Source organism: Vibrio sp. R15-SG3-ISO1B (assembly GCF_059833835.1).
Genome location: NZ_JCBDGG010000006.1, coordinates 1 through 82,908, shown reverse-complemented (window position 1 = coordinate 82,908; position 82,908 = coordinate 1). Strand labels below are relative to the sequence as shown.

Below are 82,908 nucleotides of genomic sequence, written 5' to 3'. Positions count from 1 at the left end.
CGAAGCTATTATGCGGTATTAGCCATCGTTTCCAATGGTTATCCCCCACATCAGGGCAATTTCCCAGGCATTACTCACCCGTCCGCCGCTCGACGCCGTTAACGTTCCCCGAAGGTTCAGTTAACTCGTTTCCGCTCGACTTGCATGTGTTAGGCCTGCCGCCAGCGTTCAATCTGAGCCATGATCAAACTCTTCAATTTAAGATTTTGTTCGGCTCAATGAATACTGAACATTCCCTTCGCTAATAAATAGCAAAAGTAATGTTTGAATTGACTGTGCTGAGTCCGAAGACTCAATGGTCACTTCGTATCATTGAAACCTAATTTGAAACCGCTCTTTATTAAGAGAAATTTCTAATTGGATTATCATCAACGAGTGCCCACACAGATTGATAGGTTTATATTGTTAAAGAGCGTTGCTTTGAGCTTTACCTCGAAGCGGAGGTGCATTCTAACGAGTTAATTTGAAGAGTCAAACACTTTTCAAATTTATTTTCTTAAGAAGCTTTTACCTCTTTAACACTGCTGAAGCCTTGTGGCGACTGCCGTGTCAGTGGATGCGCATTATAGGGAGTTGATTCGATAGCGCAAGCCCTATTTGAAAATAATTTAAAAAAACAGGCTGTTCGCTGAAATTGTGGCCGAAAGGGCAAAAAAGAGAGCATTTTGCTCTCTTTTTAACCACCCTTTGGTAGGGAAATTTATCGATTAGATAAAAGCATACGCATCCGCAAACATACGATCACTCTTCGCATCTCTGTGTTGTGTGAAGCGCTCACGCGCGGCGCCGGCCATTTCAAAGCGCCCTGCGATATAGATATCAAACTCGGCGAGTGAGTCGAAATCATCTTCCACCGCTTGAAGGACGTTACCTACCTTTCCATGCCATTCGACTTCTGGCGCTTCCACCACTGGAATAAAGTGTACATGGCGATGTTGCTCTGCAATGGCTGCCAACTCTTGTTGAGCATACAACTGACTTTGATCTCGCGCTCCCCAATAAAGATAGATGTCATTCTCTAGAGATTGAGATAAGCAATGATCGAGAATGGAGCGCACATAACTGAAGCCAGTTCCTCCAGCAATCAATAATAGTGGTCGCTCGCTATTTTGTTGTAGCCAAGCATCGCCGTGTGGTGCATCTATGGTGATGTCGCTTTGGGTTTGCAGCGCGTGTTGCATCATTTCCACTACTTCAAGGGCGTAAGCGTTATGTTCCGCTGCGCCGATATGAAGTTCAAGTTCCCCTTCATGGCGGCACGGGCTACTGGCAATAGAAAAAGGGCGATTATCTTTCTCACCCATCACGACAGTAAGGTATTGGCCAGCTTTGAACGCAACCGGCTGTTGTGGATGAAGCAAAATTTGAAATGTATTCGCAGCTAACGGCTGAATAGACTTTACTTTACATTGGATTGTCATGGTATTCCTCTAACTCACTCCTCTAGAGTAAGTTCTAAATGACTCGTTGCGAGAGCCTGACAAGCGAATATCCACCCTTCTTGCTGCTCTTTCTCTGTCAGCATAGGTTCTAATTGATACTTCACTGTTCCTTTTATTATCCGGCACAAACAGGCTGCGCATGCACCGACCTGACAACGGTGTGGGAAAGGTAATTGATTGTTGAGCGCCCCTTCCAGCACCGTTTCTCCCTCTTGCACGTCAAACGCGATTGCCCCTGGGTGCAAGATGACTTGATACGTCATAGGATACCTAACTCGGGCCAAATAGCATCGATTTTTGCCACTAAGTCCGGATCTTTCTTGATAGGCGTGCCCCACTCGCGCATCACTTCAAGCCCTTCGATTTTATTGGTGGCATCAAGCACTAAGCATGACGATTGATTATCTGTCGCTGCAATACGTAGGCTGTCGCGCGATGGATCCATCCGTGTTGTCACCGCCCAGATAACGTCGTTCCAGTCTTGAGCATCGACATCGTCATCACAAAGAATAATGAACTTAGGTCGCGTGTGCTGCGCTAACCACTGATGGGTGTGGTGTCCGAGTGACGCTGATTCCCCAGCCTGCTGCTTATTCATCGTCACAATGGCCACGCCATCACCGTGGGCGGTTTCTGGAATGTGTATCGTTCGGACGTTGTCATTCTGAGCAATAAATTGACGGATGGCGTCCTGTGATAGCCTAGCGCTGGCGGGCAACTCGGCTCGACCCACACATTCTGCATCCCACTTCACTGTCGCATCGAGACCCATCTTGGAACCTAGACCCGCGACTGGCGATGCAAAATCAAGGGAATCGATCGGGGTATCTTCTATGAATAAACTATCACGCAGCGGATCGACATGCTGGCTCATCGCCGCGACGACACTGCCCCAATCGCGGGCATCGACAGATTCATCGCACACGATGACAAACTTGGTATACATGAACTGGCGCAAGAAAGACCACACACCCATCATGACGCGCTTCGCGTGGCCCGGGTACTGTTTCTTCATCGTCACCACCGCCATGCGATACGAACACCCCTCCGGCGGTAGGTAAAAATCTTCAATCTCCGGGAACTGCTTTTGCAAAATCGGCACAAACACTTCATTCAATGCCACCCCAAGCACAGCAGGCTCATCAGGTGGGCGGCCAGTGTAGGTACTGTGATAAATGGGATTTTGACGCATTGTAATGTGCGTCACGGTGAACACATGATGCTGCTCTTTTTCGTTGTAATACCCGGTGTGATCACCGTATGGGCCTTCATCGGCAAACTCATTTGGGTCAATGTATCCTTCCAATACGATCTCTGCACTCGCAGGAACATCGAGATCGTTACTCACCGATTTCACCACTTCGGTTTTGCTGCCCCGCAATAGACCGGCAAAAGCATACTCAGACAAGGTATCTGGTACCGGCGTAACGGCGCCAAGTATGGTGGCAGGGTCCGCACCAAAAGCGACAGAGACGGGGAACGGTTTACCTGGATGCGTCTCCATCCAATCACGTAGGTCAAGTGCGCCACCACGATGCGCGAGCCAGCGCATGATCACCTTGTTTTTGGCAATTTTTTGCTGACGATAGATCCCGAGGTTTTGTCGTTTTTGCTTGGTGCCACGCGTAACCGTCAATCCCCAGGTGAGCAGCGGCGCCACGTCTTCTTGCCAACAACTCATCACGGGGACTTTATCGAGATCGACCTGTTCACCTTGCCAAACGATCTCCTGACACGGTGCGCGGCGCAAGCGTTTCGCTGGCATGTTCAGGACTTGCCGAAAGACAGGCAATTTTTCGAGCGCGTCTTTAAACCCTTTAGGGGGCTCGGGTTCTTTCAGGTAGGCAAGCAGTTTACCCACTTCCCGCAACTCTTTGACTTCCTGACGCCCCATGCCAATCGCGACACGTTCTGGCGTACCAAATAGGTTGGTAAGGACAGGCATGGAGTAACCGATGGGGTTTTCAAACAACAGAGCAGGACCACCCGCACGCAGTGTTCGGTCACTGATCTCTGTCATTTCATAAGCGGGGTCAACCGGGTGAGTAATGCGCTTAAGCTTCCCCTTTTGCTCGAGGAAGTCGATAAAGTCTCTTAAATCCTTAAAACTCATGGGCTTTTGCTGGCTGATTAATATCGCATCAGTATATCAAAAACCTCGCGCGTCCGATCCCCCTTTTTTTGCAGGGTCTTATTGGGTTAACACACTCAAAATGGCATGACTGCGTACGGTTTGGTTGGTCTTGGCTAACTCTTCAAGCCAGCTTCGATAACCTTGATTGGCGAGCGCGCTTGCCACCATTGACGCCTCTTCACGAATGGCCATTTTGGCGATAAGAAATTCCTTCACCTCTGGTGACATCGGTTTAATGCGCGTTAACGCCTCAATCGCCGATGCTTTCAAGGCAGGATTCGTAGATGCACGCATGATTTGCTGCAGAGCAAACTCGTCGCCCACATCAGCGAGCCTCGCCAGTTCTTGCTGGCTATTAAAGTCCGCTTTGGTTAGCCAGATCAGTTTGTAAACACCTGGGTCTTCACTGACTTGCGCCAAGCGCACCATGACTGCCGATGAAGGAAGCCAACTGGTGACCGTTTGATCTGTCAGCTGCGCCGCCAATGCTAAGACCGCTTGCTGAGACAAGGTATCTAGCTCGCGGATGAACAAGGACTCTCTCATCTGCACCTGATAGTCGCTGCCCGATAACCACTGTTTCAGATTCAGCTCCTGACGCTCTGCCGCTAGCACAAATTCCAATGCCGATTGCCCCTGCTTCCACTGCTTCAGCAGACGACTCGCAATCGCCGGATAATTAAACGCGGGAGTTGAAAACTCATAACCATCACCGACCTCCAAAACTTGATAGGTAGGTACGCGACGTTTTTGCTGCTCAACAAACAAAGCCATTTTCGACGTGAGCGCTAACTCTTGATCTTCAAACTTTTTCAATAATAGATAACGCGCCACTTCCTGCTGTGGGAGTGACAAACGATCTAACGCAAATTTGAGTGTGTCGATATTGTCTTCGATGGCGTATTGCAGCAGCTCAGCCACTTTCAGTTCAATGTGCTCATCGGCGAGCAACGCTTGCGCTCTTTCCGGCTCCATGGGTGTTGCCGAGACGGGGTGAGCCACCAGTAGAGATGCCGAGAGGAGAAGTGACGACAACATTCCTTGTTGCATGTTAACCTCCTTGTAACATTTCACTTATTGTGGATAGGAATAGCGGAGAATGCAAATAAAAACGCCACCCGGGTTGGGTGGCGTTCATTTATTCAAACTTGCTTATTACTGTCTGCGCATGGCATCGAAAAATTCATCATTGGTCTTGGTCATGGCCAACTTATCAATGAGGAATTCCATCGCATCGGTTTCACCCATTGGGTGTACGATTTTGCGTAGGATCCACATTTTTTGCAGCTCTTCGTTTTTCGTCAGTAGCTCTTCACGACGAGTACCAGAGCGGTTGAAATCGATCGCAGGGAAGACACGCTTCTCGGCAATCTTACGGTTCAGGTGAATTTCCATGTTACCTGTACCTTTAAATTCTTCGTAGATGACTTCATCCATCTTAGAACCGGTATCGACCAGTGCTGTCGCTAGAATCGTTAAGCTGCCACCTTCTTCGACGTTACGTGCCGCACCGAAGAAACGCTTAGGACGGTGTAGTGCGTTTGCATCGACACCACCCGTTAGAACCTTACCCGATGAAGGCACAACGGTGTTGTAGGCGCGCGCGAGACGCGTAATCGAATCAAGCAGGATCACCACGTCCTTCTTGTGTTCAACCAGACGTTTCGCTTTCTCGATCACCATTTCTGCTACTTGTACGTGACGAGACGCTGGCTCATCAAACGTCGATGCGACCACTTCACCTTTGACTAGGCGTTGCATCTCTGTCACTTCCTCTGGACGTTCGTCGATAAGAAGGACCATCAGCACACACTCAGGGTGGTTGTAGGTGATGCTCTGAGCGATGTTTTGCAGCAGCATGGTTTTACCCGCTTTTGGCGGAGCAACAATCAGACCACGTTGACCTTTACCAATCGGTGACGCGAGATCCAAAACACGTGCCGTAATATCTTCCGTCGAACCGTTACCACGCTCCATCACCATACGCTCATTGGCGTGCAGTGGCGTCAAGTTTTCAAATAGAATCTTGTTACGCGCGTTGTCTGGCTTATCATCATTAACCGTATTGACTTTCAACAATGCAAAGTATCGTTCCCCATCTTTTGGCGGACGAATTTTACCTGCAATTGAGTCACCCGTGCGTAAGTTGAAGCGACGAATCTGACTCGGTGACACGTAGATGTCGTCCGGACCTGCGAGGTAAGAGCTGTCTGCGCTGCGCAGGAAACCGAAACCGTCTTGCAGTATTTCCAGAACCCCGTCGCCGAAAATATCTTCACCACTTTTAGCATGCGCTTTCAAGATAGCGAAGATGATGTCTTGTTTTCTTAGGCGAGCTAGGTTTTCAAGGCCCAAGCTTTCGCCAAGTTTGACAAGATCAGACACAGGTCTGTTCTTCAGTTCAGTTAGATTCATGGTGGTGGATACTTGTTTAGTCAAAATAAGGATCTGTTATTTAGTTAGATGAATTTGGTCAGAGGATCGACCAAAGAAGAGAACTTGTTTAATTAACGTGCGATAAATTAGCACTAAATACTAGACTAGTCTAGATTTTGTTGGCCTTCAAAAACAAAACCGTGCATCGGTTAAAATGCACGGTCTTAGCTCGGTGGACTTATAGGTTGGCGTCCAAAAACTCTTTCAGTTGAGTCTTAGACAGCGCACCAACTTTGGTCGCTGCGACGTTACCATCTTTGAACAGAAGTAACGTTGGAATACCACGGATACCAAACTTAGGCGGTGTGCCTGCGTTCTGGTCGATGTTCAGTTTACCGATAGTGAGTTTGCCTTCGTACTCGTCTGCGATTTCGTCCAGAATCGGCGCGATCATTTTACATGGTCCGCACCATTCTGCCCAAAAATCCACAAGAACCGGGCCTGCAGCATTGATTACATCAGCATCAAAACCATCATCAGTTAGCTGCAAAATTTTATCACTCATCTTCCACTCCAATGTGTTTTTTCTGAACTGGTTGGATGATAACCAGTATTTAGATGCCCTATTGGAATGTATTTACTTTCGTATTGCAAGCTTAAGCTGATATTCTATAGCAATGAAAAAGACGCATATCACAGAGCAAAAGTTCGCCGATTTGGGTTTACACCCCCAAGTTACTGAAGGATTGGAGAAAAAAGGGTTCGAGTTTTGTACCCCTATCCAAGCCTTGGCGTTGCCGGTACTGCTCACCGGCCAAGACATCGCAGGACAAGCTCAAACAGGGACAGGCAAAACCCTGGCTTTCTTGACTGCTACTTTTAACCATTTGTTGACCACGCCTGAGCATGACGGCCGCAAACCGACACAGCCGCGTGCCATCATTATGGCGCCGACTCGTGAGCTGGCGATCCAGATCTATAATGATGCGGCGCCATTGGTCGAAAGCACAGGGATCAAAACCGCCCTTGCCTACGGTGGCGAAAGCTACGACAAACAACTTGCGAAACTTGAGCAAGGTGTGGACGTACTGATCGGCACCACAGGTCGTATCATCGACTTCTATAAGCAGCGGGTGTTCAACCTTAACAATATCCAAGCAGTGGTATTGGATGAAGCAGATCGCATGTTCGATCTTGGCTTTATTAAAGACATTCGTTTCCTATTCCGCCGCATGCCAGAGCCAAAAGAGCGTTTGAACATGCTGTTTTCTGCCACGCTGTCATACCGCGTGCAAGAACTCGCTTTTGAACACATGCACAACCCAGAGCATGTCGTGGTCGAGCCGGAACAAAAAACCGGTCACCGTATAAAAGAAGAACTGTTCTACCCTTCTAACGAGCACAAAATGGCGCTGCTGCAAACTCTGATTGAAGAAGAGTGGCCAGACCGTGCTATCGTGTTTGCCAACACCAAGCACAAATGTGAATCCGTATGGGGACATCTGGCCGCTGACGGTCATCGTGTCGGCCTACTTACTGGTGATGTTCCGCAGAAGAAGCGCGAGAAGATTCTTGAGCAATTCACCAAAGGTGACGTCGATATTCTGGTTGCTACCGATGTCGCGGCGCGCGGTTTGCACATTCCGCAAGTCACGCACGTCTTTAACTACGATTTGCCTGATGATTGTGAAGATTATGTCCACCGTATCGGTCGTACTGGTCGTGCGGGCGCAAGCGGTCACTCTATTAGCTTCGCTTGTGAAGATTACGCGATCAATTTGCCTGCTATTGAAGAGTACATTGAGCACACGATCCCACAATCGGATTACGACGCAAGCGCTTTGATTCAAGACCTGCCTGCACCGATTCGCATGCGCAGCAACAAACCTCAGCAACGTCGTACAAACACCGGTGGCTCGCGTAACAACAACCGCCGTAACAACAACCGCTCTCGTTCACGTCAGCAAAAGGATTCTTAAGTCGTCTATGAGTCAAGCCGTCTCCTCTCCGCTCTACGCTGCCATCGACCTCGGGTCGAACAGTTTTCACATGCTCGTTGTGCGTCATATCGATGGCAGCGTTCAAACCATGGCTAAAATCAAGCGCAAAGTGCGCCTTGCCGCTGGCCTAGACGAAAACAATGCTCTGAGCCTAGACGCCATGCAGCGCGGATGGGACTGCTTGCGCTTGTTTGCAGAGCGATTGCAAGACATTGAACCGGATAATATCCGCATCGTCGGCACCGCGACCTTAAGAACGGCGACCAACGCCGAGCAATTTCTTGCCAAAGCCAATGAAATCTTAGGTCACACGATCGAGGTCATCAGTGGTGAGGAAGAAGCGGCCACTATTTATAAAGGCGTTGCGCACACCTCCGGTGGTAGCGGACGTCGTTTGGTGGTCGATATTGGTGGCGCCAGCACTGAACTGATTATCGGTGAAGGGTTTGAAGCCAAAGCGCTCACCAGTCTAAAAATGGGCTGCGTGACCTGGCTTGAGAAGCACTTTAAAGACAGACAGTTGACAGCCAGTAACTTTGACAACGCCATTTCGGCGGCCAAGCAGACGCTGCACCCCATCTTGGAGCAATACCGCGCGCTGGGTTGGGATGTGTGTGTCGGCGCGTCCGGCACGGTGCAAGCTTTGCAAGAGATCATGTTAGCGCAAGGGATGGATGAGGTGATCACCCACCCGAAACTCAAGCGCTTACAAAAGCAAGCCATGCGCGCTGACCACCTCGAAGAGCTGGATATCGAAGGGCTCACTTTCGAACGGGCGCTGGTATTTCCGAGCGGCTTGTCGATTCTCATTGCGATTTTCGAGTTGTTAGAGATCGAGGCAATGACACTGGCCGGCGGCGCACTGCGCGAAGGCTTAGTGTACGAAATGGTCGATGAACTTAAGCAAGACGACATACGTGCGCGCACCATTACCAGTGTCCAAACGCGATACCAATTGGATGTCGCCTACGGTGAACAAGTTGCGCAGCAAGCCAATACCTTACTCACTCAATGCGAGCAAGGCTGGATTACGGAAGACCAAGGGGTGGTACTACTCGATACCGCCGCTAAGCTGCATGAAATTGGCCTGACGATCGACTTTAAAAAAGGCGGCGAGCACGGAGCGTATCTCCTTCAGCATCTCGATTTGCCAGGCTTTACCCGTGCGCAGAAGCACCTGTTGGGTGAGCTCACTCGTCGCTATCGTGAACAGCTCTCCTCACTGCCTGAGCAGCACGCGCTCTCTGGCACCAGTGCCAAGCGTGTGTTGCGTCTACTCAGACTGGCCGTGCTGTTAACCCATCGCCGTAATCCACAACTTGCGCCAGATGTGGTGTTAACCACCGACGGTGATAAGCTGACGCTGACCTTGGACCCACTCTGGTTAGAGCAAAACCCTCTCACCAGTGCGGAGCTTGAAATTGAAGCGAACCGCCAGAGTGATATTGGCTGGCCCTTGGCGATCACCACCCGCGCAGTGGCGGCCATCTAAATTACGTCGCCGCGCAGCACAGAGTTGAAAGCAGCGCAGAGATCAAAAAACCCGAGACGTTATCGCCTCGGGTTTTCTTTTATCTGCAGATCGATGCCTCTCATCAAAACCATCGATACCATGCCAAAATGCTAGTTAGCACCCACCACTTTAAAGTCTGGGTTCACGGCGGTCAGCTTCTTAACCAAGTAGTTCAGTAGCACCCCATACATAGGCACGAACAAGCCAAGACTGATAATCAGTTTAAAGCCGTAGTCCACCAGCGCGATTTCCGTCCAATGCTCAGCCATAAACGGATCTGGGCTTTGGTAAAACGCAATCGCAAAAAAGGCGATGGTATCAAGTGCGTTGCCAAACAAAGTCGAGCAGGTCGGCGCCACCCACCACTGCTTCAACTGGCGCAGACGATTGAACACGTGCACATCGAGGATTTGTCCGAGTAGGTAGGCCATGAAGCTGGCGACCGCGATACGCGCAACAAACAGATTGAGCTCGCCGAGCTGAGCGACACCTTGAAACTGCCCCTCGAAAAAGAGGACAGACAACGCATAAGAAACCGCTAAGGCCGGCAGCATCACCAAGAAGATAATTCTACGTGCCAATGCCGCGCCAAAGACACGGACGGTGAGATCCGTGGCGAGAAAAATAAAAGGAAAGGTGAACGCGCCCCAAGTGGTATGAAAACCCATAACCGTAAAGGGCAGCTGCACGAGATAATTGCTCGATGCAATGATAACCAAATGGAACAGAACTAACAGAAAAAGGGCTTTGCGCTGCTGCGCAGGAGTAAAGTGATTCATACGATACCTTTTTAGTTTGGTTTGGGGGTGAGGGAACCCAAATTGAACCTCTTCATCATGAAGTGGCTCAGACCAACAATGTCTATGCTCAATAATGGCACCCTGCCATTATCACGGCCGGCGATTATACATTAACCAACCCGCGCCGCAAGCGCCCAACCAAAGGCAATCGTTCACGTACCGATTTCGGCGACGCATCAGCCACTTCAGCGCACATGACTATTCGTTAGTAGGCAGGAAGTTAAAAAACTGGCCGTTAAAAACCACGTTCAAACAGCGCTGCTAAAAAATCACACTCCGGCTGAGATTGCTCAACCACCAAGGATTCTAGCCAAACACTTTCACTGTAGTGTTCCGCTCTGAGAACCAACTGGCAGCCTTCAAAATCAATCAACCAAGTGTGGATGTCTGCATCCCACTGTTTCTCTATTACCTTGGCCGACAGTAGGCCAACCAAACGCTCGGCCAACTCTGGAAAGGTGTCAAAATCAAATCGAGGCGTACGCAAAATCAATCGCCCCTGATCCGCTTGATACTCAATCAAGCCAAACTCGCTGTGCTCATTAGCCATGGTGCGTCAAATGCTCCTGAATCAAATCAAGGAAAGGATCGGCATATTTCTCCAGCTTGCGCTGACCAACGCCATTCACTGCCAGCATCTCGCCGTAAGAGGTTGGCAAGATCTCCGCCATATCCATCAAGGTCGCATCACTGAAAACAACGTAAGGTGGTAAGCCATCTTCATCGGCAATCGACTTTCTTAGTTTACGCAGCTTAGCAAACAGCTTCTTATCGTAGTGTTTATTCGCCAGCTTATCCGAACGTGCAGCACGCGCCGCGGTGTCTAACCGAGGGACGGCTAGTTCCAATGTGCGCTCACCTTTGAGTAGTGGGCGCGCTTCTTCGGTTAATTGCAACGTCGAGTTGCGTGTGATGTTTTGGCTTAACAGTCCTTTATGGATCAACTGTCGGAAAATACTCACCCAGTAGTCGTGACTATTCTCGCGCCCAAGTCCGTACGTCGAGAGTTGGTCATGACCGTTTTCTCGAATACGAATGTTTTGCATGCCGCGCAGCACTTCCACCACATAACCAATACCGAAGCTTTGATTGACCCGGTAAACACAAGAGAGTGCCTTTTGCGCTTGTTCCGTGGCATCGAAATGTTTCGGCGGATCGAGGCAGATATCGCAGTTGCCGCAAGGCTCTTGTCGATACTCACCAAAATAGTTAAGCAGTACTTGGCGGCGACAGGTTTGCGCCTGTGCAAACGCGCTCATGGCATTCAGTTTGTGCGCTTCGACTTGCTTTTGCGGCCCCTCTTCTTTTTCATCGAGCATGCGACGCAGCCAGCCGATGTCAACGGGGTCATAGAGCATCATGGCTTCTGCTGGTAAGCCGTCTCGACCTGCACGACCGGTTTCTTGATAGTAGGACTCAATATTGCGCGGAATATCAAAGTGGACCACAAAGCGCACATTGGGCTTATTGATCCCCATGCCAAACGCGACCGTGGCGACGACTATTTGAATATCATCGCGCTGAAAGGCTTCTTGTACATAGGCGCGCTCGTCGGCGTCTAGCCCTGCGTGATAACTGGCGGCGCGCAGCCCGTTATTGCACAGTTTTTCGGTCACCATCTCGACCTTTTTACGGCTACCACAATAGATGATGCCGCATTGACCGCGTTGCTCATCCAAAAAGCGCACGATTTGTGAGACCGGCTTGTGCTTTTCCACCAGCGTGTAGCGAATATTCGGTCGATCAAAACTGCCCAAATAGATGTGTGGCTCGTTCAGCTGTAAACGGTGAGTAATATCGCTGCGCGTTGCTTCATCAGCGGTTGCCGTTAACGCCATCACAGGAACCTGTGGAAACCATTGCTTCAACTGACCTAGCGCGGCGTATTCCGGGCGAAAGTCGTGTCCCCACTGGGAAATACAGTGCGCTTCATCCACGGCAATCATCGCCAGCGGCAAGTTCTCTAACCGCTCGACAAAATCACGCATCAACACACGTTCCGGCGAGACATAGACCAGCTTAAGCGCCCCAGAGTGCATGCGATTGTAGACAGAGGTAAGCGCCTCTCTCGCCATCGTCGAGTTAATACACTCAGCAGCGACGCCATTGGCTTTCAACTGATCCACTTGGTCTTTCATCAAGGAGATCAAAGGCGATATGACTAAGGTCAGCCCCTCTTTGAGCAGCGCCGGCACTTGATAGCACAGTGACTTACCGCCGCCTGTTGGCATAATGACTAAGCTGTCTTGACCGTCTAGCGCGGTATCAATCGCGTCACGTTGACCTTCTCGAAATTCGTGGTAACCAAACACCTTTTCCAAGACGCTCTGAGCGGTTTCGATAGAATCAGGTTGCTGCGCGATCAGTGTGGCTGTCATTACGCTCTCTGTTGGGATAAGTGGGGTGGAAAAATCGAGCGCTTATTGTAGTTGGGAATAGCGGTGAATAAAACTGCAAAGTGCTAGGTGATTCTCAATCCTATTCGTATACTACTCGTTTGATTTCATAATTCTGTGTTGAGAATCATCCAATGACAACCGACGAACAGCAACGCGCGCGGCAAGGTGTCCTCCTTGCGATTGGTGCCTACACCATGTGGGGAATCGCGCCAATTTACTTTAAGACCATTAGTGAGGTCTCTGCGATTGAGATTTTAAGTCACCGTGTTGTCTGGTCTTTTTTCCTGTTAGCGCTACTGATTCATCTCAGCCGAGGCTGGAAGACCGTACGCGACGTGCTGACATCCAAAAAGAAAATGACCTACCTCGTCACCACGGCCACCTTGGTTGGGGCCAACTGGTTGATTTTCATCTGGGCGGTGAACGCCAATCATATGCTCGATGCCAGTCTTGGCTACTACATCAACCCGTTAATTAATGTGGTGCTCGGCATGCTGTTTCTCGGTGAGCGCCTGCGAAAATTGCAGTGGTTTGCTGTCGCACTCGCCGCCTGTGGTGTATTGGTCCAGTTGGTTGCGTTTGGCTCGGTACCGATTGTCGCCATTGCGCTGGCGATGAGCTTTGGTTTTTATGGCTTGCTGCGTAAAAAAGTCAGCTTAGATGCGCAAACGGGGTTGTTTATCGAGACCTTAGTGATGCTGCCTGCCGCTGCGATCTATCTTATCGGGGTTGCCGACTCCGCCACCTCGAACCTGAGCCAGAATCCCTTAGATCTCAATCTGCTCCTTGTTGCTGCGGGTATCATCACTACCCTACCGCTGCTCTGCTTTACGGGCGCCGCGACACGATTAAAGCTCTCAACGCTGGGGTTTTTCCAATACATAGGCCCAAGCCTGATGTTTATGCTCGCCGTGCTTGTCTATGGTGAAGCCTTTACGCCAGACAAAGCCATCACCTTTGCCTTTATTTGGGGTGCACTGGTCGTATTTAGCTTCGACGGTTTAAAAACCAACCGCCAAAGCCGCCGCGCCGCCAAACTGTTAAACACGAAACAAGCCTAACGTTACCGACATGAATGAGATCACTTTACTTGCTACTCTAGCGACGGTTCATTTCATCGCCTTAATGAGCCCGGGCCCCGACTTTGCGCTTGTGGTGCAAAATGCCACCCGTTACGGGCGCCAGACCGGATTTTTTATCGCGCTGGGCCTCTCTTTCGGCATTCTCTTGCACTCGCTGCTCAGCCTGACTGGGGTGAGCTATCTGGTGCATCAGCAGCCAACCCTATTTTCGCTCGTGCAACTTGCCGGCGGTAGCTACCTCTTATATCTCGGCGTAGGCGCACTAAAGGGAACATGGGCGCGCATTCAATCCTCGCAGGGCGCAGCGCAAGATGATGCCACCTCTGAACAAGCACTCTTGGTCAACAAGCGTCACGCCTTCTCCAAAGGCTTTGCGACCAATATTCTCAACCCCAAAGCGTTGGTCTTTTTTGTCAGTTTGATGTCCAGCCTGGTGCCTGCCAGTATGTCGCTGGGCGGCAAAAGCGCTGCACTGTTGATTTTATGGGGCCTCTCGCTCGCTTGGTTCTCCTTCTTGGCCTGGATGCTGTCAACGCAGCGTATGCAGCGCAAACTGAAATCATTGAGCCTCTACATCGACGCATTATGCGGTCTGATGTTCAGCGGCATCGGCCTTGGCATTTTATGGCAATCAACTAACGCCATCGCCATGCTCTTTTAGCTCTGCTCAGAATAACCACTCATAAAAAATGGCCATAACGGCCATTTTTTGTTTATTTATTCACTTCTAACGCATCTTAGGGCAAAAAGTTGCGCTCGATCACAATCGGTGTCTCGTCAATGATCGGCGATCGTCCAGACATCTTGTGCGAGATCTCTCACAAGCTAGTGAGTCAAACTCTCTTTTTGTCTAAGAAAATTATCAATTAAAAATCATAAATCATTGTTTTAACTTGATATGTGTGAAATTTCGTCAATTTTTTTTGCCTCTTATCGTTTTTCTGACGTTGCTGAACTTCGCCAAAGTCTTAATATGAACTCTGTCGGAAGGATGCTGACACGGAACAGGAAATCACCACGGATTCGGTGGTCTTCAGGATGAAGATACGGTTGCTTAGGATGAGTAATCGGCATGGAAAGCAAATTGGACATTGAACGGACGCAATAGTAGCTAGGATGGTTACTACTAAGGATGGGAAATGGACACCTCTGGACGAGGCATGGAACGATCATCAGGATGATGAAAGGGACACCGCTCAGGGAACAAGCGAAGTGAACTAACGAGGAACGTTAGTAGACCAGGATAGGGTCAAGGACACCGCTAGGATGGCGATGAAAGGACTACGCTGAAGGACGTCAGCATACTATCAAGGATTTGATGCATGGAGCACTTTTAGTAGCCGGATTGCTGCGAGTAAGACTATAACCCCGATGGGCGCAAGCCCTCGGGGTTTTTCTTTGTGTGAAGAAAGTGATTAGGTTCTAGTGCCTAGTTCCTAGAGGGGGTACTCGGGGAGTATGTCTAGGAACTTAGGGTCGATGGGGCAGATTAGAGCTTTTCGAGTTTCGCGTACGCGGTAACGAGCCACTTGATCCCTTCACCATTAAAGGCAACCTGAACGCGACTTTGCGGGCCACTGCCTTCAAAGTTGATGATGGTCCCCTCACCAAATTTAGGGTGCATCACTCGCGAGCCAAGGCTAAAGCCGGTTTCATTGAAGTTCTCTTTGACCGCCGTTTGGCTAAAGCGACCACTGCTGGTCGGGCGACTGACCTGTGCTTTCATTCGCACTTCGTCCAAACAATTTTCGGGTAGCTCACGAATAAAACGCGACGGTTTGTGGTACTTGTCTTGACCGTATAACCGGCGCATTTCGGCGTAAGTAATGTAGAGCTTTTGCATCGCACGAGTCATGCCGACATAACACAGACGACGCTCTTCTTCGAGTCGCCCTGCTTCCTCTGCAGACATCTGGCTTGGGAACATCCCCTCTTCAACACCGACCATAAACACCAGCGGAAACTCCAACCCTTTGGCGCTGTGCAGCGTCATTAATTGCACCGCATCGTCAAACTCATCCGCTTGCCCTTCGCCCGCTTCCAGTGCAGCGTGGGTCAAAAATGCCGTTAACAGCGTCATCTCATCCGCTTCTTCTGGCTTTTCAAATTGACGAGTTGCAGTGACCAACTCCTCCAAGTTCTCTATGCGTGCCTTGGACTTCTCACCTTTCTCCTGTTCGTACATGGCGTACAAACCGGAGTATTTGATCACATGGTCGGTTTGCTCATGCAATGGCATCTCTAGGGTGTCATCTTCCAGCGCATTCACCAACTCCACAAAGCGGCTTAATGCGCCAGCAGCGCGGCCAGCAAGGACTTTATCTTCCAGTAAACGTACGCTCGCTTCCCACATGGTGCAGCCTTGATCGCGGGCAGCAAAACGGATGGTTTCCAGGGTTTTATCACCAAGGCCACGGGTAGGCGTGTTCACCACTCGCTCAAACGCCGCATCATCATTGCGATTGGCCATTAATCGTAAGTAACTCAAGGCATCTTTGATTTCTTGGCGCTCGAAGAAGCGCATGCCGCCGTAGATGCGATATGCGAGCCCAGCTTGAATCAAGGCTTCTTCCAGAACACGTGACTGGGCGTTGTTGCGGTAAAGCATCGCGGCATCCACCAGCGCCCCGCCGTTCTCTTGCCACTCTTTAATTTTGTTGACCGCAAAACGCGCTTCATCAAGCTCGTTGTACGCCGAGTAGACAGAAATAGGCTCGCCTTCACTGCCCTCCGTCCACAGCTCTTTGCCCATACGCTCAGTGTTGTTGGCGATCAGCGCGTTGGACGCCTGCAAAATGGTTTTGGTTGAGCGGTAGTTCTGCTCAAGACGAATGGTATTGACGCTTGGAAACTCTTGGGTGAACTTTTCAATGTTCTCGATTTTCGCCCCGCGCCAACCGTAGATGGACTGATCGTCATCGCCGACGATCATCACGTGCGAATCTGGGCCAGCCATCATTCTCAGCCAAGCGTATTGAATGTTGTTGGTATCTTGAAACTCATCGACCAGAATATGCTTAAAGCGCGCTTGGTAATGCTCGCGGATGTGCTTCTTATCACGCAATAGCTCATGGGCACGCAGCAAAATTTCAGCAAAATCGACCAAGCCGGCGCGATCGCACGACTCTTGGTAAGCTCGATAAATTTGTAGATAGGTTTGGGTTATGGGATCGTGGTAAGCATCGATGTGCGCCGGTCTCAGGCCTTCATCTTTTTTACCGTTGATCCACCAAGCCACTTGACGCGGTGGCCACTGTTTTTCATCCAGATTTTGCGCTTTGATTAATCGGCGCAATAGGCGCTGCTGATCATCACTGTCGATGATTTGAAAATCTTCAGGCAGTTTGGCATCTAAGTAGTGCGCGCGCAAAATGCGGTGGCAAATCCCATGAAACGTGCCGTTCCACATCCCCGAGGCGCTGCCCATCATCAACTCTTCAATTCGGCCACGCATCTCCGCCGCGGCTTTGTTGGTGAAGGTCACCGACATGATCGAAAACGGCGACGCTTGCTCCACAGACATCAACCACGCAATTCGGTGGACCAGCACGCGGGTTTTACCACTTCCGGCGCCAGCCAGCACAAGCAGGTTTTCTAAAGGAGCGGCAACAGCCTCGCGCTGTTTGTCGTTGAGACCGTCGAGAAGTAAAGAAGGATCCATGGGGGACTCGGCTACTGGTTATCTATACATGAAAAATGATTATAACCTAAACAGCCTTGCCATTTCAGAAGAAAAATCAGAAAAAGCACGATGAAAAACAGGAGGCGCTTGGCCTCCTGTTTCCCGTGTGATACAGCGTTGTGATGCGACCGTGTTATGCGGCAATCCCTGCGTGACGTAACAAAGCATCAATCTCTGGCTCACGGCCTCTGAAGCGCTTAAACAGCTCCATCGGCTCTTCACTGCCGCCCATCTCTAAGATGTGATTCAAGAAGCTCTGACCCGTTTGCGGGTTAAAGATCCCCTCTTCTTCAAACTTCGAGAACGCATCTGATGACAGCACTTCGGCCCACAAGTAGCTGTAGTATCCCGCGCTGTATCCACCCGCAAAGATATGACTAAAGCTGTGTGAGAAGCGGTTCCACTCTAGGCTTGGCAGTACCGCGACTTTCGCTTTGACCTGTGCAAGGGTTTCAAGAACACGTGGACCAACCTCTGGGTCGAATTCAGTGTGCAAGGTGAAGTCAAACAGACCAAACTCTAGCTGGCGAAGAATGAACATCGCGGACTGGAAGTTTTTCGCGGCCAGCATTTTGTCGAGCATGGCTTTTGGTAAAGGTTCGCCGGTTTCGTAGTGACCAGAAATGAAGGCCAGTGCCTCCTCTTCCCAGCACCAGTTTTCCAGGAATTGACTCGGCAGTTCCACCGCATCCCAAGGTACACCGTTGATGCCAGACACCGAACCTGTGTCCACTTGAGTCAACATATGATGGATACCGTGACCAAACTCATGGAACAAGGTCACCACTTCATCATGGGTAAACAGCGCTGGCTTATCACCCACCGGACGATTGAAGTTACAGGTCAAGTAGGCCACTGGGGTTTGCAGCTCACCGTTGGCGTTGATGCGGCGCACACGGCACTCATCCATCCACGCACCGCCGCGTTTGTGTTCACGGGCGTACAAATCGAGATAGAAGCTGCCACGTAAGGTGTCATTGGCATCGAAAATATCAAAGAAGCGCACCGACTCATGCCAAGTTTCCACGCCTTGGCGCTCCTCAACACGCATACCAAAGACACGTTTGAGCACTTCAAACAGACCACTGACCGCTTTGGATTCAGGGAAGTACGGACGCAGCTCTTCATCTGAGATTTGGAACAGGTGCTGTTTCTGTTTTTCGCTGTAGTAAGCGATGTCCCATAAGTTGAGCTCTTCAACGCCAAACTCTTGCTGAGCAAACTGACGCAACTCTTCCACTTCACGCTCACCTTGTGGCTTCGCTTTCGCGGCTAAATCATTGAGGAAGCCAAGCACTTGCTCAGGGCTCTGCGCCATTTTCGTTGCAAGCGACTTTTCACTGTAGTTATTGAAACCCAGCATACGCGCCACTTCATAGCGCAGTTTGAGCAGCTCACTGATAATCTCGCTGTTGTCCCACTCTCCCGCTTTCGGGCCGCGATCAGACGCGCGCGTCACGTAGGCTTCATACATCTCTTGGCGCAGCGCTTGATTGTCACAGTAGGTCATCACCGGCAGGTAGGAAGGAATGTCGAGGGTGAGCAGATAGCCGTCTAACTCTTTCGCTTGCGCAGCGGCTTTCGCGGCGGCGAGCGCCGACTCTGGCATGCCTGCCAACTCAGCATCATCGGTGACGTGCTTGCTCCAACCCATGGTCGCATCTAAGACGTTGTTCGAGAACTTTGAGCCCAGCTCTGACATACGCTTGCTGATCTCACCATAACGATGCTGCTGATCAGCCGGCAAACCAATACCAGACAGCTCGAAGTCGCGCAGGCCATCGGTGATGGTTTTCTTTTGTGCTTGCGTTAGAGTCGCAAACGCTGGGCTGGCTTTGATCGCTTTGTAGGCATCAAACAGCCCTTTGTGTTGACCTACCCAAGTGCCATATTCCGACAACAGCGGCAAGCAGCTTTCGTACGCCTCACGCAACTCATCACTGTTGACCACAGAGTTCATGTGACTCACTGGCGACCAAATGCGGCTTAAACGGTCATCCACCTCTTCAATGGGCGCAATCACACTCTCCCAAGTCGGTGCGTCGTTGCCGGCCAGCACTTGGTCGATTTTAGCGCGGCACGCAGCAATCGCGTCTTCAACTGCTGGTTTCACATGTTCTGGTTGGATGTGAGCAAAAGGCGGCAGATCGGTAAACGTCAGCAATGGGTTAGACATAAGCATTCCTTTTTTGTTGGCAGACGAGCTGAGATGTTCGTCGGGTCTTATAGAATAGATAGTGCCCCGAGAGGACTTTTTCAATAGTCATCGACCGCTAAGTTGTTGCCAATTCTTACGATATTCGCGTGAGATAAGCACAAATCGGCAAGTCACGACTTTTTGTTTACCTAGCCGACAAAGGCACAGAGAAAGACAAGCAGCCCGGCGTCGGTGCGGTTATACTCTCCCACATCGCTTTTTGGGAAATAACTATGGCCTAGGGCCATTTAGAGAGAACCGTTTTGCTAAGCTATCGTCACAGTTTTCACGCAGGTAACCATGCCGATGTGGTTAAACACATTGTGCAAAGCCTGATCCTTAACTCGCTCAAGAATAAAGACAAACCGTTTGTGTATCACGACACGCACTCCGGTGTTGGTCGTTACGATTTGACCCACGAATGGTCAGAGAAGACAGGTGAGTACAAGCAAGGCATCGCGCGGGTATGGGCACAAAGTGAGAGACCTGAGGCGATTCAGAGCTATCTTGATGCCATCACGAGCTTAAACAACGGTGAAGGACTGCGCTACTACCCTGGTTCACCACGCGTCGCCCGCGCCCACCTGCGCCCACAAGATCGCATGCTACTGACCGAACTTCACCCTAGTGACTACCCATTGCTGCAACAAGAGTTTCATCGTGATCGCCAAGTCAGCATTTTTAAAGAGGATGGTTTCCAGCGTCTCAAAGCCAGCTTGCCGCCGCAAGAGCGCCGCGGCCTAGTGCTCATCGACCCACCCTATGAGCTAGCCAAAGAATATCGCGATGTGGTTCAGGCTATAGCACAAAGTTATAAGCGCTGGGCTACCGGGATTTATGCGATTTGGTATCCTGTGGTCAACCGCTGCGACATTGAAGATATGATTGAAGGTCTAGAAGGACTCGGGATTCGTAAAATCTTGCAAATCGAGCTTGGCGTCTCTCCAGATACCAATGAGCGCGGCATGACGGCCTCTGGGATGATTGTCATCAATCCCCCTTGGACATTGGAAAGAGACATGAACGACATTTTGCCTTTCCTCAAGGAGGCAATTGCCCCCGTCACAGGCCACTGGAAAGTCGATTGGATTGTTCCTGAGTAGCCTTGGCAAAGTCAGACATTTCGCTGCGATGGATTGAGTTCAACCAGTTCATCCTCATATACATAATAATCAGCTAAAAAATTTGGAGAAAGTAATGGCGACTCATTTTGACTATATCTGTATCGGTGGTGGTTCTGGCGGCATCGCATCAGCGAACCGCGCGGCCATGTACGGTGCAAAAGTAGCCCTAATTGAAGCTCAAGACCTAGGCGGTACCTGTGTCAATGTTGGTTGTGTCCCTAAAAAAGTGATGTGGCACGGCGCGCAAATCGCAGATGCGATGAACCTTTATGCCGAAGACTACGGATTTGACATCGATGTCAAAGGCTTCGATTGGAGCAAACTGGTCGAAAGCCGCCAAGCGTATATTGGCCGCATTCACCAATCTTACGACCGCGTATTGGGCAACAACAAAGTTAACGTCATCAAGGGCTTTGCGAAATTCGTTGATGAGAAAACCGTCGAAGTGAATGGCGAGCACTACACCGCTGATCATATCCTGATTGCCGTTGGTGGTCGTCCAACCATTCCTAATATCCCAGGTGCAGAGTACGGCATCGACTCAAACGGCTTCTTCGAGCTTGCTGAGCAGCCAAAACGCGTTGCGGTGATTGGCGCTGGCTACATTGCCGTCGAGATTGCGGGTGTGCTTAACGCTCTCGGCACGGAAACTCACCTGTTTGTTCGTAAAGAGTCGCCGCTACGCAGCTTTGACCCAATGATCATCGAGACCTTGGTAGAAGTGATGGAAGCTGAAGGGCCAGCACTGCACACTCACTCCATTCCAAAAGAAGTGGTGAAAGAAGCCAATGGCAGCCTGACACTTCACCTTGAAAACGGTCATACACACAACGTTGACCAGTTGATCTGGGCTATCGGCCGTCATCCTGCCACGGACGCGATCAATCTCGCTTCAACCGGTGTTGAAACCAATGAGCGTGGCTACATCAAAGTGGATGAGTTCCAAGCGACCAACGTGCCAGGAATCTACTGTGTCGGTGACATTATGGAAGGGGGCATCGAGCTAACACCAGTGGCGGTTAAAGCCGGTCGCCAACTCTCTGAGCGTCTATTCAACGGTAAAACAAACGCTAAGATGGATTACAACCTTGTCCCGACCGTAGTGTTTAGTCACCCACCTATCGGCACTATTGGTTTAACCACCCAAGAAGCCGAAGAGAAGTACGGCAAAGAGAATGTGAAAGTGTACACTTCTGGCTTTACCGCCATGTACACCGCAGTGACTCAGCACCGTCAGCCATGCAAAATGAAACTCGTGTGTGCGGGAGAAGAAGAAACCGTAGTCGGTCTACACGGCATTGGCTTTACCGTGGACGAAATGATTCAAGGCTTCGGCGTAGCAATGAAGATGGGCGCCACCAAAGCTGACTTCGACTCTGTGGTTGCGATTCACCCAACGGGTAGCGAAGAATTCGTTACCATGAGATAAGTCACTGATATTTAATAAAAAGGACGCATCGCGTCCTTTTTATTTCACGCACATCACATTAAGCAGAGAGGTGCCTTTTAACTGGTTGACCTTGCCACTGGCAAAAAGTCCAGTGCGTCCGCTTCCCCAGTAGGGCAAATGCATCGGCCACTTATTCGGGCCCATATGTTCAGCCGCCAATAGATTTTGCCACTCTTGCTCACTGGCAAGACGCATTCCCAAACGATAACAGGTTTTGTAGGCGTCTTCATAGTTCATGCGATTCCACGGCAAGCCATGTTCCATATAGAACTGATCATTACCAAACATGGTATAAGGTACCTTGTACTCTGCGCCGTTAATGCTCGCGGATAGTCGGATAAGGATTTCATCTTGAGGCTCGCTATTTGCCCTCTCGACATTCGCTGACTCTGTTTTTAAGGGAATCGGCACAGGCAGTACCGTGGTGTGTTGAGTCTGCGTTTTTGCTGTGGATTTAGGTGAGGGTTTGGCTTTTTCGACAGGCTGAGTCTTACGCTTAGCGGCGGAGGCTTTCGGCGGTGCCCCTTTGACAACTTCACGAATAAACGCTTCTTTGTAGCCGGGCTCACTTTTCACCTTCGCAAGATCTGCGCGCGCCTTGGCAAACTCATCGTACGGGCCAATTAAGCAGCGTACCCCTTTGCCTTCTGGTTTTGCCCACACATCAGTGGAAATATGCTGGTACAGCACCTTCGCTTTATCCAATGATAACGGTTGGCTGAAGACACCACACTGAATCCAAAAGCTCGATTCACTGCCCTTAGGTTTAGTGCCCCATAGACCATTGCCGATAGGACAGGCCGCATCGAGCACTGGCAACTCGGTATTTGAGGCCTGTGTGGCATCACAGAGAAATTCTTCAGCACTGACTGAACTGGTCGACAAGGAGACAGTGAGCCACGCGGCAACACTCAAAAGCGGTAACATGGTTCGTTTCGGCTTGACTGCCATAATGATATCCAATCCCTTATTCTTTCGCCTAAAACCGGGCGTCTAATCCACGCCACTAGGGTAAACCATACACTGTTGAAAAAAGATGAATGCAAAAAAAGAGCCGTAATCGGTTACGGCTCTTAGTGTAGTGATGTTTTTGTAGTCAGATCTTAGGCTTAGATCACCCTTTGTAAATTTTGGGGTTAAATACATCACGTAACCAGTCACCCAACAGGTTGATGACCAATACCAGTGTCACCAACACAATGCCTGGGAAGGCGGTAATCCACCATGCACCGGAGAAGATGTAGTTAAAGCCAATGCTGATTAACGCACCCAATGATGGCTGATCAACCGGCAAACCTAATCCTAGGAAAGAAAGTGCCGCCTCGGACATGATCGCATTCGCCACCTGAACGGTTGAGATAACCAAGATGGGTGACAAACAGTTCGGCAAAATATGACGGAACATGATACGTGGCGCTTTAAAGCCCATCACACGTGCCGCTTCGACGTACTCTTTCTTCTTCTCTGCCAACACCGATGCACGAATCGTCCGCGCATATTGCGGCCATTCAGCGACACCAATGATCACCACCAGCATGATCACCGCATACTGACTGTAAAAGTCACTGCCGAAGCTGGCTTTAAAGATGGCAGAGACAATGATGGCCACCATCATGGTTGAGAACGACAGCTGCACATCGGCAAAACGCATCAAGAAACTATCAATACGACCGCCAAAGTAACCCGCAGACAGCCCAATCACGATGCCAAGTAGCAGTTGCAGACCCACCGCCAAGAAGCCGATGGTGAGAGACAAACGTGAGCCATACAAAATGGTCGATAGGATGTCACGGCCTTGCTCGTCGGTACCAAGCACAAAGCGCTCTTCCCCGCCGTCCATCCACGATGGAGGCAGTTCTGAGTCCATAATATCAATCGATGACAAATCATACGGATCGCTTGGCGCAAGTACGGGCGCGGCAATCGCGACAATCAAGAAAATCATAAAAATGCTGAAACTTGTCATCGCGACTTTATCGCGCTTGAAGTAGTACAAGAAATCAGACTGTTTGAAACGCTCCCAATGAGAAGGAGCTGCGGCTGTTTGACTCATGTTATGCTCCTTTTCCTGTCAGATTAACCGTTGGGTTGATGATGCCGTAGAGTAAGTCGACAATCGTGTTGGTCACCACAAAGATAAGACCAACAAAAATTACGTACGCCGTAATCAAAGGTGTATCGACTCGGTTGATCGCTTCAAGGAAAAGAAAACCCATCCCAGGCCACTGGAACACCGTTTCCGTCAAAATGGTGTACGCCACCATAGTACCGATTTGTACCCCACCCACAGTCAACACCGGTAGCATGGTGTTTTTCAGTGCGTGTTGGTAATAGATTTTGTTCATCGCCAAGCCTTTAGCTTTAGCGAACTTGATGTATTCCGAGCTCAGCACTTCCAGCATTTCAGAGCGAACCAGGCGAATGAAGAGTGGCAACATGATTGACGCCAGAGCCACACACGGCAAGATCAGATGCGCTAAGCCGTCTAAAGTAAAGTAGCCAGACTCCCAGCCGAGCCAGTTCGCCGTCTCACCGCGACCATAGGAAGGCAGCCAGCCAAGTTCGATGGAGAACACATACATCAGCATAATTGCCGTCAAAAAGACCGGAATCGAGATGCCGATACTGCTGCCTGCCATCACCACTTTAGTGAAGAAACTTTTTGGATGTATCGCCGAGTACACGCCAAGAGGAATCGACATAACGATGATGATCATCGTTGCACCAAACACCAACTCTAACGTCGCTACTAGCTTATCGAGAATCACGTCCACTGCAGGACGCTTGAAGAAGTACGATGTACCGAGATCGCCTTGCAGCGCAGCGCCGACAAAACGAGAATATTTGGTAATGAAGGGATCATTCAGGCCTAATTCATCACGCAGCGCTTGGCGCTCCGCCTCTGAAACAGACTGGCCCACCAACTCACGCAGTGGATCACCTAAGTTATCCTGAATGGCAAACGCCACTAGACTGATCACAAACATCACTATCAGTGCCTGAAACAGGCGCTTGACCAGAAACGAAAACATTCCTTGCCCCTTAACTTTCCATGGATTTCAGCCTTGCTAAAGCAGAGGGATCTGCTCGCAAAATTCAGTCTTAATGATGGCGCTTTGCCCGACTGAAACAAAGCAAAGCGCCAAATTCGCTCTCCCATTACTGAGAGCGAGAGACTCTCATTACTTGACCACTAGGTCGCCAAGGTATGGGAAGTTCATAGCGTTGACGATAGGTGCGATGTCCACGTTAGATTTCGCGCCCCACGCCAGGTTTTGCCAGTGTAGAGGAACAAACGCCGCATCGTTGTACAGGATGGTTTCCACTTGTTGTAGCATTTGCGCACGTTTCGCTGGATCCGTTTCTACGTTTGACGCTTCAACCAATTGATCAAGCTCTGGGTTTGAGTAGTGACCACAGTTGTACTGACCTTTACCTGTTTCTTCATTACGCGTCATGGTTAGGAACTCAGAGAAGTTTGCAGAATCTTCGGTATCTGAGTGCCAGCCGATCATCAGCATGTCTGCCGCACACTTATCAAACTCTGGCCAGTATTGCGCTTTTGGCATGGTTTTCAGGTCAACTTTAATGCCGATCTTAGACAGCATTGCCGCCGCCGCTTGAGCGATTTTCGCATCGTTCACGTAGCGGTTGTTTGGCGCCATCATTGTCAACGTAAAGCCGTCCTCGTAACCCGCTTCTTTCATCAGCTCTTTGGCTTTCTTCAGATCGAAGCGTGGCACAAGATCCGCGCTGTAACCTGCATAACCTTCAGGTCCTTGCTGACCCGCAACACTTGCGAAGCCTTTCATGATTTTATCCACAATGCCTTCGTTGTTGATCGCATGAACGATCGCCTGACGAACGCGGACATCTTTCAACGCTTCGTTGCTATTTTGGTTCATTTGGAACGTGATAATACGAGTACCAGGCAGTGTCACAAGATCGATATCTTTGGCGCCTTGTACACGCTTGTGGTCGTTTGGTGCAACCGGCGCAATCATATCAACGTCACCAGAAAGTAGCGCAGCCACACGTGTTGCGTCTTCTTTGATTGGCACTAGCGTTAGCTTGTCAACGTTACCTGTTGTGGTATCCCAGTAATCCGCAAAGCGTTGAAATTCGACTTTCACACCTTGCTCACGAGACGTCACAATAAACGGACCCGTACCAGATACGTTGGTCGAAGCAAACGAGTTACCGTGCTTCACAACTTCCGCTTTGTCTTTGCCATCTTCTGTTTGACCAGAGTAGAACTTGCTGTCCATTGGGAAGATGTAAGTCGCGGTTTGTAGAACCAGTGGGTAAGCGCCTTTAGACACCAACTCCACTGTGTAGTCATCCACTTTCACCATCTTCTCGTACGGTTCGAAGATCGCTTTAAAGTCTGGAGAGTTTTTCAGACGCTCGAACGTCCAAACCACATCATCCGCCGTTAGCTCGTTACCAGAGTGGAATTTCACGCCTTTGCGTAGCTCAAAACGGAATGTCGTGTCATCGACACGTTCCCATTTCTCAGCCAAACGAGGTTCAAAATCCAATTTTTGTGTGTAACGAACTAGCGGATCAAACACCATGTGAGACATTTGCAGAGTACCGCCTGATAGCTGCTCGTGTGGGTCAAGCGACACCGGGTCAGCGTCATAAGCGACAGTAATATCTGCTGCAGCGGCGGCAAAACTTAAGCCTGCTGCCATCAAAGCCACTGCTAGTTTGCTTTTCATGGTTTTCATGCATAACTCCTTATGCGGGATTCATCCCTAGTTGTTGTATTTGCTTCTGTTTAGCTACCCAACAAAACCGCGTTGGGCAAGGTATACGGCTTTAGGCCGTTTTTACTTCTTCTCTTAAGCCGGTGAACTCTGGCATCAGAGAAATCAGTTGTTGACTGTACTCATGCTGTGGTGAGTTAAACAGCTGCTCAGTGGGGGCCACTTCAAGTAGTGTACCCATTTGCATCACCCCAACACGGTCACACATCTGACGAATGACAGGTAAGTCATGGCTGATAAACAGCATAGTCAGATTGAGCTCATCTTGGAGATCTTTTAATAAGTTGAGGATTTGCGCTTGCACCGACACATCCAACGCCGACGTCGGCTCATCACAAATCAGCAAACGTGGACGAGTCGCCAGCGCGCGCGCAATCGAAATACGCTGACGCTGACCACCTGAGAATTCGTGCGGGTATTTCACCCCAGCCATTCGGCCCAAACCAACATGATCCAACAGATCGTTAACGATCTGGCGTGTTTCGGATTCATTCTTGGTCAGCTTATGGAAACGAATCGGCTCGGCGATGATGTCGAACACCTTCATTCGAGGGTTCATCGAGGTATAAGGGTTTTGGAATACCATCTGCATTTGACGGCGCAGCGGACGACGCTCTTTCTCTGACGTCATCGCAGTAAGGTCAATGCCCTCAAAGCACACTTTGCCCGAGTTCGGCTGATAAAGACCGGCAATCACTCGCGCAATGGTCGATTTTCCTGAACCAGACTCACCCACTAGGCCAAACGTCTCACCTTCAAACACTTCAAAACTGACATTGTTCGATGCTTGAACGTACTCTCGGCGGCTTTCAAATAAAGAGTCTTTGGTGACAAAGCGCAGGTTAACGTTTTCGACCGTCAACAAAGAGCCAGAATAAGCACGCTGATCTTGGCTTTGACCCAACCAGTGATTTTTGACATCCAGCGGCTTCATCTCTTTCGCTTCCTCGATGTAGCTCACCAGAGGGAAACGATCGAGTTTGATATCCGAACGAGGCACGGCAGAAATCAGGCTGCGCGTGTAAGCATGATCGGGGTCGCCCAGCACTTTGTTCGTCGGGCCAAACTCCACCAAATCGCCACGGTACATCACCGCCACGCGATCGGTTACGTTCGATACCACGCCCATGTCGTGCGTTACCAGCATACAGCCAACGTTGTTCTTGATACACAATTCTCGAATCAAGTTCAGGATTTGGTCTTGAATCGACACATCCAAGGCCGTCGTTGGCTCATCAGCGATAATTAAATCAGGCTCACCGGCAAGCGCAATCGCGATAACCACGCGCTGGCGCATACCACCAGAGAACTGGTGCGGGTATTGTTTGAGACGGTTTTCTGGCTGAGGAATGCCCACCTGCTTCATCAATGACAATGCACGTTGATACGCTTCGTCGTCCGACACCTTCATATTGGCATGGATGGTCTCGGTGAGTTGCTGCTCAACGGTAAATAGTGGGTTAAGAGAGGTCATTGGGTCTTGGAAGATAAAACCGATTTTTGACCCGCGCACTTTGCGCATTTTTTCTGGTGTCAGTCCGGAGATCTTCTCTCCATCAAGATAGACGTCACCACTTGCGACCTGACCCGGAGGGCTCAGTAAGTCGATCACCGCATTACCTACGGTGGATTTGCCGGCACCCGATTCGCCAACGACGCCAACAATCTCGCCTCTCTCTATATTAAAAGAAAGCGATTTGACCGCTGCGTGTACGCCGTGACGTGACGGATATTCGATACGAAGATTTTTGACTTCTAAAAGTGCCATTAACCAGACCTCTACTGCTGCGGCAGCCTTCTGCCCTGTCTGAAAAGTGAATCCATTCAAAAAACCGGATCAGTATTCCGGCAATTTACAAGGTCATCAATTTGGCAAAAAATTCACAGAAAATCAACAATCTTAGGATAAAAAGTTGAGAACGCACAAATATCAAGCAGCTTAACAAAATATCTATGCACCTTAGCGATACGATGCATTGATCGGACCTGCTGCATTTTGGCCGTCATTTGCACAGTTTTAGCGCACTTTCACTGCGAAACTTTCAGGGTCAACGAGAAGCCGAAAGGCATAGTTATTCACCCATTATTCAGACCGATCAATTAACAAAAATAACACACATAACCAGTGAGATTATTTTTATCGAGATCAAAAACTAGGCACCAATCACGTTAGTGGTGTAATAAATTGAATAATCACTCTAATACCATAGAAATGGTGGTGGGGAATAAGGAACGTAGCAGAGCAGTTGTTGAGTAAGTATCTGGGTTGTGGGTTGTGGGTTGTGGGTTGTGGGTTGTGGGTTGTGGGTTGTGGGTTGTGGGTTGTGGGTTGTGGGTTGTGGGTTGTGGGAGGATTGGACAAAACATATAGATGGGATGCAAGAGATAACCGATATGTGCACAAATCAGTGATCGTAAGATGTAAAAAAGCCCCGCTATGACTAGCGGGGCTTTTTGAAAGTGGTCGGTGAAGAGGGATTCGAACCCCCGACCCTCTGGTCCCAAACCAGATGCGCTACCAAACTGCGCTATTCACCGAAATGGGGTGGCTAACGAGACTTGAACTCGCGACAACCGGAATCACAATCCGGGGCTCTACCAACTGAGCTATAGCCACCATCAATTTTTGCTTCAACCGGCTTCTTGCCGTTGTCGTTCTTACGCGGTGATAAGAACAAACGATCACGCGATTGCCTAATCGTATAAATAAGTGGTCGGTGAAGAGGGATTCGAACCCCCGACCCTCTGGTCCCAAACCAGATGCGCTACCAAGCTGCGCTATTCACCGAGAATGGGGTGGCTAACGAGACTTGAACTCGCGACAACCGGAATCACAATCCGGGGCTCTACCAACTGAGCTATAGCCACCACAATATTTTTTTACCGATACATCCTCCGAGGCAAATGGCGCGCCCGAAAGGATTCGAACCTTCGACCTTTGGCTCCGGAGGCCAACGCTCTATCCAGCTGAGCTACGGGCGCATGCCCTATCGGCGGAGTGGAATAATACGTATATCACACTAGGGCGTCTAGTACTTTTTCAAGTTTTTTTCTCGTTTGACGCCTTTTTGGGCAATTAAAGTGTGATAAACCCCTATTTCCCATTAGATAACCTTGTGGAAGCGGTTATCTTGTTGTTTATTGCAACAAGTTATCAGGATATAATCACCCATTATTTACATTGATTTAACAGCATTATCTGCATTTTACACGCCCTTTGATGCTGCTTAGCTCAATGCCACATTAATAGAATAGGTAAGCACGCACTTACCTTCAGGAATGTAAAGTGAGTTTAATGGATATGTCTCGAAAATTATTAACGGCTCTTATCGCCGCTGTCACCTTTTCCAGCGCATCGATCGCAGCAAGCGTAAGCCAAGAAGAATACGATGCCATTGCTGAGCGCATTAAACCTGTTGGTGATGTTTATCTAGCCGGTGCCGAGCCTGTCGTGGCAGAGCCGAGTGGCCCTCGTGATGGTGCCACTGTGTATGGCACCTTCTGTATTGCCTGTCACGCATCAGGCGTGAGCGGCGCACCGAAAACAGGCAACGCAGATGATTGGGCGCCACGTATCGCTCAAGGTAAAGATGTTCTCGCGAATCATGCCATCAACGGCTTCAATGCTATGCCTGCACGTGGTTCATGTATGGATTGTTCAGATGATGAAATCATCGCGGCGATCGAGCATATGATTGAAGGTCTATAACCCGCCCTCTTATTTTCAAACCTCATTTTTGTAGCGCAATCTCTACAAGCAGAAATGAAAAAGCGGCTGACTTTAGGGTGAGCCGCTTTTTTGTTTATCTTTTTATCGATGAGTTATTTTTTAAACATCGCTCTTAAGTTGGCAATGTGGGCTTGGCCTTTCGCCATTCGCTCTTCTGCGCTTTGCGGCTTTTTGTTGACCTCCCACTCGACATCATCAAACGGCAGTTCATCCAAAAAACGGCTCTGGGTCGGTTTGATCAGCTCGCCAAACTGACGTCTTTCTTTACACATGGTGAAGGTGAGCTCTCGCTGCGCGCGCGTAATACCCACATACATTAAACGGCGCTCCTCTTCGACATTGTCTTCATCGATGCTGGTTTGGTGCGGCAAGATGCCCTCTTCGGCGCCAATCAAATAGACGTAAGGAAACTCCAAGCCTTTTGATGCGTGTAACGTCATCAGTTGCACCGCATCACTGTCGTCATCTTCTTCGCCACGCTCCATCATGTCACGCAGCGTCAAACGCTGAACCACCTCTTTGAGATTCTTCTCTTCTTTGTCGTAGTTGTCGCCTTCAAGATCCGCCACAATCCAAGAGTAGAGATCGGAGACGTTCTTCATTCTCATCTCTGCGGCCTTCGGGCTCGAGGAGGTTTCGTACAGCCAATCTTCGTAGTTGATGTCACGCACCAGTGAGCGCACAGCACTGACGGTGTCGCCCCGCTCTGCTTGATCGGCAATCTTCACCAACCAGGTGGTGAAGCGACGTAAGTTTTCTAACCCTCTGCCCGTTAGGTGCTGCTCCAGCCCCATTTCAAAACTGGCCTCAAATAGACTCTTGCCACGCATATTGGCATAACTGCCCAGTTTCTCGAGCGTCACCGGACCAATCTCACGTCGCGGCGTATTGACGATACGCAGAAAAGCGTTGTCGTCATCTGGGTTCACCAAAATTTTTAAATACGCCATGATGTCTTTAATTTCTGCGCGAGCAAAAAAGGAGGTGCCTCCTGAGAGTTTGTAGGGCACTCGGTTTTGCATCAGCGACTTTTCAATCAAGCGCGATTGATGGTTACCGCGATACAAAATCGCATAGTCACGATAGTCCGTGCGGTTGAGAAACTTATGGGCGATCAACTCCCCAGTCACACGCTGCGCTTCATTGTCTTCATCTTTCGCCATCAACACCTTGAGTTTTTCGCCATCAGGAATTTGCGAAAACAAGGTCTTTTCATACACGTGTGGGTTGTTGGCGATTAAGATGTTCGCCGCGCGCAAGATGCGGCTGGTCGAGCGATAGTTTTGCTCCAGCTTAATCAGGCGCAGGTTCGGGTAATCTTCACCAAGCAAGACCAAGTTTTGCGGTTTCGCCCCTCGCCAAGAGTAGATGGATTGGTCGTCATCACCCACCACAGTCAGGCGGCCACGTTCGCCGACGATCAGTTTGACCAACTCATATTGACTGGTGTTGGTGTCTTGGTACTCATCCACCAGCAGATAACGAATCCGATTTTGCCAACGCTGGCGCACCTCTTCATTAGTGCGCAGAAGAAGCACGGGCAGCGAAATTAAATCATCAAAATCGAGCGCGTTGTACGCCTTCATCTGCTTTTGGTACATCTCAAAACAGAACGCAAACAGCTGTTGCTGCTCACCTTGTGCCAGTGCCTTGGCCTGATCGGGCGTCAGCATGTCGTTCTTCCAGTTAGAGATCGCGCTGAGCAACTGGCGCAGCAAATCTTTATCCCCATCAAGCTGCTTTTCTGTGAGCTCTTTTAGCAGCGCCATTTGGTCTTGATCATCAAACAGCGAAAAGCCGGCCTTGAGCCCTAGCGCTTTGTACTCACGTTTGATGATGTTGAGACCTAGGGTGTGAAAGGTCGACACCATCAAACCTTTGGACTCATGCTTACCCAACGTCTGACCGACGCGCTCTTTCATCTCGCGGGCCGCTTTATTGGTGAAGGTCACCGCTGCAATATTGCGCGCCTTGTACTGACATTGCTGAACCAAATACGCGATTTTATTGGTGATCACACGCGTTTTACCTGACCCGGCACCCGCGAGTACTAGGCAAGGTCCGGAGACATATTTAACGGCTTCGTCTTGTCTTGGGTTCAGCTTCATTGTCGGCTCAATCTACATTGCTCAAAGAGAGTGGAATGGCGCTTATGATAATCGCCACCTCATCATATTGCCATGTTTTCGAGGTCACCGATAAGCTCACCTTCAGCCAACCAATAGGTTGAGTAAAAAATATTTATCAAATAAGTGTCATACTTTGTTGCAAAGATGGCTGGGATTCGATCTATAATGAATGAACGTTCATTCATTAACTGAAGTCATCATGCCGGAATCGTTAAATCCAGATAAACGAGAACAAATTCTCGCTGCCGCAGAAATCCTTGTGGCTGAGTCGGGATTTCAAGGCTTGTCGATGCAAAAACTGGCCAAACAGGCTGGGGTTGCCGCCGGCACCATCTACCGATATTTCGAAGACAAGGAACACTTACTTCGAGAGCTTCGTCTGTCGGTAGCGCAGCGGGTGGCGAACGCCATTCAAGCGGGTGTGGACGATGACATGCCACTGAAACGTCGCTACCGCACGATGTGGCTTAATATATGGAATATGGCTGGTTCCAATCTGAAAACCATCAGCAACCGTATTCAATATGAATCCTTACCTTGTGACAGCGGCCAGTCGACTCGTGAGTTGGAGCGCCAGATGTTCGACAAAGTCGACCTTCTTTTTGATCAAGGGAAAGCAGAAGGACTGTTTAAACCTCTCGCCAACGAGGTACTCGCCGGACTCAGTCTTGAAGCCAGTGTTGCACTTGCACGCAAACACGCTTTAGGACTTTACCCACTGGATCAAGAGGCACTTGAAGCCGCGATTGAAGCCAGCTGGGACGCCATTATCACACATTAACTTGGAGTTCTTATCGGAATGAAAAAGTGGACTTTCTTTATGTTACTTATCGCCGTGCTGCTGTTTGGCAGTGTGATAGGTTTCAATCTCTTTAAGCAGCAGAAGATTGCTGAATACATGGCGAATCGCCCAGAACCAGAGTTTCCGGTGACAGTCACCGAAGTCGCCTCTATCGATTGGGTTCCTGTGATTGAAGCGATCGGTTTTATCGAACCAAACCAAGGTGTCACGGTTGCCAACGAAACCAGCGGTGTGATTGACCAAATTGCATTTGAGTCAGGTACTCAAGTGGAAGAAGGCCAACCTTTAGTTCTGCTCGACTCCGATGTAGAAAAAGCCAACTTAAAAAGCGCCAAAGCGAAACTGCCTGCGGCCGAAGCCAAGTATAAGCGCTACCAAGGCTTGTACCAAAAAGGCTCAATTTCAAAAGAAGCGTACGACGAAGCCGAAGCCAATTACTTCTCCCTGTTGGCGGATATCGAAAGTTTGAATGCCTCGATTGACCGTCGTGAAATCAAAGCGCCATTTGCTGGCGTGGTCGGGATTCGTAACGTTTACCTTGGTCAATACCTGCAAGCGGGTACGGACATTGTGCGTTTAGAAGACACCAGCGTGATGCGCCTTCGTTTCACCGTGCCGCAAACGGACATCTCTCGCATCAATATGGGCCAAGAGGTCGACATTTTTGTGGATGCCTACCCTGCGATTGCGTTCAAAGGCTCAATTACCGCCATTGAACCCGCCGTCAATATCCAAAGTGGTTTGATTCAAGTCCAGGCTGATATTCCAAACAGTGATGGCAAACTGCGCAGCGGTATGTTCGCGCGGGCCAACATCATCCTGCCTAAGCTGGAAAACCAAGTGGCGCTGCCACAAACCGCCATCACGTTTACCCTCTACGGTGACAATGTTTACCTTGTCTCTGAGGAAAACGGTGAGAAGCGCGTTAAGCAGCAAGTGATTAAAGTGGGTGAACGCACCCAAGACATCGCACACATCCTCGATGGGGTGCAACCGGGCGATGTAGTCGTGACATCAGGTCAAGTGCGTCTCAGCAACGGTGCCAAAGTCCGCGTCGTAGAAAGCGATGCGACCACACCACCTGAACAAACCCCTATGCTGTAATGTGGAGGATTCATGCGCTTTACTGATGTTTTCATAAAACGTCCAGTTTTAGCGGTATCGATCAGCTTTTTGATTGCCCTGCTTGGTCTGCAAGCGGTGTTCAAAATGCAAGTTCGTGAATACCCTGAAATGACGAATACGGTGGTGACGGTCACCACCAGCTACTACGGTGCCAGTGCCGATTTGATCCAAGGCTTTATTACTCAGCCTCTGGAACAAGCGGTCGCTCAGGCCGATAACATCGACTATATGACCTCACAATCGGTGCTGGGTCAGTCGACGATTACGGTCAACATGAAGCTCAATACCGATCCTAACGCGGCGCTATCGGACGTGTTGGCGAAAACCAACTCGGTTCGCTCGCAACTCCCCGGCGAGGCGGAAGATCCCACGGTGACCATGTCGACGGGCTCCACCACTGCGGTGCTGTATATTGGCTTTACCAGTGATGAGCTCTCATCGAGCCAAATTACCGACTACCTAGAGCGAGTGGTCAACCCGCAGCTCTTTACCGTCAATGGCGTATCGAAAATCGACTTGTACGGTGGGATGAAATACGCCCTACGCGTCTGGTTGGATCCAGCGAAAATGGCCGCGCTTGGCCTGACCGCTACCGATGTGATGAGCGTGCTCAATGCCAACAACTATCAATCTGCCACCGGTCAAGCGATTGGTGAATTCGTGCTGTACAACGGCAGTGCCGATACGCAGGTGTCGAATGTCGCGGAACTAGAGAATCTTGTTGTTAGCTCGGATGAAGGGGATGTGACCCGTTTAAGTGACATCGCGAAAGTGACGCTTGAAAAGAGTCATGACACCTATCGCGCCAGTGCCAACGGGCAAGAAGCCGTGGTAGCCGCGATCAACGCCGCGCCAAGTGCTAACCCGATCAACATTGCCGCCGACGTGCTAGATCTGTTGCCTCAACTTGAGCGTAACTTGCCAAGCACCATCAAGATGAACGTGATGTACGACTCCACCATCGCGATCAATGAGTCCATCAGCGAAGTCATCAAGACTATCGTTGAAGCGGCGCTGATTGTATTGGTCGTTATCACCCTTTTCTTAGGCTCTTTCCGCGCGGTTCTTATCCCGATTGTCACCATCCCGCTGTCACTGATTGGTGTTGCGATGGTGATGCAGGCGATGGGCTTCTCGTGGAACTTGATGACGCTACTCGCGATGGTATTGGCCATCGGTTTGGTGGTGGATGATGCGATTGTCGTACTGGAAAACGTTGACCGCCATATCAAGCTTGGCGAATCGCCGTTTCGCGCGGCCATCATTGGTACCCGCGAAATTGCTGTACCTGTCATTGCAATGACGCTGACCCTCGGCGCGGTATACGCTCCGATCGCCTTGATGGGTGGCATCACGGGTTCGCTGTTTAAAGAGTTTGCCCTTACCCTTGCCGGTTCGGTCTTTGTCTCGGGTATCGTCGCGCTAACCTTGTCGCCAATGATGTGTTCAAAAATGTTTAAGGCTAATGAAGAGCCCAACAAGTTTGAGCAAAAAGTGCATCACGTATTGGATCGTATGACCAACCGCTACTCACGTATGCTCGGTGCGGTCATGCAGCGTCGTCCTGTCGTGATTGCCTTTGCACTGATTGTGTTTGCTAGCTTGCCGATGCTGTTTAAGTTCATCCCAAGTGAGTTGGCTCCGTCGGAAGACAAGGGCGTGATCATGCTGCTAGGCACGGCGTCATCGAATGCCAACCTCGACTACATGCAAAACACCATGAACGACGTCAACACCATCTTATCGGATCAACCGGAAGTGGCGTACGCGCAGGTGTTTACTGGTGTCCCTAACTCCAACCAAGCGTTTGGTATTGCATCAATGGTGCCTTGGAGTGAGCGCGAAGCAAGCCAAGCGGAAGTCACCAACCGAGTGAGTGGACTGGTGTCAAATGTTCCGGGTATGGCGGTCACGGCATTCCAGATGCCTGAGTTGCCAGGTGCGGGTTCAGGTCTGCCGATTCAGTTCGTAATCACCACACCTAATGCATTTGAAAGCTTGTTTACCATCGCGTCTGACATCTTGCTCACGGTGCAATCGAACCCGATGTTCGTCTACTCGAACCTGGATCTAAACTACGATTCAGCGACGATGAAAATCAACATCGACAAAGACAAAGCCGGTGCCTACGGTGTGACCATGCAAGACATCGGTATCACATTGAGCACCATGATGGCCGATGGTTACGTCAACCGTATCGACCTCAATGGCCGCTCGTACGAAGTGATCCCTCAGGTCGAGCGTAAATGGCGTCTCAACCCAGAATCGATGAACAACTACTATGTACGCGCCGCGGATGGCAAAGCCGTACCTCTAGGTAGCCTCATCACCATTGATGTGATTGCTGAGCCTCGCTCGCTGCCACACTTCAACCAGCTTAACTCGGCCACCATCGGCGCCGTTCCGGCTCCGGGTACCGCGATGGGCGATGCAATTGCTTGGTTTGAAGAGACCGCAGTGAATAAATTGCCAAGCGGTTACAACCATGACTACATGGGTGAAGCTCGTCAGTACGTGACAGAAGGCAGCGCGCTATACGCCACCTTTGGTTTGGCGTTGGCGATCATCTTCTTGGTATTGGCGATTCAGTTTGAGTCCGTAAAAGATCCGCTGGTTATCATGGTCTCGGTTCCGCTCGCCATTTGTGGCGCCTTAATCGCCCTTGCCTGGGGCGCGGCATCGATGAACATCTACTCACAAGTCGGTTTGATCACCTTGGTTGGTCTTATCACCAAGCACGGTATCTTGATTTGTGAGGTTGCCAAAGAAGAGCAGCTGCACAATAAACTGAGCAAAACTGAAGCGGTGATGGAAGCGGCGAAAGTGCGTCTGCGTCCGATCTTGATGACAACGGCGGCGATGATTGCTGGTTTGATTCCACTGATGTACGCCACTGGCGCTGGCGCGGCGCAGCGCTTTAGTATCGGTATCGTGATTGTCTCTGGTTTGGCGATTGGTACGCTGTTTACTCTGTTCGTACTGCCAGTGATCTACAGCTACCTGGCTGAGCAGCACAAGCCTCTACCGGTGTTTGTTGAAGATGACGAACTCGAGGCGTTAGCGCGTGAAGATGAGCAGCGCGCCGCGCAGCAGTCGTCATAAAACGCACACGCCCTCATTCAATATCAAAAGGTCACTTCGGTGGCCTTTTTTATTGTGATTCGACGTTTATCGTTATTCGACTTTTATTGCTGTTCGACCAACTATTGCTATTCCACCCACGCGCGCACGCTTTTTACGCAACACTTGACGACTTTCCCCGTCCGATTACGTAGAATACAGACAAGAATAATAGGAGTAGTTGCCACATGTTTGACCCAAAGAAACTGGAACAAATTGCCAAACAAATTCATGACTCTATGCCCGCCCCTGTTAAAGAGCTCGGCGCGGACGTTGACCAAAAAGTACGCCAAGTAATTCAAGGCCAACTCAACAAGCTTGATGTGGTTAGCCGTGAAGAGTTTGATGTTCAAACGCAAGTTCTACTGCGCACGCGTCAAAAGCTAACGGAAATGGAACAAAAGCTCGCAGAGCTTGAAGCCAAACTGGCCGACAAGTAATCGGCTCAGTGCCCACTCTCGAGTGGAATCGCGTACGAAAGAAAAACAAAAGGCTTGGTCTACTGACCAAGCCTTTTTATTAGATGTCGTGTTTTATTTTGTATTTATCACCCCAGTCTGCCTGGAGTTTATTGACTGCGCCAAACTCGCCTAAGCCGATGACGCAGTGAAAATTGCAGTGATTAGCCGCCAACCGCGATGCGTTTCATGTCTGTCATGTAACCACGCAGCTCTTCACCGATGTACTCAACCGGGTGGTTGCGAATGGTTTCATTCACTGCGATAAGCGTCGCGTTGTCCACTTGGTTCGATGTCTCACCTAGGCCTTTACCAATCACATCGGTGTTCACCGCTGGCATAAACTTCTCGCGCAGTAGCGGCGTCGCTACGTTCGCAAACAAGTAGTTGCCGTATTCTGCCGTATCAGAGATAACAACGTTCATTTCGTACAGACGTTTACGAGCAATGGTGTTCGCAATTAATGGTAGCTCATGCAGCGACTCGTAGTACGCCGATTCGTCGATAATGCCAGAAGCCGTCATCGCTTCGAATGCCAGCTCTACCCCAGCGCGCACCATAGCCACCATCAAAATACCGTTGTCGAAGTACTCTTGTTCAGAGATCTCAACGTCAGTTTCTGGGTAATTTTCGAATGCCGTTTCACCGGTCTCTGCACGCCAGCCTAGTAGGTTAACGTCATCGTTCGCCCAGTCTGCCATCATGGTGCTAGAGAAGTGACCAGAGATGATGTCATCCATGTGCTTGTTGTACAGCGGACGCATCAACTCTTTTAGCTCTTCAGAAAGCTCAAACGCTTTGACCTTAGCCGGGTTAGAGAGGCGATCCATCATGTGCGTGATGCCACCAAACTTGAGTGCTTCCGTGATGGTTTCCCAACCGTATTGCAGCAGTTTACCTGCGTAACCAGGATCGATACCGTCGGCGATCATTTTCTCGTAGCAGACGATAGAACCCGCTTGCAGCATGCCACATAGAATGGTCTGCTCACCCATCAGATCCGATTTTACTTCAGCAACAAATGAAGACTCTAGACAGCCTGCGCGGTGACCGCCTGTACCGGCCGCCCATGCTTTGGCGATGTCCCAACCTTCACCTTTCGGGTCGTTTTCTGGGTGAACCGCAATCAGGGTAGGCACACCAAAGCCACGCTTGTATTCTTCACGGACTTCGGTACCTGGACACTTAGGCGCCACCATGACAACCGTCAGGTCTTCACGGATCTGCATGCCCTCTTCCACCACGTTAAAGCCGTGAGAGTAACCCAGTGCCGCGCCTTGCTTCATCAAAGGCATAACCGTTTCTACAACGTTGGTGTGCTGCTTGTCTGGTGTTAGGTTAATCACTAAGTCTGCTTGAGGGATCAGTGTTTCGTAGCTGCCCACTTCAAAGCCGTTGTCTTTTGCATTTTTGAACGATTGACGCTGCTCGTCGATCGCCGCTTGACGCAATGCGTAAGCCACATCCAGACCAGAATCACGCATGTTCAAGCCTTGGTTAAGACCTTGAGCACCACAACCCACGATGACCACTTTTTTCCCTTTTAGGTAATCCGCTTCTGATGCGAATTCGCTGCGGTCCATAAAACGACAACGACCCAATTGGTCTAGTTGCTCACGTAAGTTCAAAGTATTGAAATAGTTAGCCATGTGGCGCTCCTTTATAGAATTTTTCCGTATCGGTCGGTGGCTTGGCACCGAATGAGTCCATACTAAAGCAGGTATTTAATTGCCTAAAGTGATATATTCACAATTAGTAATTGCAATTAATGCAACAAGGAAATGACGGTTTTATGAATATCAAAAGTCTCCAGCTGTTTATCCATTTGTGCGACAGCCAAAGCTTTGCCAAAACCGCCAGCGCGATGCACATCAGCCCATCAGCGCTCAGTCGACAAATTCAAAAACTGGAAGCGGATACCGGTCAAACGCTGTTCGTGCGAGACAACCGAAGTGTAGAGCTCACCCCTGCGGCAAAAAAACTGCTGCCGGTTGCGCTGTCAATTCAAGGCGAATGGCAGACGTACCGAGCGCAGCTTAAAGGGCAGGACGCGGAGTTACGCGGCGAGATCCGTCTTTTTTGCTCTGTGACCGCAAGCTACAGCCATCTGCCTGATCTCTTGTCTGAATTTCGTCTCCAACATCCGTTTATTGAATTTAAGCTCTCCACTGGCGATCCTGCACAAGCGATTGACAAGATCATCAATGATGACGTGGACGTGGCGATTTCTGCCTTCCCCGAACAACTGCCAGCGCGAGTCGAGTTTGAAACCATCAGCGAAATCCCTCTATCAGTGATCGCGCCAACCGGCGTGAGTCACTTTGCCCACTCGCTTGGCCAAGACAAACCGGATTGGGCCAACATCCCCTTTATTGTCCCAGAGTCTGGCACGGCAAGAGATCGGGCGAACGCCTGGTTTAAAGCGATGAAGATTAAGCCCAATATCTACGCGCAAGTGTCGGGGCATGAAGCGATCGTCAGTATGGTAGCGTTAGGCTGTGGTGTGGGGATTGCGCCGGATGTGGTGATCAACAACAGCCCAGTCAAAGAGAAGATTCAGCGCTTAAAAGTGGCGTCGATTGAACCGTTTAAACTCGGTGTGTGCTGCAAACGATCGCAGTTGGATAACCCATTGGTTAAGGCATTGTGGGAGGTGGCACAAGCGACTTATATTGCGCCCTAATGACCATACCTACCCTGCTCCAATATAAACAAAAGCGCGACATAACGCTGCGCTTATCTCTCTACTGATAGTCTGTCTTATCAAGGGCGAACTGGGCATCCCCTGACTATCTCTCGTTGCCGTCGAAGCGTTTAAATCACCCGTGAGAATTGCTGCTGACGCGCTTTGGCTCTTAGGTATTTGTCAAAACACATGCAAATGTTGCGGATCAGCAATCGACCACGCAGGGTCACCTGAATCGAGGTGGCGTCTTTCTCCACCAAGCCATCATCGATGAAGGTTTGCAGCAATTGCAAATCTTGCTTGAAGTACTCATCAAACGTGACGTTAAAGCCTTGCTCAATAGCGCGGATATCGAGAGAGAAATTACAGATCAGTTGCTTAATCACTTCACGTCGAAGTAAGTCATCACTATCAAGGACCACACCTTTCCATAAGGCATGGCGCTGGCCACTGACTTGTGCGTAGTACTTTTTCAACTCTTTCTGATTTTGCGCGTAAGCGTCACCAATCATGGAGATGGCTGACACGCCAAAACCAACCAAGTCACAATCACCTTGAGTGGTGTAGCCTTGGAAGTTGCGATGCAGCTCACCGCGGCGCTGCGCCACCGCAAGCTCATCATCTGGCAGCGCAAAGTGATCCATACCAATGAACTGATAGCCAGCGCCGGTCAAAGTGGCGATGGTGTCTTGCAAAATCGCCATCTTCTCTTGGGCTGCAGGCAGATCGTCATCTTTGATTTTACGCTGCGCGGCAAAAAGGCTCGGCATGTGGGCGTAGTTAAAGACGGACAAACGCCCCGGCTGCATCTTCAACACTTGCTCAAGAGTCTTAGCAAACGAGACTTGGGTTTGCTTGGGCAAGCCATAAATCAAGTCTAGGTTGGTGGAACGGAAACCCAATTGCTTGGCACGCTCAACCATGGCGACGATGAACTCTTCATCTTGCTCTCGATTGACGAGCTGTTGCACCTCTTTGTTGAAGTCTTGCACGCCGATACTCAAGCGGTTGAAGCCTTCGCTGCGTAGGTGATCCAGCATGTCGAGCTCAATTTCGCGTGGATCAACCTCAATACTGATTTCCGCGTCAGTGTCGAAATAGAATTCGGCGCGCAAAATCGCCATCAAACGGCTCACTTGCTCCTTGCTTAAGAAGGTTGGCGTTCCGCCACCAAAGTGCAGTTGGGTGACTTTGCGTTCATGGAGTAACGACGCACGAGTGCGGATCTCAAGCTCCAGCACATCCAAGTACTCATCGGCCTTGTGCGAGTGGCGGGTAATGACCTTGTTGCAGCCGCAGTAGTAGCACAGCTTATGACAAAACGGGATGTGGATATAAAGCGAGAGAGGACGCTGAGGGTACTCAGTACACGCCATATCGTAATCCGAGATGGTAAAGGCCTCATGAAACTCCAGCGCGGTGGGGTATGAGGTGTAGCGAGGACCCGAATAGTTGTACTTATCAAGAACCGCTTGGTCCCACACGATTTGCTGACTGGCGACAACTGGCTGCGACATGATGATATTCCGTTTGGGCTATAGGCCATGACTGAGCTTGGCTCTAGCAAAAAAGAGACGTCTTATTATGGCCCGCTATTTTGCCATACAAGTTGGCAACCCGTAGAGCGGCACGAGGAATTTTGAGCAGCAATGCTCAGTTTTGATACCTCGATCACTGCCACTTTGGGGTGATCGAGGTGCGAATTAGCCGATCGTCTGAATATTGATCTGGTTATTCAAAGGTTGAACGTGCTTTTGCAAACGAGTTAACTCAGCCACAATCGCGTCTTCAAGACGGGATTCTGCTTTGTGTCGCTCTAAATTTTGCTTCATGCGTTCTTTTTTCGGTAAGGCTTGACGCTCGTCACCACGAGCCATCTCTTTGACAATATGGTAAAGCTCAGAGGTCGCTGGGTACTCACTGTCAAAGTCGACGCGCGATTCCCCTTGGACGTAATCCATAATGTTGTAGAGGCGAATGCTGATTTCTGATAAATCGCATTGGCCCTGGATGCCTGCTAAACACAAGGTGCTGACACTCTCAAAGATATTCGCGTTGCGCTTGTCGATCGCCAGCTTTTGATGGTGCAGTTGCAAAGCCTTTTGCTTTTTCAGTTGTAGCAAAAGGTACCCTGCGTAGGAAGCGAGGCCGAGAATGACAGCGCCTCCAGCGATGGCTAACAAGGTGACATTCATTGGGCGTGTTATCCTTTAAATTGGTTTAAATCCAAGTCTTCGAACTGCGAGAGAAGTTCATCATCGGTGGCCAATTTCTTGCTCGATTTTTTACTCGCAGGCACAACAGGTTCACTCTCTTGCTCTGCGTCGTCGTCCATCTCGTCGTCTTCTTGGTAGAGACCAAGTTGCTTCATCAGCACTTCGATGCGCTCTAGCTTCTCATCGACGTATTTCTGTAGACCGGCGCCTAAACTCTCACCGTTATCGAGACGGTCAAGCAACACGTTCAACTGCGCGTCGTTTTCCAGCATCTCCAGCTCTTGCTCCGCATTGAGACGGCGCTGCGCTTTGGTCTGCTTTTTCGGCGCATCCACAATCAGCGGAATCTTCTTTTTGCTGCCCAAACGTGGGTCACGCGTACCGCCCGAAGTGTGCTGCTTCGCTTGCTTGGCTTCTGAGTTACGGTTACCGGTCTTTAGACCTTTGCGTTTTTTGTCTTTCTTACGTAGACGTCCTTCAACATCAGACTCCGTACGATTACGAACGACAATCAGGTCACCATTGCCACCTGATCGGGCTTTTTTACTACGGCTCATTACTGGGGTTTCCTCAGTAAAATTACATCATTTCCAATAAATTCTAGCTCGAGCTGATCCCGCTCTGCCAAGTAGGCAAACGTCGCACGACTAAAGAAGATCACGTGGGTGGGATCATTCTTGTAGTGCCAGTTTGCAAACGCGTCGACATCGATGACCATCTTCGTCATCAACCCTATCCAGCCACCAGGCTTAACCAAATTTAACCATTGCTTCCACACGATGTCGGGCTGATACAAATGCTCGATCACTTCGGTGGAGGTGATGAAGTCGTATTGTCTCTCTAATACCGTCACATCTGGATAATAGTAGAGATCATACACACTCATCGTGTGTCCCTGCTCCTCCATCATCAATGACAATGTCGGGCCAGGGCCACAACCAAAATCTAACCCGTGAGAATGGGGCGCCACTCTGTGTAACATGGGGTCAACCACGCGCGATAAAAAGCGTCGGTAACCGACATCGCTGGGCGAGTTCTCATGTTGATCATAGTGGGCTTTTTCTGTCGCCGCATCCAACCTTTGCAAAGCCGGTACAAACACCAACTGGCACTGCGCGCACTGTAAATAGTCACGACGTTTATCAGAAACATACGCGTGGGTATCCACACTGTGACAAAGGGGACAAGGTTCCATAATGACATCCTCAAACAGGGATGCGAAACATACCAGAAACTCGACCTAGAGTGGAGGGCTATTGTACAAATTCCCATCAATTGATGAAAATATTCTCTATGAGTGAAAGAAAAGAAATGGCGAATATGTCGCGATGTAGAAGAGATAAAAAAAGCGATAGGAACCCTATCGCTTTCTAAATGCCTGACGGCGAAACTGTGTTGCATCGATATCAATGCATCAAATGTCCTTTTGTTTTTGGTGCTTTCCCTGCAAAAGGTGTTGTTTTTCACTGTCCGAGTGAATTTTGGCTTTCCGTTGGCGACGTCCCGTCACTGAGCTCATCCTGAGCCTGATCCCTTTCGCTGTCTAAACCATCAGACAAGTCGATCATCCTTATCCAGCAGGCATCCTGCCTACCCTTTCCATATCAACTGCCGAGTTTCCGTTACTCGCATCCGTGGAGACCATCTTGGTCTATAATCCTGATTCAGCACCCTGCCGATGTGTTCACTTTACCCCAATGATTCGCTCAGACAATCCGGCTCAGACTTTTATTGCACTTTTTTTTCGCTCTTGTTTTCCACTCTTTATTTTTCATTAGGTTAGCGAATTGTCCGTCTGAATTGCGTCATTCGATATAGCCAATGTCTCACAACATCGATAGCGAGATGGCGTATCGAGCAGAAAAACGGGGTGTGATCGAGCTCAAACGAAACAGCCCAAACCGATCGGCTTGGGCTGTTTCTCTACTGCGATGCTCGAACAGGCTGAGGTGATCAGTGCAGACCGCCTACGTATTTGGATAGGGTTTCGATATCATCATCCGTTAACTTTTTCGCAATATCACGCATCATGGCATTCATGTCATTGGCGCGTGTGCCGTCACGGAATTTTAGTAATTGGGATTTAATGTAATCGGCGTGCTGACCGGAGATCTTAGGGAATCCAGACAGTTCAGTACCGTTACCACGCGGGCCGTGACATGCGATACACGCCGTCAAACCGCGCTCTGCATCGCCAGCGGTGTAAAGGGTTTTGCCTTTCTCCACCACATTTTCAGGTGTGGTGTTGTGCGAAATAGGCAGAGAAGCGTAGTACGCCGCAAGATCTTGCATGTCCTGCTCTGACAATGGCATCGCCATGCCACTCATCACAGGGTCCATACGGCCTTGCTGGCCATTGCTGGTCATACCCAGTTTCAGATCTTTTAGCTGCTTTTCGATATATTTAGCATGCTGACCTGCCAATTTCGGGTACATGGCGAGTTGACTGTTGCCATCAGCACCATGGCAGGCAACACACGTTTGAGATTTTGCTTTACCAGCTTCGATGCTGCCTTGGGCCCACACAGAGCAGCTGGCTAAAAGACTCAAGATTAGCGCTAATTTCTTCATGACATTCCATTATAATTATCAAGCTTCCAGTACCACTCTGCGTTGCCACTCATGGTACAATAGGCGACCTTATGCCGAGCACGGTTATTTTACACAATTTCACAAAAAAGTAATCAATCGACTACACAAAGTCGAGATGGAGTTAACAGTGAGCGTAAAAATTCATTATCAAAACACGCATTTCATCACCAGTGCACCTGATATTCGTCATATGCCAGAAGATGAAGGCATCGAAGTTGCGTTCGCAGGACGTTCCAATGCGGGCAAGTCCAGCTCGCTCAATCGACTGACCAACCAAAAGAGCTTGGCAAAGACGAGTAAAACACCAGGCCGTACTCAGCTGATTAACCTATTTAAGGTTGCAGACGGTTGTCACATTGTCGACTTGCCGGGCTATGGTTTTGCCCAAGTCCCACTTGAGATGAAAAAAAAGTGGCAGAAATCCCTCGGTGAATACCTACAAAAGCGTCAATGCTTGAAAGGGTTAGTGGTACTGATGGATATTCGTCACCCAATGAAAGATCTCGACCAACAACTGATCTACTGGGCGGTCGATTGCGGCATTCCTGTCCAAGTGTTGTTGACCAAAGCGGACAAACTGAAAAGTGGCGCGCGTAAAGCGGCCGTATTGAAGATCCGCGAAGCCGCCCTTGGCTTTGGTGGTGATGTCAGCGTCGCCGCCTTCTCCTCATTAAAAGGACTGGGCGTCGATGTGCTGCGCAATAAACTCGATGAGTGGTTTGCCCCAGCCTTTGCCGAGAGTGCGCTTGAGGTGCTCGCAGAAGGGGAAGCGACCTCCGCTGACGAGTCAGCCGACGAACAACCGTCAGATCCAAACGCCTAAAGCGTTCATCCCACTCATATCCAATGACATATCCAACGAATAGGCTCTATCAATCGATAGGGCCTTTTTTCTGTCTCAATAGAAGCGCTGAACGTGAGGTGCGATTCGTTCGCCAGCGAAACAATAAAAACGTTAACGCCAGAAACAAAAATCCCCACCATCCTGGCGGGGAAACGGGAGAGAAATAACTGGTAATAATTATTATGCGCCTAGCATAAGCCAAGCCCGCTAAAATGCAATCGCCCTACTACTGAAGTCACAGCGCAAATAAAACACCAACTATCCATATAATTACAATCACTTAGAAACAAACACAACGAAAAATATGCACACCCACACACATGATTTCTGAGTCAAAATAACCAAAGTGTGATTGGTGTTTTGCTACATTTGATGAAAAGAAAACAAAACGAATGAAATCAACTGACAGGCGATGAGCCAAGTGAATGGAATAGCGAATAAGGCGTGCTTTTAGGCAGGATGCTGAATTGTTTGGACTTTTCTTTCGCACAATAAAAAACGCCCCAGTCAAAAACTGACTGGGGCGGCTGAATCAGCCTAATCCAATAACGTGAAACAAAAGGTCTGAAAGATAGAACATCTTACCTCTGTACCCTACGCCTCTTAATGTACAACAATTGGTCAGAAAGTGAAACCTTTTTTGTAATTTTTTTTCATTAAAGTTTTATTAAGCAACATTTGATATGGCTATGCCGGATCTTATTTAGAGGCAAAAAAAAGTCAGCGTTTGTGCGCTGACTCAACTTATTTCACCAATTTAGTGCAAATTATGCTTAGTGTGCCTGATCCCAGTTGTCACCATGCCCCACTTCAGCGATCAGAGGGACATCTAATTGTGCAGCCGATTCCATCAATTCTTGTACTTTACTTTCAATTTCGGCTAACGATGACTCTTCGACCTCAAACACCAGTTCATCATGCACTTGCATCAATAATTTCACTCGGCCTTGGCCTTCGTTTTGAATCCACTCATCGACAACCAGCATCGCTTTCTTGATGATGTCCGCCGCCGTGCCCTGCATTGGTGCATTGATCGCGGCACGCTCTGCTGCTTTTCGGCGCATACCGTTGCGTGATGTGATCTCAGGAAGGTGCAAGCGTCGACCAAACAAGGTTTCCACATAGCCCAGCTCAGCCGCCGTGCTGCGCGTGTCTTCCATATACTGCATAACGCCTGGGTAGCGCTCGAAATAGGTATCCATGTATTGCTGCGCTTCACCACGAGGGATCCCTAGCTGCTTGGCGAGACCAAAGGCACTCATCCCATAGATCAGGCCAAAGTTGACCGCTTTCGCTCGGCGACGCTGCTCACTGGTCACTTGCTCGATATCGACGCCAATGATTTCAGCGGCGGTCGCGGCGTGGATGTCTTTACCTTGTTGGAAGGCATCGAGTAATGCTTTATCGCCTGACAAGTGCGCCATAATGCGCAGTTCAATTTGCGAGTAGTCGACCGCCATGATTTTGTAGCCGTGCGGCGCAACGAACGCTTGGCGAATACGGCGTCCCTCTTCGTTACGAATCGGGATGTTTTGTAAGTTCGGATCGGTTGAAGACAAACGCCCTGTCGCCGTGACAGCTTGATGGTACGAGGTGTGTACTCGGCCCGTTTCAGGATTGATCATCTTAGGCAGCTTATCGGTGTAGGTCGATTTAAGCTTCGCCAAACCGCGATACTCTAAGATTAGCTTCGGCAGTGGATAATCCAGCGCAAGCTCTTGCAACACCTCTTCGTTGGTCGATGGTGTACCCGATGGTGTCTTCTTCACTACAGGTAATCCCATTTTCTCAAACAGAATCGCTTGCAGCTGTTTAGGTGAGTTCATATTGAACTCTTGCTCTGCCACCTCATAAGCTTTTTGTTCAAGCTCATCAAGACGCTTTGCGATCTCTTGAGATTGCGCAGCCAGCTTCATGTCATCAATCAAGACACCGGTGCGCTCAATCCGCGATAGGACAGCCACGAGCGGCATCTCGATGGTTTCATAGACCGACTTTAGCTTGTCGTCTTGCTCGATGTTTTCCATCAAGCGATTGTGCAGACGCAAGGTGACATCCGCATCTTCTGCGGCATAAGGCGCCGCTTGGTCCAGTTCAATTTGGTTAAACGTCAGCTGCTTTTTGCCTTTACCCGCGATCTGCTCAAACGAGATGCAGCTGTGTTGCAAAAAGCGCAGCGCGAGGCTATCCATGTCATGCTTACCGCCGACACTGTTGTAGACATAAGACGCCAACATGGTGTCATGTTTGATGCCTTTCATGTCGATGCCATAACGCGCCAGCACACTCGCATCGTATTTTAAGTTCTGGCCAACTTTGGCTTGCGATTCATCTTCGAGTAAAGGCTTGAGCTGCGCGAGTACCCAATCTCGGTCAAGCTGAGCCGGCGCATCAAGATAGTCATGCGCGACAGGCACATACGCCGCGACACCTTCTTCGGTCGCAAAAGAGACACCCACTAAATTCGCCACCATGTAATCGAGGCTGTCGGTTTCCGTATCGAACGCAAACACCTTGGCTTCGCGTAGAGCGTCTAGCCATTTGGCGAACTGCGCTTCATCCAAAATGGTTTCATACTGACTGCGATCGATGCTCGCCGCGGCGACATTGAGCTCCGGCGCTTTGGCTGATGAGCTGATTTCACGTTGCCCGGATTTTTCGTTCGCTTCCACAACGCCCGTACCGCCTTCGAGCAGCTCATTGAGCCAAGATTTAAACGCCAGTTCTCCATAGAGTTTGACCAGCTCATCCTTATTCGGCACAGACTTCACCAACGCGTCTAAACTCTCTTCGAGCTCGACGTCGAGCTTAATCGTCGCCAGCTCGTAGGAAAGGTAGGCATTGTCTTTGTTATCCAGCAGCTTTTTCGCCATGGTTTTCGAACCACGGAATCCGAGCGCGGCAATGTCATCCAACTGTTGGTACAGCTTGTCTAACCCCCCAATGCCTTGCAGCAAAGCCGTCGCGGTTTTGTCGCCCACGCCAGGGACACCAGGAATGTTATCGACTTTATCGCCCATCAGCGCGAGGTAGTCGATAATCAGCTCAGGGCCAATTCCGAACTTCTCCACCACCCCTTCTCTGTCCATCACCACGTTAGTCATGGTGTTGATGAGGGTCACGTTGTCATCCACCAGCTGAGCCATGTCTTTATCACCGGTGCTGATCAACACCGGCATACCCGCTTGAGACGCTTGATGCGCCAGCGTACCGATCACGTCATCCGCTTCCACGCCCGGCACACAAATTAAAGGAAGCCCCATAGCACGAATCACATTGTGCAAAGGCTCGATTTGGCAACGCAGATCATCGGGCATAGGCGGACGATTGGCCTTGTACTCGGCGTACAGATCATCCCGAAACGTTTTGCCTTTCGCATCAAAGACCACCGCGATACGATCACTGGCAAATTGACGCATCATACTGCGCAGCATGTTCACCACACCATAAACGGCGTTGGTTGGGATCTCCCCGTTACTCATCGTGCCGGGGTAAGCATGAAATGCGCGATAAAGGTAAGAAGAGCCATCAATTAAGATCAAAGGGTTGTCTGGGATACGAGCCATAGTTTGTTATCTGCCTGTCCAAATTTCTGCTTAGGATGCCATGACTCAAGCAGTGAATCCATGTTCTGTCGAGGAATCGCGATCACACCGCTTGTTGGTGATCGCCTCTTCTCTTGCTCACGCTGTGGATAAGTCTGTTTATACTATTTTCCACTGCGATGTGAAATTTGACAAAATGATGCTAAGTAAGATCTTAAACCATTGTAATACAACAAAAACAACCAAGATCGATCATGCAAGGATCGATCTTTTTGAGATCTTCAACTGTGGAAAAGACACCTGGTGTCCTTTTATTCACCTCAAATGACGGGCATAAAAAAAGCGACATCGTGAGGATGTCGCCTAGCAGAAAAGGTCAAAGCATGTTCATGCGAATCACACTTTGCCGTAAAGCTATAAATTACACTGGAAGCAATGTGAGCAATGTCGTGTCAAAAGAAACGTGTGCAAGTTCGTTAGAGTCTGGCATCACCTTTTCCATATCGAATCCGGTTCTACCACGTCCTTGTGAACTTCCCTCATTCCCTAAGACGAGATAAACAATAACCATTCTCATTTATCCCGTCAATAGTTAAATGAGAAAAAATCTCATTTAATTTTTATGACAGATTACATCGTCTTTACAAAATGAATGCGCGACTCGATTAATGGTGCTTTTTCTTCAAAGTGTTCGATCAGATAGCCATTGCGCAATAGCAATCTCAGCATGGCTGGAAATTGGTTGCGAGATTTCACTTTCAAGCGCAGATAGCCCTGCTTCGCCACCCACGCCTCTTGTACGTCGAGCAGCGTTTGCGCCACGCCTTTATTGCGCGCTAACGGCGATACGCCGCCAAACCAGCTGTAGAATGTCTCAGCATCGAGCTCGTAGCCAATTTTGAAACCGAGCAACTGCTCCCCTTCTTGCGCCACTTGAATCAAGTAACGGCGCCCTTTCAATCTCGCCGCCAAGCTCTCAACCGTTTCCTTTTGAGCAAATTCATTGATTTGGTTGACCACCTCGACACACTCTTCTAACGTGCCTTCTCGATACTGCACACTCATTGCGATCTCTTCTCTGGGTTAGGTTAAAAAGAAAAAGGCCGGCATGCGCCGACCTCAGTATTGTCGCTTCGCTTACTCTTGCTTTAAAAACGTCGCCGCTTGCGCCTGCTCCTGCGCCAACCATTGCGCCACATCTTTAGCAAAGTAGGTCAAAATGCCATCGGCCCCCGCCCGTTTAAAGCACAGTAGGGATTCCATCACAGTGTCGCGTTCTTTAAGCCAGCCATTGGCAAACGCCGCTTTGTGCATCGCGTATTCACCGGAAACTTGATAAGCAAACGTCGGCACTTGCAACTCAGATTTCACTCGGCGAACCACATCCAGATACGGCATGCCCGGCTTCACCATCACCATATCGGCGCCTTCGTTGATGTCCATCGCCACTTCATGAATGGCTTCATCACTGTTGGCCGGATCCATTTGGTAGTTCTTTTTGTTGCCACCTTTAAGGTTACTCGCCGAGCCGACCGCATCGCGGAACGGGCCGTAGTAACAAGAGGCGTATTTCGCCGAATAGGCCATGATTTGGGTATTGATGTGACCCGCTTGCTCTAGTGCTTCACGAATCGCACCAATGCGGCCATCCATCATGTCAGAAGGCGCGACCACATCCGCCCCTGCTTCGGCGTGCGATAATGCCTGCTTGACCAATACCTTAGTGGTTTCATCATTGAGTACGTAACCTTCGTCATCAATGATGCCATCTTGACCGTGGGTGGTGAACGGGTCGAGGGCCACATCGGTGATCACCCCCATCTCTGGCACATGCTCTTTGAGCGAACGTACGGCACGCTGAACTAAGCCCTCTGGGTTGTACGCTTCTGCCGCGCACAAGCTTTTGGCATCTTGGTTTACCACAGGGAACAGCGCAATGGCAGGAACACCAAGTTGCGCGAGGTATTGCGCCTCTTCTAACATTAAATCAATGGAAAGACGCTCAATACCCGGCATCGAATCGACAGTTTCGCGGCGATCTTTACCCATCAAAATAAACATGGGATAAATCAGATCATTCACTGAGAGTTGATTTTCTGCCATAAGGCGACGACTGAAATCATGCTTACGCATACGACGCATGCGACGGCCAGGAAACTGACCTTGGATAGAAACTGACACTCGATTCTCCTTGTGTGGTGAAAGTGCTTGTGTCGCATCATATCACTCCCGCTCTCTTGCACCAGCCAACAAGGCGAAAAAATCACGCAAAATACGACCTAGGCAGATTGGCGCCATTTGCTGCATCTTCTACTCAGACAGGTATACTGGCTCCATTGACGTTTTATCCAGAGACACATCCTATGATCGACACCCATGCCCATATCTACGCCAGTGAGTTTGATGGCGATCGTGACGCCGTGGTGGCCCGCGCATTGGAACAAGGCATAGACCGCATCTTATTACCTAACATCGACCTTGATTCTATTGGCCCTATGTTGGCCACGGAGCGTCAGTTTCCCGATGTATGCCGCTCGATGATGGGGCTCCACCCTTGCTACGTCGATGGCAATGTTGAGCAAACCCTTGCGCAAATTCATGCCTGGTTTAGTCAACATGCGTTCATCGCCGTAGGCGAAATTGGCATCGATCTCTATTGGGACAAAACCTATCGCGCCGAACAAGAATACGCGTTTGTCACGCAACTGCAATGGGCCAAAGCAATGGATCTACCGGTGGTGATTCACACGCGTGACTCCATACAAGAGACCCTCACTCTGCTTGAAAAAGAGCAAGACGGTTCCCTCAGCGGGGTTTTTCACTGTTTTGGCGGTAGTCTCGAGGAAGCCAAGGCAATTAATGAGTTGGGTTTTCACCTTGGCCTTGGTGGCGTCTCCACCTTTAAAAATGGTGGGATGGATAACGTCATCCCATATTTGGATATGAGTAAAGTGATTCTGGAAACCGACTGCCCTTACCTCGCACCTGTGCCTCATCGCGGTAAGCGCAATGAGCCTGCCTACACCCATTTGGTTGCGCAGCGTGTCGCCAGCCTTCGCGATATCTCGGTCGAGGAAGTAGACGCAATTACTACCGACAATGCCAAGGCCTTGTTTAGGCTATAGCGAGCAACGCGTGTTCCCCTCGAATCTTTAGTACCAAGAAATTGGACTCTATAAAAAAGGCTTGCCCATCGGCAAGCCTTTTCCATATCAGCGACTACTCGCTCTGTTCATTCTCTTTGCGAACATAAAAACGGGCGAAAAACAGGCCGACTTCAAACAACAAACACATGGGTATGGCGAGCAAGGTCTGAGAAATCATGTCTGGCGGTGTCAGCATCATCCCCACCACAAACGCGCCGACCACAATATACGGGCGCTTCTCGCTGAGGCTTTTAGGATTGGTTGCGCCCGTCCAACACAGCAAGATGATCGCAACGGGCACTTCAAAGGCGATACCAAAAGCCAAGAAGAGAGCTAACACGAAATCCAGATAGCTGGAAATATCCGTCGCAAACTCAACGCCACCGAGTGAAATCGCAGTAAAGAAGCCAAACACTAACGGGAACACGACAAAGTACGCAAACGCCACACCACAGTAAAACAGCAGTGAGCTGGAGAACATCAGCGGCATGATCAATCGACGTTCATGCTTGTAAAGACCCGGCGCCACAAACGCCCACACTTGGTACAAGATGAAAGGCACCGCAATAAAGATGGATGCAATTAGGGTGAGTTTGAGCGGAGTAAAAAACGGCGACGCCACATCGGTGGCGATCATCGTCGCCCCTTCAGGCAGGCGCTCCACCAAAGGCGCTGAGACAAATTCGTAAATGTCGTTGGCAAAGTAAATCAAACCAACAAACACCACCAATACCGCCACGAGTGCGCGCAGCAAGCGGTTTCTCAGTTCGAGAAGGTGGCTAATCAAAGGTTGTGTCTGCTCAACAGAAGACATGAAGACCTCAACTATTGGGAATCAAAAGGAGCAGCGATTGGCTGCCCCTCAATAATCAGAGTGGTGAACTACTCAGGCTTTTTATCTGTTGTAGCCGGGGCAACATGCAAAGACTCTGTGGCGTCGGCGGAAGGCGCTTTTGACGCTGCCTCTTCAGATGGCTCAGTCTTGGCAGGCTCGTCGCTTTTCTTGGCATAAGGGCGCTGCACGTCTTGCGCGGCTTGCTTTAACTGGTCAACGGAGGATTTCAACTCTGGCGAGAGATCTTCCATGCCCATCTGCTCAGCTTTACGCAAATTCTCTTGCAGCTCTTGCACCTTGAGCTCATGGGACAATTCGTCTTTGACGTTGTTCGCCATGTTCTTGGCCGCACCGACAAAGCGAGTGACACTGCGAATCGCATGCGGCAATCGCTCTGGGCCGAGAACTACCAGCCCCACCACAGAGATCAATACCAGTTCCCAGAAACCGATATCAAACACGAGTTATGCCTGCTCTTTGTCTTTTTTAGTGTCAGCAGTGGCGTCTGTTTTCTGCTGTTGCTCGATGTTTTTTGGCTCAAAGTCGGCGTCTTTCTTTGCAGGCTCTTCGTCGTTCATCGCTTTCTTAAAGCCTTTTACCGCACTACCTAAATCGCCACCAATGCCACGCAGTTTCTTCGTACCAAATAGAAGTACCACAATCACCGCAATGATAAGCAGTTGCCAAATACTAATACCACCCATTCTTTTTACCTCGGGTCTAACTGTTGAATTCTTAAGTTTACCGCCTAACGACGGTAAGCTCGCCAACTAAGCAACCAAAATGTGACGCCACCTAAGGCGCTGACCATAGACAGTTGCTCATACGGAGTGTTGACCAATATTGCCGAGCATACGACTAATGTTGCGCCAACACCAAACAAAAATTTCCCTGTCGCTTGCTGACGCTTCGACTGACGATACCCTTGATAGAGTTGATCGATACGCTGATTCATCATCTTGCCTTGGCGCAGGCTGTCGTAGAGAAGCTCTGGCAACTCTGGCAGCTTTTCCGCCCAAAACGGCGCGCGATCTTTCACCGCATTGATCACCGCTTTTGGCCCGACTTGGTTCATCATCCACTCTTCGAGGAACGGTTTGGCCGTCTCCCACAGATCCAACTGAGGGTAGAGTTGACGACCCAGTCCTTCCACATACAGCAGCGTCTTTTGCAACAACACCAACTGAGGTTGCACTTCCATATGGAAGCGTCTTGCGGTGTTAAATAGGTTCAACAACACATGACCAAACGAGATCTCACACAGAGGTTTGGCGAAAATCGGCTCACACACGATGCGAATGGCAAATTCAAACTCATCAATATTGGTTTCACGTGGAACCCATCCCGACTCGACATGCAATTCGGCGACGCGGCGATAGTCTCGATTGAAAAACGCCAGAAAGTTTTCCGCAAGATAGCGTTTGTCTTCGCTATTGAGTGTGCCAACAATGCCACAATCTAACCCGATCCAACGCGGATTCTCTGGGTGCTCACGTTCAACAAAGACGTTACCCGGGTGCATGTCCGCATGGAAAAAACTGTCGCGGAAGACCTGAGTGAAAAACACGCTGACCCCACGCTCGGCCAGCAGCTTCATGTTGGTGCCATTGGCGACCAAGCCCTCGATGTCCGACACTTGGATGCCATATATTCGCTCAGAAACCATGACAGTTTTATTACTGAAATCAGTAAAAACTTCAGGCACGTACAGCGATTCACTGTTGTCGAAGTTACGTCTCAGCTGGATGGCATTCGCCGCTTCTCGGCGCAAGTCCAGCTCATCGAGCAAGGTTTTCTCGTACTCGCGCACCACCTCGACGGGTTTGAGGCGTCTTGCCTCTGGCATCATCTTGGCGACAATGCGCGCCATACGGTACATGAGTTTAAGATCGGCATCGATCACCGGTCGAATATCGGGCCGAATGACTTTTAGCACCACTTCTTGTTGCGTCGACTTGAGTTTCGCCGTGTGCACCTGTGCAATCGATGCGGACGCCAGCGGCTCAATATCAAACTCGTCAAACCAGGTTTCGATTGGACCGCCCAATGCCTGTTCGATGGTCTGCTTAGCCAGTTGGCCGTCAAAGGGGGACACTTGATCTTGCAATAGGGCAAGAGGATCGGCGATATGAGGAGGAAATAGATCGCGTCGAGTGGACATCATCTGGCCAAACTTGATCCACACCGGTCCAAGTTCTTGCAGTGCGAGACGCAGTCGCTCGCCTAAGGTTTTGTCCGGATGCTGATTACGAATCCAAAACAGACCCTTTCGTGCCAATAACGGCGCTTTGGCGAGTTGATGATTGGGCGCTAGCTCATCCAATCCATATTCGAGCTGCACCTTGATGATGCGGTAGAGGCGTTTTAGCTCCGCTAACGTCATACTCGCTCCAGTAGTTGATTCAGTTTCGCTTCCACTCGCGCCGCTTGGCTCTTGATCTCATCCACTTGATCGCAGAAATGCGCCACTTCTAACGGCGGCGGCGCCAAACGCCACTCTTCGGTGACCACTTGCGCAAGGTAATCTTGCTGGTGACGAAGCTGAGTGCGGGCGAACTGGCCAATCTGCGTCACGCCTTGCACTAAGGTGTGCGCCACAACGTCTCCGGTGACACGCGAGATCCACTCTTCAATATCGGGTTTGCATTGGGTGATCAATTGCGAAAAGCTCTGCGCCAGTTGGATGTCGCCATCCAGCTCCAACTTATCCTGCTTGATGAGTTTGGTGATATTGGATTGATCTTTCAGCTCAGGTAATACCGACACATTGAGGGATAAGGTGCAATCGGGGGTGCCTTCGTAGTGGGCTAACACATCGACTTGTTGACTGAAAACGAAGGTTAAGCGCTTATCGAACTCTTTTAGGTGCACTTGAATGACCTGACCTTTGAGTCGCGCCAGTCGACGCACCAGATCAGGATCATCTTGAATGAGAGTATTGAGTGACGTTTCGATGACCGCCGTCATCATAGGCTCAAAAGGCATGCTCGGCTCCTTTAGAACTTGTAGCCGCGGTGTAAGGCCACAATGCCGCCCGTTAGGTTGTAGTAACGCGTATTTTCAAAGCCCGCGTCATCCATCATCCCTTGCAACGTCTCTTGGTCAGGGTGCATGCGAATGGATTCCGCCAAGTAGCGGTAGCTTTCTGCATCATTGGCCACCAGCTCACCCATTTTCGGCAGCAAGTGGAACGAATACGCATCGTAGACTTTAGAGAGTGGGTCAAAGACAGGTTTGGAAAACTCCAGCACCAATAGGCGACCGCCGGGTTTCAGTACACGGTACATCGAACGCAGAGCTTTGTCTTTATCGGTTACGTTACGCAGACAGAAGCTGATCGTAATCGCGTCAAAGTAGTCATCGGGAAACGGCAGCTCTTCAGCGTTCGCTTGAACATAGTGCACATTGCCCACAATGCCGATATCGCGCAGTTTGTCACGCCCGACATTGAGCATCGAGTTATTGATGTCAGCGAGTACGACGTGGCCTTTGTCGCCAACAATACGAGAGAACTTCGCCGTCAAATCGCCGGTGCCACCTCCTAAGTCGAGGATGCGTTGTCCAGGACGGGCACCGCTGCAATCGATGGTAAAGCGCTTCCACAAGCGGTGAATGCCTCCCGACATCAGGTCATTCATAATGTCGTATTTGGCGGCCACTGAGTGAAACACTTCCGCTACCTTGGTGACTTTTTCCTCTTTCGCTACCGTGGTAAAACCGAAGTGGGTCGTTTCTGCGTCTTGCTGAGATTCTAGAGCTGTCGTCGATTGCACACTAATATCCGTCATTATGATTCCTCTTTTAACAGTGCTCTCTATTCAATACGGCCAAAGCACTGCGGGCGATTAGTTTACTTTATCCTCAGCCGGATGTCTTTCAAGTAAGTGGTCATTTTCACCGCTAAGCTGTGATTCTGGCAGCGTTTCTTGCTCCGCCAGTTCCACCAAATTCATCGAGATTGGTCGTTTGACCTCCACCCCTAATTGCTTAAAGCTCTCCGCTTGTCGAATCACGTTGCCGCGCCCAGTCACCAGTTTATTCATGGCACCTTGGTAGTTTTGATTGGCCTTATCTAAGGCGCCGCCGAGGCTCTCCATATCATCAACGAACAGGCGCAGTTTGTCGTAGAGCTTACTGGCACGCTGCGCGATGATTTTCGCGTTTTGGCTTTGTCTTTCGTTGCGCCACAAGTTATCAATGGTGCGCAGTGCCACCAGCAAGGTGGTCGGGCTGACGAGAATGATATTGTGCTCCATCGCATCTTTGACCAAGCTAGGGTCCGAGGAAATCGCCACTTGGAAGGCAGGCTCGACGGGGATAAACATCAACACATAATCCAAGCTCTGAATGCCTTTGAGTTGATGATAATCCTTGTGTGAAAGCCCTTTTATGTGGCTGCGAATGGCGAGTAAGTGCTCACCTAAGGCCTTGTCACGCTGCTGATCGGTCTCGGCATTAAAGTAGCGCTCATAGGCGACCAGCGCCATTTTGGCGTCAATCACCACCTGCTTATCATTGGGCAGATGCACAACCACATCTGGCTGATAACGCTTACCCGCCTCGTTTTGCAGATTCACTTGGGTGTGGTACTCATGCCCTTCCCTTAGGCCAGACTCAGCCAATACTCTCGCCAGTACCACCTCACCCCAGTTGCCTTGCTGCTTGTTGTCACCTTTGAGCGCTTGGGTCAGGTTGAGCGCCTCTTTGGCCATCTGCTCGTTGAGGCGCTGCAAGTTCTTCAGCTCATGCACTAAGGTGTGGCGCTCTTTGGCTTCCACAGTAAAGCTGTCATTGACTTGCTTGCGAAACCCTTCCAACTGCTCTTTGAGCGGCGACAGTAAGGCATCCAAACTCTGTTTATTTTGCTGATCAACGCGCGCCGTTTTCTCATCAAACAGCTGACTGGCGAGGTGTTCAAACTGCTGTTTTAGCCGCTCTTCGGCTTTCTCGAGCAGGGCAAGTTTCTCTTGATTAGCTTGGGTAATCTGCTCATGACGAGCTTCTTGCTCTCTCAAGGTCGCTTCGAGCTGCGCCTTTTCATCACGCATCAGTCCAAGTTCGTCGAGGTATTGCTGACGCTCTTGCTTAACGCTGTCAAAGTAGCGCAGCTTCTCTAGCACCGCCATCAACTTGCCGTGAGACTGCTTGAGCTCAAATGCCGCTTTGTCCCGCGCTGCATCCAACGCTTCCAGCTCTTGCTCGGCCTCCGCTAAGGCGTTTTTTAACTGGGTGATTTCACTGTGTGAGAGTTGTTGCTGAGTATCAAGCTTGGCGCTGAGCAATTGCTGTTGCAAGCGCATTTTCTGGGAGACCCACCAACCGACGACGACGCCACTGGTGACGGCGCTGCCAGCCGCGGTGATAAGAAGAGAAGTGTTATCAAAAATCCATTGCATGAGCGGCGTACATTCATCAAATTCAAGTCATTTGATGGTATTTCACCACTGGATAAATGTCCAGTTTGTAGGGCAATTGGCCTACCGTTAGACTAGCGCATCACTTCACCGTTTTTTAGGCTTACTATGAATGAGCGCCGCGCGCTGGGCTTTGGTTTGTCTGCTGTTTTGCTCTGGTCGACAGTAGCCACCGCGTTTAAATTAACCTTAGCTGAGTTTACTCCAATACAGATGTTGACGGTCGCCAGTATCGTCTCTGCCCTCGCCTTAACCCTCATCTGCGCCGTGCAAGGCAAGCTCAACACGCTGGTGACTACCTTGACCGCCAATCCGGGCTATTACCTATTACTGGGGATCATCAACCCGCTGGCCTACTACATCATTTTGTTTAAAGCCTACGATCTCCTGCCTGCCTCGCAAGCGCAGGCGATTAACTACAGCTGGGCAATCACCCTCACCCTAATGGCGGCGGTGTTTTTAGGTCAAGCCATCCGCAAGCAAGATTGGGTCGCGTGCTGTTTGAGCTACCTTGGCGTCATTGTTATCGCTACCAAAGGCAACGTATTGGCGCTCGATTTTGATAGCCCGCTAGGGGTTGGGCTGGCGTTGCTCTCAACGCTACTCTGGGCAGGGTATTGGATCTTAAACACCAAAAACAAAGCCGACCCAGTGGTCGGCGTGTTGCTCGGTTTTCTCGTCGCGATCCCTTTCGCTCTCGGGCTGACGTGGTGGGAAGGAGCTAGCTTTGCCGCCATTTCTCCTCAAGGTTGGCTGGCGGTCAGCTATGTCGGACTGTTTGAAATGGGCGTCACCTTCGTCTTGTGGCTCAGCGCCTTAAAATCCACTCACAATACCGCACGAATCAGTAACCTCATCTTCGCCTCGCCATTTATCTCTTTGATCTTACTGGCGACCATCATCGGCGAAGCCATTCACCCAAGCACTCTCATCGGCCTTGTGTTGATCATTGCCGGGCTCGTTATTCAACAGGTGAAGTGGAAAAAGAAAGCGCAATGGGCGCGAGATTAAACCCACTGCCCCGCTACATAACCGGAGCTCCAGCACCACTGGAAATTGTAGCCCCCTAGCCAGCCGGTGACGTCGACGACTTCACCGATAAAGTAGAGACCTTTGATCGCTTTGCACTCCATGGTTTTCGACGATAAGTGATCGGTATTGACGCCGCCTAGGGTGACCTCGGCGGTACGGTAGCCTTCTGTTCCATTGGGGGCAATGCTCCAATGCTCAAGCGTGTTAGCCACGTCTTCCAGTGCCTTGCTGCTAAATTGCTTTAGCGGTTTGTCTTCGAGGGTTTTGCGCTCGATCAGCACTTCAACCAGTCGCTTGGGGAGCACTTTCGCTAAGGTGTTTTTCAAGGTTTGATTAGGGTGCTTTTCCAATGAACGCGTTAGCAAGGCCTGCACATCAACATCGGGCACCAGGTTCACTTCAACCGCTTCGCCCGGGGTCCAGTAGGAGGAGATTTGCAATACCGACGGGCCAGACAGACCACGGTGGGTAAACAGCAGCGCCTCTTTGAATTTGGTGTTGTTTTTAGCGGTGATTTCAACCGGAATCGCAATCCCTGACAGCTCAGAAAAATCGTCTTTGTCTTCTTTATGCAGCGTAAACGGCACCAAGGCCGCACTGGTTGGAAGGACCTCAAGGCCGAACTGCTCTGCCACTTTGTAACCAAAGGGGGTTGCGCCAAGCTTGGGCATCGACAGGCCGCCGGTGGCGATGACGAGGGATTCGCACTCAATCGCATGGCCATTGGTCGTCAGAGAAAAGCCATTGGCTTGCTGCTCGATGTTGTCAACGGCTTGCTGGTAGCGAAATTGGATACTCGGTTTATCGCACTCGGCGAGAAGCATTTTAACGATGTCTTTGGAGTCATAGTCACCGACACAAAACAGCTGACCATGATCGCGCTCTTCAAACTCGATGCCGTATTTGTAGATCATCGAGATAAAGTCCCAGTTGGTGTACTGTGCCAAGGCCGATTTAACAAAATGCGGGTTGCGTGACAGGTAGTGTTTGGCAGACACATCGTAGTTGGTAAAGTTGCAGCGGCCGCCCCCGGCGATGAGGATTTTTCGGCCCGGTTTCTTAGCATGATCCAGCACTAACACGCGACGGCCCCGCTCTCCTGCTTGGGCGGCACACATCAGGCCCGCCGCACCGGCGCCAATCACTACTACATCAAACTTCTCTGCCATGGTGGTTACTAACTCTGTCATGATTCAATAAAAAAGGATGTGCACTGAGCACATCCTTCGCAATAGGTGGCTATTTTAACGGCTATTGCCTACCTTGCCAATTTAAAGGCGCCGATCATCAAAGAATAAACGCTGCCAGTAAGGTCACCGCGAGCAATGAGGTGGTGAGTATGAACAGCTCTCTGACGCGATCACATTTGCCCGTGAACACTTCATCGTGATGATGGTGATACTCTTTGCTTTTGATGTAATGGAACAGGCGTACCTGCTTGGCCATATTGCCGTGCGTGGTAAAGAAACCGTTGCCGTCGACTTGCTGGTACAAAAGAGGATGCGCCTCGCGCATGATGTATATCAGAGAACGCAGTGCAGTGAGGTAACGGGCCATGTTCACCGCCGTTACAAGCATCAACGTGAATAGAATGGTGTCTGCATTGATCATCTTTTCCTCCCTACATCTTCATAGGTTACCGAAGAAAAGACGATCCCATCAGAGCATCTTTCGCTGACAATTATTCAGCGGCGGTATCCATAATAGAAGATGAACCTTCTTTTGCTAAAGCAGCTAGGTCTTTATCGATGAAGAACAACGCCTTACCATCTTCACCAACCAGTTCTAGCTTGTCTAAAATCCCTTTAAACAACTTCTCTTCTTCGTGCTGCTCTGCAACGTACCACTGCAAGAAGTTGAATGTTGAGTAATCTTGAGAAGTAAACGCAACGTGAGCCAATTTGTTGATTTTTTGCGTAATCATTTGCTCATGTTCATAGGTCTCGCGAAAGACTTCACCTAGGCTCTCAAATTCATGTTTTGGTGCATCAATGGCACCTAGAATCGGCATTGCCCCCGTCTCACTCACATACGTGAATAAACGCTGCATGTGCTCCATCTCTTCAACGGCGTGTTTGCGTAAAAATTCGGCCGCGCCTTCAAAGCCTTTGTCCTCACACCAAGCACTCATTTGTAAGTATAGATTGGATGAAAAGAATTCGAGATTAATTTGCTCATTCAATTGCTCGACCATCGCTTGTGACAGCATTTCGCACTCCTACTAAGTCTATGAACTTAAACTGACTATATCATGCTAGCCACCATAACACTTTGTATGGTGAATGTGGATATGAGATCACCTTGGCAAAAAATTGAGCAGCGAGGTGCTAATCTAACTTTAGGCGAGCGAAATAAGAGGATTCGGTATGAGCTATCAACACATTCTAGTGGCCATCGACCTGTCTGAAGACAGCAAACTGCTGGTAGACAAAGCGGTCTCCTTGGCCAAGCCGCTCGACGCGGCGGTCTCATTCATCCACATTGATGTCAACTACGCCGAGTTGTATACCGGCCTCATCGACATCAACCTGGCGGAGACGCAACATCAAGCTATTGAGGCATCGCAAAAGCAATTGCAAAACCTTGCGGACCACGCCAACTTCCCCATTAAACATACCCTAGTTGGCAGTGGCGACTTAGGTAATGAGCTTTGCGATACCATTCAAGAGTTCAACGTCGATCTTGTGGTGTGTGGCCACCATCAAGACTTTTGGAGCAAACTGCTCTCCTCGACCCGTCAGTTGATCAATTGCTCACCGGTCGACATGTTGGTTGTACCACTAAAAGACTGATTCAAGGGATGAATTGAGATAAAATAATTAGATAGTTTTTGATAATGAGTCTTAATCATGTTTTATCTCTCTTCGGTCACCTTGCTGTGGGCGTTCTCCTTCAGCTTGATTGGTGTCTATTTGGCGGGCCAAGTCGACGCGTGGTTTTCGGTTTTAATGCGCGTCGCCTTAGCGAGCTTGGTTTTCCTACCTTTCCTGAAATTTAAAGGGGTTAAGAAATCCCTGATTGCCAAATTGATGGTCGTTGGCGGCTTTCAACTTGGCTTGATGTACTGTTTTTACTATCAATCCTTCCTGCTTCTGTCTGTGCCAGAAGTCTTGCTGTTCACGGTGTTCACGCCGATTTACGTGACGTTAATCTACGATCTGCTCAAGGGTCGCTTTTCGCCTTGGTATTTGGTCACCGCGGCGATCGCAGTGGCTGGCGCTGCCTTTATCAAGTTTGCCGGGGTCAATGAGCATTTCTTACTTGGCTTTATGGTGGTGCAAGGAGCCAATCTCTGCTTTGCTATTGGCCAAGTGGGCTACAAATACTTGATGGAAAAGCAGCAAGTCGCCCTGCCACAGCATACGGTCTTTGGTTACTTTTATTTGGGCGCGCTGGCTGTGGCACTCATCGCGTTTGCGCTGATGGGCAACAGTGAGAAATTGCCAAGTACGGCAACACAATGGGGCGTTCTGACCTACTTAGGCTTGATTGCGTCTGGGTTGGGCTATTTCGCGTGGAATAAAGGCGCGACCATGGTGAATGCTGGTGCGCTGGCGGTGATGAATAATGCGTTGGTCCCCGCTGGGCTTATCGTCAATATCGTGATCTGGAATCGCGATGTCGACCTGACGAGACTGACCATTGGCGGCGCTATTATTGTCCTTTCACTTTGGGTCAACGAAACCTGGGTGAAAAAGCATGTAACCAACGCCGCGTAAATCCAAAGTCTAGCGCCTAGTCTCGGTTTAATGCACCTTGGCTTGGCGCTTCTCTGTCTCAGCTAAGCCGGTTGGCCAGGTGGGCATGACGTCTAACTTGGCCTGCAGTTTAGCCTGCTTTTTACTGAGTTTTTGCTGTTTTTTCAGCGTTTTTAGCCACTTCTTCTGCTGCTTATAAGCACGTTTGAGCTCTTTTCTCGCTTTCTTGAACGCCTTTTTATCCATCAAATCGAACGTCTCTACTACCGGCGCCAAGGAATTCACGGACGTCAGGGTATTTAACTCAACGTCAGCTTTGCGTGCTTTCACTCGCGCAATGACGCGCTGCACGGCTTGCGCTTTTTGCTCTTCACGCTTTGTCTCGATCGCTTGAGCGACATTCTGCGTATCTGAAGGCGCAGAAGCCACTGCCGCTTGTTGAGGTGCGAATAGTGCAGATTCAGCTCGCGCAGAGAGAGGCTTAAGGATTTTAGGTGTATGAGTCGTTGGCTGGGTATGGGCAGCCGCCGCAATTGACGCCGGTTTGCATAAGTGTTGTTTACTGTGACTGGCACGCGCACAAGAGCGGCAGACAAACTTGGGTTCAACCACGAGCTTTTCTATCTCACCCAAACTGTGTGCGACTTGTTTACGACTCAACTTGCACAAACGCTTTGCCATCGACTTACCTTAAAAAGAATACGAATAGTTCTTAGTAAGATATATAGCCATCAAACAGGCTTGGCAAGCGTTATTTTCCACCGCCATAAAGCACGGTGTGGTGAGTATAAATAGAATCAGGCACTTAGCTCATGGCCGAATTAACTAACTCATGGCTGCATTAACATAGACATCAAAGCGGTTTTTCTTGGTCTCTATCGCCATCGCCGGTTTGACACCATCTAGCCAATCAGCGTAGTCGGGGCGTTTGACCACCACTCTTTTCGTCGCCAGCGCAAGGGCTGGCGTGAGTAGGCCGTCTGCGTCGTGATCGGCGCCCACAAGCGTTTGAAATACGCGCATCTCTTTTTTCACTAACGCGCTTTTCTTTTTGTTCTCAGGATGAGGGTACATGGGATCTAGGTAGACCACATCAGGGCGCACAAAATCAGGCTGACTTGCGAGCGTTTCCAGCGCGTTGTGGCTCGATGCGTGCAGCAGTGACATTCGCTCACTGACCCAGACGCCGATTTCTGGGTCCTGTTTGGCGCGTTCTAAGCCATCATCCAGTAGCGCCGCCACCACAGGGTGACGCTCCACCATCTGTACCTGACAGCCCAAAGAGGCCAACACAAACGCATCTCGCCCAAGGCCAGCGGTGCCATCAAGCACTGTCGGTACCACGCCTTTATTGAGCCCGGCCGCTTTGGCGATCGCTTGCCCTTTTCCCCCCCCAAACTTGCGGCGATGCTCAGCGGCACCTCCGGCCAAGTCGACATAAATCGCCCCCAATTTAGGCTCATCAGTTTTGCGAAGTTCCAAACGCTGCGCCGTCAGCACCAAAGCAAACGGACTGGTGTCACTGTGGCTAAGCCCCCAGCGAGCAGCAATATCGTTCAGTTGTTGGTTCTGTTCAGGGTGTTCGCAGAGAAGTTGCAAATCCACTATCGGCTCCAGTGTTGGTCAGTGTTGAGGGACGCGTGCGCGTCAGTGTAATGGATTTTAGCTGGCTCTACCTAACAGTTTCCCCACTTCGCTACGAACAAATCGCCATTGATGTCTTCGCCCGTTCGCGGCAATAATAGTCTTTCTATTTTCAACAAGGCTGACTATGCAAGCTCACTCCACCAAGCTCGATGACCTCGACAAAGCGATTTTGAAAACCTTAATGGAAGATGCGCGGACGCCCTACGCCGAAATGGCGAAGCAATTTGATGTCAGCCCTGCGACCATTCACGTTCGAATAGAAAAGATGAAGTCAGCCGACATCATTCAAGGCACGGAAGTGATTGTCGATACGAAAAAACTCGGTTACGACGTCTGCTGCTTTATTGGTATTAACCTCAACGCGGCGCGCGATTATCACTCAGCTTTGCAAAAGCTCAATGCACTCGAGGAAGTGGTGGAAGCGTATTATACGACGGGTGCGTACAACATCTTCGTCAAATTGATGTGTCGCTCGATTGAGGAGCTGCAACACGTACTGATCGATAAGCTGCAAGCCATCGACGAAGTGCAATCCACCGAAACGCTCATCTCTTTGCAAAACCCCATCAATCGCAACGTCAATCCATAAAAAAAGCTCGCGTTGTGCGAGCTTTCTATCAAATCGAACTGAACGAATCCAACTGACCCAATCGAATCAACAAGGTTATTTGCCTTGGTTTTCCATGTACTGCTTGAGCTGCTCCGCTGAGATGCCCTGCTGGGCAAGTTGCTTTGCGATGATGTCTAGCTGCTCGCCTTTACGTGACTCAATCACTTGCTGAAAATGGAACACGATATCGCGCAACACATCGAGCGGGACTTGCTTGGCGGCACTGCGAATACGCTCGCTGCTCTGATTGCCGAGCTCATGAATTAATTTACCAAACATCACTTTCTCTGGAGACTCTTCAAGCTGCTCCATCAAACGCGCTTTTTCGTACGTCGTCATCGACATGGTGGTGGTTTTTCCATCGTTACAAGATTAACTCGCCTCAATATACAAGGATATTTTGCCTTGTAAAGCTAAGCGCGCCCTTGCCTAGTGATGTGAGCAAGGTGTCGACAACAACTTACTCATAGCAGCTTATTTATTACGGTTTACTCATAACATCTATTCGTAACACCTACTCATAACAGTAGTGCCACTCTCTGCCCGCTTTGGTCCACAAAATCAGTAGCGCAGGTGTGATGATGAGCATCAATGAGGCGATAAGCACTTGCGGCTCCCACCCAAAACGCTGCATGGTGCCGACGACCAAGCCCGCTCCACTCATTTGGAATAACCCGAGTAGCGCAGCGGCAGTGCCCGCTTTGTCACCGAACGGGGCAAGCGCCTTACCTGCTGCCGCGCCGAGAATCCACGCAAAACCAATCGAGGATAGGAAGATCGGCAGCATAAAGGCAAGGGCACTTGCTTGCGTCGCCATTGCTAGCATCACGATACCGCCTAATCCCAACAACAAGATGCCGACATTGAGCGTGGTGTGCGTGCCGAACTTATCCATAAATCTAGGCGCTGTCATACACGCGACGATGTTGATCACCGCATTGATGCCGAACCAAAAGGTAAATGCGTTCATGCTTAAACCCAGATTTTCCATCAGCACCACAGGGGCTGAGGTCACATAACCAAGAATCACCGCCATCGCCAACATACACAACGATGCGTGGAACAAAAACGTCGGTGTACTCAGCACTTGCCAATAGCGTTGTAGACGAAATACCGGCGCGGTGCTGACTTGCGGATTGGTCTCTTTAAGGCCAAACGACATCGCCACCAGACCAATCAACGCGAATCCGGCCATAAAGCTGAAGTTGGCGCGCCAGCCAAATTGCTGAGTCAGCCATGCACCAAGAATAGGCGCTAATGCAGGGATAAAACAGATAGCCCCGTTCAGGTAGCTGATCATCTTGCCACTTTTCTGTGGACCGAAAATATCGCGAACTGTTGCAAAGGCGGCCACCGATGTCGCGCACGCTCCTAAGCCTTGCAGCAAGCGCGAAACCAGCATCCACTCGATGTTTTGAGCACTCCACGCCAATAAAGCGCTCGCGGCGTAGATGCTGATCCCACCTAATGCAACAGTTCGACGTCCTAGCTTATCCGCCAGCGGGCCAGCAAACAGTTGGCCGACCCCCATCGCGAACAAAAACCATGTGATAGTATCTTGTGCTAAGGCGTGTTCCACGTGAAACGCTTGAGAAATTTGTGGCAACGCAGGCAGATAAATATCAATTGCCAGCGGGCTAAACAGCACCAACAGGGTCAAAAGAATGAATTGAAGTTTGCCGTAGATGATCGGGTTGTCAGCGTTCACTGCTCGCCTCTTTTAAAATGATTATGCACAAGAAAGGATGAAACTCGGCAAAGTCTAAGTTAGTCTAGATATGACATCCAATGACAAATCATCATTTAAGTTATTCCTTAGGGGAATGTATGAATATAGAGAAGCTTGCTCGCTTAGATTTGAATTTACTGGTGTGCCTCAAGATTCTTACTGAAGAGCTGAATGTCACACGTGCCGCTCACCGATTGTGCCTCAGCCAATCTGCGGTCAGTAAGAACCTCGCCAAGTTGCGTGACCAATTCGATGACCCTCTGTTCGTGCGCCAAGCGCATGGGTTAAAGCCAACGCCCAAAGCCCTCTTTCTTAAGCCTAAATTGGATGCGCTGATCCATCAGTTAGAGCTACTGACGCAACCCGAGCAGTTTCAGCCTGACAGCAGTGATTACAAGTTTCAAATCGCCGCGGTAGAGAGTGTCTACCCGCTGATTCTGCCCCACTTTCTACCCGAGATTTTTAAACGCGCCCCCGGGGTCACCATCAGCACCCACTCTTGGTCCGATCAAACCTTCAAGCTACTACAAAAAGGCGAGATTGATCTCGGCATTACTGGCAAGGACATCGACATCAATGATGCCAAACTGACCATGTTGCCGCCGAGCGATATTAGTGAACAAGAGATTTACCGTGATAACCAGATGTGTTTATTGCGCGCGGATCACCCTGCCTTGAGCCGTCCTTGGACGTTAGAACAGTTTCTTAGCCAACGTCATGTTCAAGTACGCTGCGATGGTAACGATCGCTGGCTGCTGGATTATCGCCTTGCCGACATCGGCAAAGAGCGCGATATCGCCATCACTGTGCCGGACTTCAACAGCGCCGCCAGTCTGTGTTCCTACACAGACTTTGTCTTTACCGCGCCAAGCCACTTCGTCAAGCTTGCCTCGAAACAGCTTAACCTCGCGGTGCTGCCACTGCCGTTAGAATTTCCGCCCATGGCCTATACCCTGTTTTGGCATCGCGACCGAGAGAACGACCCGGCTCTTGCCTGGCTCAGACAAATTATCCGCGAAAAGACGACCGCGTTACGATAACCGCGCTACGTTAGCCGCGTTACGATAACCCCGTGCAATGCTAGTCACGCGATGACAACTGCACTGATTTTACGTCACGTAGTCAGTTAACCTTACCCCGCGATCCTTACCCGGCGATCGATGCAGACCATTTGCAGCGCTCTGGTAAAAGGAGTAGCTTAATGGCCATCGTCCAAGCCCAAAACGTGATTCGCCCGCTCATCAAGATGCGCGGTCATTGCGAGTCTAAGACGTCGGATGGACACCTCAAATAACTGAAGGATTCACAGATGCTAAACACCACTGAACAACGATTGACAGCCATCAAAGAGTGGCTGGTTCAGAACAATATCGATGCCCTTTTTGTGCCCCATGAAGACGAATACTTGGGCGAGTACATTCCTGCGCACAACGAACGCCTGCATTGGCTAACCGGCTTCACTGGTTCAGCCGGGGCCGCGGTGGTCACACAAACAAAAGCAGCGGTGTTTGTCGATGGTCGATACACGGTGCAAGTCACCAAGCAAGTCCCTAGCGAGCTGTTCGAATACCGCCATTTAATTGAAGAGCCGGCATTAGACTGGCTGCTCAGTGAGCTACAACCCGGCAGCGTCGTCGCCATTGACCCACGCATGCACAATGCAGGCTGGCTGGAGTCTGCGCAAACCAAACTGGCGGACAAACTTGAACTCAAGCTGTTAACCAGTCACCCCATCGACGCACTGTGGCATGATCGCCCAGCCGCCCTCGAATCACCTGCGCGCTTAATGCCGATTGAATCTGTCGGTCAAACCTCATCATCCAAACGTGAAGAGATTGCCAAGCAACTGACAAAGCAGAACCTTGATGCTGCAGTCGTGACCGCGCTCGACTCTATCTGCTGGCTGCTTAATGTGCGTGGCCTCGATGTCTCTCGCCTGCCCGTATTATTGTCTCACGCGATTATTCACCGCGACGCCAGTGTCGATTTCTTTATTCGCCAAGAACGTCTGCCGCAAGGCTTTGCTGAGCATGTTGGTACCGGTGTCAGAGTTCATGCTCCCGAGTCCCTGGAGTCTATTCTTAACTCGCTTAATGGACGCCGAGTATTACTTGACCCAGCGACGAGCAATGCGTGGTTTAAATTGACACTGCAAAACAGTGGCGCGCATGTCGTAAGTGCAGCCGATCCTTGCTTGCTGCCGAAAGCGCAAAAAAATGCGGTCGAAATTGAGGGCATGAAAGCGTGTCATGTGCGCGATGGCGTCGCCATGGTCAAGTTCCTCTCTTGGCTTGATAACGAAGTCGCCAACGGCCAACTTCACGATGAAGCCTACCTAGCCGACCGTTTAGAAGCGTACCGTCGTGAGGATGAAACGTTAGTAGACCTAAGTTTTGATACCATCTCCGCAGCAGGCAGCAACGGGGCAATGTGTCACTACAACCACGAAAACCAACCGACCCCGGGTCAGTTGAGCCTGAACTCTCTCTACCTGGTCGACTCTGGCGGCCAATACCTCAACGGAACGACGGACATCACACGTACTGTGGCCATCGGTCAACCTAGTGACGAGATGATCAAGCAGTTTACCTTAGCGCTCAAAGGTCATATTGGTGTCGCACGTGCCCGTTTTCCAAAAGGAACACGCGGCTATCAAATTGATACCCTTGCCCGTCAACACCTATGGGCAGAAGGCTTTGACTATGACCACGGTACGGGCCACGGTGTCGGCCACTTCCTCAGTGTCCATGAAGGACCAGCAAGCATTTCCAAACGACAAATTGATGTGGCTTTGATGGAAGGTATGGTGCTCTCCAATGAGCCCGGTTATTACTGCGCCGATGCGTTTGGCATTCGTATTGAGAACTTAGAACTCGTAGTGGAAACTCCAACACAAGGTGATTTCCCTGTATTGAGCTTCGAGTCACTCACACGTTGCCCGATTGATAAGCGCAACATCAACATTGATATGTTGACCAAACCAGAGCTCGCTTGGCTTAATGATTACCACCAAAAAGTGTGGAATGACCTCAGCCCATTGGTCGATGGTGAGGTAAGAACGTGGTTAGAGCGCGCAACATCGCCCATCGCTCACCGCGACTAATCGTGCTTTGAACACTCGGTAGATCTGCATATCGCGTGAAGTTGAATGAAAAGGCTCTCAACATGAGAGCCTTTTTTAATTGTGGCGTGGTTGTTTCACGTGAAACATTATCCTGAATAGATTGCGTTCCAGTCTCGCCAAACCGGGTCATACCCTTTCGAGCGTAACGCCTGCTCGACTGATTCAGCACTTCGCTCATCGCTGATCTCAAACTGCTCCAACTCGACGTCTTGCATCGCATATCCGCCGGGTTGTGTTTTTGATGCGGCGGACATGGATGTCACACCCAGTGGCAACACATTGTCCCTAAACTGCGGCGACTCTCGTGTCGATAACGAAAGCTCAACCGTCGGATTCAACAACCGATAGGCACAGATTAACTGAACCAACTGCTTATCACTCATCACGGATTTAGGTTGAATCACCCCTTCCGATGCATTGCCCTCACAAGGACGAAGCCGTGGAAAAGAAATCGAGTAACGAGTTTGCCAGTAGGTACGCTCTAAGTAGTCAAGGTGCGCGGCGACATAAAAGCAATCCGTGCGCCAATCGTCCAAGCCGATGAGCGCGCCTATACCGATCTTATCGATCCCGGCTCTCGCCAAACGATCCGGCGTTTCCAAGCGATAGTCAAAATCTGTTTTGTTGCCCCTCAAATGGTGCTGAACATAAGTGCGACGATGGTAGGTTTCCTGATAGACCATTACTGCATCGAGGCCCAAGGATTTCAGTTCACGGTACTGCCCTTCATCAAGCGGCTGCACTTCCATTGCCAAGTAGTTAAAGTGCGCTTTAACAAGTGGCAGTGCGCGGCGAAAGTAGTCCATCCCGACTTTGGTTTGGTGCTCACCAGTGACCAAAAGCACACTGTCGAATTTCATCGACTTAATCGCGTCTATCTCTGCCGCGATTTCTTGCTCTGTCAGTGTACGGCGTTTAATACGGTTCTCCATCGAAAAACCGCAGTAGGTACATGCATTGGCGCACAAGTTGGAGAGATAAAGCGGGATATACAATCCAATCGTGTTGCCAAACCGTTTACGCGTGAGCGCGTAGGATTGCTGCGCCATTTGCTCAAGGTAAGGCTCTGCCGCAGGTGAAATCAAGGCTTTAAAATCTTCGAGATCACGCTTAGATTTCGCCAGTGCACGTTCCACATCCTGATGAGTTTTCGCGTAAATCGACAGCCTGATGTCATCCCAGTCCATACGTTGATGAATCGATACAAAACTCATGCTGCATCCCTCACTCTAAGAAGGCGGTTAATGGGCTGGACGCAACAGCATGGGTGACCTGTCCAGCCAAGCCGGATTCAAACGCTATCCGCCCGCTTTCCACCGCCATCTTAAACGCTTGCGCCATAGCAACTGGATTGCTCGCCGCCGCGATCGCGGTATTCACCAACACCGCATCCGCGCCCATCTCCATCGCTTTTGCCGCATGAGACGGAGCACCAATCCCGGCATCGACAATGACGGGGACACCGGCTTGGTCGATGATGATCTCCAAAAAGTCTTGCGATGCTAGCCCTTTGTTCGAACCAATAGGCGCACCAAGAGGCATCACTGCTGCGCAGCCCACCTCTTCTAAACGCTTACACAACACCGGGTCTGCGTGGCAATACGGCAAGACAATAAAGCCATCTTTGACCAACTGTTCTGCCGCTTTTAGGGTTTCAATTGGGTCAGGCATCAGGTATTTAGGATCAGGATGAATCTCCAGTTTAAGCCACTGTGTGTCCAAGGCTTCACGTGCTAAGTGCGCGGCGAAAATGGCGTCTTGCGCGTTTTTTGCCCCAGAGGTATTCGGTAATAAATTCACGCCAGCGGCAATCAACGGCGCTAAGATATCATCTTGCTTATCATGGATATCGACGCGCTTGAGCGCCATAGTCGCCAGTTGCGATCCCGACGCCTCAATAGCGCGCGACATGGTGGTACTGTTCGAAAATTTGCCCGTGCCGGTAAACAGACGCGAGTCAAACACTTTGCCCGCGATAGTAAGCGGTGTTATTGGCGCCATGATCAGCCTCCTGCAATGGCTTGAAATAGTGCGATGGCATCGCCTTGATTGACGATATGTCTGTCCCACTCGCTGCGCGGAACGACACAGTTATTGATGGCAAACACACAGCCCACCTCGGCGAGTGATAACTCAGCAATGAGCGCCGTCAATGTTGTCCCTGCGTGAGTCGTATGTGTTTCACCATTGACGGTGATAGTGATGGGTTCCATGTTCATTCCTTAACGGTGTTTGACTGACACACATGACAAGTGGCATCCACTGAAATAGTTAACGTCTGCCAGCGCATCGTGAGTCCATCAAACAGGTGTAATGTCGATGGGCTGAGTTGTGGTTCATCAAGGGCTAACCATTGAATCGCCGCCAGCGCTTGGTAATTACCTAACGAGCCTACCACCGGACCTACCACGCCAAGTTCACTGCATTTTTGGCCAGAAGGAAGTGAATCGAACGGATATAGGCAGTGGTAGCATGGGCTATCTTGCTGATAATCAAACAACGCGAATTGCCCTTGCCATCCAATGGCCGAGGCCGAGATCAAAGGTGTCCGGTTTTTGAAGCAGAGCTGATTGATTTGCTGACGCGTTTCAAGGTTGTCTGTGCAATCAAGCACGATGTCGGCAAGCATGATCTCAAGCCCAAGTTGGGTATCATCGAGCCGTTGGTCAATCGCGCGAATGCGAATCAAAGGGTTGAGGTGCTCTAATTGACTCTTAGCCGCCAACGCTTTGCTCTGCCCTTGGTCATCGTTTCGATAGATGACTTGGCGCTGAAGATTGCTTATCTCGACACGATCATCATCCACCAACACCAATTTGCCTACACCAGCGGACGCTAAATAAAGGCTTGCCGCTGACCCGAGGCCACCACAACCAATCAGCAACACATGAGCATTCGCCAACTTTGCTTGCCCTTGTTCGCCCCATTGCGGCAACGACACTTGTCTTTGGTAACGTAAGAACGCCTCGTCAGACAGCATGGTCATCCCTGCTCTCCTACTTGCTTGTTTGCCTTCATCAACTCAGTAAAAGCCGCAATGACCGGTTTTGGGTCGTCGGCGAGCGTAATCGCGCGCACGACAGCCAGGCTTGAGACGCCGCACTGCCACACCATCGCAGCGTTACCTTGGTCGATACCGCCAATCGCAACCGTAGGAAAGCCCGTACCTTGCGAGCGAGGAATCGAATCAATCAACTGTTGATAAAGCTTCAAGCGCACTAAACCTTGCGGCTTTGAAGGCATAACCTTGGTCGTGGTTGGGAAGATATGCCCCAGTGCGATGTAGCTTGGCGCAATCTGCACAATACGCAGCAGTTCGTAGTAGCCGTGTGTCGAGAGCCCTAAAGCGATACCTGCCTGTGACAATGCCTGCAAGTTCGACGCTTCAATATCTTCTTGGCCAAGGTGAACACCGAATGCACCGTGCTTTATCGCCAACTGCCAATGATCGTTGATAAACACATGTGCTTGGTATTGCTGACCCAATGCAATCGCACGTATCACCTGCGCTTCCAAATCAGCTTGCTGTGGATCTTTGATGCGCAGCTGTATGGTTTTAATGCCTAGAGGAAGTAATCGTTCAATCCAACTGACATCGTCGACCACCGGATAGAGACCCAACACCTCTTTCGCCATGGAGGGAAAAGAGATCGCGCGGCCTTCAGTTTTCCAACCAACACGAATGCCGAGAGTTTCGTCCTCGAGCACAGGCGTAGGAAATTGCTCTAAACAACATGGCCATTGAGATGTTTCACGTGAAACATGCCCCATCGCACGTGCGAGCGTCAGTGCATCTTCAACGGGAAAATCGAGCGCCCGCAAGGTGATAAACCATGCAAAGTGCTGTGTAGCATCAAGCGCCATTTGGTGGACATTAAGCGCACGCACTTCAGCATGAGCACGCGTGCTGTGTTGCCAAATATCGAGCACGCGCCCTTCGCACCTTGCGCCAATAACGATCGCATGCGGGGCATAGTCCGCCAGCGAGACATCACCCTCTGCAACTGAGTACACCAGTTGATGGATGTTTTGTTCGCTGTCGTCACTGAGAGAGGAAGACTCAGAGACTTGCGTATCCCGAGCAATCCAAACAGAAGAAGACGCACCGCGCAGTTCAACCGTCGACTCAGCCCCTTCAATCAACTGAATCTCTCGTGTGGCAAACCCTTGCTCGCCGGCTAATGCCAAGCATTGCGCGATATCATCGCGCAATGTGGGCTCTGAGTGAGGAATCACAATTTTCATCGTCGCGCTCCTAAGACTCTGCACTTTCAGGCTGAGCGGCAGGATGATACAACTCAGAACCCGATTGACGGAACTCCTCTGACTTTTGGCGCATCCCTTCAAGTGGATCATCGAGCATTTTAACGGAGATGGCTTGGTCGGCTTCGACTTGTTGCGTGTCTTTAGCGTACTCGCGCACTTCCTGAGAAATTTTCATCGAACAGAATTTTGGTCCACACATTGAACAAAAGTGAGCCACTTTGCCCGACTCTTGCGGCAAAGTTTCATCGTGGAAAGCTCGCGCTGTATCAGGGTCAAGCGACAAATTGAACTGATCCTCCCAGCGGAACTCAAAGCGAGCTTTTGAGAGCGCATTGTCACGAACCTGAGCACCAGGGTGGCCTTTAGCCAAATCCGCCGCATGCGCCGCAAGTTTATAAGCAATCAAGCCCGTCTTAACGTCTTCTTTATTGGGTAGACCCAAGTGCTCTTTCGGCGTCACATAGCAGAGCATCGCACAGCCGTACCAGCCGATCATCGCAGCGCCAATGCCAGAGGTAATATGATCGTACCCAGGGGCAATATCGGTCGTCAGAGGACCCAAAGTGTAGAATGGCGCTTCGTGGCAGTGCTCTAGCTGCTCATCCATATTGGCTTTGATCATGTGCATAGGTACATGCCCAGGGCCTTCAATGATCACCTGCACGTCATACTCCCACGCGATCTTAGTCAGTTCACCCAACGTGCGTAGCTCAGCAAACTGCGCTTCATCATTGGCATCGGCCACCGAACCTGGACGCAAGCCATCACCGAGCGAAAGCGCGACATCGTACTTGGCACAAATTTCACAAATTTCGCGGAAGTGGGTGTAAAGGAAGCTTTCTTGATGGTGAGCGAGACACCACTTAGCGATGATCGAGCCGCCGCGAGAGACAATACCCGTGACACGTTTGGCCGTCATCGGCACATAACGCAACAGCAAACCGGCATGAATCGTGAAGTAATCGACGCCCTGCTCAGCTTGCTCAATCAAGGTGTCTCGCATCACTTCCCAGTTGAGGTTTTCTGCAATGCCATTCACTTTTTCAAGCGCTTGGTACATAGGCACGGTGCCGATCGGAACTGGGCTGTTACGTAGAATCCACTCTCGAGTCTCGTGAATATTGCGTCCGGTCGACAAATCCATCACCGTATCGCCGCCCCAACGTGTTGCCCAAACCAATTTCTCAACTTCTTCCTCAATGGAAGAGGTCACAGAAGAGTTACCAATATTGGCGTTCACCTTGACCAAGAAATTGCGACCAATGATCATTGGCTCCGCTTCCGGGTGGTTGATGTTGGATGGAATGATGGCACGGCCCGCGGCCACTTCTTGGCGGACAAACTCAGCACTGATGTCCTTTGGCAAGTGGGCCCCAAAGCTTTGACCTGGATGCTGTTGGTTCAACACCTCATCGCGATAACGAGCACGCCCCATGTTTTCACGCAGAGCGATGTATTCCATTTCCGGTGTAATCACACCTTGACGCGCGTAGTGGAGCTGAGTAACACACTGACCGCTTTTCGCACGGCGAATGCGAGGTAAGTTACCATAACGCAGCTCGTCTAGCGTATCGTCTTCCAAGCGCTGTTTGGTGTATACCGAACTGACCTCATCGAGCAGCTCCGTATCACCGCGCTCTTCAATCCACTGTTCACGTAACTTAGGTAATCCATGGTAGAGGTCAATCGTATGGTCAGGATCGGTATAAGGACCAGAAGTGTCGTAAACGCGAATCGGCTCATTGGGCTCAAAGATCGGCGCGTCTTTAGTACCGCCAATCAAGCTGTCAGCGAGGGAGATTTCTCGCATAGGAACACGAATATCAGGTCGTGAACCTTCTACATAAACCTTGCGTGAATTGGGGTACGCCTGTACCGAGAGGGTATCAATAAACTGTTTGGCTTCCAGTCTCGCTTGTTTGCGATTCGACATAGCATTTTTCCTTGCTCTTTATTGCTCGTAGGAGCATGAGTGTTAGAGATAAAAATGCTTGGCGGAAAGATGCAACAAGAGGGCGATCTGACGCGGGTACCTATCTGTAGATAGATCGCATGACGCTCAGATCAGAGAGAACGAATCCTAGATTAGGAGGGTCGATATCTTCTCTTGTTCCCTTCGCAGGTATTAACCTGATCAGGTTCAACGGATCCCGAATAAACGGTCTCAGCCTTATGGCACTCCGACAAGTGAACCGAGTATATAAAAACGGCTTGGATAAACCAAGCCGACCTGTGTAAATTTTGTCTAGTGAGGCTCAAAGCACCTCTAAGCAAGCTAGCTTTTGATCAGCAGTTGAAAGCCCACCCAAGCGGCAGAGATGCTTAATACTACATTGAGTAAGACATTGAGTCCCATCTTGAAAAAGGCGCCCTGCTGCATGAGTAAAACGTTGTCCATCGAAAACGTAGAGAACGTCGTCAAAGCACCAAGAAAACCGAGCCCGATGATCTGTCTCCATGGTTCAGTCGCAAGGTTGCCATTTTCAAACGCGGCGATCAGTAAGCCCATCGCCAGTGAGCCGACTACGTTAACAGTTAGCGTACCATATGGAAAACCTCGCCCCAGTAATGTCGCACACAGCTCAGACACTAAATAACGAGAGCACGCACCAACGGCGCCACCCATGGCAATAAACCCTAAAATTGCAAACTGACCCATAACCCCTCCAAATTTGTGGCGTTAGTGTAGCGCCAAACAGACAAAAAAACAGACTTCAGATCAATGTAATGACGCTAAACACTCTGTTAGATTTAAAAAGTTACAGGAGTCACTTTACTTCGATATAGCCCATCAAACCGGTTTTCATGTGCTCTATGACATGACAGTGATACATCCACCGACCGGGGTTGTCCGCGACGAAAGCCGCTTTGGCACGACCATTCTTGCCCAGTAGTACCGTATCCGTATGGAACGGCTCTAGGAGCGGCTTACCGTCCATTTCGAGCACGGTAAAGGTATGGCCATGAAGATGAATAGGATGATGGTACTGAGTGACATTTTTAAGATCGAAGATGTAGGTTTTGCCTAGCTCCAACTGCGCCAGCGGCGCAGGAATCGAATGACGACTCATCCCCTGCCACGCCACCTTGTTGGTCAACCAAAAGGTTGAACTCGCCTTGCCATCTTTGCCTACGGGCGTTACCGCACCTTGCCACTCAAACACAAAGTCAATCTCTTCAGCGTTGGGTAGATCGAGCGCGGGCACAGGGTTAAGAGGCAAACTTGGCAGCGCTTGACCCTGTGGCAAATCAGACGCGACGACATCAAATTCACACAGAGGAAAAGGGAAACGCCCCTTCATTTGACGAACAAACACTTTGTTGCCAGCAGATGGCGCAATCAGACCAAGATCCACCCTCATACCCGGTCCAACTTTATGCTGAGAGAGCTTCATTGGCGTGGTGACCGGGTTGCCATCAATAGCCAGTATCCAAGCCTCTGCCCCTTCAATCGCAATTGGATAGGTAATGGTATTGTCGACATTAGCAATGCGTAAGCGAGTGGTCGCGTGCGCTTTAAGCGTATATAAAGGCTCATGAACGCCATTCACACTGCTCCACTCCCCTGGCGTGCCCATCCGAGCACTTAAACGTGGGATCATTCTCTCCTTCCACTGCCCTTGACTGTCGATGTGCCAATGCTTGAGCATTAACGCATGCTCTTCATCAAAAACCACGGGGTCGCGCTCTTCAACAATAATCAGTCCAACGAGTCCTCGCCCTAACTGTTCAACGCTGTTCATGTGTGGGTGATACCAAAACGTGCCTGCGTCAGGCGGAGTGAATCGATACTCAAACGTCTCTCCCGGCATGATAGGCGCTTGACTGAGAAAAGGAACGCCGTCCATCTCGATCGGTATTCGCAAGCCGTGCCAATGTATGGTGGTAGGCTCTGACAGTTTGTTCGTGAAACGAATCACGACCTCTTCCCCCTGACGACAATAGAGTGTCGGCGCAGGGATCGCACCATTAAACCCCAGTACGTCTGTTTGATACCCAGGGACGAGTTCAGCCCGGCTAGGCTCAGCAGTGAGATCGTAAACATAGCCTTCTCGAGTCCGAGTTTGCCGAGTCACCGAACAAGCAGGAATCATTGAGAGAGCAGACAAAGCAAGTGAAGATTGAAGAAATTGGCGACGACTCAAAGCCATAACGGTAAACACCTAAAACAGACAAGACGTATAATGTAGCAAAATACTGCGAATGATTCTCAGTGCAATGAGTGATTTGTGTTTTGTCGCGTGCAAGATTAAAAAACGGAGACAAAAAAGGCTCTAGTCTTTCGACTAGAGCCTTAGATATGGCAGGGGTGGAGAGATTCGAACTCCCAACACGCGGATTTGGAATCCGCTGCTCTGCCAATTGGAGCTACACCCCTAAAAATTAGATTCAAAAAAACCTCGATAAACGAGGTTTATAAGTGGCGGAGTGGACGGGACTCGAACCCGCGACCCCCGGCGTGACAGGCCGGTATTCTAACCAACTGAACTACCACTCCGCAGTGGTCTATTTAAAGTCTTATCTCAATCGTGCTTTAAACAGATAATGTTCAAAGCCTGGCGATGTCCTACTCTCACATGGGGAAACCCCACACTACCATCGGCGCTAATTCGTTTCACTTCTGAGTTCGGCATGGAATCAGGTGGGTCCAAATCGCTATGGTCGCCAAGCAAATTTTGTTTAAGTTCCTAGAAGTGAGTGCCTAGACCCTAGTTCCTAGAACTTAATAATTCGGAAAGCTGTTAATTAAAGTTTCTAGTGCCTAGATGCGAGTTCCTAGAAATACCTTCTAGGTACTAGGAACTATTCACTAGGAACTGAATTCTCGTTCATTCACACAATCAAGTTTCGTTCTTGCTTTGAGTCCATCAAAACCCTTTGGGTGTTGTATGGTTAAGCCTCACGGGCAATTAGTACAGGTTAGCTCAACGCCTCACAGCGCTTACACACCCTGCCTATCAACGTTCTAGTCTCGAACAACCCTTAAGGGCACTTAAAGTGCCAGGGAAGACTCATCTCAGGGCTCGCTTCCCGCTTAGATGCTTTCAGCGGTTATCGATTCCGAACTTAGCTACCGGGCAATGCGTCTGGCGACACAACCCGAACACCAGAGGTTCGTCCACTCCGGTCCTCTCGTACTAGGAGCAGCCCCCTTCAATCTTCCAACGCCCACGGCAGATAGGGACCGAACTGTCTCACGACGTTCTAAACCCAGCTCGCGTACCACTTTAAATGGCGAACAGCCATACCCTTGGGACCGACTTCAGCCCCAGGATGTGATGAGCCGACATCGAGGTGCCAAACACCGCCGTCGATATGAACTCTTGGGCGGTATCAGCCTGTTATCCCCGGAGTACCTTTTATCCGTTGAGCGATGGCCCTTCCATTCAGAACCACCGGATCACTATGACCTGCTTTCGCACCTGCTCGAATTGTCATTCTCGCAGTCAAGCGGGCTTATGCCATTGCACTAACCTCACGATGTCCAACCGTGATTAGCCCACCTTCGTGCTCCTCCGTTACTCTTTGGGAGGAGACCGCCCCAGTCAAACTACCCACCAGGCACTGTCCTCACCCCAGATAATGGGGCTAAGTTAGAACATCAAACATACAAGGGTGGTATTTCAAGGTCGGCTCCACAGATACTGGCGTACCTGCTTCAAAGCCTCCCACCTATCCTACACATGTAGGCTCAATGTTCAGTGCCAAGCTGTAGTAAAGGTTCACGGGGTCTTTCCGTCTAGCCGCGGGTACACTGCATCTTCACAGCGATTTCAATTTCACTGAGTCTCGGGTGGAGACAGCGTGGCCATCATTACGCCATTCGTGCAGGTCGGAACTTACCCGACAAGGAATTTCGCTACCTTAGGACCGTTATAGTTACGGCCGCCGTTTACCGGGGCTTCGATCAAGAGCTTCGACCGAAGTCTAACCCCATCAATTAACCTTCCGGCACCGGGCAGGCGTCACACCGTATACGTCATCTTACGATTTTGCACAGTGCTGTGTTTTTAATAAACAGTTGCAGCCACCTGGTATCTGCGACTCTCAATAGCTCCATCCGCAAGGGACTTCACCGTCAAGAGCGTACCTTCTCCCGAAGTTACGGTACCATTTTGCCTAGTTCCTTCACCCGAGTTCTCTCAAGCGCCTTGGTATTCTCTACCCGACCACCTGTGTCGGTTTGGGGTACGATTCCAACTTATCTGAAGCTTAGAGGCTTTTCCTGGAAGCATGGCATCAATGACTTCACGCCCTTGGGCGCTCGACATCGTGTCTCAGCCTTAAAGAGAGCCGGATTTACCTAACTCTCAAGCCTACGCACTTGAACCTGGACAACCGTCGCCAGGCCCACCTAGCCTTCTCCGTCCCCCCATCGCAATAAGTTGAAGTACGGGAATATTAACCCGTTTCCCATCGACTACGCCTTTCGGCCTCGCCTTAGGGGTCGACTTACCCTGCCCCGATTAACGTTGGACAGGAACCCTTGGTCTTCCGGCGAGGAGGTTTTTCACCCCCTTTATCGTTACTCATGTCAGCATTCGCACTTCTGATACCTCCAGCATGCTTTACAACACACCTTCAACGGCTTACAGAACGCTCCCCTACCCAATACCTAAAAGGTATTGCCGCAGCTTCGGTTTATTACTTAGCCCCGTTACATCTTCCGCGCAGGCCGACTCGACTAGTGAGCTATTACGCTTTCTTTAAATGATGGCTGCTTCTAAGCCAACATCCTAGCTGTCTAAGCCTTCCCACATCGTTTCCCACTTAGTAATAATTTGGGACCTTAGCTGGCGGTCTGGGTTGTTTCCCTCTCCACGACGGACGTTAGCACCCGCCGTGTGTCTCCCGGATAGTACTTACTGGTATTCGGAGTTTGCAAAGGGTTGGTAAGTCGGGATGACCCCCTAGCCTTAACAGTGCTCTACCCCCAGTAGTATTCGTCCGAGGCGCTACCTAAATAGCTTTCGGGGAGAACCAGCTATCTCCAGGTTTGATTGGCCTTTCACCCCTAGCCACAAGTCATCCGCTAATTTTTCAACATTAGTCGGTTCGGTCCTCCAGTTGATGTTACTCAACCTTCAACCTGCCCATGGCTAGATCACCTGGTTTCGGGTCTATATCCAGAGACTGAGCGCCCAGTTAAGACTCGGTTTCCCTACGGCTCCCCTAGATGGTTAACCTT

General features: G+C 50.1%; 69 protein-coding genes, 7 tRNA genes, 3 rRNA genes and 1 riboswitch. Of the genes, 20 read left to right on the top strand and 59 right to left on the bottom strand.

Features of this window, described 5'->3' with window-relative positions:
* The 7 genes from AC6R0S_RS02280 to trxA form a co-directional block, all read right to left on the bottom strand.
* Positions 1-200: ribosomal RNA gene (locus AC6R0S_RS02280) — 16S ribosomal RNA — on the bottom strand; the annotation flags it as partial.
* A gap of 507 nt (positions 201-707) precedes the next feature.
* Entirely contained in the window at positions 708-1,421 is a 714-nt protein-coding gene (fre, locus tag AC6R0S_RS02275; protein WP_500630709.1) for an NAD(P)H-flavin reductase, read from the bottom strand.
* A 14-nt stretch (positions 1,422-1,435) separates the two neighbouring features.
* A complete protein-coding gene (locus tag AC6R0S_RS02270) occupies positions 1,436-1,705 on the bottom strand; it encodes a 2Fe-2S iron-sulfur cluster-binding protein (protein ID WP_334555476.1) in 270 nt (89 codons plus the stop codon).
* Entirely contained in the window at positions 1,702-3,555 is a 1,854-nt protein-coding gene (gene ubiD / locus AC6R0S_RS02265; protein ID WP_500637126.1) for a 4-hydroxy-3-polyprenylbenzoate decarboxylase, read from the bottom strand. The genes AC6R0S_RS02270 and ubiD overlap by 4 nt, the downstream gene beginning before the upstream one ends.
* Before the next feature lie 78 nt (positions 3,556-3,633).
* Positions 3,634-4,626 carry a hypothetical protein gene (locus tag AC6R0S_RS02260; RefSeq protein ID WP_500630711.1) on the bottom strand — a complete coding sequence of 331 codons (993 nt, stop codon included), beginning with the start codon at positions 4,624-4,626 and terminating at the stop codon, positions 3,634-3,636.
* A gap of 105 nt (positions 4,627-4,731) precedes the next feature.
* Positions 4,732-5,991, bottom strand: a complete 1,260-nt coding sequence (rho, locus tag AC6R0S_RS02255) for a transcription termination factor Rho (protein ID WP_334555481.1) — start codon at positions 5,989-5,991, stop codon at positions 4,732-4,734.
* Positions 5,992-6,190: 199 nt separating this feature from the next.
* A complete protein-coding gene (trxA, locus tag AC6R0S_RS02250; RefSeq protein WP_053440774.1) occupies positions 6,191-6,517 on the bottom strand; it encodes a thioredoxin TrxA in 327 nt (108 codons plus the stop codon).
* 112 nt (positions 6,518-6,629) lie between these two features.
* Here trxA and rhlB point away from each other — a divergent pair, with 112 nt between their 5' ends.
* Both rhlB and gppA read left to right on the top strand, forming a co-directional pair.
* Positions 6,630-7,931, top strand: a complete 1,302-nt coding sequence (gene rhlB / locus AC6R0S_RS02245) for an ATP-dependent RNA helicase RhlB (protein WP_334555473.1) — start codon at positions 6,630-6,632, stop codon at positions 7,929-7,931.
* Positions 7,932-7,938: 7 nt separating this feature from the next.
* Positions 7,939-9,444 carry a guanosine-5'-triphosphate,3'-diphosphate diphosphatase gene (gene gppA, locus AC6R0S_RS02240; protein WP_500637125.1) on the top strand — a complete coding sequence of 502 codons (1,506 nt, stop codon included), beginning with the start codon at positions 7,939-7,941 and terminating at the stop codon, positions 9,442-9,444.
* 131 nt (positions 9,445-9,575) lie between these two features.
* On the opposite strand, the gene AC6R0S_RS02235 is transcribed toward gppA, so the two are convergent.
* The 3 genes from AC6R0S_RS02235 to recQ all read right to left on the bottom strand — a co-directional run bounded on the left by AC6R0S_RS02235 (position 9,576) and on the right by recQ (position 12,643).
* Entirely contained in the window at positions 9,576-10,244 is a 669-nt protein-coding gene (locus AC6R0S_RS02235; RefSeq protein ID WP_500630713.1) for a 7-cyano-7-deazaguanine/7-aminomethyl-7-deazaguanine transporter, read from the bottom strand.
* A gap of 256 nt (positions 10,245-10,500) precedes the next feature.
* Complete coding sequence (locus AC6R0S_RS02230) at positions 10,501-10,815, bottom strand: DUF3630 family protein (protein ID WP_500630714.1); 315 nt, start codon at positions 10,813-10,815, stop codon at positions 10,501-10,503.
* Positions 10,808-12,643, bottom strand: a complete 1,836-nt coding sequence (gene recQ, locus AC6R0S_RS02225) for an ATP-dependent DNA helicase RecQ (protein ID WP_500637124.1) — start codon at positions 12,641-12,643, stop codon at positions 10,808-10,810. The genes AC6R0S_RS02230 and recQ overlap by 8 nt, the downstream gene beginning before the upstream one ends.
* A gap of 152 nt (positions 12,644-12,795) precedes the next feature.
* Here recQ and rarD point away from each other — a divergent pair, with 152 nt between their 5' ends.
* Both rarD and AC6R0S_RS02215 read left to right on the top strand, forming a co-directional pair.
* Positions 12,796-13,725: an EamA family transporter RarD gene (gene rarD / locus AC6R0S_RS02220; RefSeq protein ID WP_500630716.1), complete on the top strand. Its 930-nt coding sequence runs from the start codon at positions 12,796-12,798 to the stop codon at positions 13,723-13,725.
* Between the two features lie 10 nt (positions 13,726-13,735).
* Positions 13,736-14,407 (top strand): LysE family translocator, encoded by a 672-nt coding sequence (locus AC6R0S_RS02215; protein ID WP_500630717.1) that lies wholly within the window; start codon positions 13,736-13,738, stop codon positions 14,405-14,407.
* An 828-nt stretch (positions 14,408-15,235) separates the two neighbouring features.
* Here AC6R0S_RS02215 and uvrD read toward each other — a convergent pair.
* Both uvrD and prlC read right to left on the bottom strand, forming a co-directional pair.
* Complete coding sequence (gene uvrD / locus AC6R0S_RS02210; RefSeq protein WP_500625325.1) at positions 15,236-17,407, bottom strand: DNA helicase II; 2,172 nt, start codon at positions 17,405-17,407, stop codon at positions 15,236-15,238.
* A gap of 154 nt (positions 17,408-17,561) precedes the next feature.
* Positions 17,562-19,604: an oligopeptidase A gene (prlC, locus tag AC6R0S_RS02205; RefSeq protein ID WP_500629610.1), complete on the bottom strand. Its 2,043-nt coding sequence runs from the start codon at positions 19,602-19,604 to the stop codon at positions 17,562-17,564.
* A 284-nt stretch (positions 19,605-19,888) separates the two neighbouring features.
* Here prlC and AC6R0S_RS02200 point away from each other — a divergent pair, with 284 nt between their 5' ends.
* The gene (locus AC6R0S_RS02200) at positions 19,889-20,728 is read left to right on the top strand and encodes a 23S rRNA (adenine(2030)-N(6))-methyltransferase RlmJ (RefSeq protein WP_500630718.1); all 840 of its coding nucleotides are present in this window, start codon (positions 19,889-19,891) and stop codon (positions 20,726-20,728) included.
* A gap of 94 nt (positions 20,729-20,822) precedes the next feature.
* Positions 20,823-22,178, top strand: coding sequence for a glutathione-disulfide reductase (gene gorA, locus AC6R0S_RS02195; RefSeq protein WP_500630719.1), 1,356 nt, complete (start codon positions 20,823-20,825; stop codon positions 22,176-22,178).
* A gap of 39 nt (positions 22,179-22,217) precedes the next feature.
* Here gorA and AC6R0S_RS02190 read toward each other — a convergent pair whose 3' ends face one another.
* The 10 genes from AC6R0S_RS02190 to AC6R0S_RS02145 all read right to left on the bottom strand — a co-directional run bounded on the left by AC6R0S_RS02190 (position 22,218) and on the right by AC6R0S_RS02145 (position 29,953).
* Positions 22,218-23,150 carry an SPOR domain-containing protein gene (locus AC6R0S_RS02190; RefSeq protein ID WP_500630720.1) on the bottom strand — a complete coding sequence of 311 codons (933 nt, stop codon included), beginning with the start codon at positions 23,148-23,150 and terminating at the stop codon, positions 22,218-22,220.
* Between the two features lie 163 nt (positions 23,151-23,313).
* A complete protein-coding gene (locus AC6R0S_RS02185) occupies positions 23,314-24,252 on the bottom strand; it encodes an ABC transporter permease (RefSeq protein WP_487903369.1) in 939 nt (312 codons plus the stop codon).
* Between the two features lies 1 nt (position 24,253).
* Positions 24,254-25,231 (bottom strand): ABC transporter permease, encoded by a 978-nt coding sequence (locus AC6R0S_RS02180; protein WP_334555460.1) that lies wholly within the window; start codon positions 25,229-25,231, stop codon positions 24,254-24,256.
* Between the two features lie 150 nt (positions 25,232-25,381).
* Positions 25,382-26,932 (bottom strand): ABC transporter substrate-binding protein, encoded by a 1,551-nt coding sequence (locus AC6R0S_RS02175; protein WP_487903370.1) that lies wholly within the window; start codon positions 26,930-26,932, stop codon positions 25,382-25,384.
* Positions 26,933-27,023: 91 nt separating this feature from the next.
* Positions 27,024-28,739, bottom strand: coding sequence for a dipeptide ABC transporter ATP-binding protein (locus AC6R0S_RS02170; RefSeq protein WP_487903371.1), 1,716 nt, complete (start codon positions 28,737-28,739; stop codon positions 27,024-27,026).
* Between the two features lie 693 nt (positions 28,740-29,432).
* Positions 29,433-29,509: transfer RNA gene (locus tag AC6R0S_RS02165), tRNA-Pro, on the bottom strand.
* Between the two features lie 3 nt (positions 29,510-29,512).
* Positions 29,513-29,588: transfer RNA gene (locus AC6R0S_RS02160), tRNA-His, on the bottom strand.
* Positions 29,589-29,682: 94 nt separating this feature from the next.
* A tRNA-Pro gene (locus tag AC6R0S_RS02155) sits at positions 29,683-29,759 on the bottom strand.
* Between the two features lie 4 nt (positions 29,760-29,763).
* Positions 29,764-29,839, bottom strand: a tRNA-His gene (locus AC6R0S_RS02150).
* 37 nt (positions 29,840-29,876) lie between these two features.
* A tRNA-Arg gene (locus tag AC6R0S_RS02145) sits at positions 29,877-29,953 on the bottom strand.
* Positions 29,954-30,266: 313 nt separating this feature from the next.
* Here AC6R0S_RS02145 and AC6R0S_RS02140 point away from each other — a divergent pair.
* The gene (locus tag AC6R0S_RS02140) at positions 30,267-30,680 is read left to right on the top strand and encodes a c-type cytochrome (RefSeq protein WP_487902695.1); all 414 of its coding nucleotides are present in this window, start codon (positions 30,267-30,269) and stop codon (positions 30,678-30,680) included.
* A gap of 113 nt (positions 30,681-30,793) precedes the next feature.
* Here the strand turns inward: AC6R0S_RS02140 and rep are convergent, their stop codons facing one another.
* Positions 30,794-32,809 (bottom strand): DNA helicase Rep, encoded by a 2,016-nt coding sequence (gene rep / locus AC6R0S_RS02135; protein ID WP_500630177.1) that lies wholly within the window; start codon positions 32,807-32,809, stop codon positions 30,794-30,796.
* A 220-nt stretch (positions 32,810-33,029) separates the two neighbouring features.
* Here rep and AC6R0S_RS02130 point away from each other — a divergent pair, with 220 nt between their 5' ends.
* The 4 genes from AC6R0S_RS02130 (at position 33,030) to ubiK (ending at position 38,317) form a co-directional block, all read left to right on the top strand.
* Positions 33,030-33,611, top strand: coding sequence for a TetR/AcrR family transcriptional regulator (locus AC6R0S_RS02130; RefSeq protein ID WP_334555480.1), 582 nt, complete (start codon positions 33,030-33,032; stop codon positions 33,609-33,611).
* 18 nt (positions 33,612-33,629) lie between these two features.
* Positions 33,630-34,736 carry an efflux RND transporter periplasmic adaptor subunit gene (locus tag AC6R0S_RS02125; RefSeq protein WP_500625331.1) on the top strand — a complete coding sequence of 369 codons (1,107 nt, stop codon included), beginning with the start codon at positions 33,630-33,632 and terminating at the stop codon, positions 34,734-34,736.
* Positions 34,737-34,748: 12 nt separating this feature from the next.
* Positions 34,749-37,859, top strand: a complete 3,111-nt coding sequence (locus tag AC6R0S_RS02120) for a multidrug efflux RND transporter permease subunit (RefSeq protein ID WP_500630176.1) — start codon at positions 34,749-34,751, stop codon at positions 37,857-37,859.
* Positions 37,860-38,065: 206 nt separating this feature from the next.
* Positions 38,066-38,317 (top strand): ubiquinone biosynthesis accessory factor UbiK, encoded by a 252-nt coding sequence (ubiK, locus tag AC6R0S_RS02115; RefSeq protein WP_334555452.1) that lies wholly within the window; start codon positions 38,066-38,068, stop codon positions 38,315-38,317.
* Between the two features lie 182 nt (positions 38,318-38,499).
* Here the strand turns inward: ubiK and ilvC are convergent, their stop codons facing one another.
* Positions 38,500-39,984 (bottom strand): ketol-acid reductoisomerase, encoded by a 1,485-nt coding sequence (gene ilvC, locus AC6R0S_RS02110; protein ID WP_500625332.1) that lies wholly within the window; start codon positions 39,982-39,984, stop codon positions 38,500-38,502.
* Positions 39,985-40,127: 143 nt separating this feature from the next.
* Between ilvC and ilvY the strand changes: the two genes are divergently transcribed.
* Positions 40,128-41,018, top strand: coding sequence for an HTH-type transcriptional activator IlvY (ilvY, locus tag AC6R0S_RS02105; protein WP_334555450.1), 891 nt, complete (start codon positions 40,128-40,130; stop codon positions 41,016-41,018).
* 131 nt (positions 41,019-41,149) lie between these two features.
* Here the strand turns inward: ilvY and hemN are convergent, their stop codons facing one another.
* From hemN to AC6R0S_RS02080, 5 genes are all read right to left on the bottom strand, one after another.
* Positions 41,150-42,538: an oxygen-independent coproporphyrinogen III oxidase gene (hemN, locus tag AC6R0S_RS02100; protein ID WP_500637123.1), complete on the bottom strand. Its 1,389-nt coding sequence runs from the start codon at positions 42,536-42,538 to the stop codon at positions 41,150-41,152.
* Between the two features lie 186 nt (positions 42,539-42,724).
* Entirely contained in the window at positions 42,725-43,216 is a 492-nt protein-coding gene (locus AC6R0S_RS02095; protein ID WP_487902700.1) for a DUF2489 domain-containing protein, read from the bottom strand.
* Positions 43,217-43,224: 8 nt separating this feature from the next.
* Entirely contained in the window at positions 43,225-43,794 is a 570-nt protein-coding gene (gene yihI, locus AC6R0S_RS02090) for a Der GTPase-activating protein YihI (RefSeq protein WP_500630174.1), read from the bottom strand.
* Complete coding sequence (locus tag AC6R0S_RS02085; protein ID WP_500637122.1) at positions 43,794-44,432, bottom strand: class I SAM-dependent methyltransferase; 639 nt, start codon at positions 44,430-44,432, stop codon at positions 43,794-43,796. Before AC6R0S_RS02085 ends, yihI begins: the two co-directional genes overlap by 1 nt.
* A gap of 758 nt (positions 44,433-45,190) precedes the next feature.
* Positions 45,191-45,808 carry a c-type cytochrome gene (locus AC6R0S_RS02080; RefSeq protein WP_334555445.1) on the bottom strand — a complete coding sequence of 206 codons (618 nt, stop codon included), beginning with the start codon at positions 45,806-45,808 and terminating at the stop codon, positions 45,191-45,193.
* Between the two features lie 148 nt (positions 45,809-45,956).
* On the opposite strand from AC6R0S_RS02080, the gene yihA reads away from it, so the two are divergent.
* Complete coding sequence (gene yihA / locus AC6R0S_RS02075; protein ID WP_500637121.1) at positions 45,957-46,652, top strand: ribosome biogenesis GTP-binding protein YihA/YsxC; 696 nt, start codon at positions 45,957-45,959, stop codon at positions 46,650-46,652.
* A 553-nt stretch (positions 46,653-47,205) separates the two neighbouring features.
* Here the strand turns inward: yihA and spfP are convergent.
* The 4 genes from spfP to hemB form a co-directional block, all read right to left on the bottom strand.
* Positions 47,206-47,253 carry a small protein SpfP gene (gene spfP / locus AC6R0S_RS02070; RefSeq protein WP_438356636.1) on the bottom strand — a complete coding sequence of 16 codons (48 nt, stop codon included), beginning with the start codon at positions 47,251-47,253 and terminating at the stop codon, positions 47,206-47,208.
* 193 nt (positions 47,254-47,446) lie between these two features.
* Positions 47,447-50,239, bottom strand: coding sequence for a DNA polymerase I (gene polA, locus AC6R0S_RS02065; protein ID WP_500637120.1), 2,793 nt, complete (start codon positions 50,237-50,239; stop codon positions 47,447-47,449).
* A 609-nt stretch (positions 50,240-50,848) separates the two neighbouring features.
* Positions 50,849-51,283, bottom strand: coding sequence for a GNAT family N-acetyltransferase (locus tag AC6R0S_RS02060; protein WP_334555442.1), 435 nt, complete (start codon positions 51,281-51,283; stop codon positions 50,849-50,851).
* A 72-nt stretch (positions 51,284-51,355) separates the two neighbouring features.
* On the bottom strand, positions 51,356-52,399 hold the full coding sequence (hemB, locus tag AC6R0S_RS02055; protein WP_334555441.1) for a porphobilinogen synthase: 1,044 nt from the start codon (positions 52,397-52,399) through the stop codon (positions 51,356-51,358).
* Positions 52,400-52,581: 182 nt separating this feature from the next.
* Between hemB and AC6R0S_RS02050 the strand changes: the two genes are divergently transcribed.
* On the top strand, positions 52,582-53,343 hold the full coding sequence (locus AC6R0S_RS02050) for a TatD family hydrolase (RefSeq protein ID WP_500637119.1): 762 nt from the start codon (positions 52,582-52,584) through the stop codon (positions 53,341-53,343).
* Between the two features lie 94 nt (positions 53,344-53,437).
* Here AC6R0S_RS02050 and tatC read toward each other — a convergent pair whose 3' ends face one another.
* From tatC to rmuC, 7 genes are all read right to left on the bottom strand, one after another.
* Positions 53,438-54,178, bottom strand: a complete 741-nt coding sequence (gene tatC / locus AC6R0S_RS02045; protein ID WP_500637118.1) for a twin-arginine translocase subunit TatC — start codon at positions 54,176-54,178, stop codon at positions 53,438-53,440.
* A gap of 68 nt (positions 54,179-54,246) precedes the next feature.
* Positions 54,247-54,660 carry a Sec-independent protein translocase protein TatB gene (tatB, locus tag AC6R0S_RS02040; protein WP_500637117.1) on the bottom strand — a complete coding sequence of 138 codons (414 nt, stop codon included), beginning with the start codon at positions 54,658-54,660 and terminating at the stop codon, positions 54,247-54,249.
* 3 nt (positions 54,661-54,663) lie between these two features.
* Positions 54,664-54,903, bottom strand: a complete 240-nt coding sequence (gene tatA, locus AC6R0S_RS02035) for a Sec-independent protein translocase subunit TatA (protein ID WP_334555437.1) — start codon at positions 54,901-54,903, stop codon at positions 54,664-54,666.
* 44 nt (positions 54,904-54,947) lie between these two features.
* A complete protein-coding gene (ubiB, locus tag AC6R0S_RS02030; RefSeq protein ID WP_500637116.1) occupies positions 54,948-56,582 on the bottom strand; it encodes a ubiquinone biosynthesis regulatory protein kinase UbiB in 1,635 nt (544 codons plus the stop codon).
* Positions 56,579-57,184: a ubiquinone biosynthesis accessory factor UbiJ gene (locus AC6R0S_RS02025; protein ID WP_500637115.1), complete on the bottom strand. Its 606-nt coding sequence runs from the start codon at positions 57,182-57,184 to the stop codon at positions 56,579-56,581. The genes ubiB and AC6R0S_RS02025 overlap by 4 nt, the downstream gene beginning before the upstream one ends.
* 11 nt (positions 57,185-57,195) lie before the next feature.
* Positions 57,196-57,987 carry a bifunctional demethylmenaquinone methyltransferase/2-methoxy-6-polyprenyl-1,4-benzoquinol methylase UbiE gene (ubiE, locus tag AC6R0S_RS02020; protein WP_500625338.1) on the bottom strand — a complete coding sequence of 264 codons (792 nt, stop codon included), beginning with the start codon at positions 57,985-57,987 and terminating at the stop codon, positions 57,196-57,198.
* Positions 57,988-58,044: 57 nt separating this feature from the next.
* Complete coding sequence (gene rmuC / locus AC6R0S_RS02015; RefSeq protein WP_500637114.1) at positions 58,045-59,595, bottom strand: DNA recombination protein RmuC; 1,551 nt, start codon at positions 59,593-59,595, stop codon at positions 58,045-58,047.
* Between the two features lie 126 nt (positions 59,596-59,721).
* On the opposite strand from rmuC, the gene AC6R0S_RS02010 reads away from it, so the two are divergent.
* Positions 59,722-60,624 carry a DMT family transporter gene (locus AC6R0S_RS02010; RefSeq protein WP_500630165.1) on the top strand — a complete coding sequence of 301 codons (903 nt, stop codon included), beginning with the start codon at positions 59,722-59,724 and terminating at the stop codon, positions 60,622-60,624.
* Here AC6R0S_RS02010 and AC6R0S_RS02005 read toward each other — a convergent pair.
* The 3 genes from AC6R0S_RS02005 to ftnA form a co-directional block, all read right to left on the bottom strand.
* Positions 60,621-61,814 (bottom strand): BaiN/RdsA family NAD(P)/FAD-dependent oxidoreductase, encoded by a 1,194-nt coding sequence (locus AC6R0S_RS02005; RefSeq protein ID WP_487902728.1) that lies wholly within the window; start codon positions 61,812-61,814, stop codon positions 60,621-60,623. The two genes, AC6R0S_RS02010 and AC6R0S_RS02005, sit on opposite strands and share 4 nt — an antisense overlap.
* 118 nt (positions 61,815-61,932) lie before the next feature.
* The gene (gene uspB, locus AC6R0S_RS02000; protein WP_334555431.1) at positions 61,933-62,256 is read right to left on the bottom strand and encodes a universal stress protein UspB; all 324 of its coding nucleotides are present in this window, start codon (positions 62,254-62,256) and stop codon (positions 61,933-61,935) included.
* 70 nt (positions 62,257-62,326) lie between these two features.
* Positions 62,327-62,854: a non-heme ferritin gene (ftnA, locus tag AC6R0S_RS01995; protein WP_334555430.1), complete on the bottom strand. Its 528-nt coding sequence runs from the start codon at positions 62,852-62,854 to the stop codon at positions 62,327-62,329.
* Between the two features lie 157 nt (positions 62,855-63,011).
* Between ftnA and uspA the strand changes: the two genes are divergently transcribed.
* Both uspA and AC6R0S_RS01985 read left to right on the top strand, forming a co-directional pair.
* A complete protein-coding gene (uspA, locus tag AC6R0S_RS01990) occupies positions 63,012-63,437 on the top strand; it encodes a universal stress protein UspA (protein WP_334555429.1) in 426 nt (141 codons plus the stop codon).
* Positions 63,438-63,494: 57 nt separating this feature from the next.
* On the top strand, positions 63,495-64,364 hold the full coding sequence (locus AC6R0S_RS01985) for a carboxylate/amino acid/amine transporter (protein WP_500637113.1): 870 nt from the start codon (positions 63,495-63,497) through the stop codon (positions 64,362-64,364).
* A gap of 27 nt (positions 64,365-64,391) precedes the next feature.
* On the opposite strand, the gene AC6R0S_RS01980 is transcribed toward AC6R0S_RS01985, so the two are convergent.
* Positions 64,392-65,024, bottom strand: a complete 633-nt coding sequence (locus AC6R0S_RS01980) for a hypothetical protein (protein WP_500637112.1) — start codon at positions 65,022-65,024, stop codon at positions 64,392-64,394.
* Between the two features lie 144 nt (positions 65,025-65,168).
* Positions 65,169-65,948, bottom strand: coding sequence for a class I SAM-dependent methyltransferase (locus tag AC6R0S_RS01975; protein WP_500632515.1), 780 nt, complete (start codon positions 65,946-65,948; stop codon positions 65,169-65,171).
* A gap of 166 nt (positions 65,949-66,114) precedes the next feature.
* Here AC6R0S_RS01975 and asnC point away from each other — a divergent pair, with 166 nt between their 5' ends.
* A complete protein-coding gene (gene asnC, locus AC6R0S_RS01970) occupies positions 66,115-66,579 on the top strand; it encodes a transcriptional regulator AsnC (RefSeq protein ID WP_334555425.1) in 465 nt (154 codons plus the stop codon).
* A gap of 75 nt (positions 66,580-66,654) precedes the next feature.
* On the opposite strand, the gene tsrA is transcribed toward asnC, so the two are convergent.
* Both tsrA and AC6R0S_RS01960 read right to left on the bottom strand, forming a co-directional pair.
* A complete protein-coding gene (gene tsrA / locus AC6R0S_RS01965; protein ID WP_487902714.1) occupies positions 66,655-66,945 on the bottom strand; it encodes an H-NS-like global regulator TsrA in 291 nt (96 codons plus the stop codon).
* Positions 66,946-67,114: 169 nt separating this feature from the next.
* The gene (locus tag AC6R0S_RS01960; RefSeq protein WP_500637111.1) at positions 67,115-68,308 is read right to left on the bottom strand and encodes a multidrug effflux MFS transporter; all 1,194 of its coding nucleotides are present in this window, start codon (positions 68,306-68,308) and stop codon (positions 67,115-67,117) included.
* A 119-nt stretch (positions 68,309-68,427) separates the two neighbouring features.
* Between AC6R0S_RS01960 and AC6R0S_RS01955 the strand changes: the two genes are divergently transcribed.
* Positions 68,428-69,369, top strand: a complete 942-nt coding sequence (locus AC6R0S_RS01955; protein WP_334555422.1) for a LysR family transcriptional regulator — start codon at positions 68,428-68,430, stop codon at positions 69,367-69,369.
* 269 nt (positions 69,370-69,638) lie between these two features.
* Positions 69,639-71,432 (top strand): aminopeptidase P family protein, encoded by a 1,794-nt coding sequence (locus AC6R0S_RS01950; protein WP_500637110.1) that lies wholly within the window; start codon positions 69,639-69,641, stop codon positions 71,430-71,432.
* A gap of 107 nt (positions 71,433-71,539) precedes the next feature.
* Here AC6R0S_RS01950 and thiH read toward each other — a convergent pair whose 3' ends face one another.
* The 12 genes from thiH to AC6R0S_RS01890 all read right to left on the bottom strand — a co-directional run.
* Entirely contained in the window at positions 71,540-72,667 is a 1,128-nt protein-coding gene (gene thiH / locus AC6R0S_RS01945) for a 2-iminoacetate synthase ThiH (protein ID WP_500637109.1), read from the bottom strand.
* Between the two features lie 10 nt (positions 72,668-72,677).
* On the bottom strand, positions 72,678-73,454 hold the full coding sequence (locus AC6R0S_RS01940) for a thiazole synthase (protein ID WP_500637108.1): 777 nt from the start codon (positions 73,452-73,454) through the stop codon (positions 72,678-72,680).
* Positions 73,455-73,456: 2 nt separating this feature from the next.
* On the bottom strand, positions 73,457-73,666 hold the full coding sequence (gene thiS, locus AC6R0S_RS01935) for a sulfur carrier protein ThiS (protein WP_500625349.1): 210 nt from the start codon (positions 73,664-73,666) through the stop codon (positions 73,457-73,459).
* Between the two features lie 2 nt (positions 73,667-73,668).
* Positions 73,669-74,433, bottom strand: a complete 765-nt coding sequence (locus tag AC6R0S_RS01930) for a HesA/MoeB/ThiF family protein (protein WP_500637127.1) — start codon at positions 74,431-74,433, stop codon at positions 73,669-73,671.
* Between the two features lie 2 nt (positions 74,434-74,435).
* Positions 74,436-75,698: a thiamine phosphate synthase gene (locus AC6R0S_RS01925; protein ID WP_500637107.1), complete on the bottom strand. Its 1,263-nt coding sequence runs from the start codon at positions 75,696-75,698 to the stop codon at positions 74,436-74,438.
* 10 nt (positions 75,699-75,708) lie between these two features.
* Positions 75,709-77,652 carry a phosphomethylpyrimidine synthase ThiC gene (thiC, locus tag AC6R0S_RS01920; protein ID WP_500637106.1) on the bottom strand — a complete coding sequence of 648 codons (1,944 nt, stop codon included), beginning with the start codon at positions 77,650-77,652 and terminating at the stop codon, positions 75,709-75,711.
* Between the two features lie 161 nt (positions 77,653-77,813).
* A riboswitch (TPP riboswitch) is annotated at positions 77,814-77,912 on the bottom strand.
* 82 nt (positions 77,913-77,994) lie between these two features.
* Positions 77,995-78,378, bottom strand: coding sequence for a fluoride efflux transporter CrcB (crcB, locus tag AC6R0S_RS01915; RefSeq protein ID WP_334555415.1), 384 nt, complete (start codon positions 78,376-78,378; stop codon positions 77,995-77,997).
* 109 nt (positions 78,379-78,487) lie between these two features.
* Complete coding sequence (locus AC6R0S_RS01910; protein WP_500637105.1) at positions 78,488-79,870, bottom strand: multicopper oxidase domain-containing protein; 1,383 nt, start codon at positions 79,868-79,870, stop codon at positions 78,488-78,490.
* 150 nt (positions 79,871-80,020) lie between these two features.
* A tRNA-Trp gene (locus AC6R0S_RS01905) sits at positions 80,021-80,097 on the bottom strand.
* Positions 80,098-80,140: 43 nt separating this feature from the next.
* Positions 80,141-80,217, bottom strand: a tRNA-Asp gene (locus tag AC6R0S_RS01900).
* 56 nt (positions 80,218-80,273) lie between these two features.
* Positions 80,274-80,389 (bottom strand): 5S ribosomal RNA (rrf, locus tag AC6R0S_RS01895).
* Positions 80,390-80,608: 219 nt separating this feature from the next.
* Positions 80,609-82,908: ribosomal RNA gene (locus tag AC6R0S_RS01890) — 23S ribosomal RNA — on the bottom strand; the annotation flags it as partial.

Coding starts and splice junctions, on each gene's coding strand:
- fre (WP_500630709.1), bottom strand. CDS start 1,421: ATGACAATCCAATGTAAAGTAAAGTCTATTCAGCCGTTAGCTGCGAAT.
- AC6R0S_RS02270 (WP_334555476.1), bottom strand. CDS start 1,705: ATGACGTATCAAGTCATCTTGCACCCAGGGGCAATCGCGTTTGACGTG.
- ubiD (WP_500637126.1), bottom strand. CDS start 3,555: ATGAGTTTTAAGGATTTAAGAGACTTTATCGACTTCCTCGAGCAAAAG.
- AC6R0S_RS02260 (WP_500630711.1), bottom strand. CDS start 4,626: ATGCAACAAGGAATGTTGTCGTCACTTCTCCTCTCGGCATCTCTACTG.
- rho (WP_334555481.1), bottom strand. CDS start 5,991: ATGAATCTAACTGAACTGAAGAACAGACCTGTGTCTGATCTTGTCAAA.
- trxA (WP_053440774.1), bottom strand. CDS start 6,517: ATGAGTGATAAAATTTTGCAGCTAACTGATGATGGTTTTGATGCTGAT.
- rhlB (WP_334555473.1), top strand. CDS start 6,630: ATGAAAAAGACGCATATCACAGAGCAAAAGTTCGCCGATTTGGGTTTA.
- gppA (WP_500637125.1), top strand. CDS start 7,939: ATGAGTCAAGCCGTCTCCTCTCCGCTCTACGCTGCCATCGACCTCGGG.
- AC6R0S_RS02235 (WP_500630713.1), bottom strand. CDS start 10,244: ATGAATCACTTTACTCCTGCGCAGCAGCGCAAAGCCCTTTTTCTGTTA.
- AC6R0S_RS02230 (WP_500630714.1), bottom strand. CDS start 10,815: ATGGCTAATGAGCACAGCGAGTTTGGCTTGATTGAGTATCAAGCGGAT.
- recQ (WP_500637124.1), bottom strand. CDS start 12,643: ATGACAGCCACACTGATCGCGCAGCAACCTGATTCTATCGAAACCGCT.
- rarD (WP_500630716.1), top strand. CDS start 12,796: ATGACAACCGACGAACAGCAACGCGCGCGGCAAGGTGTCCTCCTTGCG.
- AC6R0S_RS02215 (WP_500630717.1), top strand. CDS start 13,736: ATGAATGAGATCACTTTACTTGCTACTCTAGCGACGGTTCATTTCATC.
- uvrD (WP_500625325.1), bottom strand. CDS start 17,407: ATGGATCCTTCTTTACTTCTCGACGGTCTCAACGACAAACAGCGCGAG.
- prlC (WP_500629610.1), bottom strand. CDS start 19,604: ATGTCTAACCCATTGCTGACGTTTACCGATCTGCCGCCTTTTGCTCAC.
- gorA (WP_500630719.1), top strand. CDS start 20,823: ATGGCGACTCATTTTGACTATATCTGTATCGGTGGTGGTTCTGGCGGC.
- AC6R0S_RS02190 (WP_500630720.1), bottom strand. CDS start 23,150: ATGGCAGTCAAGCCGAAACGAACCATGTTACCGCTTTTGAGTGTTGCC.
- AC6R0S_RS02185 (WP_487903369.1), bottom strand. CDS start 24,252: ATGAGTCAAACAGCCGCAGCTCCTTCTCATTGGGAGCGTTTCAAACAG.
- AC6R0S_RS02180 (WP_334555460.1), bottom strand. CDS start 25,231: ATGTTTTCGTTTCTGGTCAAGCGCCTGTTTCAGGCACTGATAGTGATG.
- AC6R0S_RS02175 (WP_487903370.1), bottom strand. CDS start 26,932: ATGAAAACCATGAAAAGCAAACTAGCAGTGGCTTTGATGGCAGCAGGC.
- AC6R0S_RS02170 (WP_487903371.1), bottom strand. CDS start 28,739: ATGGCACTTTTAGAAGTCAAAAATCTTCGTATCGAATATCCGTCACGT.
- AC6R0S_RS02140 (WP_487902695.1), top strand. CDS start 30,267: ATGGATATGTCTCGAAAATTATTAACGGCTCTTATCGCCGCTGTCACC.
- rep (WP_500630177.1), bottom strand. CDS start 32,809: ATGAAGCTGAACCCAAGACAAGACGAAGCCGTTAAATATGTCTCCGGA.
- AC6R0S_RS02130 (WP_334555480.1), top strand. CDS start 33,030: ATGCCGGAATCGTTAAATCCAGATAAACGAGAACAAATTCTCGCTGCC.
- AC6R0S_RS02125 (WP_500625331.1), top strand. CDS start 33,630: ATGAAAAAGTGGACTTTCTTTATGTTACTTATCGCCGTGCTGCTGTTT.
- AC6R0S_RS02120 (WP_500630176.1), top strand. CDS start 34,749: ATGCGCTTTACTGATGTTTTCATAAAACGTCCAGTTTTAGCGGTATCG.
- ubiK (WP_334555452.1), top strand. CDS start 38,066: ATGTTTGACCCAAAGAAACTGGAACAAATTGCCAAACAAATTCATGAC.
- ilvC (WP_500625332.1), bottom strand. CDS start 39,984: ATGGCTAACTATTTCAATACTTTGAACTTACGTGAGCAACTAGACCAA.
- ilvY (WP_334555450.1), top strand. CDS start 40,128: ATGAATATCAAAAGTCTCCAGCTGTTTATCCATTTGTGCGACAGCCAA.
- hemN (WP_500637123.1), bottom strand. CDS start 42,538: ATGTCGCAGCCAGTTGTCGCCAGTCAGCAAATCGTGTGGGACCAAGCG.
- AC6R0S_RS02095 (WP_487902700.1), bottom strand. CDS start 43,216: ATGAATGTCACCTTGTTAGCCATCGCTGGAGGCGCTGTCATTCTCGGC.
- yihI (WP_500630174.1), bottom strand. CDS start 43,794: ATGAGCCGTAGTAAAAAAGCCCGATCAGGTGGCAATGGTGACCTGATT.
- AC6R0S_RS02085 (WP_500637122.1), bottom strand. CDS start 44,432: ATGGAACCTTGTCCCCTTTGTCACAGTGTGGATACCCACGCGTATGTT.
- AC6R0S_RS02080 (WP_334555445.1), bottom strand. CDS start 45,808: ATGAAGAAATTAGCGCTAATCTTGAGTCTTTTAGCCAGCTGCTCTGTG.
- polA (WP_500637120.1), bottom strand. CDS start 50,239: ATGGCTCGTATCCCAGACAACCCTTTGATCTTAATTGATGGCTCTTCT.
- AC6R0S_RS02060 (WP_334555442.1), bottom strand. CDS start 51,283: ATGAGTGTGCAGTATCGAGAAGGCACGTTAGAAGAGTGTGTCGAGGTG.
- AC6R0S_RS02050 (WP_500637119.1), top strand. CDS start 52,582: ATGATCGACACCCATGCCCATATCTACGCCAGTGAGTTTGATGGCGAT.
- tatC (WP_500637118.1), bottom strand. CDS start 54,178: ATGTCTTCTGTTGAGCAGACACAACCTTTGATTAGCCACCTTCTCGAA.
- tatA (WP_334555437.1), bottom strand. CDS start 54,903: ATGGGTGGTATTAGTATTTGGCAACTGCTTATCATTGCGGTGATTGTG.
- ubiB (WP_500637116.1), bottom strand. CDS start 56,582: ATGACGTTAGCGGAGCTAAAACGCCTCTACCGCATCATCAAGGTGCAG.
- AC6R0S_RS02025 (WP_500637115.1), bottom strand. CDS start 57,184: ATGCCTTTTGAGCCTATGATGACGGCGGTCATCGAAACGTCACTCAAT.
- ubiE (WP_500625338.1), bottom strand. CDS start 57,987: ATGACGGATATTAGTGTGCAATCGACGACAGCTCTAGAATCTCAGCAA.
- rmuC (WP_500637114.1), bottom strand. CDS start 59,595: ATGCAATGGATTTTTGATAACACTTCTCTTCTTATCACCGCGGCTGGC.
- AC6R0S_RS02010 (WP_500630165.1), top strand. CDS start 59,722: ATGAATGAGCGCCGCGCGCTGGGCTTTGGTTTGTCTGCTGTTTTGCTC.
- AC6R0S_RS02005 (WP_487902728.1), bottom strand. CDS start 61,814: ATGGCAGAGAAGTTTGATGTAGTAGTGATTGGCGCCGGTGCGGCGGGC.
- uspB (WP_334555431.1), bottom strand. CDS start 62,256: ATGATCAATGCAGACACCATTCTATTCACGTTGATGCTTGTAACGGCG.
- ftnA (WP_334555430.1), bottom strand. CDS start 62,854: ATGCTGTCACAAGCGATGGTCGAGCAATTGAATGAGCAAATTAATCTC.
- uspA (WP_334555429.1), top strand. CDS start 63,012: ATGAGCTATCAACACATTCTAGTGGCCATCGACCTGTCTGAAGACAGC.
- AC6R0S_RS01985 (WP_500637113.1), top strand. CDS start 63,495: ATGTTTTATCTCTCTTCGGTCACCTTGCTGTGGGCGTTCTCCTTCAGC.
- AC6R0S_RS01980 (WP_500637112.1), bottom strand. CDS start 65,024: ATGGCAAAGCGTTTGTGCAAGTTGAGTCGTAAACAAGTCGCACACAGT.
- asnC (WP_334555425.1), top strand. CDS start 66,115: ATGCAAGCTCACTCCACCAAGCTCGATGACCTCGACAAAGCGATTTTG.
- tsrA (WP_487902714.1), bottom strand. CDS start 66,945: ATGTCGATGACGACGTACGAAAAAGCGCGTTTGATGGAGCAGCTTGAA.
- AC6R0S_RS01955 (WP_334555422.1), top strand. CDS start 68,428: ATGAATATAGAGAAGCTTGCTCGCTTAGATTTGAATTTACTGGTGTGC.
- AC6R0S_RS01950 (WP_500637110.1), top strand. CDS start 69,639: ATGCTAAACACCACTGAACAACGATTGACAGCCATCAAAGAGTGGCTG.
- thiH (WP_500637109.1), bottom strand. CDS start 72,667: ATGAGTTTTGTATCGATTCATCAACGTATGGACTGGGATGACATCAGG.
- AC6R0S_RS01940 (WP_500637108.1), bottom strand. CDS start 73,454: ATGGCGCCAATAACACCGCTTACTATCGCGGGCAAAGTGTTTGACTCG.
- thiS (WP_500625349.1), bottom strand. CDS start 73,666: ATGGAACCCATCACTATCACCGTCAATGGTGAAACACATACGACTCAC.
- AC6R0S_RS01930 (WP_500637127.1), bottom strand. CDS start 74,433: ATGCTGTCTGACGAGGCGTTCTTACGTTACCAAAGACAAGTGTCGTTG.
- AC6R0S_RS01925 (WP_500637107.1), bottom strand. CDS start 75,698: ATGAAAATTGTGATTCCTCACTCAGAGCCCACATTGCGCGATGATATC.
- thiC (WP_500637106.1), bottom strand. CDS start 77,652: ATGTCGAATCGCAAACAAGCGAGACTGGAAGCCAAACAGTTTATTGAT.
- crcB (WP_334555415.1), bottom strand. CDS start 78,378: ATGGGTCAGTTTGCAATTTTAGGGTTTATTGCCATGGGTGGCGCCGTT.
- AC6R0S_RS01910 (WP_500637105.1), bottom strand. CDS start 79,870: ATGGCTTTGAGTCGTCGCCAATTTCTTCAATCTTCACTTGCTTTGTCT.